Source organism: Clostridium sp. LIBA-8841, from assembly GCF_057782475.1.
The window spans coordinates 3475343-3587500 of sequence record NZ_CM173488.1; the positions used below are offsets into that span (position 1 = coordinate 3475343).

Sequence of the window (112158 nt, forward strand, 5' to 3'; positions counted from 1 at the left end):
TTTTATGTCCTTTATCTATAAGATATTGGGTTGACTCTTTTGCGGATAATATATTGTCTATTCCTATTGATGAATATTTACTTTTACTCTCTTTAGATATTGTATTAACAGAGGTTAATACTACTGGAATATCTAAAAACTGAAAACTTTCATCGTTTATATTTAAGAAGTTTCCCCCTAAACAAATGATTCCTTGAAGTCTCTTCTCCTTAACAAAAGCTATTAAATTATCTACATCATCCTCTGTAGCATAATCATTTTGTTGTAATATCATTGTATAGCCTGCTTCATTTATCCTATTACCTATAATATTTATCATCTCAGCGAAGAATGGGTTGAATACCCCTTTTACTAGAACTCCTATATTGTTTGTGTAATTCTTCTTAAGAATTCTAGCACTATTATTAGGTATGTAATTACTCTCTTTTATTATTTTTAATATTTTTTCTCTAGTCTCATCCTTTACATCTGGATGCTCATTTATAACTCTTGATACTGTACTAACACCAACGCCAGCAAGCTTTGCTATGTCTCTTATATTCATATAAAAATCCTCCTGATTTTCTATAATCTTTAATTAACTTGGAAATTGTTTCGGTAACGATACCAACTTAATTATAAACCTCATAGAAAGCATTAGCAATAATACTTACAAGAGTTTAAATAATTATAATAAAATTTCTTATATCTAGAATTTAATATTCTTAAACACACATTTTGATAATTATTTCTTATATTTTGATGGATGTAGAAAGAAGCTCCTAAACTTCCTCTACATTTTCCATCAATATATATATCTTATAAGAAGTATCTATTATTATATTTAAGGTATTTAAGTTCTATTCCATATAAAGTCTCATATTATTTTAGCCTTTAACTGATCCGGCAACTAAACCTTTAGCCATGTATTTTTGACCTACAGTTGCAAGAATTACTATAGGAATTGAAGCCATTATTGCAGCCGCTGAATATTGAGTCCAGTTAGCTGAGAAGTCATTCTTAATAAATTGTTGCATTCCTACCGCAAGTGTTAAACTTTGAGGATCCTTTAATATTGCTGAAGCAAATATAAATTCACTGTATGATCCTATGAATGTAAATAAGAATATTACTAAAATCATATTTCTTGTTAATGGTAATATTATTTTCATAAATATTTGGAAAGTAGTTGCTCCATCAACACTTGCAGCTTCTACAAGTTCCTTAGGAATTCCATCTATAAATCCTTTCATTAACCAAATGTTATATGCACTAGCACCTGCAGCTATAATTACTAATGTAATTAAATGGTCCATACCATTTAATCTATATGCAAGACCTAAAATTGCAGGTAATGCCATAGCTGCTGGGAACATTTGAAGTAATAACAAGAACATTAACCCTTTTTTCTTCCCCCAAAATCTTAATTTTGAGAAAGCAAATGCTGTTGGTATTGTTAAAAATAATTGAATTACAGATACTACAACACATATGATAAGAGTATTTTTAACCCATATTAAAAAGTTTGTTTCAGTTAAAACCTTTGAATAGTTTTCAAGTGTCCATGATTGTGGTAATAATGTTGTTTGTACGAAAGCTTCCCCTTTAGCCATAGAAGCAGTTACTATAGATAAAACTGGGAATAATACTACAAGACACATAAACCATAGAAACACTCTTGATATCCATACTGATCTTACTTCTGATGGTCTTAATTTCTTTTTATATTTAATATCTGAGGAAGTGTTTATTCCGCTCTTTTTTTGTACTCTACTTTGCATTTTATTCAACCTCCTCGAATTGTCCTGATAATTTCATTTGATAATATGATATAGTTGCTAATAAAATAAATATTATTATACTTATTGCAGATGCTATTTCAAATCTACCAAATTGTGTTGATAATTTATAGTTTACAGATGCAAGGATATCTGTGTATCCAGCAAACTGAGTCGCCATCCTTGGTGGATTACCATTGGTAATCAAATATGCCTGTCCAAAGTTATTAAAGTTAAATGCAAATGATGAAATTATTAATGGATAAGCAGTCTGTGCTAATGATGGTAATGTTATTTTTCTGAATTGAAGCCATTTGCTAGCACCATCAACATCTGCTGCTTCATAATAACTATCTGGAATAGCTCCTAAAGCTCCTAAGCAAACATTCATCATGTATGGGAATCCTAACCATATACCAACAAATATAAGTGCAACTCTTGCCCACATTGGATCTGTTAGCCATGGAATAGGATCAGCTATAATATGCATATTCATTAACAAGTTATTTATTGCTCCATAACTTCCATTTAAAAGACCTTTCCATGAAAGTATTGCTACTGTTGCTGGTAAAGCCCATGGAATTATAAGTATTGCTCTATAAATTGCTTTTTCTTTTAAGTTAGGATTATTTACTGCCATAGCAACTATTAATCCTAAGAAGAAAGTTCCTAAAGTTGAAGCTATTGCAAACACTAAGTTCCAACCTAGAACTGGGAAAAATATTTCTTTAAAAGGTCCTGTAAAAACCTCTACAAAGTTTGCTAATCCTACAAATTGGATATTACCTTGTGAATACATTGTATAATCTGTAAAAGATATATACACTGTATATAATATAGGAAAAATTGTGAATATTATAATTGATATAAGTGCTGGTAATAAATATGGAATAGATTTTCTTGTTTGAGCTCTACTCTTTTTTCTTGCTGCCTTTTTATCTGCTACTACTTGCATTACATACTCTCCTCCTTAATAAAATACCTCTACCCTCTAAGATAATTCTTATAAATAAGGGGGAATTTTCATCCCCCTAGTTAAGACTTCTAATTATTTTTGTTGAGCTATACCTTCTTTAATTTGCTCTACTGTCATTTGAGCACATTGTTCTGGTGTGATTTGACCTGAAGTTAATAATTGTAAGTTAGCTCCAGCAGGTGTCCACATAGCTTGAATTTCTGGTATGTTAGGCATTGGTGTAGCAAATTTAGCTTGTTCTGCGAAAGCACTCATATATTCATTGTTTTTAAAGTCTGCACTATCTAAGTATTTATTTAATACTGGAATTCTGTTACCTTTGTTTAATAATATATCTCCTGAGTTTTCAGCTAAATATTTAAGTAACTTCCATGATAAATCTTTATTTTGTGATTTTTCACTTACGAAAGCAGTTTGAACTCCTAAGAAAGTTGGTACTTGTTTTCCAAATAATGTTGGCATTGGAGCTACTCCAAAGTTTACTCCACCATCTTTAAATGCTGATACATCCCAAGGTCCTGAAATATAGAATCCAGTGTTCTTAGCTAAGAAATCACCTTTAGCTATATCTCCAGTTATATCAGCTGGCATTAATTTATCTTTTTGAACTAAATCTTGAACGAATTGATATCCTTTTATAGCTCCTGGTGTAGCTAGTCCAATATCAGTTGGATCAAGACTTCCGTTATTATCTTTATAAACGTATCCTCCATCTGCTGCTATGAATCCATAAGTAGCATAGAAGTTATTGATGTCGTATTTAAATCCTGCGCCCTCTTCTGCAACCTTAACTAAATCTTCCATAGACTTTGGAACTTCTTTAACTTTATCTTTATTATAGAAAAGAGCTGAAGTTTCTTGTGCTATTGGAACTGCATATCTTTTTCCATCTATTGTTACAGCATCTAACACTTGATGTGATGCGTAATCAGAATCATTTATAGTTCCTTCTGGAACTTCTGCTAAAAGTCCTGCCTTTTGGAATGTTCCTAAGTTATCATGTGCTAAACCAAACATGATATCTGGTCCCTTTGAACTATTTGCAGCCTGTATGTAAGCTTGCATTTCTGATTTATCTTCTACTACTTTAACTTTAACTCCATTTTCTTCGCCCCATTTTTGAGCTAATTTGTTTATCTCGTCCACTTCTGGAGTTGTTAAATGTGACCATACTGTTAATTCCTTTTCTGAACCTCCAGCATTTCCTGAATCAGTTTTTCCTCCACAGCCCACTAGTGATCCTGCAAATAACATTGTTGCTGCCATTACAGTTGCTAGAATTTTTGTACGTTTTCCCATTATAAAATCCCCCTCATAACTTATAATTAGCTAAAAGCTATATTCTTCATTCTCGCCTTCGGAAACGATACCAAAACAATTTAAAAAAATATTTAATTTGCTTACTAACAAATATTTTTTGAAAAGTTTCGTTTCGGTATCGTTTCCAAGATTATTATATAATATTCAGAAAACATTTTCAATACCTTTTTTGAAATTTTTCTGGATTTCTTATAATTTTTATTTATTTCTTTATTTTCCATTTTATCTTGTAACTGGTAATAAGTTTTCTACTATTACAAAACCAAATTATTTTTCTAAAAACGAAAGAACTGTATCAAATATAACTTAACTTTAATTTTTCTAAAGCATATATTTGATACAGTTCTTTAATCTCATAAATATATTTAATTATTACTTGCTGATTTCTTTTCCACGCCATATTAAAAAAGCTATTTTAAAGATTACAGCCTCATTAAAATTCCTTATATCATAAGATGTACATTTTTGAATTTTATCCAATCTGTAGATAAGAGTATTTCTATGTACATATAATTCTTTAGATGCATCACTTATATTAAGTCCACACTTAAAGAAAGTTTCTATTGTTTTTATCATTTCTCTATCTAACTTAGAGAACCCTAATCCAAAATCTTCATACATCTTATTTTTTAAATCTTCATCTATAGAGTCAACTAAATTTTCGAAAAGTAAATCTCTATCTCCATAAACAATTTCATCCAAATCGTATTTTATTGCAAGATTTATTTTAGACATATTTATCTCATAGGCCTCTTTTATTTCATTTATATTATTTAATTTCATATAGCTTATATAGCATTTTGTATAAAGGTTTGAGGCTATAGAATCTTTGATACTATTAAGATGCTCTTCAATATCTTCTAGCGTTCCAATGATTACTATACTATCATTCCTTAATACACTAACTATATTTTTATTGCCATAACACTCATTTATAAGTTCTAAGCCTTCTTGAATATGTGAAGCTAAATAAACATTAATTATAAAGAACTCATCCTTTAAAAAATATAGTTCTTTATCAATAATATTTTTGTCTATAACTACTCCATTTAAGGCTTTTTTAATAAGCTTTTCCTTATTGCTCGATACCTCTTTAATTTTATTTTCAATTAAATATCTCAATAAAGAAGTACAGCTTTCATATTCTTTTTGAGTTACTATTTTTCCCTTTTTATCATTAACTTCAAAGTCTAAAGAAACCGTATCACTATTATCAAATTCTGATAATATAAACTCCTTATCATCCAAAGTAACCTTGAAAGGTATTTTTGTATTTAAATATAACTCTTCTAAGAACTTATGAAAACTGTACATATTGATTACCCCTCTATATTAAAGCTATTGCTGATTAAACTAATTTTAATTCTGTTTCTTTATCGAATATATGAATTTTATTAGCATCAACGTAGAACTTAGCTTCTTGACCATTTTGTAATTTAGTACTTCCATTTACTCTAACTGTTATGTTTTGATCTGCAAGTTTAGTATAAATATAACTTTCTGCTCCCATTAATTCTGTAACTTCAACTTTTGATTTTATTACTGTTGTTGGATTTGCAGCAACTAACTCTTGGTCATCATCTAAATGTTCAGGTCTTACCCCTATTATAACATTTTTTCCTATATATCCTTTTTCTTTTAATAATCTAGCTTTATCCATTGGCATTTCAATTTTTTCATTTTGGAAAGTAGCAAAATATTTTCCGCCTTCTTCCTTTATAGTACCATCTATAAAGTTCATTTGTGGACTTCCAATGAATCCTGCAACGAATATATTAGCTGGGTTATTGTATATTTCTTGTGGTGAGTCAACTTGTTGAACTATACCATCTTTCATAACAACGATTCTTGTACCCATTGTCATAGCCTCAACTTGGTCATGTGTAACATATATGAATGTTGTTTGTAATCTTTGATGTAATTTAGAAATCTCAGTTCTCATTTGAACTCTTAATTTAGCATCTAAGTTTGATAAAGGTTCGTCCATTAAGAATACTTTAGGTTCTCTTACTATAGCTCTTCCTAATGCAACCCTTTGTCTTTGTCCACCTGATAAAGCTTTTGGTTTTCTATCTAATAAATGCTCTATATCAAGTATTTTAGCAGCATCTCTAACTTTCTTGTCTATTTCTTCTTTTGGAACTTTTCTTAATTTAAGTCCAAAAGCCATGTTATCATATACAGTCATATGTGGATATAGTGCGTAACTTTGGAAAACCATTGCTATATCTCTTTCCTTTGGTTCTACTTCGTTAACTAATCTATCTCCAATGAATAATTCACCTTTTGATATTTCTTCTAATCCAGCAATCATTCTTAAAGTAGTAGACTTACCACAACCTGATGGTCCAACGAATACGATGAACTCTTTGTCAGCTATTTCTAGGTTAAAGTCTTTAACTGCTGTAACATCTCCTGGATAAACTTTATAAATATGTTTAAGTGATAAATTTGCCATATTAATACTCCCCCATAAATTTCAGTTATTTTCTCGAATTTCTTTTATGATTTTATTTTATACCAATTAACCGTTTTCATCTATGGACATTATTTACAAAAGAATTCATTATTTTTTGTATGATAATCTAAATAGCCTGTACAAATTTCATTTTTCTTGTGATATTTTTTATTAATTTTTTTATATTTTGTAAAAGGCTATAAAAAAACAGAGTGTTTTAAAATTTAAACACTCTGTTTATATTTAAAATATTATTTTTTATATTTCATGTGTAATAACTCATGAGCTCTTCCATGACCTGGTTGACCCATATAGTTTTCGTACATTTTTAATAAAGCTGAGTTTTGATGTGATTTTCTCTTCTCTAAGTTCTTATCTTGGTTGTAAAGAACAGAAGCTCTTACTTCTCTAATGTCCATTTTATCACTATCTTCAGCTGAGATATGTGGTTGTCCTCCACCGTTAACACATCCACCTGGACATGCCATTACTTCGATGAAGTGGTAGTCATTTATTTTACCTGACTTAACTAATTCAAATACATTAGCAGCTCCACTTACAACAGCTAATTTATATTCATTTCCTGCTATTTCTATTTCAGCTTCTTTTATTCCAGCTAATCCTCTAACAACTTCATAATCTACGTTATCTAAGTTATCATTTTCCATGAAGTCCTTAGCTGTTCTTAAAGCAGCTTCCATAACTCCACCAGTAGCTCCGAATATAACACCAGCTCCTGTGTATTCTCCCATAGCTGGATCTACTTCGCTATCTTCTAACTTAGCGAAATCTATTTTAGCAGCTTTTATCATTCTAGCTAATTCTCTAGTTGTTAAAACTGCATCTATATTTCTCATTCCTTCGTTTTCCATTTCTGGTCTATCCGCCTCGAATTTTTTAGAAGTACAAGGCATTATAGTTACTGTAAATACTTTTTTAGGATCTATATCAGCAACTTGTGGATAGTAAGTTTTTGATGCCGCACCAAATATTTGTTGTGGTGACTTAGCTGTTGAAAGATTTTCTACTAACTCTGGGAAGTAATTTTCAACTTCTCTAACCCATGATGGACAACATGAAGTTAACATTGGGAAAGGTCCGTTGTTTTTGATTCTTTCTATAAGTTCAGTAGCTTCTTCCATTATTGTCATATCAGCACCAAAGTTTATGTCAAATACTTTATCGAAACCTAATGCTCTTAAAGCAGTATATAATTTTCCAGTAACGTCTTGGCCGTAACCCATCTTGAATAATTCACCCATTGATGTTCTTACAGCTGGTGCCATAGCAACTATTACATGCTTTTCTGGATCATTTAATGCATCTTGAACTCTTTCTATATGTGATTTCTCTGATAATGCATCAACTGGACAAGCAGCAACACATTGTCCACATAATAAACAGTTTGTATCATCGAAACATTTTAATTCTTCTGGTCCAACTAATCTAACACCATCAATTCTATGGAATTTTATTGAGTTAGTAGCTGTTCTTGTTCTACATGCAGCAACACATCTACCACATTTAACACACTTAGTTCTATCTAAAACTATTGATTTACTTCTGTCATCTACATATTCTGATTTATCTGCAACTATAAATGGTTTATGAGCTCTTGCTTTTGTTTTTATTACAAGCTTTAAGAATTCACAGTTTTCTCTTCTTTTACATGGTCCACATTTAAACTCATGCTCGTCTAAAAGTTCTGCTACTCTTTCTTTTCTAGCCTCTATAACTTTTTCACTCTCAGTTTTAATAACCATTCCATCTTTAGCTTTTATTGCACAAGATCTTAATAGTCTATCATTTCCTTCTTGCTCAACAAGACAAACTCCACATTGTCCTTTATTTCCGCAATTTTTTAACTCACAAAGCACCGGAATGTCAAATCCATTCTCTCTAGCTAAGTCAAGTATCGTCTTATCACCATCAAATTCGATAGTCTTATCATTGATTATTATTTTATTCATGCTGTTCCTCCACTTTTAGGATTTTTTAATAAATACTAAACATCAACTCTTATATCGTAAAAATCAGTTAATTTAAAAATCATCGTTACTATTCTAACATAATATTTGTGAAATATAAATATTTCAGACTTTTATGAACACTTTTTTAAAGCAAAATTTAAGGGAGAATTACAAAATTCTTCCCCTAAATACTTTACACTCTTAAAATTTATATCTATTTTATTAATTTATTTATATATTTTTGCTTCCTCTACACCATCTAATACCCTTATTGCACCTTGTGCTAAAGCTAAAAGTTCATCTTCTCCACCGTATACAACCATAGGTGCAATCCATTTTACTTTTTTGTTTATAGCATTTGTAACATAATCACTATACGCAATTCCACCAGTTAATACTATAGCATCAACCTCTCCTTCTAAAACCACAGCCATTGATCCTATTTCTTTTGCTATTTGGTATATGAATGCATCAAATATTAATGAACCTTCCTTATCACCTTCTTGTGATAACTTTATTAAATCTCTTGCATCATTTGTATTCGCGTAAGCAACGAATCCACCTTTTCCAACTAGTTTTTTATAAACCTCTTCTTTGCTGTATTTTCCTGAGAAACACATTTCTAATAATTCTCCTGATGGTACTCCTCCAGCTCTTTCTGGTGAAAATGGTCCATCTCCATCTAATGCGTTATTTACATCTATAACTCTTCCTTTTCTATGTGCTCCTACTGAAACACCGCCTCCCATATGAACAACTATTAAATTAACATCTTCATATGAAGTATTATGTTCTTTCGCATATCTCTTAGCGACGGCCTTTTGATTTAATGCATGGAATTTACTTTTTCTAGGTAATTCAGGAACACCTGATAGTCTTGCTACATCTTCCATTTCATCAACAACAACTGGATCTACTATAAATGCTCTTTTACCAATTTCTTTTGCTATTTCATTAGATAATATTCCACCTAGATTTGAAGCATGTGGTCCTTGAACTCCAACTTTTAAATCCTCAACCATAGCACCATTAACTTCATAAGTTCCACCTTCTATTGGTTTAAGCATTCCACCTCTTCCAACAACGGCATCCAACTCTTTTATATCAATTCCCTTTTCTTTTAAAACATTTAAAATAACTTCTTTTCTAAAACCAAGTTGATCGTAAATTGTATCATATTTTGATATTTCTTCTGCTGAATGTCTTAATGTTTCTTCTAAAATTTCTTTTTCTCCCTCATAAACACCAATTTTAGTTGATGTTGAACCTGGATTTATTATTAATAATTTGTATGCCATATAACTCTCCCCCAAAATCTATTATTTTAAATCATGAGCAACTACTGCTGCTATAGCTATTGATTTAACTTTTGTTTCAAAACTATCTGCTCTAGAAGTTAATATAACTGGTGCTGATGTACCAACTAATAATCCACCATTTTTACAATCTGACATGTAAGTTAAAGTTTTATACATTACATTCGCAACATCTATATTAGGTAATAATAATATATCTGCTTTTCCTGCAACTTCCCCTTTTACACCTTTATGTTCAGCAGCCTCTTCTGATATAGCATTATCTAAGGCAAACGGTCCGTCAACTATACATCCCTTTATTTGTCCTCTATCACTCATTTTAGCTAATAATGCTGCATCGATTGTTGCTGGCATATTAGGATTCACAACTTCTACTGCGCCTATAACAGCAACCTTAGGAACTGAAACTCCACAAGCATGTGCAACTTTAACTGCGTTATTTATCATAGCTGCTTTATCTTTTAACTCTGGATATGTATTAAATGCTGCATCAGTTAAGAAAAGTAATCTATCCATTCCTGGTATTTCAAATACAGATACATGTGACATTAGTTGACCTGTTCTTAATCCAACTTCTTTATTTAGTACACTTCTTAAAAAAGTAGCAGTATCAACTAATCCTTTCATTACCATATCAGTTTTGCCTGTTGATGCTAACTCTACTGCTAATAAAGCTGCTTTTTTATCATTTGGCTCATTTATAACTTCAAAATCAGCTAAATTCATATCTATCTTATTAGCTATTTCTTTTATCTTCTCTTCATTACCAACTAAAACAGCATCAGCTATTCCTAATTTTTTTGCTTCTCTTACTGCTTCTAAAACTGGTTCATCCTGAGCAACTGCAACGGAAACTTTTTTCATTCCATTCTCTCTTAGTTTTGAAAACAATTCATTAAAATTTTTAGCCATAATACTCAACCCTCTCCCTTGAATTTTGTTAAATTTATAACAATTACAAACAAAAAAAATTCGATTACATAATTTTATAAATTCAAAATTAATTCTACATAACTATATTCTACCAAAAAATATTCTGAAAACATAAGTTTTCAGAATATTCAAATTATTATTTTTTATTTAATTGTTAAATTTTAAACACTATATTCTTTCATTATATTTTCAGCTACCTTTAATCCATCTACTGCCGCTGAAACAATCCCACCTGCGAAACCAGCACCTTCTCCGGCAGGATATAGTCCTTCTAAAGATATACTTTGTAACTTTTCATTTCTTTCAATTCTAACTGGTGCTGAAGTTCTTGTCTCTATACCAGTTAAAACACCATCATTATGACCGAAACCCTTTATCTTTCTATCAAAATCAGTGATACCTTCCTTTAATCCTGCTATTACATAAGAAGGAAGACATTTTCTTAAATCTTCAAATCTATACCCATTACTCAATACACTTGGATTAACTTTTCCTAATTTGGTTGAAACTCTATCATTCATAAAATCTCCAACTAACTGAATAGGAGTATTATAGTTTCCTCCACCTAGTTTAAATGCAAGTTCTTCATAATGTCTTTGGAACTTCATTCCCTCTAAAGGATGATCACCTCCAAAATCATTTGATCCCACAGTTACAACTAAGGCAGAATTAGCATTTTCTTTATCTCTAGCGTGATAACTCATACCATTTACACATAATCTATTTTCTTCTGAAGATGCATTAACAACAACTCCTCCTGGGCACATACAGAAAGAATATATTGCTCTGTCTAAAGTTTTACTTTGATATGATAGTCTATATTCTGCTGCATTTAATCTAGGATGATTAGCATATTTTTCTCCATATTGACTTAAGTTTATAATTTCTTGTGGATGCTCTATTCTAACTCCTATGGCAAAAGGTTTTTGCTTCATGAATATTCCTTCATTAAATAACATTTCATATGTATCTCTAGAGCTATGTCCTAAAGCTAAAACTACTACTTCACATGGAACTTCTTCTCCATTAACCTTAATTCCTTTTAGTTTGTTATTCTTTTTTATTATTCCTTCAAATCTTGAATTAAAGTGAACTTCTCCGCCATATCTTTTTATTTCTTCTCTAATATTTTTAACCACATTCTTTAATATATCGGTTCCTACATGAGGTTTCCCTTTATAAATTATTTCCTCTGGTGCTCCATTTCTTACAAGAGCATCAAGTACGTAATCACATCTTGTATCTTTTATTCTAGTTGTAAGCTTTCCATCAGAAAATGCTCCTGCACCACCTTCACCAAACTGTACATTTGATTCTGGATTTAATTCCCCACTTCTCCAAAACTCTTCTACAGTTTTAGTTCTTGTATCAACATCTTCTCCTCTTTCAAATACTATTGGATTAAATCCTTTTTTAGCTAATAAAAGAGCTGCAAATAATCCTGATGGTCCTAATCCCACAACTACAGGTCTATGTTCAAGCTTTTTTTCTCCAAACTTAAAATCAAAGTCATAATTAACCGTTTCTATTTTCACATCTTTATCATTAAGTCTAGCAACTATTTTATCTTCATTTTCATGCTCTATATTTATACAATAATTAAATTTTATAAGATTCTTTTTTCTGGCATCTAAAGACTCTTTTATTATCTTTATATCTCCAACTTCATCCTTAGACATCTTCAATTTTTTAGCTACTTTATTTTTTAAAAGACTTAAATCTTCATTTATATCTAAACTAATATTATTTATTCTAATAGTCATAAAATTGCCTCCATTTTATTTTCTTTAGTAAATTATTTTACCACAGAATAACCCTAAAGTAATCTGTGGTAAATATTTATTGCTTATTATTTTTATTATGCTTATTATTTGCACGTGAAATACTATTACTATTACTATTATTATTGTTACTATTATTACTGTTACTACTGTTACTATTATCACTATTATTATTGTTTGGATTTTCTGGATTAGTATTATTATCAGTACCACCAGTTGACTCAGCATTCTTTTTAAAAGTTACCTTAACCTCTACTGGATTCATATTAATAACTTTTATGTTATCATAAGAATTTGATATAGTTGGTTTTACACTTCCTCCATCTGCTGTAAGTTTTGATATATCAATACTACATTTAAACTTACTTACATCTATATTACTTATAGAATCTTCTGGCCCATCTAATGTTAACTTAACGGTCTTAACATCAGTTTCAGGTGTATAACCTTCTAAACTTCCTTCTATAGTTACTGGAACATCAATTTCTTTTTGTGCGTCTTTGCTAAAATCTAATTTAACTTTGATCTGAGACTGATCATTAGAAGTTAAGCTTACTCCATCTGGAACTTTTAACACCGTTGTTACCTCTGCATCATCTGCAAATTGAGATACATCTATAGGTGTAGTTTCCACAAAGCTAACTTTACTTAATGCATCTTCCGGTCCAATTAAGCTAACTTTTGCAATACTTGGAGTAATTGATTTTAAGGCTAAGCCTTCCTTAGGAGTTCCTGTTGTTATTACATTAACTGGTACCTCCTTAGCTTTTTTAACTCCAAAAGATACATCTACCTTATTTGGACTTATATTTACATCCTTAATTTCATTTCCATTTTCATCTACAGCAACAACGGGTAAACTCATATTAACAGCTTTGCTAACATCATTTATCTCACCTTTTACTTCTAAAGCTTTAACTTTGCTTACTAAGGATTGAGCCCCTGATACAGTAGCATTCTGTGGATTAATAGTTATTTTATCAGCATAAGTTCCTTGTTCTGTATTTACTTTTATTTTACTTTCAATAGGTAAACTTTTTTCTTGATATTTATCAAGAGCTACATTAACTCTTAAAAGTCCATTGTTTTTTATATTTATATTATTAGGAGAACTTTCTATTTGTACTGGTATGTTGTTATCTCCTTCTTTTAAAACATACTCTCCTAAATTAACAACTATTTTAAATTGTTCTTTCTTAACCTTATATATTTCAGTTGAAGGCCCCTCTAAATCTAAGTCTACTGTTAAATTTTGATTAGGGATCAATACTAAATTATATCCCTTTAAAACATCTGCATTTACAACTTGAACAGGAACATTATTCAATTTATACTCTCTAACTGGATTCTCCACATTTATTATGTATAACCAAAGTGAAAAGGATAATAATAAGCATATAAATTTTATCAAGAAATTTTTTCCTTTAATTTTTTTAAGCATATTTTCACCTTCTCCCCATAAGATTTACCTCTCTTATCACGTCTATTCCTCATGACTTTTAATAATATATTTTTTAACTTTTTACCATCATAATTTCTAGTTAATCTTCCTTTTACAGCTAAGGATATCGCTCCTGTTTCTTCTGAAACGACGATAACTAAAGCATCTGATATCTCAGATAATCCTATAGCCGCTCTATGTCTAGTTCCTAACTTTTTATTTATAGTATTATTATTTGTTAATGGTAAAACACAACCAGCTGAAACGATTCTATCATTTCTAATTATAGTTGCTCCATCATGTAATGGAGTATTCTTAAAGAATATATTTTCTATTAATGCTGATGTTATAATAGCATCTAACTGAGTTCCTGTGGATATTATTTCTGCTAAACCAGTTCCCTGTTCAATAGCAATTAAAGCTCCTGTTTTAGTCTCAGCCATGTCTTCTACTGCTGTTATAAGCTGGTCAATAACTTCCTCTAGTTTTTGATCATCTTGAATTACATGAAAATCATCAAAAGCAGTACTTCCTATATGTTCTAATGCCCTTCTGATTTCAGGTTGAAAAATAATTACTATTGATAATACTCCTATTGTTAATGTCTTTGTTAATATAAAGTTTAACATTTGAAGTCTTAAAACATAACTTATAGGGATTAAAATCAATAATAATATTACTCCCTTTAATAATTGCTCTGCTCTAGTTTCCTTTATTAATATATAACCTCTATAAAATATAAAGGCTACAATTAAAATATCTATGATTGACCAAATAGATATATCCTTTAAACTATTTGTAAATATCATTATTAATTCTTGCACAAAATTCACCTCCATTACCTTAACAATTAAATTATACAATAAAAATATAATTATAAAATATATTTTAAATCATTTCTTTGTAGTTTTACATATTCTAGGTAATGTTATCATGTATTTCTTCATATATTTTAATAAAAATCAAATGAGGGGGTACTTATTATGGACTTTAAGTATAAAAAATATATTGATAATTCCTTGATATATATAATATTTGCAGTTCTAATACTAATATTTGTTTTAGGATTTTCCTTTTTTAGAGCACATAATGAAAAATCTAAGCTTGAAGACTTAGGAAGATCTATTTCTGAAATTAATCTTACTTATGATTTTTCTGAAGGAACCATAACTTCAGAAAATTATATAAACTCCATAGAAAATAAACTTGAAAAACTTTCAAACATAAATTCTAATATAAAATCTTTAACAGTTTCTCCAAAACGAGAATATTTATTAACACCTATTAGTAATGGCTTAGAAAAAAATATTGAACTTTTCAATAAAATACTATCTATTCTAAAAACACCAGATGCCTTAAATCTAGCTGATGAATATGCTATTGCGTTAAAGCTAAAAGAAGAATGTGAAAATTACTATTACCTATGTAGAGCTAATTTAATTCCTGTTTATTTATACAAAGAAGGAAATACTTATCTTCAAGACATTTTTTATTATATAAATGAGTTAATAAAAACAAATAGAGATAAAGACTTTGTCCAAAGCCAAAAAAATGATTTTGTGGTTGCCATGAAATCAATAGCTTTAAAACTTTCTTCAATGGATGAAAAACTTTTTGAAACAGCAAACCTAATAAAAGAATCCAATAGAGATTTAAAAGTTTTAACAACCGACATAGACAGTAAAATTGCTTCTCTCCAAGAACTTAAAAATGATTTATATTCCTTGCCTATTCCAGAACAAGCTAATGATTGCTTCTTAGCTCTTGAAAAGGCATTAAAATCTTATGGTAACTACATTGATTATTTCTACAAGGGTCTTTTAGATGAGATCGAAAATAAAAAGACTGCAGAAGATTATTATGATAAGTCTTCTGAGCTATTTGATGAATTCATCTATTCATTAGAATCTGCCGAAAAGTCCTTAGATAATTATATTAAAAATTAAAATAGCGTATTAAGTCTATTTTTTTGGTTACAATATACAAAGTAAAATAATTACCTAAAAGGAGGTTCTTATGAAAAAGAGTATTTATACTTACTTCATCTTCGCCTTCGCCTTATTTCTTATCACTACACTTAATGAGAAAGAAGTTTTAGGGCTTTCTCTTTCAAATGAGCATGTAACCAAAAATGATTATATAGAATTAGCAGAAATAGCTGCTAATTCACAAAACCCAGAATCTGATCAAATCTGTAATACACCTGACGAGGTTGTCGCTGTATTCAAGAGCTCAAACTCTACAATATCCTTGACCAAAGATGACATATATTTAATGTCTCAGGTTGTATATGCTGAAAGTAAAGGTGAACCTTTTGATGGCAAGATCGCTGTTGCTTCAGTAATTCTTAACAGAACAACAGATTCTCACTTCCCTGATACTATTCAAGGAGTAATAACTCAAAAAAATGCCTTTTCCTGCGTTAGAAACGGTAAAATAGACGTAGTACCTGATAGTGATAGCTATAATGCTGTTATTAAAGCTATAGAAGGCTGTGACCCAACAAATGAAGCATTATATTTTTATAACCCTAAAATTGCTACATGCTCGTGGATGAAAGGCGTTGAAAAGACAGGAGAAAAAAGTATAGGTCAACATGTATTTTTTAATGTTACCTAAAGAAAAAGCTAACACTTTGTGTTAGCTTTTTCTTATTTTCTACTGTCTAAGTACGATACTGCACTTAAGGCAGCTACATTTCCTTCACCAGCAGCTTTCATGTACTGATATGGTTTACCTGTACAATCACCTGCAGCAAAACATCCTTCTATATTGGTTTTCATTGATCTATCAACATCTATATGATCACCAATTATTTTTAAACCTGGTACTAATTGACCTGGTGATATACTATCTCTTAATACAAATATACCATCAGTATCTATTTCACCATTCTTAGTAACTAGTTTAGTGACCTTATTATCTCCTTGTATTTCTACAGGAATATCATCAACAACTTCTATTGATGAATTTAAATTAAATTCTCCTTTATATCTAGGAACATAGTAAACTTTAGCTGCTAATTCACTTACGAAGTTAGCTTCCTCTTCAGCTTCCTTATTATAACCAATTATAGTTACAACTTTTTCTTTATATAACGGAGCATCACAAGTAGCACAATAGCCTACACCTTTACCTAAGAATTCTGATTCACCTCTCATAGGTTTTGTGTATTCTATACCAGTTGCAATTATTATTGAAGTTGCTTCATACATTTTTTCATTTACCATAAGAGCGAAATAATCTCCCATAGCATAAATACTATTTATTCTTTCCTCAGTTATCTCTATATCCATTTCTTTTAAATGACCCATAAACTGATTCTTAAGGTCAATACCATCTTTTCCTACAAATCCAAGATAGTTATTTACTTTTGGTGCTTTAACAAGCTTTGTGCTTAAATCATCATTACCAAAAAGAATAAATTTTTTATTTCTGATTTTTGCATTTAATGCAGCTGAAAGACCAGCTGGTCCGCTTCCTATTATGGCTATATCATATCTCTCGCTCAAAATTGTTCATCTCCTTAAGAAGCTCATTAAACGTGTTTTTTGATAGCTTCAACTAATGCAGCTTTTGGTCTAAATCCAACTAAAGTATCAACAACTTTTCCACCTTTGAATATTAATAAAGTTGGTATACTTTGTATTTGATATTTTCCAGCTGAACCTGGGTTTTTATCAACATCAACTTTAACAAATTTAACATTTGTCATTTCATTTGCTAACTCTTCTATAACTGGTGCTATCATTTTACAAGGTCCACACCAAGTTGCCCAGAAATCAACAACTACTACTTCACTTGCTTCTATTACCTCTGTATTAAAATCTTGATCATTTATGTGTTTTACCATTTTTACGCGCCTCCTAATATACCCCTTAGGGGTACTTTATTACTTACAATTATATTATATTTAAAATATTAAGTCAATGTTACAAATAATAACTATTATTTAACTTTTATAAGTTTGTTATTCAAAGGTACCTTTTACTAACAATTTTTTATCATTCATCAAAATATTCCCTTTAGATATAACAGAATTTATATCTAAATTTTTTTTATCTAATAAAACTATATCTGCATCTTTTCCTGTTGATATAAAGCCTTTATGCTCTAACTTTAAAACATTAGCAACATTACTAGTAATAACTCTTATAGCCTTTTCTAAAGGTACCCCAAGCTTTATAGCCTCCTTAACTTCATTAAAAAGACTTTCTACTGAACATATTCCTAAACCTTTTAACTCTCCATTTTCATCAAATAATGGCATACTTCCATTTCCATCTGAAGAAAAGGTTATTCTCTCTATGTCTACTCCAGCATCTAAAAGCTTTTTAAGTCCTTCGCCAGCTGTTAGCTCTCCTTCCTCTAAATGCTGAGGATCTGATGATGTAGTCAAATCAATTTGACCACCAGCTTTAGCGTGGTTTATACCAGCCTCGAAAAGCTCTCTACTTCTTCCCATATGAGTAGGAACAATCTGGTTTGGTGGAATCTCAGTTTCATTTATTAATCTAGTTATATACTCGATCATTCTTTTTCCAGCACCTAAATGAACATTTACTATCCCAGCCTTTCCTGATAAAAGTCCTCCAACTCTAGCCTGAGCTACTATATTAATAAACTGCTCATAGGTTGGTTGAGAACTTCTATGATCTGAAAGGGCTATTTCACCAACACCTATAACTCTATCTATCAAAAGTAAATCACTCTTAATACTTTTAGTTATAGTATTTACAGGAACATCATAAGATCCAGTATAACAATAGCAAGTAACACCTTCTTCACATAAAGCCTTTGCTTTTGCAACTAATCCCTTCATGTCTCTACAAACTCCATCGGTTCCTATACACCCTACTAGGGTAGTTATTCCACCTTTTATAATACTGCTTAATTGAAGTTCTGGAGTTCGTGTTCTAAATCCACCTTCTCCACCCCCACCAATTATATGGACATGACAATCTATGAATCCTGGAACAGCTATCATTCCTTCTCCATCAATAACTTGAATATTTATAAAATTTTCTGGAACAGTTACTTCATCATATATCCCTTCAATTTTATCACTTAATATAACAATATCCTTTTTGCCTAAATACTCTGGATCATAAACCTCTATATTTTTTATTATCTTTAACAAAAAATACACCTCCTTTATTTAAATTATTATTATTTTTACCTAAAACTCAATAATAAATTTATTTAATAAAAAAATAAGTTTTTATATAAAAAAAGGCACGAAACAATTCGTGCCAAAACTTAGGGTTTTGAGTGTTGTATATTAATTTTTAAATTATTGACTATTATTCTTGTTCCATTATTATCTTTTTAGCAGTTAAGATTGATGAAGCACTCATTGAGAATTCATCTAAGCCATATTCAACTAATGTTGGTATAGCTCTTTCATCTCCTGCCATCTCTCCACACATTCCTACCCACTTACCATGTTTGTGAGCACCATCTATTGTCATTTTGATTAATCTTAATACAGCTGGATGCATTGGGTTGTAAAGGTATGATACCTTTTCACTCATTCTATCAGCAGCTAATGTATATTGGATTAAGTCGTTAGTTCCTATTGAGAAGAAATCAACATGCTTAGCTAATTCATCAGCATAAACTGCTGCAGCTGGAATTTCAACCATGATACCCCATTGAATTGAATCAGAGTAAGCTATTCCTTCTGCTTTTAATTCAGCTTTACATTCTTCAACAAATGCTTTAGCTTGTTGGAATTCTTCTAATCCTGAAATCATTGGGAACATTACTGCAAGATTTCCATAAACAGAAGCTCTTAATAAAGCTCTTATTTGAACTCTAAATATATCTTTTCTGTCTAGGCATAATCTTATAGCTCTGTATCCTAAGAATGGGTTCATTTCTTCTGGTAATGGTAAGTATGGAAGAGTTTTATCTCCACCGATATCTAATGTTCTGATAACAACTTGCTTACCATTTGCTTTTTCTAAAACATATTTGTATGATTCAAATTGCTCATCTTCAGTTGGAGCTTCATCTCTATCCATGTATAAGAACTCAGTTCTAAATAGTCCAACTCCGTCTCCACCATTTTCTAAAACTTGATCTATATCTTCTGGTTTACCGATATTTCCGCAAACCTCTATTCTTCTACCTGATTTAGTAGTTGTTTTAACATCTATTAATTTCTTTAATTCTTCTTGGTCTGCTTTAAACTTCTCTAATCTAGCTTTGTATTCATTTATAGTAGCTTCATCTGGGTTGATTATAGCTACACCTTCAATACCATCAACTATGATAGTATCTCCATTTTTAACTGAAGTTGTTATATCACCTAATCCAACAACAGCTGGTATTTCTAATGTTCTAGCCATTATAGCTGAGTGAGAAGTTCTTCCTCCGATGTTAGTTAAGAAACCAACAACTTTACTTCTATCTAATTGAGCAGTATCTGAAGGTGTTAAGTCATGAGCTACAACAACAGTGTTAGCTCCTACATTTTCCATTCCGTTTCCGCCCTTACCTGCTAGGTTAGCTATTATTCTCTTAGAAACGTCTTTTATATCTGCTGCCCTCTCTCTCATATAAGGGTCATCCATAGAATCAAATATCATAACGAAAGTATCTGTAACATTTTGTACAGCCTTCATAGCGTTTAATTGATCATTTTCAATAGTCATTTCCATTTGACCAGTAAACTCTACGTCATCTAATAACATTAAATGAGCTTCAAAAACTTGAGCTTCATGCTCTCCGATTTCTTTAGCTGTTTTTTCTTTTATTGCTTCTAATTGCTCTTTTGATTGAGCTAAAGCTTTAGCTAGCTTTTCTTTTTCAGCAGCTATATCTGAAACCTTCGCATCAGTTATTACTATTTCCTCATGTTCTTGTATAAATACAGTTCCTATTGCATATCCTTTTGAAGCAGCAATACCTTTTTTCATTATGTAGTCCTCCTTTAAGTTCGTACTCAACTAAATACAACATTAAATATCAATCACAATTCAACTAATTCACTTTTCAAATTCACTGCCTATATACAACAGCAATTTGCGTGCCAAGTTTTTAAAGCATAATATTTTTCAAGATATATTATACTCATAAACCCTAGTAAAAATGCCTATAATTCTTATAAAAATATTTTATTCATTAAAAACTTACATAAAAATAATTAGTTATATTAATTGCTTTTATTATACTAAATGTGATAAAAAATATCAATCAAATTTTACTCTTGATATTTTTTATCACATTTTCTTTAGAAATTTCTTTTTTATTAATAATAACATATATAAAACCTTTAAAATAATATGTTTTTCTGATAATATATTATTAATGCTTGATAAAAAATATCAAGTACATTCACTTTTTTGTATATAATTCATTAAAATAAAACTTTGGACGGTGATTTCATTTAATGTATTCAAGAGAATTAATCATAAAAACGCCCTTAGGATTACATACTAGATACTCTGCTATGATTGTTAATAAAGCCTCTGAAATAGAGTCAAAATATAAAGTTAAGCTTTATATAAAAAAAGATTCTTATACTGATTGGCTTGGAATAAGTATGCTTGCAATTCTTTCCCTTAAGGTTTTACCTGGTGAAAGAATATTAATTGGATGTCAAAATGAAGGAATGATTGAAAAATTAGCAGTTCAATCTCTTATGGATTTTATTGATAAAAACATAAATGATTCTTCAGAATCTGAAGATAGTGAAATTGATGAAATAATTGATGCTAGTATAGTAGCTAACGAACAGGTTCTAGAAAGTCTACCTATAGGAATTGTTGTTATAGATATAGACCAAAATATAATAACAATAAATCAATATGCTTTAAGATTCATTGGATGTGATAGAAAAGATGTTAATGGTAAAAAAATTAACGAGGTAATTCCTTCATCTCAACTTCCTCATGTTATGCTTAGTAATTTAAAAAAATATGGTTCTACACTTCATATTAATAATAGAGTTGGATTAGTGAATAGTTCTCCTCTTTTTATAAATGAAAAAATTATAGGAGCTGTTAGTGTAATTCAAGATGTATCTGATCTTATAGGTATGAAGGAAATAAACGAGAAATTTACAAAGATACTTGAAAACTCACAGGATATGATTTGCTTTTTAGATGAAAATGGCATAATAAACTACTTAAATCCTGCATATATTAAAAATTTCTCTAAAGTAAGTACTGATATTATAGGAAAAAGCATTTTTGATGTTTCTCCTAAAGGGCTTAGAGCTAAAGTATTTAAAGAAAAAACTTTATTAAAAGATGTAATTCATAAGAAAAATGGTACTAATGTCATAAGTACTATTGACCCACTATTTATTGATGGTGAATTTAAAGGAGTTATTTCAACTTCTAGACCAGTTAGCTTAATTAAAGAGCTTATGTCAAAATTAAATAAATCTGAACAAGAATTAGATTACTATAAAAATGAATTTTTAAGACAACTTTCTAAAAATTCTTCTTTTAAAAACATTATAGGTTCAACTAGAACATTAAAAGACATAATGTATATGTGTCAAAAAGCTTCTGAAACTACTTCTACAGTACTTATTAGAGGTGAAAGTGGTACAGGAAAGGAGCTTATAGCAAAAGCTATACATAATAATAGTAATAGAAAAAATAAACCCTTTGTTAGAGTTAACTGTGCTTCAATACCTGAAAATCTATTGGAAAGTGAATTATTCGGATATGAGAAAGGTGCTTTTACAGGTGCAGTTCAAAGTAAGCCAGGTAAATTTGCAATTGCTGATACTGGAACAATTTTCTTAGATGAAATAGGTGATATGCCTTTATCAATGCAAGTTAAACTACTTAGAGTGTTGCAAGAAAGAGAAATTGAAAGTGTTGGAGGAATTGCACCTAAGAACATTGATGTAAGAGTTATTGCAGCAACTAATAGAAATTTAGAAGAAATGATTGAGGAAGGTTCATTTAGAGAAGATCTTTATTATAGACTTAATGTCCTTGGTATTAATCTTCCTCCTCTTAAGGAACGTAAGGAAGATATCCCTGAATTAGTTGAGCATTTTATAACTAAGCTAAATAAAAAGCTAAATAAAAGTATATTAGGAATAAACCAAGATGCTCTTAATCTCTTAATTGAATATTCTTGGCCTGGAAACATTCGTGAACTTGAAAACATAATGGAAAGGGCTATAAATCTATGCGATGGAGATTATATAGATAGCAAATATCTTCCTTCTTATTTAAAGCCAATTGAATCTACTTCTTTCGCTTTAAATATTGATGTGGATCATATCCTTCCTTTCGAAGAATATGAAAAGCAAATAATTGAAGCAGCTATGAAAAAATATAAATCATTTAATAAGGCTGGTAAAGCTTTAGGATTAACTCATAGAACAGTTTCTCTAAAATGTAAAAAGTATAATATAGATGTAAAAAAATAATAAAAGTAAAAAGCACTTGGAGGCCAGCACACCTCCAAGTGTTTTTTATTAGTAAGAGTTTAGTAACATTATTAGGTATAATTATGACAAGATATTTTAGTCTTAACTACGGGAACAGCTTGGTAATTAAAACTAAATTTCCTATTGAATTAAACAGTTATACAGCATTACTATTATTTAGAATAGAATTCAACTATTAATTGCTCTTGTATTGTTATTGGAATTTCTTCTCTCTTAGGTTTTCTAGTAAATATTCCTTTAAAGCTTTCCTCTTCTTTACTTACGTAAGGAACTTCACTTCCTATACTATCCTTAAAGTTGTTTATAAACATTTCTGTTTTTCTTGATTTCTCTCTTAAAACAACTTCATCTCCAACATTTAATCTAAAAGATGGTATATTTACTTTTTCTCCATTTACTAAGAAGTGTCCATGGTTAACCATTTGTCTAGCTTGTCTTATAGAAGTTGCAAATCCCATTCTATATACCATATTATCAAGTCTTGACTCTAAAATCATAAGTAAAGCTTCACCTGGTTGTTCTTTACTATTAAAAGCTTGATCTACATATCTAGTAAATTGTCTTTCCATAACACCATAATAAGCTCTTAATCTTTGTTTCTCTAATAATTGAACACCATAATCAGATAATTTTTTATCTGCTCTGCTTGTTCCTCTGCTTGCTCGTTCCATCGCCTTTGGATGTCCTATTACATTTAATCCAAGTCTTCTACACATTTTGAAACGAGGTCCCATCATTTTAGCCATATTAAACCTCCAAATGTTTGTTTTTCTATGATGTCATTTTAACATAAACTTTATCTCATTGAAAATGATTATCATTAACGAATATCTATTTTATATTTATTTATCTTATTAATGCTTTTAAATACTCACTCTATCTTTAAACTATAATTTTATTGTCTATTTTGAAATAAAAATTTATACATTATTTTAGTAATAACACATTCTAATTAGCATGTTAATATTATGAAGTTATAAAGTTAATTTAAGGTGATAAGTTATGAATTCTATTAGTTCACGTCAAAATGTATATAATTTAAATACTCATCCATATGTTATAAGTCCAAATCCTAAAACTGAGATTAATAAAGTAAGTATTTCTCCAAGTATAGACCCTACAGCCTTTATTGGTCCTTTTTCTTCAATTATAGGAGATGTAACTATTGAAAAGAATGTTTTTATAGCCTGCAATGTTACTGTTAGATGTGATGAAGGTTCTCCATTTTTTATTGGTGAAAGCTCCAATCTACAAGATGGTGTTATATTACATGGATTAGCTAAAGAAAAAGTTCTTATAGACAATAAAAAATACTCTATTTATATAGGCAAATCAGTTTCCTGTGCTCATGGTGCCATAATTCACGGTCCTTGTTACTTAAAAGATAATGTCTTTGTTGGCTTTAATAGTACTGTTTTCTATGCAATAGTAGGTGAAGGAACTTATATTTCTGCAAATACCTTGGTAACAGGAGCCATTAAAATACCTCCAAATAAGTTTATACCTTCTGGTGCTATAATTGATACACAAGAAAAGGCTGATGCTTTAATGGATATACCTAAAGACAGAGAGGAATTTGCTAAAGAAGTGATAAAGATAAATAGTGCTTTTCCTCAATCATATTCAATCTTATTTGGAGAAGGCCTCTGTAGCTGTGGATTGCATTATGATTTAAATTCTCCTGATTTATTGGAATAAACCATTTTATTTAAATCTAGCTAAAATTTAATACCATTTTAAGACATGACAAAATAAAAACATGTAAAAAAAGAGACTGTATAAAAATCTTATATAATAGAACTTATAAATTATTGCTGGAATTTAGTAATTCTCAGAATATATTTATAAATTTTATTTTAAGCACTATTAATACAGCCTCTTCTTATGTTGAATATATTAAAGATTATAGATCATCTATTAAAGCTCCAGCTTTAGCATAAGCTGTTGATTTGGCTTCAAAGAAATCTGTTTTTACTTGGTTTGCATCAGCGTAGTAATCTACCCATGGTGCTGGATTTTCATTATATCCTTCAAATAAAGGTTCTAATCCTATAGCTTTAACCCTTAAGTTTCCTATATATTTTATATATTTTTCTATAAGATTTTTATTTATCCCATTAACATTATCACCTATAACATAATGTCCCCATGCAATTTCATGCTCGACACCAGTTCTAACCATTTCTCTTAAGTCATTCTTTAATTCTTCAGTAAATACCTCTGGCATTTCTTCTCTTAATTCTTTTATTATGCTTCTAAATAACCATAAATGAGTATTTTCATCTCTATTTATATATCTTATCTCTTGAGCTGAACCTGGCATTTTTCCATTTCTCTCTAAGTTATAGAAGAACATAAATCCTGAGTAGAAATAAACACCTTCTAGGATATAGTTAGCCATTACTGATTTTATAAAATTTTCCATAGTTGAGTTTTCTAAAAAGTTATTATATAGCTCTCCTATAAACTTATTTCTTTGAAGTAATATAGAATCATCCTTCCATTGGAATAGTATTTCATTTCTTTCCTCTGGTGAACAAATACTATCTAACATGTAGCTATAACTTTGTGAGTGAACCGCTTCTTGGAAAGCTTGTATAGTTAAACATAAGTTAACCTCTGAAGCAGTAATATAACTATTTATATTTCCTAAGTTTGCTGTTTGTATTGAATCTAAGAATATTAAGAAAGATAATATTTTATCATAAGCTGTTTTTTCTTCCTTAGTTAACTTTTTATAATCCTTTAAATCTTGAGCTAAATTTATTTCTTCTGGTATCCAGAAGTTATTCATAGCCTGTCTGTACCATTCTGAAACCCAAGTATATTTCATATTATTAAAGTCATTTAAGTTAGTTGTATTACCATTTATCATTCTCTTCTTATTAGTTTCAGTATCTCCAAACTCATTAAAAAGAGGTCTTTTATTTATTTCCATTTCTGCGTCACCTTTCATCACTTTATTTCTTGGTTTATACGTAATAGATACCCATCTAAATTTAGATGAGTATCTTTATTCTCTTAATCTATTTTTTCTATGCTGAACAACTCTCACACTCTTCAACAGTTAATGATTTACTTCTTACATAGTAAATACTCTTAACTCCATTTTTACATGCAGCTATGTAAAGATTCATGATTTGTCTCATAGTATAGTCTGTAGTTATATATAGATTAAATGATTGTCCTTGGTCTATATGTCTTTGTCTCACTCCATTAGCTCTAACAGTAAACTCTTGATTTACATTATAAGCTGAAACATAATACCAGAAGTTTTCTTGACATAGCCCTGGTGCTACTTTTGGAGTTATGCTTCCTTTTTTCTCCTCTAGCCAGAATCTATTCATAACTGGATCTACTCCCTCTGAAGTTCCCGCTAAAGTAGCTGTTGAACCATTTGGAGCCACTGCAAATAAGTATCCATTTCTCATACCATGCTTAGTAACTTCTTCTTTTAGTTCTTTCCACTGTGGTGAATTATATTCTCTTAATTCAAAATAATCACCATTGCTCCAGTCTGAACCTTCAAATAATGGATAGCTTCCTTTTTCCTTAGCTATATTTAAACTAGCCTTTATAGCATAGAAGTTTATCCTTTCATAAACCTTATCTACAAACTCTAAATGTTCTTCTGAATCCCATACAATCTTATTATTTACAAGCATGTGATGGTATCCTGATGTTCCTAATCCAACTGCTCTATATCTTTTATTTGTTATTTCAGCAAATGGAACTGAATAATAATTTAAATCTATTACGTTATCCATAGCTCTTATTTGAGTTTCAACTATGTATTCTATTTCTTCATCTGATGTAACATCTACATTTCCTAATACCACTGAAGATAAGTTACAAACAACAAAGTCTCCTGGTTTAGTTTTTTCAATAACTACTACATCACCATTTTCATCCTTAATCTCTGTTTGCTCTATCTCCATAGAACTCATATTTTGCATTATTTCAGTACAAAGATTTGATGAGTATATCATACCCTTATGTTTATTAGGGTTAAATTTATTTACAGTATCTCTATAGAAAGCAAAAGGTGTTCCTGTTTCTGCAGCACTCTTTATTATAAGTCTAACAATGTCCTTAACACTCATAACTCTCTTTTCTATTCTAGAGTCTTCTACACACTCATAATATTTCTTTTCCCACTCTTCTCCATAGAAATCTTCTAAGGAATATCCTTTAACAGTCTTTATTTCATGAGGACACATCATATACCAGTTAGCATCTATATCAGTTTCGGCTAACTTCCAAAATAAATCTGGATAACAAAGCCCTGGGAATATATCATGTGCTTTCTTTCTGTCATCTCCATTGTTTGTTCTTATTTGAAGAAACTCTGGTAAGTCTTTATGCCAAGCATCTAACCAAATAGCAACTGATCCATTTCTAACTCCTAGTTGGTCAACGGCTACAGCTGTGTCATTGAATAATTTTATCCAAGGTATAATTCCGCCTGATGCACCTTTAAAGCCCCTTATAGCTGAGCCTAGAGCTCTTACCTTACCCATATAGATTCCCATTCCACCACCGAACTTAGAAACTTTTGAAAAGTTATCTAATGATTTATATATACCTGCTAAACTATCATCTACAGTGTCTATAAAACATGAGCTTAATTGATAGAATGGCTTTCTAGCATTAGACATAGTTGGTGTAGCCATTGTAGCTTTTATAGAACTTAAAACATCATAGAATCTTTTAGCCCAATAAAGTCTCTTTTCCTTTTTCTCAGGAATAGCAAGATGCATAGCAATTCCCATAAACATTTGTTGAGGAAGCTCTAATGGTAATCTATTAAAATCTTGAACTAAGTATCTTTTAGCTAATAAATTTATTCCACTGTATGTAAATAAAAAGTCTCTTTCTCTTTTTATTTCTTTTTCTAACTCTTCTATATCTTCTTTAGAATAATTTTCTAAAATATATTTTCCGTATAAACCTTTATCAGTAAGTTCTTTTATAAAATCATAGAAGTTATCATATGGATTTACACCACCTTCTAATCCTCTGTTTATCCTTACCTCTTCATATAAATTCTTAACATATAACTTTGCCGCTACTTCTTGCCATCTTGGTTCCGTTTGAGAAGTTAACTCTAATGAAACTTGTATGAAAGATTTTATTATCTCTTTTTCTCCCATTTTTGATGTAACTATATTATCTAAAGCTACCATTAACTTTTCTTCAGTATATAGTCCCGTTTCATCATTTAGTTCTTCTATAGACCATGCACAATATCTCTTTAATAGTGTCATTAGCTACCCCTCCACAATATATAGTAATTAATCTTTATTTTCGCACAATATCTTGACAATTTATTATAATAATTTAAGTCTGTTTTGTAAAACTTGAATTTCTTGAAAAAGTTAGGTTTTTATATCAATAACTCTTATTATATAAGTTATATTTTCTTTTTTTAATGTTATTTGCTTAATAATAATTATTGACAATTTAAATTTATTCCTACAATAAGTAGAATAATGCTTTTGGTATACTAATAAAAAAAGACTACAGAATCTTCTCCTGTAGTCTTTTAATTATTTTAAATTTTCATTCCACTCTTCTTCTTTAAATCCTATAAGAATTAAATCATCTTTTATAAGTAGCGGTCTTTTTACTAACATACCATTACTTGACAGTATTTCTAAAAGCTCATCTTCACTAGCAGTTTTTACTTTATCCTTTAGGTTCATTTCCCTATATAATTTACCTGAAGTATTAAAAAACTTACTTAACTTAACTCCACTTTTTTCATACCAAGTTTTTAATTCCTCTTTAGTCGGATTTTCTTCAACTATCATTCTATCTATAAAATCTATATTATTCTCCTCAAGCCACTTCTTAGCCTTTCTACAAGTGCTACATTTAGGATACTCTAAAAATAAATAACTCATTTCCTCACACCTTCTCTTAATTAATATTTTAACAAATAATTTTATTAAATAAATATTATTATATAGTAATTATACTCTTTATGTGAAGATTTTAAAATAAGTTAATAATAAAAGACTATAATTCTTATTCATTATTGTCTTCCTTATTCTTAGGTATTATTACAAAAGCTTTAAATAAATCACCTTCACATTCAACTCTAAATTTACCGTTATGAAGTTCCACGATAGTTTTAGCTATAGCTAATCCTAATCCTGATCCTTCTATAGTTGAATTTCTTGATTCATCTCCTCTTGCAAATCTTTCCAAAATATCCTGTTCATCAAAATCTAAGGCATATGATGAAATATTTTTAAATGATATTTCTAAATAGTTTTCTAAATCTTTAATTTCAATATATACTCTAGTTTTCTCTAAACTATATTTTAAAGCATTAGTAGTTAAATTTTGAAAAACCCTAGACATTCTTTGAGGATCTATTTTTACAATGCATTCTTCTGGTGAATTTATCTTAAACTGAATTTCTTTTTCTGAATATATGTCCTCAACTTCTGCTATGCATTGATATATAAGTTGAATTATATCTATATTATACTTAAATAATTCAACTTTACCTGAAGACATCTTAGAAACCTCGAATAAATCATCTATAAGCTTTTTAAGCATTTGAGATTTTTTATCTAATATTTCAATATATTCTTTTCTTTCCTCTTCTGTTATATCATTTAATTGAAGGATATTTACATAATTTATTATTGAAGTTAATGGAGTTTTTAAATCATGTGAAACATTAGATATTAGTTCTGTTTTTAGCTTTTCATTTTTTACTCCCTCTTCAACTAATTCTTTATATCCTAATCTTAGATCATTAACATCATCTGCTAACTCTCTTACTTGTTTGTCATCATTATCCTTTATTTCAATTTCAGTATCACCTTTTTTAACTTTTTCTATATCTTTTATTATAGTATCTAACCCATCATACTTTCTTATGAATTTTCCAATAAAATGAACTATAAAAATAATTGGAATCAACCATAAATATCTATTATCTGTTAAGACATAGTGATATTGCTTCCATACGAATTCTATATTTCTCATAAAACCATTTATAAGAATATATATTATTGTAAAAGAAATAGTGAATATAACCACTTTATCTTTTAAAAATTCTTCTATAAACATCTTCTTCGTAATTAATACATTTAAACACTCTAAAAATTTATAGAAATAACCATTTCTCCAGCTTTTTTTATAAGCCTTTATTCCCATATTTTTAATCATAGCTAGTTTTTTTATAATTAAAAGTATCATTAAAATTGTAGTTGTCATAGTCACAATAAAAGCAATTTTAATTGAACTTATTTCAGAATCATAAAGCTCTCCTCTAGAAAAATATATTTCTTCATAATTATCTGAAGGATTGATTTCCTTAAAGACTACATTATCATTCTTTGATAAGCTTTCTAAAACTTCTTTAGGGGTTGAAAGATTGTATGGCTTTTCATAAAACCATACTCTATTAGAGTAATATTCTCCAGTTTTCTTATTTACTAAAACAACTCCAGAATAACTAGTTGCTCTTTCTTGAAGCTTTGAAATAAAAGCTTGCTTTTCTTCTCTTGTATCTAGGCTATCTAATGTACTTAAATAGTTGGTTTCATTATATAGAAAATCCGATATATCTACAGATTGAGCTAAAAGTCTACTTTCTCTATATCTCTGTGGATTTATTAATGCATTTCTATACATAACAGTGTTACTTATATCAGTATTTGCCTTTGCATTTAGTTTTACTATATTTTCGAAAGTATATCCTCCAAATAAAATAATATAAAGAACAGGAATAAATACTGCAAATATTATTATAAACATGTTTTCTATACTTCTTACTGAAAGGCTATAGTTTCTCCACCATCTAGAAAAACTATTTGTCAATTTTATACCCAAGTCCCCACACCACCTTTATATACTCAGGGTCTTTTGAATTAATTTCTATTTTTTCTCTCATTCTTCTTATATGAACTGTTACCGTATTCTCACTTTTATAAAAAGGTTCTTCCCATACTCTTTCATATATTTCTTTAATTGAAAATATTCTTCCTGGATGAGATGCTAAAAGTGTTAATATTTTATATTCTGTTGCTGTTAACTTGATATTATCATCTCTTAAAGCAACTTGCTTATTTACCGTATCTATAGTTAAATCTTTTATTACTATTAAGTCTTGAGTATTTTCTCTATTTAAAGGATAGTCATATCTTCTTAATTGAGATTTTACTCTAGCAACAAGCTCTAGATGGTTAAATGGTTTTGTCACATAATCATCTGCACCAATATTTAGCCCTAATATCTTGTCACTATCCTCTGATTTTGCTGATAGTAATATTATTGGTATATTTCTACTTTCTCTTATCTTTAAACAAGTTCTCATACCGTCTAATTTAGGCATCATTATATCTAAAACTACTAAATGGATATCTTCTTTATCAAGAACTTCTAAGGCCTCAAATCCATCTCCAGCCTTTATTACATTTATTCCCTCACCTCTTAAATATATATCTATTGCATCTCTTATTTCTTTCTCATCATCAACAACTAAAACATTAAACTTTTCTTTTTCCATAATAAAGCACTCCTTAAACTTATGCCTCCCTTAAATAGTAAAGGAGGAAAATTAAAATTAACATATTTATTTATTACGATTTTATTAAGATATAAATTCTACTATTAATTCAGTGAAAATCATAGTATATACAATGTATTTTACCATAAAAACACATCAGTTGCTTTTTCAATGTATCTATTTGCTTTACTTTAAAAAAAAAAGCATTATAATAACCTATGAAATTATTTATTGTAAATTTAGGAGAATCCCAATGAATTACATTAGAGAGAAAAAAGAATTACTAATTGATAATGCATTTATTATTTTAGGTTGTTTTATCGCATCTTTAGGCGTAAACCTATTTTTATCAAATGCTAAACTTCTTAGTGGTGGAGCAACAGGTATTGCACTTATCTTTCAATACTTAATGGGAGTTAACTCAGGTATTGTTGTTTTACTCATAAACATTCCCTTATTTATACTTAGTTATTTTAAACTTTCAAAGCAGTTTACATTTAACTCAGCTATAGGAATGTTAGCTTTATCTATATCATTAATGATAACAGCACCAGTATCACATCTTGTATCATTAGATGATAAATTATTGTACTGTGTTTTTGGTGGTGCCATATGCGGTTTTGGTTATGGTTTAGTATTTTCTAAAGGTGGATCAACTGGAGGAACAGATATAGTTACTATGGTTATCCGTAAAAAATACTCAAACTTTAATATAGGATCACTAAGTTTCGTACTGAACATGTGTATAGTTGCTTTAGGTGGAATTTTCTTTGGTTTAGAAACAGCACTTTATACACTTATATCTATATTTGTACAGACAGTATTAGTTGATAAAGTTATTAAAGGTATTCACTCAAAACAGTTACTACTTATAATAACTGATAAAGAACAACAAGTAATAAATTACATAATAAATGATCTTCATAGAGGAGTAACTTCTCTTTTAGCTGAAGGTGAATATACTCACGATAGAAAGAAAATGCTTTATTGTCTAGTTACTACAAGACAAATGATTGAGTTAAAAAACACAATACATTATATAGATTCAAGTGCCTTTATAACTATAATTGACGTTTCAGAAGTTAAAGGAAAAGGCTTTAAAAATATATAAAATAAAAGCTATGCTAATACAGCATAGCTTTTTTATTGTCATAATAACTAAATAAATTAAAGTATATATATAGTAGATTTATTTTGGGGAGTTTTTATGAATAAGTTTAAATTACTTAATTTCTTAATATGTCTTTTATTTATAATACTATTTTTCTTAATTTTAAACCTTATTTTTTTATCTTATAGATTTAATTCTATTAGACCTAATGATATTGAAGTAAATTTTTCAAGCCTAGTTTTTCTTTTCATCTACTGTTTTAAAATATTCATCTATTGAATTTGATATGGCATTAGCAATTTTAGTTTGGTACTCTTCCTTACTTAATAATACACTTTCTTCTGGATTTGATAAGAATCCACATTCTAATATTACAGAAGAACATTCATGGTCATCACTTAATATTTTATATTCTTTCTTTGCAACTTTTGGTGCTCTTTTGTTACTAGAATCAACCTCTTCTCTAAACTTTTGTTGAATTATTTGCCCTAACTTTTGACTCGCTTCATTGTTGGCACTCCATACTTGAGCTCCTTTACAACTTTTTTGAGGAAACATATTTTGATGTATGCTTATAAAAACATCACAACTACTTTCTTTCTTCATCTTAACTCTATTAGCTAAATCTTCTTGTTTCTTTTCTCTTACCTTTTTACCTTCACTATATAACCCCACATCTTCACTTCTTGTCATTACTACTTTATATCCCTTGCTTTCTAAAATAGCCTTAGTTTTCAAGGATATTGATAGGTTTATATCCTTCTCTAATATTCCACTTGCACTTTTACCTCCTCCATCTATTCCTCCATGGCCAGGATCTATCAATATAACTTTTCTACATTCCTCTGCATTAACTTTTACCAGAATCATATTAAAAGCTAAAAAAGAAATCATCATCATTGATAAAATCTTAATTATTTTCTTCATTTAGAATACCTCCTATATTTATATAATTATATATCTCTAAGATTCCTTTAATTAGAAACCATAAAGAAGCATTAATATCAAAGTAAATTTAATTATTACTCTAAAATAAACAACTTATTTAATTATGAAGTCCAATTTATTTTTTCCTATATATAAAGAAATATTCTAAAAGTTTATACAAAAAAAGAACACCTAATTCTAGGTGTTCTTTTAATAATCTTAGTAAACTTCCATAACACTTTCAGCTATGTTAGTTGCATGGTCACCGATTCTTTCAAAGTTACTTAATAAGTCCATAAATATTGCACCATCATAAGCACTACAAGAACCTTGACTTAATCTCTTAATATGATTTTCTCTAAATTCTTTTTGTGATGAATCTATTCTTCTTTCTATTTCGTAAATAGTTCCAGCTTCATCTACATTTTCATTTGCATAGGCATCTATTGTTACATCTAAAGCTTTAATTGTTTGATTATATATATAATCTATTTCTTTTAAAGCATCTTCGCTGTATTTTAGACTTCTTCCAACCTTTTCCAATGTTAAATCAGCTATATTTTCAACATGATCACCAATTCTCTCAATATCAGTTACAACATGGAAAGTTGATGCTACTAAGTTACTTTCTTTAGCAGATAATTCACACTTAGATAATTTAACTAAGTAAGAAGTTATTGCTTCTTCTAATACATTTATAAGTTTTTCATTTTCATATACTTTTTTAACTAAGCTCTCATTATTTTCTTTAAAAGCTTTCATACTTAACTCTAAGTTTTCTTTAGCTTTATTCGCCATTCTTAAAGTTTCTTTTTGAACTTGTCCTGCAGCTATTACTGGTGTTTCTAATAATCTTTCATCAAGATACTTAGGTCCACAGTGCTCAATTTCATCTTCACCTCTAATTAATTTGTTAACTATCATAATCATGTACTTACTTAATGGTACAAGTATTATAGTAGCAGTTATATTAAAGATTGTATGCGCATTAGCTATTTGTCTTTCAACATCCCCTGGGCTCATTTTTATAACAAGATCTCCAAGTGGTGCTATAAATGGTATAAATATCAATGTACCTAAAACATTAAACATTAAATGTATTGCAGCAGCTTTATGCGCTGTTTTATTGGCACCAATACTAGCTAATAAAGCAGTTACACATGTTCCTATGTTACATCCAAATAATATTGGTAATGCAACTTTTATATCTATACTACCTGTTGATGCTAAAGCTATTAATATCCCTGTTGTAGCTGATGAACTTTGTAGTATAGCTGTAAGTGCTAATCCAGTAAATATTCCTAAAAACCAATTATGTCCAATAGCAACTATAAGATCTTTAAACATTGGTGATGCAGCTAATGGTTTTAATGCTGAACTCATTATTCCCATACCCATGAATAGGATACCAAATCCTAATATTATGTTAGCCACATCTCTTCTTTTCTTTTGCTTAGCTGACATTAATAACACAACACCAATTATTACAAATAAAGGTGCAATCTCATCTAACTTAAAGGCAACAAGTTGTGCTGTAATGGTTGTCCCAATATTAGCTCCCATTATTACTCCAGCAGCCTGTGCTAAGTTCATAAGACCTGCATTAACGAATCCAACTACCATTACTGTAGTAGCACTTGAACTTTGTATTACCATAGTAACAAAAGCTCCTACTAAAACTGCTGATATAGGATTTTTAGTAACTTTCTCTAATATACTTTTTAACTTATCACCTGCAGCGTTCTCTAGTCCTTCTCCCATTAACTTCATACCGAAAAGGAATAGTCCTAAACCACCGGCAACCTCAATTAAAGTAAAAATTGCATCTTTCAAGATACTTCTCCTCCAATTTGCTTAATTTGTAAAGTACAAATCTCTAATTTTTCTTTTTTAATTTTAAAATATCAATCCTATAACATTTTACAATATAATCACTTGCTTGTTAAGTTTTAAATATTCTTTTTAACTTAAACTTAATATAGAATCCAAATTATTGAAATTTTTTCTAATTAATATCCAATTTATTTAAAAGAACTAAACATAGAATACATTTACATTAAGTTATTAAGCCACTTTTAAGATTTTATAACATTTATTGTCTAATCGATTTATTCATATTTATATTTCAAATTTGTTAATATTTATTGTAATATATTCCTTTGTTACCTATAAATATTGTTCAGTATTTGTAAATACTAATATTTATTTTAAACTTAGCCTATATAAAAAAAGAAAATACTTTTTATTCTTAAGATGAAATCATCTTATTGATTAAAAGTTCTCATATTTACAAAAAGATATAAAAAAAGAAGGAGGTGTTCCTCCTTCTTTCTGATAAAAACAATATTATCTCTTTGAGAATTGTGGAGATCTTCTTGCTTTCTTTAAACCGCATTTCTTTCTTTCAACCATTCTTGGGTCTCTAGTTAAGAATCCAGCTTTCTTTAATTCTGGTCTTAAGTTTTCGTCAGCTTTTAATAAAGCTCTTGATATACCATGTCTTATAGCTCCTGCTTGACCTGATAATCCACCACCATGAACGTTAACTAAAACGTCATATTTGTCTTTAGTTTCTGTTAAAACTAATGGTTGGTTAACTACAACTCTTAAAGTTTCTAATCCGAAATATGTTTCGATTTCTCTATTATTTACTACAACTCTACCTTCACCTGGTACAAGTCTTACTCTTGCAACTGATTTCTTTCTTCTTCCAGTTCCCATGTATTGAACTTTTGCCATTTGAACTCCTCCTCCCGAGCTTATAATTAGTATCTTAACTCAAGTACTTCTGGATTTTGAGCAGCATGCTTGTGCTCAGTTCCTCTGTACACATTTAATTTCTTTAACATTTTTCTTCCTAAAACGCCTGTTGGAAGCATTCTTCTAACAGCTTCTTCGAAAGCAAATTCTGGTTTATTTTCTAAAACTTCTCTGTATGGAGTTTCTTTTAATCCACCAGCATATAGGCTGTGCTTTCTTAACATTTTTTGATCTAATTTCTTACCAGTTAAAACTACTTTCTCAGCGTTTATAACGATAACGAAATCTCCACAATCAACATTTGGTGTAAATGTTGGCTTGTTCTTTCCTCTTAATATTGAAGCAACTTGGCTAGCAACTCTTCCTAGTGGCTTTCCAGCAGCGTCAACAACATACCATTTTCTTTCAACTTCTTGTGCTTTTGCAATGTATGATTTCATCGTTTTCCCTCCCTAGAATTTTAAAATAGGTTTTATATGTCCTCGTACTTTATGTTAAGATTCATATTGAATCCCGTACATCTCTCTTACAAACAAATACAATTATAATACACGCTTACGGGCGTGTCAATACATTTAGGTTACTTTTAGTAAAAAACTTTTTCTAGACATAGTCCTGTTGGCGGAACACAAATTCCCGCCTTTTTTCTATCACCAGAATCTATGACTTCCTTTATATACTCTGGCTTTTCTTTTCCTCTTCCTACTTTAAGTAAAGTTCCAACTATTAATCTCACCATATTATATAGGAATCCATCAGCTGATACAAAAATCTTTATTTTATTTCCTTCTGTTTCAATGTGCAAATCATTAATTGTTCTTACAGAAGTTTTAACTGTTCCTCCTGGTCTTTGAAAAGCCTTAAAATCATGATTTCCTAAAAAGTATTTACATGCTTCTTTCATTGCCTCAACATCCAAAGGCTTTTTCACGTGATAAACATAATTTCTTTCTAATGCTGGTGGTTCTTCTCTATTTAATATAGTGTAACAATAAGTCTTTCCAGTGGTCATATACCTAGCATGAAAACCTTCATCTACCTCTTCTGAATTCATTATAACTATATCCTTTGGTAACTTTGAATTTAATGCAGCCTTAAAATTCCTTCCTGGTATGCTAGAATTAGTCTTAAAATTAGCCACATAAGCTTTTGCATGAACTCCTGAATCAGTTCTACTACTTCCCAATAGTTCAACCTCTTCCTTTGTAACTTTTTTTATGGCCTCTTCAACCCTTTGTTGAATAGTATTACCTATAGGTTGTTTTTGCCATCCAAAATAGGATGTTCCATCATATTCTATAGTTAACTTTATATTTTTCATATTATCATTCCTTTAAATCTTTTTATACAATAAAATTCAATTAAGCACATTTCAAATAAATTTGTACTTATATTGTTTTTCAAAGAAAGAAAGACCACAAATTTGTAGTCTTTCTTTTATATTATCAATATTTAATTCCTATTAAAAGTACTAAATCTCTTTGAACTCTAAACTTATTTATATTACATAACCCTAACTACTATTGATAAAGCTAAAAGTAAACCTGCTACTCCGAAAGAAATAAAATCATTCTTAGAATACTTTAATACTTTCATTCTAGTTCTTCCATCTCCACCTCTATAGCATCTTGCTTCCATAGCCATGGCTAACTCATCTGCTCTTCTGAATGAACTAATAAACAAAGGTATTAATAATGGTATTAAGCTTTTTGCTTTTTGTATTATGTTTCCTGATTCAAAATCTGCGCCCCTAGCTTTTTGAGCTTTCATTATTTTATCAGTTTCATCAATTAAAGTCGGTATAAATCTTAAAGCAATTGTCATCATCATTGCTAACTCATGAGCTGGTACTCCAATCTTCTTGAAAGGCTTTAATAAGCTTTCAATCCCATCAGTTAACTCTATTGGAGATGTAGTAAGTGTTAATACAGAAGTACCCATTATTAATAAGATAAGTCTTAAAGCCATAAATATAGCTGTTGTTATCCCTTCCTTATAAATATATAAGAATTTCCAATGCCATATAAGAGTATCCTCTGTTCCTTTTATCATAAATATATTAAGTGCTGCTGTTATAGCTATTAATAAAAATACCGGTTTAAGTCCTTTATATAAATACTTAAATTGTAATTTAGATATTAATACTGTTGCACCTAAGAAGGCTATTATAAATATATATCCCCAAAACTTATCTACTATAAATAGTGAAGCAATAAAGATAAATGATATTAATATCTTAGTCCTTGGATCTAATTTATGTACAAAAGAATCCCCAGGAATGTATTGACCTATAGTAATGTCCTTTAACATAATTTCTTATCCTTCCTAATTATTATTCTTTATTATTTCTAAAAGAGCTTCTTTAGCTTGAGAAATAGTAAATATTTCTTCTGATATGTTAAAGCCCTTTTTCCTTAACTCTTTTATTAAATAAGTAACTTGAGGAACAGCCAAGCCTATCTTCTCTAAAACCTCAACCTCTTTAAATACTTCAGCTATCTCACCCTCTAAAACTATTTCTCCACTATTCATAACTATTACTCTATCAGCAATCTTAGCTACATCTTCCATACTATGACTAACCATTATTATAGTCATTCCATATTCCTTATGAAGAATTTTTATTTGAGCAAGTATATCTTCTCTTCCCTTTGGATCTAATCCAGCAGTTGGTTCATCTAATATAAGAACTTTAGGTTCCATAGCTATAACACCAGCTATGGCAACTCTTCTCTTTTGTCCACCACTTAAATCAAATGGTGATTTATCCTTGTATGTTTCATAATCAAGGCCAACCATTTCCATTGATTTCTTAACTCTCTTACTTATTTCCTCTTCACTAATACCTAAGTTTCTTGGACCATATTCAATATCCTTTTCAATAGTTTCTTCAAATAATTGATATTCAGGATATTGAAATACTAAGCCAACTTTTTTTCTAATATCACTTAACTTAACTTTTTTATCAGCTATATTAACCCCATCAACTATTATATTTCCACTAGTAGGACTTAATAATCCATTTAAATGTTGAATAAAAGTTGATTTTCCTGATCCAGTATGCCCGATTAATGCAATAAATTCTCCATCTTTTATCTCACAGTTTATATCATTTAATGCGATTTTTTCGAATGGTGTTTTAGGCATATAAACATGATTTAAATTTTCTATTTTAATTGACATAAAGCATTCACCATCTCATCTATATTTAATATTTCTGTTGATATATTTATCCCTTCTTTTTGAAGTTCATAAGCTAATTCAGTAACTTGAGGAACATCTAATCCTATTGATTTTATTTTTTCAACTTGAGAAAAAATTTCTCTTGGAACTCCCTCCATTACCTTTTCACCATTATCCATAACAATTATTCTATCAGCTTGTGCTGCCTCATCCATGTAGTGAGTTATAAGTATTATAGTAATTCCAAACTTCTTATTTACTTCTTTTATAGTTTTCATTACTTCTCTTCTACCTGAAGGGTCAAGCATTGCTGTAGGTTCATCTAAAACTATGCATTTAGGTCTCATTGCTAATATTCCTGCAATTGCAATTCTTTGCTTTTGTCCTCCTGATAATAAATGTGGTGCATGTTTTCTATATTCATACATACCAACTGCTTTTAATGAATCGTCGACTCTTTCTCTTATTTCTTTAGGCTCAACACCTAAATTTTCAGGCCCGAAAGCAACATCTTCCTCAACTATGGTAGCTACTAATTGGTTATCTGGATTTTGAAAAACCATTCCTGCTCTTCTTCTAACTTCCCAAATATTTTCTATATCAGAAGTATCTAATCCATCTACATACATCTTTCCACCACTAGGGAGTAATAAAGAATTCATATGCTTTGCCATAGTTGATTTTCCTGAACCATTATGACCTAATATAACTAGAAATTCTCCCTTTTTAACTTCCATAGAAACGTGATTTATTGCAATCTTTTCAGTTTGTTCTTCAGCGTTGACGTATTTAAAAACTAAATCTTCACTTTTAATCATATTTTCTCCCATACTAGCCTCCTATAAAGCTAAATCTAAAGTAGTTAGAGTTAAAAGTAATTAACTCCTTTTCTCAATATGTATTAAATTCAAAAAATTATTTTAGGTATAAAAAAAATACCTACTTATAAAATAATACTATTAATAATTTTATTTTGTAAATAGATATTTCCTTATTTTAACCCTTTATATAAAATTATCTTTCTTGAAACTTAAAATATATTTATTAAAAGTTTCTTTAAACATTTAATAAGCTACTAATTTACCACCATAATATGACTTGAATTTTAAACTTCATATGTTAGTACAAGTACCCTATAATTATTATTTTATATGACAAAAGAGGACTAAGCAAAAACTTAATCCTCTCTAAAGAAATATATTATACTAATTCAAGTATAACAACTTCAGCTCCGTCTCCTCTTCTAGGACCAACTTTGTACATTCTAGTGTATCCACCGTTTCTCTCAGCGTACTTTGGAGCTATGTTGTCAAATAAGTTTTTAACAACTTCTTCTTCTGTAACAAATGCTAATACTTGTCTTCTTGCGTGTAAATCTCCTCTTTTTGCAAGAGTGATCATTTTTTCTGCAAGGCTTCTAGTTTCCTTAGCTCTTGTTTCAGTAGTTTCTATTTTACCATGCTTTAAGAAGCTTGTAACAAGATTTCTAAGCATAGCTTTTCTTTGATCAGTAGGACGACCTAACTTACGATATCCTGCCATGGCTTTACCTCCTCACCTACTCGTCATTTAGTCTTAAATTTAAGCCTAACTCGTTTAACTTTCTTTCTACTTCTTCTAGAGACTTCTTACCTAAGTTTCTAACTTTCATCATATCATCCATGCTCTTGCCCGCAAGCTCTTGAACAGTGTTTATACCTGCTCTTTTTAAGCAATTGTATGATCTTACTGATAAGTCAAGCTCTTCTATAGTCATCTCTAAAGCTTTTTCTTTTTTATCTTCTTCTTTTTCAATCATTATCTCAACATCATTAGCGTTGTCAGTTAAAGTCATGAATAATTTGAAGTGCTCTATAAGAATTTTAGCTGATAATGAAATCGCTTCTTCTATTCTTATAGTTCCATTAGTCCAAATCTCTAATGTAAGTTTATCATAGTCAGTAATTTGACCAACTCTTGTATTTTGAACAGAGAAATTAACTCTCTTTACAGGAGTGTATATAGAATCTATAGCTATAGCTGATAATGGAAGATCTTCTGTTTTATTTTTGTTTTGAGTAACATATCCTCTTCCTCTATTAACTACGATTTCCATATATAACTTACCATCGTTGTCTAATGTAGCGATATGTAGATCTTTGTTTACAACTTCTACATCACCATCTGTTTTTATATCTGCTCCAGTCACAACACCTGGTCCTTGAGCATCAATATAAATAGTTTTTGGTCCTTCACCTTCCATAGTAAGTGCTAACATTTTAAGATTTAAGATTATCTCTGTAACATCTTCTTTAACACCTGTTATTGTTGAAAATTCATGAAGAACTGAATCTATTTTAACTGAAGTTGGAGCTACTCCAGGTAAAGAAGAAAGTAATATTCTTCTTAATGCATTACCAAGAGTTATTCCATAACCTCTTTCTAATGGTTCAATCTCAAACTTACCATATGTTCCGTTATCGTTTGATTCAACACATTGAATTACTGGCTTTTCTATTTCTAACATTTAAAAACCCTCCTTAATATAAAAATGGCAACCTTATGAGGGCAACTGATCCAATTGTAAAAGTACTCTTAAGATCATTAATTATTATTTGCTGTATAACTCGACGATTAGAGTCTCGTTAACTGGTACATCGATATCTTCTCTTGCAGGTTCAGCAACAACTTTACCTTCGAAGTTTTCAACGTTAGCTTCTAACCATTTTGGTAAAGCTTTTGGATTTTCAGCAAACATTTTGAATCTTTCTGATCCTCTGCTCTTTTCACAAACTGTTATAACATCGTTAACTGATACTTTGAATGATGCTATATCAACTTTTTTACCATTTACTAAGAAATGACCATGGTTTACTAATTGTCTAGCTTCTGTTCTTGAAGCACCATATCCTAATCTGTAAACAACGTTATCTAATCTCATTTCTAATAACTTAAGTAAGTTTTCACCGGCGATTCCTCTCATTTTTTCAGCTCTTTCATATGTGTTTCTGAACTGACCTTCAAGAACTCCGTATATTCTCTTAGCTTTTTGCTTTTCTCTTAATTGTGTTCCGTAGTTAGATAATTTCTTTCTGCTTGCTCCGTGTTGTCCTGGTGCATAGCTTCTTCTAACGAAAGCACATTTATCTGTATAACATCTATCCCCTTTTAGGAATAATTTCATACCTTCTCTTCTACATAACTTACATGTAGCTCCAGTATATCTTGCCATTCATTACACCTCCCGTGACGTTACTAAACTCTTCTTCTTTTTGGTGGTCTACATCCATTGTGTGGAATTGGAGTTACATCTTTTATTAAAGTAACTTCTAATCCAGCTGCTTGTAAGCTTCTTATAGCTGCTTCTCTTCCAGCACCTGGTCCTTTTACGTAAACCTCAACGCTTTTTAATCCGTGTTCCATAGCTGCTTTAGCTGCTGTTTCAGCTGCCATTTGAGCTGCAAATGGTGTGCTTTTTCTTGAACCTTTGAATCCAAGTCCACCAGCACTTGCCCATGCTAATGCATTTCCTTTTGCATCAGTTAAAGTAACTATTGAGTTATTGAATGTTGATTGGATGTGTGCTGCACCATGCTCAACATTTTTTCTTTCTTTTCTTCTTCTAGTTTTTTTAACTTTTTGAGCTGCCATTGTCTTCCCTCCTTAACTATTTCTTCTTATTAGCTATTGTCTTCTTAGGACCTTTTCTAGTTCTAGCATTAGTCTTAGTTTTTTGTCCTCTAAGTGGAAGACCTTTTCTATGTCTGATTCCTCTGTATGAACCAATCTCAACTAATCTCTTTATGTTTAAAGCAACTTCTCTTCTTAAGTCACCTTCAACTGTTAATTCTTTAATGTAGTTTCTTATTGAGTTTACTTCGTCCTCAGTAAGATCCTTAACTCTTGTATCAGGATTAACTCCAGTTACTTCAAGAATTTTTTGTGATGTAGGTAATCCTATACCATATATATAAGTTAGACCTATTTCAACTCTTTTTTCTCTTGGTAGGTCGATACCTGCTATTCTTGCCATTAATGTTACACCTCCTGGTAATTAAAATACGAAATTGATTTACATTAAATAAGTAACTCAATTGCTCTATTGTTTATTTATATTTAAAATTTTAGGTTGATGGTTTTACCCATCACAGCCGCACCTAAAATTTACTTGCTATTATTTAAATGCCTATATAATCATATTTTACTTTTAAATAAAAGTCAATAAGAATTCGCTCCCAATTGACCTTTTTATTATGTTTTATTTACCTATTAGCCTTGTTTTTGTTTGTGCTTAGGATTTTCACAGATTACCATTACTCTTCCTTTTCTTCTTATAACTTTGCACTTTTCGCAAATAGGCTTAACTGATGGTCTTACTTTCATCGCTAACCCTCCTTATTTTGCTCTCCATGTAATTCTACCTCTTGTTAGGTCATATGGTGAAAGTTCCACAGTAACCTTATCTCCTGGTAAAATTCTTATGAAGTTCATTCTTAACTTTCCTGAGATATGTGCTAAAATTTTATGCCCACTCTCTAATTCAACTTCAAACATTGCATTTGGTAGGGATTCTAAAACCGTACCTTGCATTTCAATTATATCACTTTTTGACATAAGGTAATCAAACCTCCTTGTTAGTGCGATTAAGCTTTAAAAATCTTTTTATTTTAAGATTTATATTCTTATCCTTTGATATTATACCTGATTTTAATTCATCATCCAATATCTCAGTAAGCACTACATGTTTTATTTTTTTCTTTTTTGGCATTTCCATGGTTTTAGTTGCTCCATTAGCTACTAGTAGATATTCACCTGCTGATCCAACCACAATATATGATTTTCCTGCATCTCTACCAGCATTTGAAGTAACTAATTTACCAATTAAGTGAGTTTCTTGCAACTTATCCACCTCAAAGATTACCTTAGTCATAAACTACAAATTCCTTATAGGCAAATGTTAATTTATAACTAAGCAATATATATTAAAACTATTTTACAAGTGTTAATATTTCAGGACCATTAGGTAAAATTGCAACTGTATTTTCATAATGTGCAGAAAGTTTACCATCTGCTGTTATTACTGTCCAGCCATCATCTAAAGTCTTAACTCTATATGATCCTATGTTTACCATTGGTTCAATAGCTAACACCATTCCTGCCATTAACTTTGGACCTCTGCCTGGTCTACCGAAATTAGGAACTTCAGGATCTTCATGTACTTTTCGGCCAATTCCATGTCCTACAAAGTCTCTAACAACAGAAAATCCATTTGCTTCAACATATTGCTGTATTTCATTAGAAATATCCGTTAATCTATTGTCTACATATGCCTTCTCTATTCCTTTAAAAAAGGAATCTTCAGTAATTCTAATAAGCTTTTCCGCTTCTTCTGATATATTTCCAACACCAAAAGTTCTAGCAGCATCACTGTGAAATCCATTTAGACAAACTCCACAATCAATAGAAACAATGTCTCCATCTTTTAATTCATAACTTCCTGGGAAACCATGAATTACTTGATTATTAACAGATATACATAATGAAGCTGGAAAACCATACAATCCCTTAAAGGATGGTGTAGCTCCATGCTTAGTTATAAACTCTTCAGCTATTCTATCTAATTCCGTAGTAGTAATACCAGGTCTTACTTTCTCCTTAAGCAGGTTAAGTGTTTCTCCAAGAAGCTTTCCTGCTTTCCTCATTAGGTCGATTTCATTCTCATTCTTAAGAATTATCATTACTTGTCGCTCCCTAATATTTTACAGATACTCTCAAAGACCTCGTTTATTGCTTGTGTTCCATCTACTACTGAAAGTTGCTTTTTGTTTTCATAAAAATCAATTAATGGTTGTGTTTGATTTTCGTACACATCAAGTCTTTCTTTCACTGTTTCCTCAGTGTCATCTTTTCTTTGGATAACATCTGATCCGCAAAGATCACATTTTCCATCATTAGCTGGTGGATTAAACTTTATGTGATAACTTGCTCCACATGAAGGACAAACTCTTCTTCCTGTCATTCTTTCAAGTATGAATTCTTTAGGTACTTCTATTAAAAGAGCTGTGTCTATTGACTCGCCTCTTTCACTTAAGAAATTATCTAAAGCCTCTGCTTGATGAACTGTTCTTGGGAAACCATCTAACAGATATCCGTTTTTACAATCATCTTGCTGAAGTCTATCTTTTACCATGTTTATAGTTACTTCATCTGGAACTAACTGTCCATTGTCCATGTATGTTTTAGCCTCAATACCTAAAGGAGTATTCTCAGAAATATTCTTTCTAAAAATATCTCCAGTAGATATATGAGGAATTGAATATCTATTACTAATTGATTTTGCCTGTGTTCCTTTTCCTGCTCCAGGAGGACCTAATAAAACTATCTTCACGGGCATCATCTCCATAACTTGTATTTCTATTTTAAGAATCCTTGGTAATGTCTCATTGTTAATTGAGATTCTAACTGTCTCATTATTTCTAATGAAACTGAAACTAAGATTAACAGTGATGTTCCTCCAAACTGTATTCCTTCAAAAGGAGTATAGTTTGCAACTAAGATAGGAACTACCGCTATAAACGCAGCAAAACATCCACCAAACATTGAAATTCTATTTAATACTTTCTCTAAATAAATCTCTGTTGGTTTACCAGGTCTTATTCCAGGAATGAAACCTGATGATTTATGCATATTCTCAGCCATTTCATCTGGCTTAAATGTTATTTGAGTATAGAACCAAGTAAAGAATATAGTCAGTAATGAATATAATACTGGATACATCCAAGTCTTTGCATTGAAAGGACTGTAAGAAGATCCTGTAATCCATTGTGACCATCCAGCTTCTGGGAAGAATTGAGCTATAGTTGTTGGGAAACTCATAACAGACATAGCAAAGATTATTGCTATAACAGTTGTTCCAATAATACTTAATGGAATATGAGTTGATTGTCCCTTCATCATTTTATTACCTACGGCTTTACCTGCATACTGTACAGGGATTCTTCTTTCAGCTAATGATAAGTAAATTACACCTGCTAATAAAGCTAATGTAAAGAAAATAAATAATGCTACTTCAACAATATTTATTTTACCTATCTTACTTAAGTTATATATTTGATAACCAGTCATTGGTAAACTTGATAATATATTTGCAAATATTATCAAAGAGGTACCATTTCCTACTCCTTTAACAGTAATTTGATCTCCTAACCACATTAGGAAAGTTGATCCTACTACTAATGTTAGTAATATTAAAAACATACTAACTGGAGAATTACTCTTAAGTGCTCCTACATTGTGAATTATCACATAAGTTCCATAAGCTGTGATTGCTCCAATAACAATTGAAGCATATCTAGTTATCTTTTGGATTTTCTTTCTTCCGTCATCTCCCTCTTTAGATAGTTGCTCTAATTTAGGAATTGCAACTGTTAAAAGTTGCATGATGATTGAAGCATTAATGTATGGTACAACACCTAAAGCAAATATACTAAATCTACTAAAAGAACCACCAGAAATTAAATCATAGAAGCTTACTAAGCCTCCTGATTGTGTTAAAGCTTTCAGACTATCTGTATCAATTCCAGGAACAGGAATATAACTTCCCATCCTGAAAATTGCTATTAAGAATACAGTCCAAATTATCTTTTTTCTTAAATCTTGAACCTTCCAGGCATTACGTAGGGTTGATAGCACGATTATTTCACCTCAACTTTTCCTCCAGCTGCAACTATTTTTTCAGCTGCTTGCTTTGATAACTTGCAACCTGCGATAGTTAAGTTCTTTTCTATGTTTCCATTTCCTAAGATCTTAACTCCGTCCATTAGTTTACTTACTACTCTTTTTTCTAATAGTAATTCTGGAGTAACTTCTGTTCCATTATCGAATATGTTTAATCTATCAACATTGATTGTTACAAAATGTTTTGAAAATGGGTTAGTGAATCCTCTTTTTGGAAGTCTTCTGTATAATGGCATTTGACCACCTTCGAATCCTGGTCTAACTCCACCACCTGATCTAGCATTTTGACCTTTTTCACCTTTTCCGGCATTTCTTCCTAGTCCTGAACCAGTACCTCTACCAACTCTCTTAGGAGCTGATTTACTACCAGCTGCTGGGCTTAATTCATGAAGTTTCATATGTTATTACACCTCCTCTGACACTCTATTTAATTATGCTTCTTCAACTTTTAGTAGATAACTAACTTTGTTTATCATACCTTTTATTTGAGGAGTTTCCTCATGCTCTACTGTTTTACCTATTTTTCTAAGTCCAAGGGCATGTGCAGTAGCGATATGGTCTTTTTTTCTACCAATTAAGCTTTTAACTAATGTTACCTTTAGCATCGCTATCCCTCCTAACCTAATATCTCTTCAACAGATTTTCCTCTTAATTTAGCTATATCTTCAGCTGTTCTTAAGTTTGCTAATCCGTTGATAGTTGCTTTTACCATGTTTCTTGGGTTGTTTGAACCTAATGATTTAGCTCTAACATCCTTTAATCCTGCTAACTCAAGAACTGATCTTGCAGGACCTCCAGCTATAACTCCTGTACCTTCAGTAGCTGGCATTATAAGTACATCTCCTGTACCGAATTTTCCGTGTATTTCATGAGGAACAGTAGTTCCAACTATTGAAACTTCAACTAAGTTTTTCTTAGCATCTTCTATTCCTTTTCTTATTGCTTCTGGGATTTCGATAGATTTACCAGTTCCAACACCAACGTGTCCGTTCTCGTCTCCAACAACAACTAAAGCACTGAATCTGAAGTTTCTACCACCCTTAACAACCTTAGTAACTCTGCTTATACTAACAACCTTTTCTTTAAGGTCTAGTGTGCTAGGATCGATTCTCATGTATTTCCCCTCCTTGTAGATTAGAATTTTAATCCGGCTTCTCTTGCTCCGCTAGCTAAAGCCTCAACTCTTCCATGATATACGTATCCACCTCTGTCGAATACTACATCAGTTATTCCTTTTTCTATAGCTCTTTTAGCAAGTAAATCTCCAACGATTTTAGCAGCTTCTTTGTTACTTCCTTTAACTTCTATAGCTTTATCTAAGCTTGAAGCAGATACTAAAGTAACAGCGTTAACGTCGTCTATTATTTGAGCATATATGTTCTTTTCACTTCTATATACAGATAATCTTGGTCTTTCTGGAGTTCCGAATACCTTCTTACGAACTCTTAGGTGACGTCTTTCTCTTGCTTCTTTTCTGTCTGCCTTTTTGAACATAAGGTTCACTCCTTTCTATATTAGTATTTATTATTTACCAGTTTTACCTTCTTTTCTTCTTATAACTTCATCAGAGTACTTGATTCCTTTACCTTTGTATGGTTCAGGTTTTCTCCATGATCTGATGTTAGCAGCAACTGCTCCAACTTTTTCTTTATCGATACCTTCAACGATAACTTTAGTTGTTCCGTCTAACTTGAAGTCAACTCCTTCAACAGCTTCAACTTCTACTGGATGTGAATATCCTAAGTTCATAACAAGTTTCTTTCCTTGTAATTGAGCTCTGTATCCAACTCCGTTTAACTCTAAAGTTTTTGAGAAACCTTGGCTTACTCCAACAACCATGTTGTTAAGTAAAGCTCTAGTTAATCCGTGAAGTGCTCTGTGTTCTTTAACGTCACTTGGTCTAGTAACAACTACTTGAGCATCTTCTACAGCTATATTAATGTCTTTGTGCATAGCTTTAACTAATTCACCCTTAGGGCCTTTTACTGTAACAACGTTCTCTGGTGTTACAGTAACAGTTACTCCAGCAGGGATAGCTATAGGCATTTTACCTACTCTTGACATAATGCGCACCTCCTGTGAATTTGGTCCTTATATTTTTAATTTATCTCTTTGCTTCAATCTATTTAAATCTATGTTATTTTCTCAATCTAAAAAATTACCAAACGTAGCAGATAACTTCTCCGCCTAATCCTAATTTTCTAGCTTCTCTGTCAACTACTAATCCTTTTGAAGTTGATATTAAAGCGATACCTAATCCGTTTAATACTCTAGGAACTTCATCTTTCTTGCAGTAAACTCTTAAACCTGGTTTTGATATTCTCTTTAAACCAGTTATAACTCTTTCATTGTTTGCTCCGTACTTTAAAGTTAATCTCATCATAGGAACTACACCATCGTTGTACTCCTCTACTCCTTTAAGATAACCTTCTTGTAATAATATATTTACGATAGCCTTCTTAACACTTGAAGAAGGTACTTCAACAACTTCGTGTCTTACTGAATTCGCGTTTCTCACACGAGTTAGTAAGTCTGCGATAGGATCTGTCATAACCATTATATTGTGCCTCCTTTCATTCTACTAGTATATTACCAGCTTGCCTTTCTACATCCAGGAATTTCACCTTTATAAGCTAATTCTCTGAAGCAGATACGGCAAATTCCGAATTTCTTTAATACAGAATGTGGTCTTCCACATAATCTACATCTAGTATACGCTCTAGTTTTGTATTTAGGTTCTTTTTTCCATTTTTCGATCATTGCCTTACGAGCCATGCGTATCCCCTCCTTATTATTGAGCGAATGGCATTCCAAGGAATCTTAATAATTCTCTTGCTTCTTCGTCTGTGTTAGCACTAGTAACGAAGATTATATCCATTCCTCTTACTTTATCTACTTTATCATACTCGATTTCTGGGAATATTAATTGTTCCTTAATACCTAATGAGTAGTTTCCTCTTCCATCAAATGCTTTAGGTGAAACTCCTCTAAAGTCTCTTACTCTAGGTAAAGCTATTGAAACTAATTTATCTACGAATTCGTACATATTAGTCTTTCTTAAAGTAACTTTACATCCTAAAGCCATGTTCTCTCTTATTTTGAAGTTAGCAACTGACTTTTTAGCTCTTGTTAATACAGGCTTTTGTCCAGCGATTATTTGTAAATCACTAACAGCTGATTCTAGAACCTTAGGATTGTCTTTAGCTTCTCCTACTCCCATGTTTATAACAACTTTTTCTATTTTAGGAACTTGCATTATGTTTTTGTATCCGAACTTTTCCATCATAGCTGGAACTACTTCTTTTTCATATCTTTCTTGAAGTCTATTCACGTAAAGTACCTCCTTTCAAATTTTAGAATGTTTCTCCACACTTCTTACATACTCTTACTTTTGCACCGTCTTCTAATAACTTATGGCTTATTCTTGTAGCCTTTTTGCATTTTTCACAGAATAACATAACTTTTGAGCTGTTTATTGCAGCTTCCATTTCTATTATTCCGCCTTGCATGTTTTGTCTATTAGGTTTTTGATGCTTTTTAACTAAGTTAACTCCTTTAACTACTACTTTACCAGTCTTAGGAATTACTCTTAAAACTTCACCAGTTTTTCCTTTATCTTTACCTGATATAACTACTACTGTGTCGTTCTTTCTAACATGTACCTTCATCTTAGCCACCTCCTAATCGTTTATTATAGAACTTCTGGTGCTAATGATAAGATTTTGTTGAACTCATTATCTCTTAGCTCTCTAGCAACTGGTCCAAAGATACGAGTTCCTCTTGGTTGCTTATCATCTTTTATTATTACAGCTGCATTTTCATCAAACTTGATGTATGAACCGTCAGCTCTTCTTAGTCCTCTTACTGATCTTACAATAACTGCTTTAACAACGTCTCCTTTTTTAACAACTCCGCCTGGTGTTGCACTTTTAACGCTAGCAACTATTATATCTCCGATATTTCCGAATTTTCTTTTAGATCCGCCTAAAACTCTTATGCACATTATTTCTTTTGCACCTGAGTTATCAGCAACCTTTAGTAAGGTTTGTTGTTGTATCATGAAATTAACCTCCTTTCAGACTTTAGAAAACTATTTTGCTTTCTCTACTATCTCAACAAGTCTCCATCTCTTATCTTTAGATAATGGTCTAGTTTCCATTATAAGAACTCTATCTCCGAATCTAGCCTCATTATTTTCATCATGAGCTTTGAACTTAGTTGTTCTGTTAACAGTTTTTCCGTATAGTGGATGTCTAACCTTTGTTTCAACCGCAACAACGATAGTCTTATCCATTTTATCAGAAACAACTCTACCTAATCTCTTTTTTCTTAAATTTCTTTCCACAGCGGTTACCTCCTTTCAGGATTACTGCTCAATCTTTAACTCTTCTTCTCTTATGATTGTTTTGATTTGAGCTATTGATTTTTTTACTTCTTTGATTCTCATTGGGTTTTCTAATTGACCTGTAGCTAATTGGAATCTTAAATTGAATAACTCAGCTTTAAGGTCTCCTAATTTATTTATTAAATCTTGAGGATTGCTTGTTCTTAGTTCTTTTAACTCTCTAGCTTTCATTATTCTTCACCACCCATTTCCTCAAAATCTCTTCTTGTAACGAACTTAGTCTTTACAGGAAGTTTGTGTGAAGCAAGTCTCATAGCTTCTCTTGCTTTCTCTTCATCAACTCCAGATAATTCAAATAAAACTCTACCTGGTTTAACTACTGCTACCCAGTATTCAACTGAACCTTTACCTGAACCCATTCTTGTTTCAGCTGGCTTCTCAGTTACAGGTTTATCTGGGAATATTTTTATCCAAAGCTTTCCGCCTCTTTTTATATATCTATTGATAGCTATTCTCGCAGCTTCTATTTGGTTACTAGTGATCCATCCACAAGTTGTAGCTTGGATTCCGAAATCTCCGTAAGCTAGAAAGTTTCCTCTAGTTGCCTTACCTTTCATTCTACCACGTTGTACCTTACGATGTTTAACTCTTTTAGGCATTAACATGTTATATTCCTCCTTTCTTAGTGCATCATATTATGCATTAGCGTCTTCCTTTTTTTCAACTTTTTTAGTTGGAAGAACTTCTCCATTGTAAACCCACACTTTAACACCGATTTTACCATAAGTTGTATCTGCTTCAGCAAATCCATAGTCGATGTCAGCTCTTATTGTTTGTAGTGGGATTGTTCCTTCATTATATTGCTCAGTTCTTGCTATTTCAGCTCCACCTAATCTACCTGAACAAGCAGTTTTAACACCTAATGTGCCAGCTTTCATTGCTCTTTGGATAGTTTGCTTCATAGCTCTTCTGAATGATATTCTCTTTTCTAATTGAGCAGCAATGTTTTCAGCCATTAATTGAGCGTTAGTTTCAGCGTTCTTAACCTCAACGATGTTTATTAAAACATTCTTCTCAGCTATTATATTTTTTAAGCTAGCTTTTAATCTTTCGATTCCTGAACCACCTTTTCCGATGATTACTCCTGGCTTAGCTGTGTGTATGTTTAACTTAATTCTCTTAGCTGATCTTTCGATTTCAATCTTAGCGATTCCAGCTGAGAAAAGTTCTTTCTTTATGAATTTTCTTATTTGTTGGTCTTCGATTAAGTTGTCAGCAAAATTTTTCTTATCAGCATACCATTTTGCATCCCAATCTTTAATTACACCAACTCTTAGTCCGTGAGGATGTACTTTTTGTCCCATGCTTTTCCCTCCTTACCTTATTAAGCTCTTTCTTTAACAACAAGTGTTATATGACTTGTTCTCTTGTTTATTCTGAATGCTTTACCATGATCCATTGGTCTGAATCTTTTTAAAGTTGGTCCGTGACCTACATGTGCTTCTGCAACAAATAATCTGTTTGCATCTAACTCATGATTGTTCTCCGCATTAGCAACTGCTGATTTTAAAACTTTGTTTATAACCTCAGCGGCATCTCTTGGAGTGTATTTTAAAATTGCGAAAGCTTCGTTTACGTTCTTTCCTCTTATTAAATCAAGAACAACTCCTACTTTAGTTGGAGACATTCTTACATATTTAGCTATAGCTTTAGCTTCCATCTAAAGATCCTCCTTTCCCGGATACTATTATTTTCTCTTTGATGTTTTTTCGTTTTTAATATGACCTTTGAAAGTTCTTGTTAAAACGAATTCTCCTAATTTATGTCCAACCATATCTTCTGTAACATAAACTGGGATATGTTTTCTTCCATCATGAACAGCTATTGTATGGCCTATCATTTGTGGGAATATAGTTGAGCTTCTTGACCAAGTTTTGATAACTTTCTTATCTCCATTTTGGTTCATTTCTTCTATTTTCTTTAAAAGACCTGCATGCACGAAAGGTCCTTTCTTAATTGATCTACTCACTAGAATTTCCTCCCTTCATAAACTTAATTATGCCGCCAAACTGTGAAGAGAATATTTAATTCTCTCCAAACTATTTAGCGTTTCTTCTCTTAATGATGAATCTATCTGAGTATTTTTTGTTCTTTCTAGTTTTGTATCCAAGTGCTGGTTTACCCCATGGAGTAACTGGACTTGGTCTACCGATAGGAGATCTACCTTCTCCACCACCGTGAGGGTGATCGCAAGGGTTCATTACAGAACCTCTAACTGTTGGTCTCCATCCCATGTGTCTCTTTCTACCAGCTTTACCGATATTTACGATCTCATGAGTTGTGTTTGATACTGTTCCAACAGTAGCTTTACATTCTATTCTTACGTATCTCATTTCGCCTGATGGTAATCTTAATGTAGCATAGTTTCCTTCTTTAGCCATTAACTGAGCTGAAGTACCTGCTGATCTTACCATTTGGCCACCTTTTCCAGCTTGTAACTCTATGTTATGAACAAAAGTACCTACTGGCATGTGTTTTAATTGAAGAGCGTTACCTGGTTTGATATCTGACTCAGGTCCTGATACAACTGTATCTCCTACTTTTAAACCTACAGGAGCAAGTATGTATCTCTTCTCTCCATCAGCATAAATAACAAGTGCTATGTAAGCTGATCTATTTGGATCGTACTCTACTGTAGCAACTTTTGCTGGGATTCCATCTTTATTTCTTTTGAAATCTATTATTCTATATTTTCTCTTAGCTCCACCACCGTGGTGTCTAACAGTTATTTTACCTTGTGCGTTTCTACCACCAGTTTTCTTTAAAGAAACAAGAAGTGACTTTTCAGGTGCATTTGTAGTTACTTCTTCAAATGTTGGCATAGTCATTTGTCTTCTTGATGGTGTAGTTGGGTTAAACTTTTTAAGTGCCATTATTGTCCCTCCTTCTTATAGCTTATCTGGCCTTCAACCAATACCTGCTTTTTATTATTGCATTCCTTCGAAGAATTCTATGCTGCTACCTTCAGCTAAAGTTATAACAGCTTTTTTGAAGTCAGCTCTTTTTCCGATATGAACTCCAACTCTCTTAGTTTTTCCTTCGAATCTCATAGTTTTAACGTCAGCAACTTTTACGTTGAAAACTTCTTCTACAGCTCTCTTTATTTGTACTTTGTTAGCTGCCATATGAACTATGAAGGTGTATTTATTTTCAGCCATAGCTGCCATACTCTTTTCAGTTATAACTGGTTTTCTGATTATATCATGGCTTGTTAACTTCATTATGCGTACACCTCCTCAATTTTGTTTACAGCTTCTTTAGTTATCATTAATGTTTTGCAGTTTAATAAATCATAAACATTGATGTTGTTAACAGGCATAACTGTTACACCTTCGATGTTTCTAGCTGATTTATATACATTTTCATTAACTTCAGCTGTTATTATTAATGTCTTCTTAGCTTCGAAAGCATTTAACATTTTAACTGCTTCCTTAGTTTTTGGAGCTTCGAAAGTTAAGTTTTCTAAAACAACCATATCTGCAACTTTGCTAGTTAAAGCAGAAGTCATAGCTACTTTCTTCATGCTCTTTGGTATTGACATTCTGTAATCTCTTGGTTTTGGTGCAAATACAACTCCACCTTTGATCCATTGAGGCGCTCTGATAGAACCTTGTCTTGCTCTACCTGTTCCTTTTTGTCTCCAAGGCTTGATTCCGCCTCCTCTTACCTCAGATCTTGTTTTAGCTGATTGAGTACCTTGTCTCTTGTTAGCTAATTGAGCTACTACTACTTGGTGTAAAGCATATTTGTTTACTTCAACTCCAAATACTTGCTCGTTTAATTGGATATCTCCAACTTGTTGTCCTTCTTTATTAAATAAACCTACTTTAGGCATTACGCTTCCTCCTTTCTACAGAAATTAAGCCTTAACGCTGTTTCTTATAACTACTGTGCCTTTATTTGGACCTGGGATTCCACCCTTTATTAAGATTATGTTCTTTTCAGGCATTATCTTAACAACTTCTAAGTTAAGAACTGTAGTGTTCTTAGCTCCCATATGTCCAGGCATTCTCTTGTTCTTGAAAGTTCTTGATGGGTCTGAAGCAGCTCCCATTGAACCTGGTGCTCTGTGGAATTTAGAACCGTGAGACATTGGTCCTCTACTAGCATTCCATCTTTTGATTGTACCTTGGAATCCCTTACCTTTAGAAACTCCTGATACGTCTACTTTGTCTCCAATTTCAAATGTGTCAACCTTTATTTCGTCTCCAACATTGTAACTAGCAACATCTTCCATTCTGAACTCTTTTAAAGTTCTTCTTAAAGAAACACCTGCTTTAGCAAAATGTCCTTTTCTTGGTTTGTTAACTAATTTTTCTCTTAATTCACCGAATCCAACTTGTATTGCGTCATATCCATCAGTTTCAACTGTTTTCTTTTGAACTACAACACATGGACCAGCTTCAACTACAGTTACAGGAATTACTTTTCCATTCTCATCGAATATTTGAGTCATTCCAACTTTTTTACCTATGATAGCTTTTTTCATGTGGTTACACCTCCTAAACGTATTAGCGGATTGCCTCTGCAATCATAACAGTTCAATCTCTTAATTCAATCTAAATAAACTATTAAAGTTTTATTTCGATATCAACACCTGCTGGTAAGTTTAATCTCATTAATGCATCAACAGTTTTTGGTGATGGATTAACGATGTCTATTAATCTCTTATGAGTTCTTACTTCGAACTGCTCTCTTGAGTCTTTGTACTTATGTACTGCTCTTAAGATTGTTATAACGTCTTTTTCAGTTGGTAGTGGAACTGGTCCAACAACCTTTGCTCCTGTAGACTTAGCAGTTTCAACAATTTTCTCAGCTGATTGATCTAATATTGTGTGATCAAATGCTTTTAATCTTATTCTTATTTTTTGTTTTGACATTTGGTTTCCCTCCTTTTCATGTACGCTTTACTTCTAACGCACAACAGTAAGTATTGTGTAAACTGCCCCTGGTGTTTCACACTTTAAACATGTTCACCTAACCCCTGTCGTCGGATTCTAGATCCTAACATGCTCATCAAGAATTACCCGGAAGTCCGGCAACCTCTTGATTCATCGCTGTTCGCTTTACAACTTCTTCATTATACTATGTATATTATGTTTTTTCAAGTATTTTTTTAGAAGTTTTAGCATATACATTTTTATACTTTTTAACCTTAAAACCGTCCAAAAAAATAAAACACTAATATTAATAATATACTATTCAAAAAATTTTTCAACAAGAATTTTATTCCTAACAAAAAATTCATATTCTTATTCTTGCCATAAAAAAAATTTCTAATTATATTATATTTTATTTTTTTATAAAAGCAACATATTACTTAAAAAAATAAAAAGAGAGAAGAATTTCCTCTCTCTTTTTACAGGCCTTTTAATAAACTCTCTTTCAAAGTCAAAAATTATTGCGCATTAATTTTTGACTTTTAAGAGCTTTCTAATATATACGTCTATATATTAGAAATTTTTCTTCATTAATCCTCAAGTTACACTCTTTTGCGCTAAGAATATAAGCTAGGTTTAATTCAGCATAAACTCCCGTTGTTCATCGGTACTATTTTTAAATTTATATTTAAGCTTTTCTAAAAAGTTAGAATTACTCGATTATTGAAGTAACAACTCCTGAACCTACAGTTCTTCCACCTTCTCTGATAGCGAATCTTAATCCTTCATCCATAGCGATTTCAGTGATTAATTCAACTTCCATATCGATGTGGTCTCCAGGCATAACCATTTCCATTCCGTCTGGTAATTTGATTGATCCTGTAACGTCTGTTGTTCTGAAGTAGAATTGTGGTCTATATCCATCGAAGAATGGAGTATGTCTTCCACCTTCTTCTTTTTTAAGTACGTATACTTGACCTACGAATTTTTTATGTGGGTTGATTGTTCCAGTTTGAGCTAAAACTTGACCTCTTTCGATGTCAGTTCTTTGGATACCTCTTAATAATGCTCCGATGTTATCTCCAGCTTGTGCTTCATCTAATAACTTTCTGAACATTTCGATTCCTGTTACAACAGTTTTTCTTCTTTCTTCAGTTAATCCGATTACTTCTACTTCGTCTCCTACATGTAGAACTCCTCTTTCAACTCTTCCTGTTGCAACTGTTCCTCTACCAGTGATTGTGAATACGTCCTCTACTGGCATTAAGAATGGCTTATCTGTTGCTCTTTCTGGTGTTGGGATGTAAGTATCAACTGCTTCCATTAACTCTCTGATACAAGCTGTTGCAGCTTCGTCAGTTGGGTTTTCTAATGCTACTAAAGCTGATCCTTTGATTACTGGAATGTCATCTCCTGGGAAGTTGTACTCGCTTAATAACTCTCTAACTTCCATTTCAACTAATTCTAATAATTCTTCGTCGTCAACCATATCTGCTTTGTTTAAGAATACTACGATGTGGTCAACTCCAACTCTTGATGATAATAGGATATGCTCTCTTGTTTGAGGCATTGGACCATCAGCTGCTGAACAAACTAAGATAGCTCCGTCCATTTGAGCTGCTCCTGTGATCATGTTTTTAACATAGTCAGCATGTCCTGGGCAGTCAACGTGAGCGTAGTGTCTATTAGCTGTTTCGTACTCAACGTGAGCTGTGTTGATTGTGATTCCTCTTTCTTTTTCTTCTGGAGCTTTATCTATTTCATCGTATTTGAATGCTTCTGCTCCACCAGCTTGTGCTAAAACTGTTGTTATAGCTGCTGTTAAAGTTGTTTTACCGTGGTCTACGTGACCGATTGTTCCAATGTTAACGTGTGGTTTGCTTCTTTCAAATTTTGCTTTTGACATTGCAAATTCCTCCTTTAATTTTAAAATATTATATACATTTATTTATTAAAGAAGCTTTAAAAGCTTCTTTAATTAATTATTTATTTTTCTTACCTGCAACTTCTTCTTGGATGCTCTTTGGAACGTCATCATAGTGATCGAATTCCATTGCATAAGTTCCTCTACCTTGAGTTCTTGATCTTAATGCAGTTGCGTATCCAAACATTTCTGATAGTGGGATGAATGCTCTTATGATTTGTGCACCATTTCTTGAGTCCATTCCTTCCATTCTACCTCTTCTTGAGTTAACATCTCCTATAACGTCTCCCATGTACTCTTCTGGTACAGTGATTTCAACTTTCATTATAGGCTCAAGTAAAACAGCATCAGCTTTAGCCATAGCGTTTTTGAATGCCATAGATCCAGCTATTTTGAATGCCATTTCAGATGAATCGACATCATGGTATGATCCGTCGAATAATCTTACTTTGAAGTTTATAACTGGGTATCCAGCTATTATACCACTTTCTGAAGCTTCTCTGATTCCGTTATCTACTGCAGGAATGTATTCTCTTGGAATAGCTCCTCCAACGATAGCATTTTCGAATTCATATTCACCTTCAGTTGGTATCATTTCTATCTTACAGTGTCCGTATTGTCCTCTACCACCAGATTGTCTAGCAAATTTAGCTTCTGCTTCAACAGCCTTCTTGATAGTTTCTTTGTAAGCAACTTGAGGAGCACCTACGTTACACTCAACTTTGAATTCTCTTTGTAATCTATCAACGATGATATCTAAGTGAAGCTCACCCATACCAGCTATGATAGTTTGACCTGTTTCTTGATCAGTCCAAGTTTTGAAAGTTGGATCCTCTTCAGCAAGCTTTGATAAAGCTATACCCATTTTTTCTTGACCAGCTTTTGTCTTTGGCTCGATAGCTATAGATATAACTGGCTCTGGGAATTCCATTTTTTCAAGTATTATTGGAGCTGATTCTGCACATAGAGTATCTCCAGTAGTTGTGTTCTTAAGACCTATTACAGCTCCTAATTCAGCAGCTTCTAATGATTCAACTTCCTCTCTTGAGTTAGCGTGCATCTTAACAAGTCTTCCGATTCTTTCTTTTTTACCCTTAGTTGAGTTTAATACGTATGAACCGCTTTCTAAAACTCCTGAGTAAACTCTTGTGAATGCTAATCTTCCAACGAATGGGTCAGTAGCGATTTTGAATGCTAAAGCTGACATTGGAGCGTCATCTGAAGCTTCTCTAGTCTCTTCTTCACCCTCTAAGTTAGTACCTTTAACAGCAGGTATATCTAATGGTGATGGTAAGTAATCAACAACACCATCGATCATTTGTTGAACACCTTTGTTTTTGTATGATGATCCACAGATAACTGGGATTATTTCATTGTTTATAGTAGCTTTTCTTAAAGCTATTTTTAATTCTTCAAGAGTTAATTCTTCACCTTCTAAGTATTTCATCATTAACTCTTCATCAGTTTCAGCTATAGCTTCTATCATAGCAGCTCTGTACTCTTCTGCTTTATCAGCTAATTCAGCTGGAACATCAGTTACATCGATGTCTTTTCCTAAGTCATCTTTGAATATGATAGCTTTGTTTTCTAATAAGTCAACCATTCCTTGGAATTGATCTTCTTGACCTATTGGAATTTGGATAGCAACAGCATTAGCTTGTAATCTTTCTCTAACTGTGTTTATACAGTTATAGTAGTCAGCTCCTGTAGCATCCATTTTGTTTACGTATATCATTCTTGGAACGCCATACTTATCTGCCTGTCTCCAAACAGTTTCAGTTTGTGGCTCAACTCCACTCTTAGCATCAAGAACAGTAACAGTTCCATCAAGAACTCTTAATGATCTTTCAACCTCAACTGTGAAGTCTACGTGTCCTGGAGTATCGATTATGTTTAACTCATAACCTTTCCAGAAACAAGTTGTAGCAGCAGAAGTTATTGTTATACCTCTTTCTTGCTCTTGAGCCATCCAGTCCATAGTTGAAGCTCCATCATGAGTTTCCCCTATTTTGTGGTTTCTTCCTGTATAGAAAAGAATACGCTCAGTAGTTGTTGTTTTACCAGCATCTATATGTGCCATTATTCCGAAGTTACGGAATTTCTCTAACGGATATTGTCTAGCCATTGTGACTCCTCCTCTCAACGTATAGTGTTTTTAAATTCAACAAAACTGTTTTGGCTCTTAGCCAAAACAGTTCCATTTTATTAATATCTGTAATGAGCAAATGCTTTATTAGCTTCAGCCATTTTATGAGTATCTTCTCTCTTCTTAACAGCTGCTCCAGTATTGTTAGCTGCATCCATTAATTCTCCAGCTAATCTTTCTCTCATGTACTTCTCGCCTCTTTTTCTTGAAGCAACAAGAAGCCATCTTAATCCTAAAGTCTGTCTTCTTTCAGGTCTTACTTCTATTGGAACTTGGTAGTTAGCACCACCTATTCTTCTAGCTTTAACCTCTAATAAAGGCATTATGTTGTTCATTGCTTCCTCAAAAACTTCCATAGCATCTCTGCCAGTTTTCTCACTGATTATTTGGAAAGCATCGTAGCATATTTTTTGTGCTACTCCTTTTTTACCATCTTCCATTACGTTATTTATTAACTTAGTAACAACTTTTGAATTGTACACTGGATCTGGTAATACATCTCTTTTTGCAATATGTCCTTTTCTTGGCACTTTTCTTCCCTCCTTAACAATTTTTGTTTAAGTTCATCGGTACTCGACACAACTTAATCGATTGTCGTAAAGTGCTTGCTTCATAATCTATATTTAAACTTCGAACAGTTATCTATCTAAACTTGAAGACACAGCACTTAAACTAAGTTTAAGCAATAACTATTTTTTTTGCTTTGGTTTCTTAGCACCGTACTTTGATCTTCCTTGCATTCTGTTAGCTACTCCAGCTGAGTCTAAAGCTCCTCTTACTATATGGTATCTAACACCAGGAAGGTCTTTAACTCTTCCACCTCTTATAAGAACAACACTATGCTCTTGTAAGTTGTGGCCTACACCAGGAATGTAAGCTGTTACTTCGTATCCATTAGTTAATCTTACCCTAGCAATTTTTCTTAACGCTGAGTTAGGTTTCTTAGGAGTAGTTGTTTTAACTACAGTACAAACTCCTCTTTTTTGTGGACACTCTTTAAGAGCTGGTGCAGTTGATTTTGATGCTACTGTTTTTCTGCCTTTTCTTACTAATTGGCTTATAGTTGGCATACTTTCACCTCCTGATAAATTATTTAACTATCTATATAAATTTTAGATGTTAACACGTTAATCTAAGATTAATGCTGCAGCTGATTTTACATCTATACCGCACATTTCTCCTAAAACTTTCATGCTTTTAACATGTTTCACTTCAATTCCACATTTTTTTGCTAATTCTACCAATGGAGCAACTATTTTATCGTTAGCATCTTTTGCAACATACAAAATTTTTCCTTCATCGTTCTTTATAGCTTTTGTGGATTGTTTTATGCCAATAACTTTTTTTCCTAAAAGTCTGTCTACCATAAGATTACCTCCATTGTAAATAATCATGTAGACAAGTTAATCCCTTAGTACTTTGCTAAGCACACAAACTGTATTTTATCATCTAAGAATACTACTGTCAACAAAATTAATCTTATTCTTCAATCTCAATTATTGTTTCAGCTTCTTGATTATTATTTTCAGTATTTAATTTTAATGATCTGTATTTCATCATACCTGTACCTGCTGGAATTAACTTACCAATTATAACATTTTCTTTTAATCCAACAAGAGGATCAATCTTTCCTTTAATTGCTGCATCAGTAAGAACTCTTGTTGTTTCTTGGAATGATGCTGCTGATAAGAAACTATCTGTAGCAAGAGCTGCTTTAGTAATACCAAGAAGAACTATATCTCCTTGAGCTTTTTCTCCTCCAAAACTTTCAACTCTTTCATTTTCAGCTCTGAAATCGAATATATCAATCATTACACCTGGTAATAAATTAGTATCACCTTGCTCAGTTATCTTAACCTTTCTAGTCATTTGTCTAACAACAACTTCTAAGTGCTTATCGTTGATATCAACCCCTTGAAGTCTATAAACTTTTTGAACTTCTGAAAGTAAGTACTCTCTTGCACCATCAACACCTTTAATGCTCATGATATCATGTGGATTAACTGAACCTTCTGTTATTTCATCTCCAGCTCCTATAGCTATACCATCTTTAACTTTTAATCTTGATCCAAATGGTATATCGTAGCTATATTCTTCTCCTGAATCAGTAACAACATAGACTGTTCTCTTCTTCTTAGTTTCTTCTATTCTTACAGTACCTGCAACTTCACTTACAATTGCTAACCCTTTTGGTTTTCTTGCTTCGAATAACTCTTCAACCCTTGGAAGACCTTGAGTTATATCGGCTCCCGCAACTCCACCTGTATGGAATGTTCTCATTGTAAGCTGTGTTCCTGGTTCTCCGATTGATTGAGCAGCTACGATACCAACAGCTTCACCAATATTAATTTTATATGATGTTGCCATGTTCATACCATAACACTTAGTACATACCCCAACCTTAGAATCACATGTAAATACTGATCTTATTTTTACTTTTTGAATTCCAGTATCAGCTATTTTTTCCGCTAAAATTGGATCCATATAAGTATCTTTTGCAGCTAAAAGCTCTCCAGTTTCTGGATGGAAAACATCTTCAGCAGTATATCTTCCTGTTAATCTTTCAGCTAATTGTTCAACTACTTCTGAACCTTCTTTTATTTCTTCAACGTAAATACCATTTTGAGTTCCACAATCATGCTCTCTTACTATAACATCTTGGCTTACGTCAACAAGTCTTCTTGTTAAGTAACCTGAGTCAGCAGTTTTAAGTGCTGTATCGGCGTTACCTTTTCTAGCTCCGTGAGTAGATATAAAGTATTCTAATACATCAAGACCTTCTCTGAATGATGCTCTGATTGGTAACTCGATGATTTTACCTGATGGACTCGCCATAAGTCCTCTCATACCAGCTAACTGTTTAATCTGTGACTTAGATCCTCTGGCTCCTGAATCTGCCATCATGAATATTGGGTTAAATTTATCCAAACTATTCATCAATGTATCTGCAACTTCTTCAGTAGTCTCAGTCCATTTTTCTATAACTCTTTCATATCTTTCATCTTCAGATATAAGACCTCTTCTATACATTTTTTCGATCTTATCTACAGTTTCATCAGCTTCTTTTAATAGTTCATATTTCTTTTGAGGAACTATCATATCTGAAGCAGCTACTGTAACAGCTCCGATTGATGAATAATGATATCCTGTTGCTTTTATGTTATCAAGCATTATTGAAGTCTTAGTTGGACCATGCTTTAAGTAACATTTATCTATTATTTTTCCTAATGACTTTTTAGTTATTAAGAAGTCTATTTCTAAATTAAACATTTCTTCAGGATTTTCTCTATTAACGAACCCTAAATCTTGAGGTATACATTCATTGAAAATTATAAATCCTGGAGTTGTTTTGATTATTCCTGACTTAATTTCTCCGTTTATTTCCTTAGAAACTTTCACATTGATCTTAGCATGAACATCAACTTCTTTTAATTGATATGCCATTATTACTTCATCAAATGATGAGAAGTATTTTCCTTCACCTTTAGCACCATCTTTATCCATTGTTAAGTAATATGAACCTAGAACCATATCCTGAGTAGGTACACAAACTGGTCTACCATCAGAAGGTTTCATTATATTACCTGCAGCAAGCATTAAGAATCTAGCCTCAGCTTGTGCTTCAACTGATAAAGGTACGTGAACAGCCATCTGGTCTCCATCGAAGTCAGCGTTGTATGCTGTACAAACAAGTGGATGAAGTTTTATAGCTCTACCTTCAACTAATACTGGTTGGAATGCTTGAATACCTAATCTATGTAGAGTAGGTGCTCTGTTTAGTAATACTGGATGATCTGCAATAACTTCTTCAAGTACATCCCAGACTTGTGGCATTACTCTTTCAACCATTCTCTTAGCACTCTTTATGTTATGAGCAACTCCGTCTTCAACTAACTTTTTCATAACAAAAGGTTTGAATAGCTCTAAAGCCATTTCCTTTGGAAGACCACATTGATACATTTTTAATTCTGGTCCAACAACGATAACTGATCTTCCTGAATAGTCAACCCTCTTACCAAGAAGGTTTTGTCTGAATCTTCCTTGCTTACCTTTAAGCATATCTGATAATGATTTAAGAGGTCTGTTTCCAGGACCAGTAACTGGTCTCCCTCTTCTACCGTTATCTATTAAAGCATCTACAGCTTCTTGAAGCATTCTTTTTTCGTTTCTAACTATTATGTCAGGAGCTCCAAGGTCTAATAACTTCTTAAGTCTATTGTTTCTATTTATAACTCTTCTGTATAAATCATTTAAATCTGAAGTAGCAAATCTACCTCCATCTAATTGAACCATTGGTCTTAAATCAGGTGGTATAACTGGTATTACATCAACTACCATCCACTCAGGTTTATTTCCTGATGATTTGAATGATTCTACAACTTCTAATCTTCTTATTATTCTAACTTTTTTCTGACCTGTGCTTTGCTTTAATTCTTCTTTAAGTTCAGCAGCAGTTCTCTCTAAATCTATTTCTGATAATAAAGTTTTAACAGCTTCTGCACCCATTCCAGCTACAAAGCTTTCTTCTCCATATTTGTCACACGCTTCTCTATATTCTTTTTCATTAAGAAGTTGTTTCTTTAATAATGAAGTTTCTTTTGGGTCGATAACTATATATGATGCAAAATATAGAACTTTCTCTAAAGCTCTTGGTGACATATCAAGAATTAATCCCATTCTTGAAGGTATTCCTTTGAAATACCATATATGAGATACAGGCGCAGCTAATTCAATATGAGCCATTCTCTCTCTTCTAACTTTAGATTTAGTTACTTCAACACCACATCTGTCACATACAATACCTTTATATCTAACTCTTTTGTATTTTCCACAGTGACATTCCCAGTCTTTTATAGGTCCGAATATTCTTTCACAGAATAATCCGTCTCTCTCAGGTTTTAATGTTCTATAATTAATAGTTTCAGGTTTCTTTACTTCTCCTCTAGACCACTCTCTAATTTGTTCTGGAGATGCTAACCCGATTTGTAAAGCATCAAAATTATTTAATTCGAACAAGGGTGTGTCCTCCCTTCATAGTTTAATGTGAATTTTTAAATATCCCCTTACTCGTGTGAGTAAGGGAACACTTTATATCCTAGTTAAAATCATCTTCTATGTCTAAATCACTTGTGAAGTCTAATAGGTCTATGTTTTCGTAGTCTATTTCTTCTTCAATTTCTTCTGCTGGGATGTATGCTTCCCCTTTTTCTTCCTTAGTTTCTTCTGTTGAATCTTCAGTACCCTCCATGTTAACTTCTAACACTTCGATTTCCTCATCTTCTTCAGCTAATTCTTTGAATTTAACCTCTTGATTGTTGTCATTTAAGACTTTAACATCTAAGCATAAAGCTTGAAGTTCTTTAATAAGAACCTTAAATGATTCTGGCACTCCTGGTTCAGGAATATTTTCACCTTTAACAATAGCTTCGTAAGTTTTAACTCTACCTACAACGTCATCTGACTTAACAGTAAGTATTTCTTGAAGAGTATGAGCTGCACCATATGCTTCTAATGCCCAAACCTCCATCTCTCCGAATCTTTGTCCTCCGAATTGTGCCTTACCACCAAGTGGCTGTTGAGTTACTAATGAGTAAGGTCCTGTTGATCTAGCATGGATCTTATCATCAACTAAGTGAGCAAGTTTTAAGATGTACATGATACCAACAGTTACTGTGTTATCAAACTCTTCACCAGTTCTACCATCTCTTAAAACTGTTTTTCCATTTCTGTTGTAACCAGCTTTTTCTAAGCAGTCTTCTATATCACTTTCTGTTGCACCATCAAAAACAGGTGTTGCAATGTGCCATCCTAAAGCACTTGCAGCCCATCCTAAGTGAACCTCTAGTACCTGACCGATGTTCATACGTGATGGAACCCCTAGTGGATTTAAGCATATTTGAAGTGGTCTACCATCTGGTAAGAATGGCATATCTTCTTCTGGTAATACTCTTGAGATAACCCCTTTATTACCATGACGACCTGCCATCTTATCTCCAACAGATATCTTTCTCTTTTGAGCAATATAACATCTTACAAGTTCATTAACTCCTGGTGATAAATCATCTCCATTTTCTCTTGTAAATACTTTTACATCAACTATTATACCGGCTTCCCCGTGTGGAACTCTTAAAGAAGTATCTCTTACTTCTCTAGCTTTCTCACCAAAGATAGCTCTTAATAATCTTTCCTCAGCAGTAAGTTCAGTTTCTCCTTTAGGTGTTACTTTTCCTACAAGAATATCTCCTGATCTTACCTCAGCACCGATTCTGATTATACCTCTTTCATCTATATCTTTTAAAGCATCCTCACTTACGTTTGGAATATCTCTAGTTATTTCTTCAGGTCCTAACTTAGTATCTCTAGCTTCACATTCATACTCTTCTATGTGGATTGATGTAAATACGTCTTCTCTCACTAACTCTTCTGAGATAAGCATAGCATCCTCGTAGTTATATCCTTCCCAAGTAATGAATCCCATTCTTATGTTTTTACCTAAAGCTATTTCTCCTAAATCAGTTGAAGGTCCATCTGCTAATACTTCACCTTTAAGTACCCAATCACCTTTAGCCACTATTGGTCTTTGGTTTATACAAGTACCTTGGTTACTTCTCTTGAATTTAAGAAGTCTATAAGTATCAACACCACCATCTAATTCTCTTTTAACTCTTACTTCATTAGCACTTACATAAACTACTTCACCAGCATTTTTAGCCTTTGGAAGAACTCCTGAGTCTACAGCTGCTTTGTACTCTATTCCAGTACCAACTATTGGAGCATATGGTTTTAATAATGGAACTGCCTGACGTTGCATGTTTGATCCCATTAGAGCTCTTGATGCGTCATCGTTCTCTAAGAAAGGTATCATTGCTGTTGCAACAGATACTAACTGTCTTGGAGAAACGTCCATTAAGTCAACATCTTTATTTGGAACTACTAATACCTCACCTTTATCTCTAACAGTTACTTTCTTATCTATAAAGCATCCATTTTCGTCTAATGGCTCATTAGCCTGAGCTACTAGGTATTGGTCTTCCTCATCAGCTGTGAAATATCTTATTTCACCTGTTACTCTTCCTTCTTCTTTATCAACAACTCTATAAGGAGTTTCGATAAATCCATACTCATTAACCTTAGCATAAGTAGCTAATGAGTTTATAAGACCTATGTTTGGTCCCTCTGGAGTCTCGATAGGACACATTCTACCATAATGAGAGTGGTGAACGTCTCTAACTTCGAAACCAGCTCTTTCTCTTGAAAGACCTCCTGGTCCAAGAGCTGATAATCTTCTCTTGTGAGTTAACTCAGATAATGGGTTTGTTTGATCCATGAACTGTGATAACTGTGAACTACCAAAGAATTCTTTTATAGCTGCTGCTACAGGTCTTATATTGATTAATTGTTGTGGTGTAATAGCTTCTTGGTCTTGAATAGTCATTCTCTCTTTAACTACTCTTTCCATTCTTGATAAACCAATTCTGAATTGGTTTTGTAAAAGCTCTCCAACACTTCTTAATCTTCTGTTTCCTAAGTGATCTATATCATCAATATATCCAATGTTATAAGCTAATCCTATTTGGTAACTTATTGTAGCAAATATATCATCTTTGATGATGTGTTTAGGAATAAGTCTTGTCATATTCTTTTTGATTTCTTCTTTTATAGTTTCTTCATCAGAATAGTTATCTAAGATTTCTCTTAATGTTGGATAGTGAACTAATTCTCTGATATTTAAATCTGATATATCAAAGTCCACACACTTATGTATATCTACAAAGTGATTACCTATAACTCTAATTACTCTGTCTTCAACTAAAACATCTACTGAATTTATTCCTCTATTTTGGATCTCTTCAGCTTTAGTTCTTGATATTTTTTCACCTTTTGAAACTAAAACTTCACCAGTTAATCTATCTACTATGTCTTCTGCTGCTATTTGGTTAGCTATTCTTAAACCAATTGCAAGTTTTTTATTAAACTTGTATCTACCAACTCTTGATAAGTCGTATCTCTTAGCGTCGAAGAATAAAGAATCTATTAAACTAACAGCACTATCAACTGTAGGTGGTTCACCTGGTCTTAATCTCTTATAGATTTCTAGTAATGCTTCTTCCTTAGTCTTAGTATTATCTTTTTCTATTGTAGCTTTGAATCTTTCTTCTTCACCAAAGTACTCTAAAAGTTCTTGGTCACTTCCAAAGCCCATAGCTCTTCCTAATATACTTATAGGAAGTTTTCTTGTTTTATCTATTCTTACATAGATAACATCATTTGAATCTGTTTCATACTCTAACCATGCACCTCTGTTAGGTATAACTGTTGCTGAAAACAGCTTTTTACCAGTTTTATCTACATTATAATTATAGTAAACTCCTGGTGATCTTACTAACTGAGAAACAATAACTCTTTCGGCACCATTAATTATAAAAGTTCCTTGCTCTGTCATTAATGGGAAATCTCCCATAAATACCTCTTGTTCTTTTATTTCTCCAGTCTCTTTGTTTTGAAGTCTTACAGCTACTTTTAGCGGTGCAGCATAAGTAGTGTCTCTTTCTTTGCACTCTTCAACTGAATATTTTATGTTATCCATGTCTAGAGTGTAACCTACAAACTCAAGCACAAGATTTCCAGTAAAGTTTGAGATAGGATTAATATCATCAAAAACTTCATAAAGTCCTGCATCTAAAAACCATTTGTAAGAATCTAATTGAATTTCAATTAGGTTTGGCATTTCAGCCACGTCTTTGACTTTTGCAAAGCTCATTCTCGTTCTTTTTCCAACTTGGACAGGATGTACCATCAACTTTCACCCCTTGTATAAACTAAAATAGCCAAAAGCATACTTTCCCTAAGGACCTACGCTTTCGGATTACATACAATATCATCTTTTTAGTATACCCATTTTTTTCTGTAGTATACATAAAATTCATATTCAACTTTATACTATTACACAATAGTACATTTACTTATGGTATCATAGGCAATACCCATTGTCAATATTCTTAAAAAATTTACTTTAAATTATTTTTTAACCCTCAATCTCTTGAGCTAAAAAAAAGAGGCACTACTCAGTACCTCTTTTAATATTTTAAAATTAAGCTTTAATTACTTAAGCTCTACTTCAGCTCCAACTTCAGCTAATTTAGCTTTCATGTCTTCAGCTTCTTCTTTAGCTACAGCTTCTTTTAATGTTTTAGGAGCTCCATCAACTATTTCTTTAGCTTCTTTTAATCCTAATCCAGTTAATTCTCTAACTGCTTTGATTACTTTTATTTTGTTTGCACCAGCATTAGTTAATACTACGTCAAACTCTGATTTTTCTTCTGCAGCAGCACCTGCAGCAGCTCCGCCTACAACAGCAACTGGAGCAGCAGCGCTTACTCCGAATTCTTCTTCACAAGCTTTAACTAACTCGTTTAATTCTAAAACACTCATTTCTTTTATAGCTTCTATGATTTGCTCTTTTGTCATGATTCGCACCTCCGAAATTTCTTTCCTGTTTTTTTAAGTTTCTTTTATTTTTATAAATTATTCAGCAGATTCTTCTTTCTTGTCTGCAATTGCACTTAATAAATATGCAAAGTTTGATACTGGTGATTTGATACTTCCAAGAAGTTTTGCAAGTAAAACTTCTCTTGAAGGTATAGCAGCAAGTTGCTCAGTTTCTTCTTTATTATAAACTGTTCCTTCTACTATAGCAGCTTTTAACTCAAGCTTTTTGTTTTCCTTAGCGAAATCGTTAAGTATTCTAGCTGGAGCAGTAGCATCTTCGTAACCGAAAGCTATTGAAACTGGACCTTCTAAGTATTCAACTATTCCATCAAAACCTAATTCTTTTGCAGCTAGAGTAACTAGTGTGTTTTTGTAAACTTTGTACTCAATTCCTGCTTCTCTTAAGTTCTTTCTTAAGTTTGTATCTTGTTCTACTGTTAAACCTTGGTAGCTAGCAAGTACAACTGATTGAGCTTTTTCTAATTTCTCTTTGATTTCTGCAACTTTAGCTTCTTTTAATTGTCTGTTTTTGTTCACTGTGTCCACCTCCTCACAGTTTTTAACTGCTTTATATAATAAGAAAAGTCTTCCCGTAGACATAGGAAGACTATTATATACACTATAATTGCCCTCGGTAGGTTGTTCTACGTTATACCTTACGGTACCTACTGTCTACGGAAACTTTCATTCACTTTTTTCAACAAAAATTATTTTAACATGAGCTTAATCTTATGTCAAGCATTTTATTAAAATTAATCTAAAGTTTTAGCTGGATTAACTTTAGCTCCAGGTCCCATAGTAGCTGAAACTGAAACTGATTTTAAGTATTGTCCTTTAGCAGCAGCTGGTTTAGCTTTTACTAAAGCATCCATTAAAGCTGTGAAGTTTTCAACTAACTTCTCAGTTCCGAAAGATTTCTTTCCTATTGGACAGTGAACTATAGCAGTCTTATCTACTCTATATTCAACTTTACCTGCTTTTATTTCTTTTATAGCATTAGCTACGTCAAATGTAACTGTTCCTGATTTTGGGTTTGGCATTAAACCTTTAGGTCCTAATACTCTACCTAATCTACCAACTACACCCATCATATCTGGAGTAGCAACTACTACATCGTAATCGAACCAGTTTTCACCTTGTATTTTTTGCACTAATTCGTCAGCTCCAACGAAATCTGCTCCTGCAGCTTCTGCTTCTTTAGCTTTCTCACCTTTAGCGAAAACTAAAACTTTAACATCTTTACCAGTTCCGTGTGGAAGAACAACAGCTCCTCTAACTTGTTGGTCAGCATGTCTTGGGTCTACACCTAATCTTACGTGTAATTCGATAGTTTCATCGAATTTAGCTTTTGCAGTTTTAACAGCAAGCTCTAAAGCTTCTGCTGGAGTATATAATGCATTTTTATCTATTAATTTTGAACTTTCAATATATTTCTTTCCCATTAATATAATCCTCCTTTGTGGTATTAGCGGTTTTTACCTCCCACCGATTTGAATAAATTATTCTACTACTACTACACCCATACTTCTAGCAGTACCTTCGATCATGCTCATTGCAGTTTCGATTGTTGCAGCATTTAAGTCTGGCATTTTTAATTCAGCAATTTTTCTTATTTGCTCTTTAGTGATGTTTCCAACTTTAGTTCTGTTTGGAACACCTGATCCACTTTCTAAGCCTAATTCTTTCTTTATAAGAACTGCAGCTGGTGGAGTTTTTAGTATGAAGCTGAATGATCTGTCTTGATATACAGTTATTACAACTGGTATTATTAAGCCAGCTTTATCAGCAGTCTTTGCGTTGAATTCTTTACAGAATCCCATTATGTTTACACCGTGTTGACCTAAAGCTGGTCCTACTGGTGGTGCTGGTGTTGCTTTTCCTGCAGGAAGTTGAAGTTTTATCATTCCTGTTACTTTCTTAGCCATGAGTTTATTCCTCCTATACTGTGGTAATTATCGGACTTCCGCCCTCCCACTTGATCGAGACGTTAGTCTGATTTTTAATCTAATTTTTCTACTTGATTAAAATCTAGTTCAGCAAGAGTTTCTCTACCGAACATATCTACTAAGGCTTTAATTTTGCCTTTTTCAACATTTATTTCTTGGATTATAGCAGCAAAGCCACTTAAAGCTCCTGAAATAATGTTTATAGTTTCTCCTACCTCCAAGTCAATATCCATAGCAGTTTTCATTACTCCCATAGAATCTACCTCTTCATCGGTAAGCGGTACAGGTTTTGACCCTGGACCTACAAAGCCAGTTACTCCTCTTGTATTTCTTACGACATACCAAGATTCGTCTGTCATAACCATGTTTACTATAACATATCCTGGGAATTTTTTCTTTAAAGTAACTTTTATCTTACCATCTTTCTCTTCTGCACATTCTTCCATTGGAACTTGAATGTCTAAGATCAAAGATTCTAAGTTTCTGTTCTCTATAGTCTTCTCAAGATTTGCTTTAACTTTGTTTTCGTATCCTGAATATGTGTGTACTACGTACCATCTAGCTCTATCACTCATATTATACCGGTGAATAAAATCACCAAACCTCCCTTATATTATTTAAGTCCAAACACTAACTCAAAGAGGTTCTTAAATACAAAATCCATTGCACCTATTAGGGCAATAGATATTACAGTAAATATTATTACTGCAATAATGGCCTTTTTAGCTTCTTCTTTTGGTGGCCAAGTTATTCTTTTGATTTCTGCCTTAACCCCTCTAAAGAACTTTGTTATTCCAAAGCCTCTGCTTTTTTCATTTACATTTTGCTTTGCAGCCATAAATTCACATCCTTAACACCATAATGTATTAGAATTTTTTCATTCAAAACACTACTTAGTTTCTCTGTGAAGAGTATGAGTCTTACAGAACTTGCAGTATTTTTTCATCTCTATTCTATTAGGATCGTTTTTCTTGTTTTTCATAGTGTTGTAGTTTCTTTGCTTGCACTCAGTACATGCTAAAGTTACTTTTACTCTCACGTTCAGCACCTCCAGTTTTGTTGTATATTAAAAGTAGTTCTATCTACCAATACACTGCTAGTTTATTACTAAAATACATTATCATAAATATACACAAGTGTCAACAAACGTTGGCTATGTAAAGGACTAGGTTATTTAACCCAGTCCTTATTATGATAAACTATATGTTGTTTTGCTTAAAACTACTCGATTATTGAAGTAACAACTCCTGAACCTACAGTTCTTCCACCTTCTCTGATAGCGAATCTTAATCCTTCATCCATAGCGATTTCAGTGATTAATTCAACTTCCATATCGATGTGGTCTCCAGGCATAACCATTTCCATTCCGTCTGGTAATTTGATTGATCCTGTAACGTCTGTTGTTCTGAAGTAGAATTGTGGTCTATATCCATCGAAGAATGGAGTATGTCTTCCACCTTCTTCTTTTTTAAGTACGTATACTTGACCTACGAATTTTTTATGTGGGTTGATTGTTCCAGTTTGAGCTAAAACTTGACCTCTTTCGATGTCAGTTCTTTGGATACCTCTTAATAATGCTCCGATGTTATCTCCAGCTTGTGCTTCATCTAATAACTTTCTGAACATTTCGATTCCTGTTACAACAGTTTTTCTTCTTTCTTCAGTTAATCCGATTACTTCTACTTCGTCTCCTACATGTAGAACTCCTCTTTCAACTCTTCCTGTTGCAACTGTTCCTCTACCAGTGATTGTGAATACGTCCTCTACTGGCATTAAGAATGGCTTATCTGTTGCTCTTTCTGGTGTTGGGATGTAAGTATCAACTGCTTCCATTAACTCTCTGATACAAGCTGTTGCAGCTTCGTCAGTTGGGTTTTCTAATGCTACTAAAGCTGATCCTTTGATTACTGGAATGTCATCTCCTGGGAAGTTGTACTCGCTTAATAACTCTCTAACTTCCATTTCAACTAATTCTAATAATTCTTCGTCGTCAACCATATCTGCTTTGTTTAAGAATACTACGATGTGGTCAACTCCAACTCTTGATGATAATAGGATATGCTCTCTTGTTTGAGGCATTGGACCATCAGCTGCTGAACAAACTAAGATAGCTCCGTCCATTTGAGCTGCTCCTGTGATCATGTTTTTAACATAGTCAGCATGTCCTGGGCAGTCAACGTGAGCGTAGTGTCTATTAGCTGTTTCGTACTCAACGTGAGCTGTGTTGATTGTGATTCCTCTTTCTTTTTCTTCTGGAGCTTTATCTATTTCATCGTATTTGAATGCTTCTGCTCCACCAGCTTGTGCTAAAACTGTTGTTATAGCTGCTGTTAAAGTTGTTTTACCGTGGTCTACGTGACCGATTGTTCCAATGTTAACGTGTGGTTTGCTTCTTTCAAATTTTGCTTTTGACATTGCAAATTCCTCCTTTAAAATTCAAATAAACTCTACCTAGCGTGTTGTATTTTCCTTATTTTGGATTGGAGCTCACGATCGGGATTGAACCGACGACCTCCGCCTTACCAAGGCGACGCTCTGCCGACTGAGCTACGTGAGCACCTTACATTCATTTAATTTACCTATGCCATAAAAATTTTACTACTAATAAAATTCTTTGTCAATACTTTTAAAAAATTGCATTATTTAATGTTTAAACATTTTTCAAGCTTTCTTTTTACACGTTGTAGTGCATTATCTATAGATTTAGCTTCTCTATCTAAATCACAAGCAATTTCCTGATATGATTTACCATCTAAATAAGAATGTAACACTTCTAATTCTAATTCTGAAAGCACACTATTTATTGCACTTTCTATTTTTTCAACCTCTTCCTTACCTATGATCAATGATTCAGGATCTGTAATTGTTATTCCCACAACAGTATCTAAAAGAGTTCTATCAGATTCCTCTTCATAAATAGGTTTGCTTAGAGAGATATACGTATTAAGCGGGATATGTTTTTGCCTTGTTGCTGTTTTTATTGCAGTTATTATTTGTCTAGTAACACAAAGTTCCGCAAAACTTTTAAATGACGCAAATTTTTCTGGATTAAAGTCTCTTATAGCTTTATATAATCCAATCATTCCCTCTTGGTATATATCCTCTTTATCTGCTCCTATAAGAAAATATGATTTAGATTTAGCTCTTACAAACTGCTCATACTTACTTATTATATATTCTTGAGCCCTATTTTCACCATTCTTAGCTAGTATAACAATTTCTTTATCTGTTAGATCTTTAAATTCTTCGCAATTATCAATTTTAGCTAAATCATAAGTAATCCCCATATTCTCTACACCCCCAGATAGAAACCTTATATCCAATAAATTACAAATAAATTATAAGATTTATATTTTACTTAGTCAATATTACCCTCTTCTCATTTTTTCTAATTTTTCTAATACACTTTCCTCTAAGGTATCTCCTAAAAAGTTTTTACCTATTTCAGATTTATTTTTTTCTGCCTTTTTTCTAATGTTATCCTGAACTTTTAATACTTCATTGTAGAATTCAATAGATGACATTCTGACAGCCCCTCTTTGGAAGATAGTTTGTTGTTCTAATCTATCTGAGGTTACAACAATAACTTCAACCTTTCTTCCTAATTCATCTACCATTCTCTCAATATATGCATCAGCAATTTCGCCTTCTTTTGTAAAGACAGTAATTATATTTCCAGATACCTCTTTACTCTCTATATTCCCAGCAACCTTATGTGCATCAAAAACCAAATAAATTCTACAAGAGTTAAAAGCAGCATAGTTTTCAAGCATTTCTGTAAGCTCTGTTCTTGCTATGTCATAGCTATAATTTTTTGACTTTTTTAAATTAGGCCAACTATTTATAACATTATAACCATCTATAAATATAACTCTCATTTTATCACTCTTTTTCTACTTTATTATTCTTGATTTTAATACCTCATACATCATTATACCACCTGCAACTGAAGCATTTAAAGAATTAATTTTTCCAACCATTGGTATTTTAACTAATTTATCGCATTTCTTTTTAGTTAGATTAGACATTCCTCTACCTTCACTACCTATAATTATTCCACAAGCTCCTTTGAAGTTTGTTTCATAACTGTACTCTTCTCCAGCTATATCAGCTCCATATATCCATACATTATTAGCCTTTAATTCTTCAATAGCATTGTTTATATTAGTAACTTTTGCTATTTTCATATGCTCAATAGCTCCCACAGAAGCTTTATAAACAGTTCCAGTTACTCCAACATTTCTTCTCTTTGGAATTATAATACCATGAGCACCACATAATTCTGCTGTCCTTACTATTGATCCTAAATTATGAGGATCTTCTAACTCATCTAAAATAACTATGAATGGATCTTCATTTTTACTCTTAGCTAAATCTAATATATCTTCAACAGTACTATATTTAAAAGGAGTTATTTGTGCTATTATCCCTTGATGAGCTTTAGTTTCACTCATTAGGTCAAGCTTCTTTCTATCAACTTCTTTTACAACTATTTTCTTTTCTTTAGCTAATCCTAAAATTTTGTTTATTGAACCTTCCATTTTTCCATTAGCTATAAATATTTGCTCTATAGTCTTATCTGACTTTAATAATTCTATAACAGCATTTCTTCCTTCTACTAAATCTTCTCTTACTTTAACTTCTTCTTCAACGAAACTTCTATTATTTCTAGCATATTTTTCTTCTCTTGATCTTTGTTCTCTTTCTAAAGCATACTTTTGCTTACGAGTTAATTGTTTATATTTATTTTCTGACTTTGTCATTTTGTTCTCTCCTTAAAATTTTCTATTTACCAAGATATAATTCTCTCATCTCTTTAAGCTTTCCACAGCACATTTTTCCTTCAGGACATGGACCTGCTACACAACTTGGACCTGCGTTTTTAAACAATATTGGTGCAACTTTTTTAACTTCATGAACCATTTGTTCAGCCATATTTCTTATTTCCCATTGTGCTCTATCACAACATCTATGATGGAAAAAATTCATTAAACTTCTAGCATTCATAGTAAATACAATTTTTGTTTCACAAGCATTTGGAAATACATATCTTGCATCTTCTATAGCCTTTTTCTCAGCAGATTTTTCTCCCATACCTTTGCTAATATATTTAGTTTTTAATCTTTCAACTATCTCATCATATGCTTTTTGTGCTCCATTCATTTGATCAATAAAAACCTTTTTAGCTACCTCATCTTCCTCTATAGCTGGTGGCACTATGTATTCAAACTGATCTAACTTAACATATCTTTGAGATTGTTGTGAGTAAGATGCTATTCTATGTCTAACTAACTGATGAGTTAAGCTTCTTGAAACTCCTTCTACAGCAAAAGTAAAGGAAACATGCTCTATTGGTGACATATGGCCATATGACATAAGCATATTTAAAAACTTCTCTGCTCCTTCATCAGTTAAATTTCCTAATATATCATCAACCCCTACAGGACTATAGCATAATTTAGCCGCTGCTGCTATTGTCTTTTCTGGTTCAGGTGTATATTGTAATAACTTAACTTTTAACATTAATAATTCTCCCCTCTAAATGTGTACTCCTATACATTTTAATAAGAACTCATTTAATCTTTCTTCTTTGCCAGTAAGATATAAATAACCTACTAAAGCTTCAAAACCTGTTGCATTTCTATAATCTCTAACATTTGCATTTTTAGGTACAGTTGCTGACTTAGCGTTCCTACCTCTTTTATAGATATAAAGTTCTTCCTCATTTAACTCATCTTCTAAAGCGTTTATTATGTCACTTTGAGCCTTAGCTTTTACATATTGTATAGCCTTAACATGTATTTTATGAGCTGATAAGCCTGCATTTTCACTTAATATATAGTTTCTTATAAAAACTTCGTAAACTCCATCTCCTATTAAAGCTAATTGAAGCGGGTTTAACATTCTAGCTTCACTTTCTGAAAACTCTCTGTATAATAAATTCTTCAATATCTTATCTCCTTTTGTTTGAGCTTAATCTAAAAATTATATAGAATTTATTTAGTTAAAACTATTAAACTACAAATTTAGGTCTAATTCAATCAAAGATTTTAATATAATTAAATTTAGCTTTCTTAAAATTATAGAATTAGAAATAAAATATTTAATAGTTATTAAATAAAATTCTTTAAAATAATAACTTGCAAAAGAAACCTCCTTTGCAAGTTTATTATCTACATTATATCATCTTCCATCTAACACCTTGAGGAGTATCTTCTAAGACAATTCCTCTATCTTTTAAATCATCTCTTATTTTATCAGCTAAAGCAAAATCTCTATCTTTTCTAGCTTGTTGTCTTTGAGCTATTAAAGTTTCGATTTCTTCTTCTAAGTTTCCTTTAGTTGACTTTTGGAACATTCCTAGTGGAGCTCCTAATTCTCTTATTAAATCTAAAGCTTTTTGAGCTAACTCTTTTGATGAATCAATTGTTATATTTGTATTAGTGTCTTTTATTAAATCAAATATAGCTGTTATAGCATCAGCTGTGTTGAAATCATCGTCCATTTTTTCAATATATTTTTCTTTATATTTATTTAATGAATCTAAGTAAGCTTTTTCTTCTTCATTCATTTCTTCTCTAGAAACTTCATCTATTAAATTCTCTAAGTTTCCTATAGCATTGTATATTCTTTCAACTGAAGCCTTAGCTGATTCTAATAAATCTTCACTAAAGTTAAGTTGTTGTCTATAGTGTGCTGATAACATTAAGAATCTTATAACATCAGCATCATATTTTTCTAATATCTCTCTTGCAGTAAAGAAGTTATTTAATGATTTTGACATTTTTTCATTGTTTACATTAACAAAAGCTGAATGTAACCAATATCTTGCAAAAGGTTCACCTGTTAAAGCTTCACTTTGTGCTATTTCATTTTCATGATGAGGGAATTTTAAATCTGATCCACCAGCATGAATATCTATAGTTTCACCTAGTAATTTTTTAGCCATGCATGAACATTCTATATGCCATCCTGGTCTTCCCATTCCCCATGGACTGTTCCAAGCAGGCTCACCTGGTTTTTGTGCTTTCCATATAGCAAAGTCCATTGGATCTTTTTTTCTTTCATCAATACTTATTCTAGCACCTGATTGAAGATCTTCTATGTTCTGTCCTGATAACTTTCCATATCCTTCAAACTTCTTAGTTGAGAAATAAACATCTCCATCAACTTCATAAGCATATCCTTTATCAACTAATCCTTTAACAAACTTTATTATATCTCCAATAAACTCTGTAGCTCTTGGATTAACTGTAGCTCTTTCTATATTTAACGCATCTGCATCTTGGTAATACTCTTTTATGTAAGTATCTCCAATCTTCTTTACAGTTGTTTCTTCTTCATTGGCTTTTTTAATCATCTTGTCATCTATATCTGTAAAGTTTTGAACAAAATCAACTTTAAATCCTCTGTACTCAAAATATCTTCTTATAGTATCAAAAACTATAAAAGTTCTACCATTTCCTATATGAAAAAAGTTGTACACAGTAGGACCACAAACATACATTTTAACTTCTCCTGGAGTTAAAGGAATGAATTCTTCTTTTTTCTTGTTTAAAGTATTATAAACCTTAATCACTATTTGACCCTCCTACCTTATATTATTAGTAACTCACCTTATTCTAAAATAAGGTGAGTTCTATATTATATTCTAATTATATACAATTCTGTTAATCTTATAAATTATAAACTTAAATTAGCCTTTTCAAACTCTTCTCTTACTCTATTATAAACTTCATCTATAGTTAAAGTCTCTACTTCTCCACCATTTCTAAGTTTAAATTCAACTTGACCTTCACCAATCATTTTTCCAACAGTTATTCTCATTGGAATTCCTATTAATTCAGAGTCTTTGAATTTAACTCCCGCTCTTTCTTTTCTATCATCAAGTAGAGCTTCAACTCCCATTTTTCTTAATTCATTATATATTTCTTCAGCTTTAGTTGCTTGTTCTTCATTTTTAACGTTAGCTGGTATAACTGATACATGGTATGGAGCTACTTCTAATGGCCAGATTATTCCGTTTTCGTCATTATGTTGCTCTATTATTGAAGCTACAGTTCTTGTAACACCAATTCCATAGCATCCCATTATAAATGGTTTAGCTTTTCCATCTTCATCAATAAATGTTGCACCCATAGATTCTGAATACTTAGTTCCAAGTTTGAATATGTGTCCAACCTCAGTACCTCTTGAAATAGTTATTTCTTTTCCACACTCAGGACATTTTTCTCCTACAGTAACGTTTCTGAAATCTCCAACTATTCCTTCAAAGTCTCTTCCATAGTTTACATTCTTTAAGTGCATATCTGTTTCATTAGCACCAATTATAAAGTTATACATATTAGCTACTTCTTGGTCAACTAATAACATATCTACTTTTATTCCTATAGGACCAGCAAATCCAACAGCAGCCCCTGTAGCTTCTTTAACAGCCTCTTCACTAGCCATTTCTAATTCTGTAACTTCTCCAACAGCATTAGCTATTTTAACTTCATTAGCTTCTCTATCTCCTCTTAATACAACAGCAACAACCTTATCATCTGCTTGGAATATTAAAGTTTTTGCTATTTTCTTTGGTGAACATTCAAAGAAGTTTGCTAAATCTTCAATTGATTTAACAGCTGGAGTCTCAACTTTTTCTACTTCTATTAATTCTTCTTTTTCTGCATGTTCTGGTGTTGATGGAGCTTTTTCTATATTAGCTGCATAATCACAAGCTGTACAGAATACTACATCATCTTCTCCAACCTCTGATTTAACCATAAACTCTGCTGAACCAGATCCACCTATAGCTCCTGAATCAGCTGCAACTGCCTTAGCATCTAATCCACATCTATTAAATATATTAACATATGCTTTTCTCATTTTTTCATATGCTAAATCTAATCCTTCTTGGTCTTTGTCAAAGCTATATCCATCTTTCATTATGAATTCTCTTGATCTCATAACTCCAAATCTTGGTCTTCTTTCATCTCTATACTTAGTTTGTATTTGGTATAGATTTAATGGTAATTGCTTATATGATTTTATTTCATTTCTAACGATATCAGTAAATACTTCTTCGTGAGTTGGTCCTAAGCAAAAATCTCTGTTATGTCTATCTTTTAATCTAAACATTTCTGCTCCGTAAGCATCCCATCTTCCTGATTCTTGCCATAACTCAGATGGTATTAAAGCTGATGCTAAGAACTCTTGAGCACCTGCATTATTCATTTCTTCTCTTACAATATTTTTAACATTTTCTATAACTTTTAATCCTAAAGGCATATAGTTATAAATACCTGCAGCCATCTTTCTCATAAGACCTGCTCTAAGCATAAGTTTGTGACTTGCTATTTCTGCTTCAGCTGGAACTTCTCTTAAAGTTCCTACTAACATATTTGACATTTTCATAGTATATTACCTCCTCATAAGCTGTTATTTAATCTTAATATTTTAATTAATTAAATTCATTTAAAAAAATAAAAAAGCTCTACCCTAAAAAAACATTAGGGCGAGCTTGTATTTCGCGGTACCACCTAAATTTGTACTCTCTTCATTGTTAACGGTATTAAACCCGGTTAGTTTTTTGCTACGACTCCAAAGTAGGTTCAAAACATATTGAAAATCTCTCAGCCTAGTATTTTCTCTCTGTATAAGCGTTTCTACTAATCTTTTTCACAGTCTTTACAACTATTAAATTTTCTTAAATCTTATAAAATTATATCCTTATAAAAATAACATGTCAATATACTGTCTGTATCTTGTGATTCTTACTTTACTAAATTTTCTGCTAATATTAAATCTTCTGGGGTTGTTACTTTTATATTTTTATAGTCACCCTCAAAAAGATAAACTTTTTCTCCTAAAAGTTCCGCTATCATGGTATCATCTGTAACTGGAATCTTTTCATCTTTAACTTTATCATGCCCCTTTTTTATTAAATCGTATTTAAAGCATTGAGGGGTTTGAACAGCTACTAAAGATGATCTATCTAGTGTATTTATTGAGAATCCTTCTAAATTTTTAACTTTTATTGTATCTTTAGGCATAACTCCTGGAGCTGCTGCTCCAAATTCCTTAGCATACTTTATTCCATCTTCTATTATTTTTTTACTTACAAAAGCTCTTGCTCCATCATGTATTAAAACTACATCACAATCTTCTAGGACATTTAATGCATTATAAACTGAATCCTGTCTTTCTTTTCCACCCTCTACAATTTTAGATATTTTAAAATCAAATCTAGATTCTATTCTAGTTTGAAAATAATCTATTTCATCTTTAGGAAGAACAAGTATTATTTCATCAATTTCCGTACATTCCTCAAAAGCTTTTAAAGTGTAATATATTATAGGCTTTCCATTTATTTCAATGAATTGCTTACTAACATCAGCACCCATTCTTTTTCCTTTTCCACCTGCTAATACTATACTAACTACTTTTCCCATAATTGAATATCCTTTTAAGACTTAGATTTAGCAAATATCATTCTACCTGCTGCAGTTTGAAGTACTGATGTAACAATTACTGTTATTTCTTTTCCCATGTACTTTCTTCCACCTTCTACAACAATCATAGTACCATCATCAAGATAGGCAACCCCTTGTCCAGATTCTTTTCCATCCTTCACTACAGTAAGGGTCATCTCTTCTCCTGGTAACACTACTGGCTTAATTGCATTTGCTAATTCATTTATATTTAGTACTGGTACACCTTGGAACTCTGCCACTTTATTTAAGTTATAATCATTTGTTACAACTTTTCCGTTTAATTTTTGTGCTAATTTTAAAAGCTTAATATCAACTTCTGCAATTTCTGGGAAATCACCTTCCCACATGTCAACTTCTATTGGAAGTTCTTTTTGAATTTTATTTAATATATCTAATCCTCTTCTTCCTCTTGTTCTCTTTAAGGAGTCTGAACAATCTGATATATGTCTTAACTCATCAAGTACAAAAGTTGGTATTACTAAAGAACCTTCTATAAAACCTGTTTGGCATAAATCAAATATTCTACCATCAATTATTACAGATGTATCTAGAACCTTTGGTGTAGCCCCAATTTTTTTATTTGTAGTATTTTTTGTCTTCTTATCCTTAGATTGATTCTTTTTTAAATTCTCGAAATAGCCTAAAATATCATCTCTCTTTTTAACAGCTATATCTGCTCCAATAATCATTGCAATTATATTTATAACTATTGATACAATAGGGCCTAACATATCATTTAAACCACTTAAGAATGTACTTAATGGCAACGTTATTACTAAAGCTAATATTAATGCGACTATAGCTCCTAAAGCCCCAAATATTATTTCGCTTGGTGATAATTTAGATATACCTTTTTCTATAAAAGTTATAAACTTTCTTATAGCTTTATAAATAAAAGGAGAAAGAATAAATAAAATGATTCCAAAAATAGCAATTAAAATTACATAAAATGATACCTGTAAAAAAATGTTTGTTAGATATTCTCTGCCTATAGCACTCTTTCTTATTGCATCTGCTAAAACAAATCCTATCAATAATCCTAAAATAGTAAAAATTACTCTAAAAATTTTCTTTATCACAAACTCACCTCCTATATAATTATTGACATGTTTAGTTTTTATCATTCATAGTTGTAAAATATTTATAATATATTTTCTTAATTATACCATATTAAACCTCTTTAATACTTACAAAATACTCTTTAAATATTATAATTAAAAAATTACCCCCTATAAATCTTTTGTAATTTGATTTATATTATAGTCAAGTTAACAAGCTAATTAGTTTTTAACATATATTTAGTTTTGCAACCTAAATCATTTGACAAATATAACCAAAAAATTCTATAATTACTATAGGGTCAAAGATTAGTATATAAGGAGTGAAACACTATGAAGGACGTAATTTTTGACGATTTTCAAAATAGCGTTAATAATTCTTTACTTAGACACAAAAGCATCTTAGATATATTAAGCAAATATCAAGAATCACAATCAAGAGCAAACAGAGCTATATGTAAAGCCGTTACGAATTGTGGCTGCATAGAGATTTGTGCTAAAAAACAAAGTATGCTAAAGGATGATGACCTATCCTTAGATGAACTAAACCCATGCCTAAGCTCTCATTTAAAAGGAAGCTTATGTGAAAATTGTAGAGAAGTTATAGAACGTGAACTTGGAAACAATCTCTTCTATTTAACATCACTATGCAATGCATTGGATTTAAACCTATTTGATATCTTATTAAAAGAATATAATAAAATGGATACCTTAGGTAAATTTACTTTCAGATAATAAATATTAAGTGCCATATTTATATGGCACTTCTTTTTATAAATTTTTATTCAAAGCAACTTGTTCTCTTATTCTTCTTAATCCATTTTTTATTGCCCTAGCTCTAGCTTCTCCAATTCCTTCTACCTGATCTAAATCTTCATTGCCAGCTTCAAGAATATACTTAAGCTTTCCGAAATGTCCTACTAGGTTTTCTATTACATTTGATGGTATTCTTGGTACCTTATTAGATATTCTATACCCTCTAGGTGACACTAATGTGTCAATTAAAGATTTTCCTACATAACCTAATTCTTTTGCTATTATATCTAAATCTAGTAAATCTTCCGATGATAACTCTTGAATTTCTTTGTAAACATCTCTATATTCCATTTTATCATAACAATAGTCTCTTATTAGAAGAACCCCATCTTGTTCTATACTTCTTACTAATTCATTTAACTGCATAGAAATAAGTCTTCCTTCATTACCTAATTCAATGATATACCCTTCTATTTCTTCAACTATTCTCATTACCATTTCTGTTCTTTGTATAGCTGTAGTTACATCAAAAAGCGTTGCTAAGTCTTGAAATTCAAGTATATTTAGATTGTTTGTTACTCTTTCAAGAACGGCTACATACTTTTCTAGTGTTTGTATAGCTTGATTTGCTTTACCTAATATAACTGCGCTATCTCTTAATACATACTTTATATCACCTTTATAAACAGTGATTATATTTCTTCTTTGTGATATTGCTATTGCTATTTTATTAGTTTGCTTAGCAACCCTTTGAGCAGTTCTATGTCTTGTTCCAGTTTCAAAGGTACTTATAGATTGATTTGGCATAAGCTGGGCATTAGCATAAAGTATCCTTTTTCTATCTGAACTCAGTACTAATGCTCCATCCATTTTAGCAAGCTCATATATATACGCTGGACTATACTCAGAATTTATATTAAAACCACCATCTACTAAATCTAATATTTCTTCATTATCTCCTAAAACTATAAGTCCACCAGTTTTGGCTCTAAGTATATTGTCTAACCCTTCTCGTAAAGAAGTACCTGGACTCATTATCTTTAATATTTTCTTTAAATCATCATCATGTACAGTTCTCATTTACTCACACCTATCCACCTTAAAATATCTTTCCTATTGCTTCTCGCACAGTTTTAACACCTATAAGATTTAACTTACTTCCTTTTAATTTTTCTAAGCTTCTATATGGAACAACAGCATTTAAAAATCCCATTTTTTCAGCTTCATTTAATATTCTGTCACAGTTGGCTATAGGTCTTATTTCTCCTGTCAAACCAACTTCTCCAACAACAACTAATTTTTCTAAACTAGCAGCCTTACCTTTCACTGATGACACTAAGGAGATAGCAATCCCTAAGTCAGCTGTAGTACCTTCTATTTCAAGGCCTCCAACTACATTTACATAAACATCAGTATTATAAAAAGGAACTCTTAACTTTTTCTCTAGTACAGCCAATATTAAACTTAACCTTGAATTCTCTACTCCTACAGAAGTTCTTCTAGGCATAACTGCTTTCGTTTCAGATGCTAATGATTGTATTTCTACAAGAATAGGTCTAGTTCCTTCCATTACTCCAATTACAACAGAACCTTCTTGATTAAAGCTAGTATCTTCTAAGAACATACTAGATGGATCATAAACCTGCATTAGCCCTTCTCCACGCATTTCAAAGACGCCAATTTCAGCTGTAGTTCCAAATCTATTTTTCATAGTTCTTAATATTCTAAATTCTTCAGTTCTTTCTCCCTCAAAAGATAAAACAGTATCAACCATATGTTCTAACACTCTTGGTCCTGCTAAATCCCCTTGTTTAGTTACATGAGCAACAATAAATAATGGTATATTTTTTCCCTTAGCAATTCTCATTACAGCATTTGAACACTCTTTTACCTGCGAAACACTTCCAGGAGCTGAAGAAACTGTATCTCTATAAATAGTCTGTATTGAATCTATTATTATGAAAGCTGGCTTAAGTTTATCTATATATGCTTCTATTATATCAAGATTAGTCTCAGCAACGATATAAAGTTCTTCTGCATCAACTTTTAATCTATCTCCTCTTATTTTTATTTGTTCTTCTGATTCCTCTCCTGACACATATAAAACTTTCCCATATTTTTTTGAAATATTATTAGCTGTTTGTAAAAGAAGTGTAGATTTACCTATTCCAGGATCACCAGAAATGAGTGTAAGCGAACCTTTAACAAGGCCTCCACCTAATACCCTATTTAATTCACCTATTCCGGTATCATATCTTTCTTTTTCACCTGATTTTATTTCCTTTATTTTCTTAAGTTCACCAATTTGTCTTTCAACCTTAGGCGAAACTTGGTTACTTTTAGTATCTCTAATTTCTTCAACTAAAGTATTCCAATTATTACATTCTGGACATTTTCCCATCCATTTTGGAGATTCATATCCACAATTTTGACATACATATATACTTCTAACTTTTGCCACTTTACCAACTCCATATTTCTTCATTTTACGTACAAATTTAATTATTTCCTAATATATCCTTAAATAATCATATCATATCATTATAACTAATCACATACTTATTTATGACTATTTTCTTAAAATGCTTCATGTAAAAGGTTTAATAATAATTATTACAATTAAAATAAAAAACTGCCTGTAAATCTAAGCTTTTAAAATAAGCTTTTAATCTACAAACAGTCTTTTTATATCATTAATTCTGAGATAGTAATAACTATTTTAATAATTTAGCTGCATCTTCATCAACTATTAATACAACATCTCTATGCATTTGTAACATAGTTGCAGGAATTTCAGTTGTTATTTTTCCACTCATCATAGCTTTAACAACTTCAGCTTTACCTTCACCACTTGCAATAACCATTATATTCTTAGCTTTCATTATTCCACCAAGCCCCATAGTTATAGCTTTTCTTGGTACATCATCAATTGAATCAAAAAATCTTGCATTTGCTTCTATAGTTGATTCTTTAAGATCTGTTAAGTGAGTTCCTACACTTAACGCTTCTCCAGGTTCATTGAAACCTATGTGTCCATTTGCTCCTAATCCTAATAATTGAAGATCTATTCCACCCATATCTTGTATTCTAGCATCATATGATTTACATTCTTCTTCAACCTCTTTAGCTAATCCATTAGGTACAAATGTTTTATTTTTATCTATGTTTATATGATTAAATAAGTTTGTATTCATGAAGTATCTATAACTTTGATCATGATCTCCTGGTAATCCAACATACTCATCTAAGTTTATGCTTGTAACTTTTGAGAAATCTAATTCTCCCTCGTTGTACATTCTGATAAGTTCTTTATACATTCCAACTGGAGTTCCACCAGTAGCTAATCCTAAAACAATTTCAGGATTTGATTTTATGCTTTCAGCCATTTCATTTGCTGCAACTTTACTCATCTCATCATAATTCTTAGTAACAATTAATCTCATTTCAATTTCCCCTCTCTCTTAGAAATATTAATTTCTAAAACATATTTATCTGATCTATAAATCGCGTCTTCAACATAAATTATTTCACCTTCTGAATTTAAAGCTGCATTATGACTTTTTAGAAGAGGTACTTGTTTATCAACGTTAAATAAATTCTTTAACTCCTCATCCATAATTACGGATGCTAAAGCTGATTCTGTGCTTTCTATTACATATCCTTTTTCTTCTAATAACTTAAATAAAGAACCCTCTAAATCCTCTTTAGTTACAAAGCCACAATATTCACAAGGAATATAAACAACCTCATTAGCAACAGCTTCCCCATCAACTAATCTTAATCTATTTATTTTATAGATTTTATCAACATTAAAAGTATCTGCTAATTCATCAGGTGTATTAATAACTTCAAAGGCTAAAACCCTAGTTATTAAACTTCTTCCTGCTTTTTTTATAATGTCTGAGAAACTCATCATATCTTCTTGCTTTACTTTAGGTTCACATACGAAAGTTCCCTTTCCTTTTTCTCTAACAAGAAGTCCTTCTTGCACTAACTCCCCTAAAGCCTGTCTGACAGTCATTCGGCTTACACCATAAGCCTCTGTTAACTCTCTTTCACTTGCTATACATTGTCCTACTTTCCAAGTACCCTTTGTTATCTTTTCTTTTATCATCTCTTTTAATTGGTAATACACAGGTATAGGACTATTTTTATCTATCATGATTTCTCCTCCTAATTAAATTATACTCAACTGATCCAAACTTGTCTAGACCACTATACATTCTTTTCAATAATTTCATATTTAGTCTATGTTATATTTTATCATTTATTATTAAATATTTTCTACTTTTATCAATAATAATGAATATCTATTGATTTATTGTTAAATACTATAAATAAAAACTAGGAGGGAGTCTATTGAACATAAAAGATAAATTCAATAACAACTCTATAATTTCGGAAAATCCATTACATTCTTCTAATGCTGGTTTAACTAATTTATCTTCCTTTATTAATAATCATAGTGAAGATACTATGCACAACCTAATTTTTAATGACCATTTAGACGATAATCAAATTAAATAATTATTTTTATTGATTTAAATCACATATTTTATACACTTTTAATAATTAAAATAAAAGTATATTAAAAATTGATTTACATAGGAGATGATAGTATGGTAAAGGTTTATTCAACAAACTCTTGTCCATGGTGCGTAAAAGCAAAACAATATCTTAAATCCAAAAATGTTGAGTTTGAAGATTTAAATGTACAAACAGATATGGCTGCTAGAGAAGATATGCTTAAAAAGAGTAAACAAATGGGTGTTCCTGTTTTAGATATAAATGGAACTATTATAGTTGGTTTCGATAAGAACGCTATTGATACAGCATTAAATAAATAGAATAGGAACATCGAAATAGAGAGATATTAAAAATATCTCTCTATTTTTTATAAAATACAATAAGACTATAAGCACATATCTTAAAGTTTTCTCTTTAAAATCACTGTGCTTATAGTCTTATATTAATTTTATTATCTTATTGTAATTACTGTAGCTTTAGGTCTAGACATTGCTTCTATTGAATATCTTATACCCTGAGTTCCCATCCCTGAAGATTTTACTCCTAAGAATGGGAAATGGTCTGGTCCTCTTTCAGTTTTATTATTAACATGAACAGTTCCAACTTCTAATTTATCAGCAATATAAAAGGCTTCATTTATATCTTTAGTAAATACTGATGATTGTAATCCATATTTAGATGCATTAGCTATTCTTATTGCCTCATCCTTATCATTTACCCTTATAATAGGTAAGACTGGTCCAAAAGGCTCTTCCCATGCTAATCTCATATCTGTAGTAACATTGTCAAAAAGAGTAGCCTCTATTAAGTTTCCTTTTCTGTGGCCACCACAAACTAAAGTAGCACCTTTTTCTTCTGCATCCTCAATAAGTTCCATAACGAAGTCTGCTGCCTTACTATCTATAAGAGGTACTATTGTTACATCTTTAATTTCTAATGGATTTCCCATTTTTAATTTGCTTATTTTTTCTTTTAACTTCTCAACTAGTTTATCAGCAACTGAATTCATTACTAGTATTCTCTTAACAGCAGTACATCTTTGACCTGAATATGAATATCCACCTGCTATTATATTATCAACAGTTAAATCTAAATCTGCATCTTCTAAAACTATTGCTGCATCTTTCCCACCAAGTTCCATAAGAAGTGGTTTCATCACTGTTATTTTTGAAATTCTTCTTCCTACTTCTGTACTTCCTGTAAAGTTTATAAAATCTATTTTTCTATGAGTTACACAGTAATCCCCAATTTCACTTCCTCTTCCAGTGACAGTATTTAAAACTCCACCTTGAAGTCCAGCCTCCTGAAACATTTTAGCTAAATATAAAGCTGATAAACTTCCTTGAGTTGCCGGCTTAAGAACAACACTGTTTCCAGCTACTATAGCAGGTGCTATTTTTGAAGCTGATAAATTAACTGGATAGTTAAAAGGTGATATAGCTAATACAACACCTAATGGCTCTCTTGTTACCACTGATATCTTACTTCTATTAAAGCCAGGGAAATTGTCTGATGGTATACTTTCTCCATCCATACTCTTAGCGGCATCCGCTGTAAATCTAATATAGTCTGCAGTTCTAGTTATTTCTGATAATGCACTTTTTCTATCCTTAGCAACTTCTCTTATCATTATTTCTGCTAATTCATCTTTATGCTCTTCTAATAAATCCGCAGTTTTATAAAGTACATGTGCTCTTTCATTTAAAGGCACTTGGTTCCATTCTTTTTGTGCTTTTTCTGCATTTTCAATAATTATATCAACATCTTCCTTAGAAAGACTTTGTATTTTACCAACTAAACTACCATCTATAGGTGATTTTATATCTATAAATTTATCTGATTTATTTTCATAGAAATGTCCACCCATAAAGTTATAAAAAACATTTTCTCTAGTATTCATCAATATCACCTTCTACTTTATTTTCTCTATAGCAGAATCAATCTTTTGCTTATCAAATCCAACTATAACATCATTTCCTATAACAGCAACTGGCACTGATCTTTGACCTGAAACTTCTAATACTTCATTTCTATCTTCTTTACCATCAGCAACTGTTATTGTTTCATATTCAACACCTAATTTTTGTAAATATTTTTTTAATTTATTACATGGTCCACACCATTCAACTGAATATACTTTTACCATAACTATCTATCTCTCCTTTATTTCTGAAATATATTTTTCTGCATTTAGGGCTGCTATAGTTCCATCTGAAACAGCAGTAGTTATTTGTCTAAACATTTTATCTCTAACATCTCCTGCTACATAAACACCCTTAACATTAGTTCTCATATTTTCATCAGCTTCAATATAGCCGTTTTCTTTAATTCTTATATATTCTCTAAACATAGCTGTTTTAGGCTCTGTTCCTATATAACCAAAGACTCCATTTATAGAAATTTCTTTTTCTTCACCAGTTTTTGTATTTCTTATTTTGGCACCTTCAACAAAATCTCCACCTAAAACATCAACTAAATCCCAGTTATACATTATTTCAATATTTTCTTTCTTGCTAGCAGCCTCTAAAGTTTTGGCTTCAGCACGGAAATAATCGTATCTTCTTATAACAATTACTTTCTTAGCAATATTGGATAAATATAAAGCTTCTTCTAAAGCAGCATTTCCGCCACCGACAACGGCAACAACCTCATCTTGATAAACTGCTCCATCACATACTGCACAGTAATGTATTCCCTTACCTAAATATTTGCTTTCACTTGGAATAGGTAATTTCTTAGGTGTGGCTCCTGTAGCTATTATTACAGCCTTTGGCTTATATATATAGTCTCCAGTTTCTACGATTTTCTCATCATCTTTTAATGAAACATTCTCTATAAAATCAAATTCATCTATTGTAGCTCCGCAAGCTTCTGCTTGTGCTTGGATTCTATCAGCAAGCTCATTACCTGTTATTTCAGTAAAACCTGGATAATTTTCAACAGTATAAGTTGATCTTACTTGCCCTCCAATTATATTATCTTCTAAAACCAAAGTATCTAACTTTGCTCTTGAGGCATATATAGCAGATGTTAATCCTGCTGGTCCTGCTCCAATTATTATTAAATCAATTTCTTTAATTTCTTTTTCCATAATAACACTCCTTACTGAGGTTAAATTTATTATTTGTATTATATGATATATTATTCGATATACCCCCTAAGGGTACCTGTTTTTTATTAATTATACTACTTATTAAATAACTTTTCAATAATAATTATTATCAATTATAAACTTTTATTTAATTTTATGTTTATTCTATCAAAAAGCCCTATTATATTCTGTGATTTAGAATACAATAGAGCTTAACTTTATTTTCTTTTTTTATTTATCTTTACTTTTGCTTTTTTAGATTTAAACATTGTATTAATTCCATCAATAGTTCTTTTTTGTACATAAACAAATAATGCTACTACTCCTATTAAAATAAATATAACTGATGTTCCCCATTTATCAGAATTAAGCACTACAGAAATTAACAAAACTCCTAACAATGCTATAGGTAATGCTAAACTTTTACTTACTTCTTTTCTATCTTTATCAGTCATATTCTCAATTGCAGCCTCTTCAATTTTAAAAAGTTCTAACTTTTGCTTTGACCATACAAAGAAAGCAACTCCAAAGGCTAATATTCCCATTATGATACCTATCAATTCCATAAAAATCCTCCACACCATTTTCATCATAAAAAAATAAGATTATATATATTTTACCATATATAACCTTATTATACATTATAATCAAACTGTTTTTTTAAATTTTACAATATCATCTTCTAGTAAAACATCAACCTCAGTACCTTTTAATATATTACCACTCAAAAGTTCCTCACTTAATTTATCTTCAATATATTTAGTTATAACTCTCCTTAATGGACGCGCTCCATATTTTAATTCAGTTCCTTTTTTAACTAAAAACTCCTTACACTCTTGTGAAAAATTTAAAGAAAGTTGTAAATCATTTAATCTTTCTTTTAATGAACCTATCATAAGGTCCACAATTTTAAGAAGATGCTCCTTCTCCAGACTATGGAATACAACAATGTCATCTAATCTATTTACAAACTCAGGTTTAAAACTTTGTTTTAGCTCTTCTAGCATAAGGCTTTTCATATTATCATAATCTCGTTCCTTATCTTCTCTTGCACTAAATCCTACCGCATTTTTCTTATCTAGTTTATCTGCTCCAATATTAGATGTCATAATTATTATTGTGTTCTTAAAGTCTACTGTTCTTCCCTTTCCATCTGTCAGAACACCATCTTCTAATATTTGAAGAAGAACATTGAATATATCTGGATGTGCTTTTTCTATTTCATCAAAAAGTATTACTGAATAAGGATTTCTTCTTACTTTTTCCGTAAGTTGCCCCCCCTCTTCATATCCTACATATCCTGGAGGCGCTCCAATTAACCTAGCTACTCCATGCTTTTCCATATACTCAGACATATCAAGTCTAATAAACTTATTTTCATCTCCAAACATAGCCTCTGCTAAAGCCTTACAGAGCTCTGTCTTTCCAACACCTGTAGGTCCTAAGAATGCAAAAGATCCAATAGGTCTTTTAGGATCTTTAAGTCCTACTCTTGATCTTCTTACTGCTTTAGATATGGTTTTTATTGCTTCCAATTGACCTATAACTCTTTTACTTAGCTTTTCCTCTAATTTAAGAAGTCTATTAGACTCTTTTTCAGTCAATCTTTCTACTGGAATTTGAGTCCATTTAGAGACTACCTTTGCAATATGTTCCTTATTTACTTCATATATTTTAGAAGCATTCTCTTCTCTCCAAAGTTCTCTATCTCTCTCTAGTTCTTCCTGTAAAAGTAATTCTTTATCTCTTAACTCTGCTGCTAGTTCAAAATCTTGTATTTTTATAGCCTCTTCTTTTTCTACTTTTAGATTAGAAATTAACTCCTCTTGTTTAAAAAATTTAGGTGGAGTAATCATACTTTCTATTCTTACTTTTGCAGCTGCTTCATCTATTAAATCAATAGCTTTATCAGGTAAAAATCTATCAGTTATATATCTACTAGATAAATTTACTGCTGCCTCTATAGCCTCATCTGTTAACTTCACATTATGATGCATTTCATATTTTTCTTTTATACCATGTAATATTAATATAGAATCCTCTTTATTTGGTTCCTTTACCACTACTGGTTGAAACCTTCTCTCTAAAGCAGAATCCTTTTCTATATTTTTTCTATATTCATCAGTTGTTGTTGCTCCTATACATTGTATTTCTCCTCTGGCTAAAGCAGGCTTTAGTATATTTGAAGCATCTATTGCTCCTTCAGCACCTCCAGCTCCAACAATATTATGCATTTCATCTATGAATAATATTATATCTTTCGAATCTTTTACTTCATTTAAGACCTTTTTAAGGCGTTCTTCAAACTCTCCTCTATATTTTGCTCCGGCTAACATTGAAGTGACATCTAAAGTATATATTCTTTTATCCTTAAGCATATCAGGTACTTCGCCTAATAAAATTCTTTGTGCTAATCCTTCTACAACAGCAGTTTTCCCAACTCCCGGTTCTCCTATTAAACAAGGATTATTTTTCATTCTTCTACAAAGAATTTCTAAAAGCCTTTGTGTTTCATCTTTTCTTCCTATTACAGGATCTAGTCTATTTTTATCCGCTCTTTCTATTAAATCTATACCGTACAAATTTAATGTAGGAGTGTCTTTTCTTTTCGGTTTTTCCTTAACGCTTTTACTTTCCTTATTAGGAAGTCTTCCAAGTATATTGTTTAACTTATCGCTTATGTTTTTTATATCATTTTTCACTATTTTGTTTAGGATTAAATTAGCTACACCTTCTTGTTCCTTTATTAAGGCTGACAATATATGCTCCGGTCTTGAAATACTTTGCCCTGCCTCTTTAGCAATTTCTACACTTCTATCTAAAACTTTTTTGCATCTAGGTGTAAAAGGCACCTCATCTAAACTATAATTTATTTCTCCAATTCCAACATATAGCTTAACAAAACTTAGTACCTTTTCCTCTGTTACATTGCTCTCTTCCAAAATCTTAGAACATTGTCCATTTTCATTAATTAATCCTATTAACAAATGCTCTGTTCCCATATAGCCATGTTTAAGCATTAAAGAACTTTCTTTTCCTTTATTGATTACTATTTTGGAATTTTCATTAAAATTATCAAGACGCATCTTTTACCTCCCAATACCCTATAATTATGTGTTTAAAGCATTTCTAATAATTTTGGCTCTTTCTATTTTTAAAGTCTGTATATTTATTTTTTTATCTAAAGATTTATTTATTATAATTGGCTGAATTTCAACCATTGCAGAATTTATAGCTTCTAGATTAACCTCTTCTATAATTCCACACTCAATTCCTAATCGAACATATGATAAATATTTTAAGGCTTCACTAATATCAATGATATATGCACTTTTTAAAATACCTAGTGCCCTAAAAATAGTATCCTTTAGTTCAACATATTCATTATCTAAAAGTTTATTTCTCTCTCTTTTTTCCTTTAGAATAAGTTTATTTGCAATAGATATAAGAGAATCTAATATATCTTCTTCTGCCATACCTAAAGTTTTTATATTGGATAATTCATAAATATTTCCGACATCCTTGTTACCCAAGTTATATATACTTTTAAAAGAAATTCCATCTTCTTTTAAATCATCTTTTATTTCTCTTATGTTGTTTTTTAAACTTAAAACTGGCAAATGTATTAAAACCTTTGCTCTTAATGTTGTTCCTAAATTTTTTATATTTGATGTTAAGTACCCTAACTCAGCATCAAAGGAATAGTTTATTTTTTCTTCAATTAAGTCATCTAACTTATCCACTTGGGAATATGCTTCTCTTAAACTTAATCCACTCTTTGTACATTCTATCCCAATATGCTCTTCTTCATTCAGTAATATATTAAATTTTCCATTTTTATTCATTATTAATACTATATTATCTTTATTTGAAAATTCTTTTACTAAGCCAAAATTCTCTTTATAGTAATTTACTAATTCTTCTTTATCGTCTTTTAATCTTAATACGTAGCATTTATCTAGAATTTTAATATCTTCTAACTGTTTTAAAACAGGTTCTACAACACTATTAAACTCTTCTTCTTTTAGAAGACATGTGAATTTAATTCCCTTTATGTTTCTTAATATTTTCACTTTTGATGCAATGACTATACTCTTATTATCTTGAGGACTAATCCATTGAATCATTATTACTATCCTCCTCCACAATTTTTTTCAAATCATGTATCTTTTCTTTAGTAATAATAGCATTCTCATATTCCTCTTTAAGTATATTAATTTTCAGTTTCTCTTCTAAATTTAATATCTCTATTTTTTTAAGATTCTTTTTTATTCTTTTAGGCTGTTTTCCAATATGCTTAACATTTGCTTCTTCTGAATCTAATAAAAATCCTATATTTTTTCTAAAGCTTTCATAACACTTTTCGCACCCCAGTAATTTATGCTCTTGAAAATCCATATATTCCGTTCCACAATTGACACAAATGAATTCTTCAGCTTCTATTATTTCATTAATACAATCTATATAATTATTTAAATCCATTAAAAATTCTTCTAAACTAATATCATCATCTTCTAATGAAGAACTTACTATTTCAACTGCACATTTATCACAAAGCATTATACATTCTTTATTACCATCAGTATCTTTTACTAACTTAATTGTTGCATTATTCTTATAACACCTCTCACAAAGCAAATTTCTCAACTCCCTATAAAATTACTTCAATAACACCATAAGCATAGCCTTAAAAATACCTGCCCTTGTTTCATTTATATTCTTAGAATTCTGAAGGGTTCTATCATTTATCGCAACTTTAGTAAGATTTGCTGATTTCTCATCTATAATATTATGTTCAAGTAAGTTATCTACAATTGCGGCTGCATTATGATATGTAATTCCTGAACCAATTTCACCATATATTAAATCTCTTCTATCAGCATGAACTTCATGGACTACCTTTTTAATAACAATATATCCTCCACCACCTCTTCTACTTTCGATTAAATATCCTTTTTCATAAGTAAATCTTGTTGTCAAAACATAATTTATTTGAGATGGTGCACATTTAAATTTGTCCGCTAACTCATTTCTTCTTATTCTTAAATTGTTATCTTCTGTTTGTTCTAATAGATCCTTTAGAAAATATTCTATTGAATCTGATAACTTAGCCATATATATCACTCCTCAAAATTTGACCTTTACTGACCTTAATATACAATATATATTAATACATTTAACTTACTTAATCAATGTAATACATCTACTCTCATCTATTGTTTTTGTAAATATTTTTTAAACAGTTTTAATTTTTAAAAAAATTATTTTTATATTTTATGTTTATTTTTATTATATGTGTCAACAATATAAATAATTTTTATAGGAGGATTTTTAATGAATATTTATTGGTTAGGTCATTCTTGTTTTTTAATAAAAACTAATTTAGGAAAACGTATATTAATAGATCCTTTTGATATAGATATAGGTTACGTACCTTATAAAGGAGAAGTTGATGTTGTAACCATAAGCCATATGCACTTTGATCATAATTGTACAAAATATATAAATAGTGAGGCAAAAGTTTTAACAGATTTAGTAGATTATCAAAACGGCTTTTGTAAAATTAAATCCTTTCTTTCCTTTCATGATGATTGCTTTGGGTTAAAAAGAGATAAAAACTTTATATTTAAGATTCTTTGCGATAATATATCACTCTGTCATTTAGGTGACTTAGGCCATATACTCTCTCCAAAATTAGTAAGACAATTAGGCCATATAGATATTTTATTTGTACCAGTTGGAGAACACCTAACTATTTCTATAGAAAATCTAAAAAAGGTTATTTTAGATATAAATCCATACTATGTAATTCCAATGCACTATAAAACTCAAAAATTAAGTTTTTACTTGAATACTTTAGATAATTTTCTTATGCAAATGAAGGATTATAAAATAACACATAACGAAATTCTTTCTGTAAATTCAGAATCACTTCCTGATAAAACAACTATAAAAATATTGGAACTTACGTCAGAAGATATGATATAAAAAGACTATATCAAACGCCCTCATGATAGGACTTTGATATAGCCTTTTTTGTTAATGATAATTTTTCAAATCAACATCTATTATTCCTTCTCCTAATTTATCTAAATGCTTATTTATCACAGGTATTACCACATCTAAATGTTGGGTAAAATCCACTATAACATCTCCATTTTTAGCTATTGATAGTGCCTTTTCTACTGCTTTTTCCTCATCAACTATTGATAATACTTCTACTGATTTATTAGAGGTTTCTTCTATACCACTCTTTATCAAATTAGTTAACTCTAAATCTTTTCTTCCTCTCCTATCAAAAGTTTCCTTAATTATTATGGTATCTGAATTTTTTCCAGCTATTCTTCCTAACTCTTTTATGTATTCATCAAGCCTATCTCCTGGAGAAGACACTATTGAAATAATATTATTCTTTTTCAGATTCTTAGCTAAACAGAATACTTCTTCAAAAGCTTCTGGATTATGACCATAATCTAATATAATTTTAAAATCTCCAATATCTAAAATATTTTGTCTTCCTAAATTATTATTAATATCACACTCTACATCTTTTAAAGCATGAACTACCTCACTTAAATTCTCATGAATAGTAAATATAGCCGCTATGGATACTAAAACATTATTTATGTTTGTTTTTGATTTTCCTTCATGAGTGAATTTAAAATCTTTTATCTTAGAAACTATATTTTTATTTTTTCCATCATAATATATTATATTTTCATCCTCTACATACCAGGCTTCCTTTTGATTTTTTATATGTTCATCAATCCACTCATTTCTTTCAAAATTAAATAAAACTAAATTGCCTTTCATTTTCAAAGCTTCATAAAGCTTTGATTCAGCTTTGATTATTACTTTTCCTTCTGGCAAAACTTCTTTAGTAGTAATTATTTTTAGAGCCATCAAGTCATTTATATTTTTTATGCCATCAGAGCCTATATGATCATCACTTAAAGAAGTTATTATGGCAACCTTAGAATTTTTAAATCCTAAGCCTTTTCTTACTATTCCTCCTCTAGCAGTTTCTAAAACTGCAACCTGGACTTTTGGATTGGTAAGAACCTTTTTAGCACTATAAAATCCAGTAGTATCTCCTTTTTTTACAAACTCCTTATTTATAATGACGCCACCAGTCATAGCTAACCCGCTAAAATACCCTAAATTTTCAAAACCCTTATAAATTAATCTTGAAGTTGATGTTTTTCCATTAGTTCCTGTTATAGATATTATAGGAATATTTCCTTTATTATTTAAATTCAAATTGTAATTCTTATTTTCATAGTCATCTTGACTTATTCTTTTAGAGTTAACTCCATAACCAACAACTACTTCATCTTCAACCTTAAAAGCATCTATTCCTTTTTTTGAACATTCCTCTAATAAATGATACTCCCAAAGTCGTTGTCTCTTTGATACCGCATTATTCAATAAGTCATCAGCACTTACTTCATCAACTAAATTTTCAATTATAAATAAAGCCAATTCTTTGTTGGAATAAGTTAACCAAGCTTTGCCACCAAACTCATCATATATAGCATCCTTTAATGTTCCCTCAACATTCATTTGTCTACATATAAATTCGTAATCGCTTATTAACCAATATAATCTTTTTCTTTCTGATTCACCTATATCTATAAAAATAAGTTTTTCCGCTCCCTTAATATTTCTCCCTTCTAGTACTTTTAAATCCTTAAGTTTCAAAATACTCACCCTTCCTGCCATTATTATCATTATATTTTTCCATTGCTTACCTATATTTATTCAAAAATTAATTTAAAACATAAAAAAAAGCAGCTAAAAAAGCTGCAAAAAAAAGATCATCCGAAGATGATCTTTAATAATATTATTCTTGAACTGGTGCACCTACTGGACAAACATTAGCGCAGTTTCCGCAATCGATACAAGTATCTGCATCTATAACGAATTGAGTATCTCCTTGTGATATTGCGTCTACAGGACACTCAGCAGCGCATGCTCCACAGCTTACACATGTGTCTAATATTTTGTATGCCATAATAAAACACCTCCTAAAATGTTGGTATAAAAATACCATATTTATATTATCATATTTCTTTCAACTTTTAAAGTGTTTAATATCTCTTTTAAGCATATTTAGCTTATTCTAGTAAAATTAGAATTAATATGCTAAAGAATACCCCCATACCGTATAAGAAATATATTTTTAGTTGTCTTTTATTAGGTTTTTAATTAAAGCCTTATCAGCTTCATCAGTAATTTCTAATCTGATATTTGTATCCTCAACTTCATCTTCATAACTACCTGAAATTAATTTTACATCATACATTTTAAACTCTTGTATAAATTCTTCATTCTTTCTTGGTAATTTAACTCTTACTAATTCCTTTAAAATATTATTAGCTATTACTTCCCCTTTTCCAAGTTCAGTTTCAACTATTGAGCCAACTTTAGGAAGCTCTTTTCTAATTTCTTCATATGTGCTTTGTTCATAATTTAAACAACACATAAGTCTTCCGCAAATTCCTGAAATCTTAGTTGGATTTAATGATAAGTTCTGTTCCTTAGCCATCTTTATTGAAACAGAAGCAAAATCTCCTAGGAAAGTTGAACAACAAAGAGGTCTTCCACATGGTCCAAGTCCACCTATCATTTTAGCCTCGTCCCTAACCCCTATCTGTCTAAGCTCTATTCTTGTTTTAAATATTGTTGCTAAATCTTTTACTAATTCTCTAAAATCAACTCTACCTTCTGCAGTAAAATAGAATATAACCTTATTATTATCAAAAGTATATTCAACATCTATTAACTTCATTACTAAATTATGTTCTTCTATTTTATTTAAGCATATTTCAAAAGCTTCCGTCTCCTTAGCCTTATTTTCTTTATGCTTATTTATATCTTCCTCAGTAGCCAATCTTAATACTGATTTTAATGGTGCAACGATATCTTCTTCGCTAATTTTTCTTATACCAATTACACATTCTCCAAATTCAACACCTCTAGCAGTTTCAACAATTACGTTTTGACCCTTTTTTATTTCTATACCATTAGGTCCAAAGTAATATATTTTACCAGCTTTTTTAAATCTGACTCCTATTACTTCAATCATTTTTTATTCCTCCAATATACTAATCAGCATACTATCTAAAGTTAGCCATAAATTAGTATTACTTTTCAAATTATTTCTGGCCTCATTAACTACTTTTATTATCCTATTTAATTTATTATAGGATAGATTGTTAGCAATCTCTCTAATCTCATCTATCTTATCTCCATTTATAATGGATGAATTATTTTCTATTTCCTTAAATATAATTGAGTCCCTTGCAAAAATAGTTATAGCCTCTAATATTTCCTCTTCATTTCCCTTCATGCTATAAAATTTATCGGAATATTTTATAGGTACATCTATTTTTCCATGACCAATATCCTTTAACATTTCTATAACTGTATTTCTTATTTCTTTAAAAATATCATCATTCATGAATTTATCAACTCTTCCAGGTATGCCTTCACTAAAAGATATAAGAGTTCTATTTAATTCACTATCTATATCATTAAATTTTTTATTTATATATAAATTAATTTCCTCTTTGCTAAGAGGTGCTAATCTATGTATTTGACATCTAGATCTTATGGTTTCTAATATAGAATCAACGTTACTACTTAAAATTATTATAAAAATACCAGCAAGAGGTTCTTCTATGGTCTTTAATAAAGCATTCTGTGCTGCCACAGTAAGCTTTTCTCCATTATGAATTATTATAACCTTTTTATCACATTCGTAAGGTTTTTTATTTGCCTCTTCTATTATACTTCTTACTAAATCAACACCAAATGATGCTTTTTCAGATTTATAATGAACAATATCAACATGTTCTCTCTGCGATGGTATTCCTAAAATCTTATAAGCAAATTCATCTGCTAAAAGACTTTTTCCTATTCCATCCTCACCAATAATTAAATGAGCATGGGAAAGTGCATTTTTACTTACACTTTTATTAAATCTATCTCTAATTTTATTGTGACCTATCATTTATGCACTTCCCTTTCTACTTTTAAATCTTTATAAATTTATCTACATCAACAACAAAGATTGTGGCTCCTCCAACTTGAACTTCCATAGGATATGGTATATATACTGCTCCTGGTTCTGAAACAGTTGTAGGTCCACTTACAACGCCTTTTCTTGTCTCACATATATTTTTTATTATCTTTATTACGTCATCAACCTTTTCTTTTTGAACCCCAGATAAAAGTGTAGTATTACCTGACTTTAAAAAGCCACCAGTTGTAGCTAATTTAGTTACACTATAACCTTTCTCATTTAACGCATCAACTAAATCTAAAGCATCATCATCCTGTACTATAGATATTACCAATTTCATAACACGCCCTCCTTACCTTCTCTACCCTAATTTCAAAATTATGTTTTAAATAATTATATCATTATTTATTACTCTTAACCAAACCTTCTTAATGGTTTAATTTCATAACTTATATAATTTACTCTTTATTTAAAAATTTATATATTAAATATGAAAATTATCTGATTTTACTTTATACTTTTTATACCTAAAGCAGCTAAAATCGCTCCTACTACAGTAAATATTTTATTTACTCCATATGTATCAATACTTGAAACAGCTAAATATATTCCTATTAATATTATTAAAAATCCAACAAGAGTTAATTTTAATGCATTTTTCATATTTCCCACCCCATTTTATTTAGAAAGTTTTCTTATAACTTCTGATATGTCATTTATACACTTATTCAAGTCGTAATTATCATATTTCTTAATTATATTATTACTAATTAATTTATCTTCACTAAAATCTTCATTATCAGCTAAAAATCTTCTACACATCTCATTGTAATTAGGATTTTTTTGTTCTCTTTCTCTTTTTAAAGCTCTTTCTAACCTAATGCCATCATCTAAATTTATATATAGAGGAATAAGCTTTTCATCACTAAAATACTTTCTAAACTCAGAGTAAGCTTCTAAAGTCACAATAACTATATAATTGTTATTTTCTAAGTCTATTTGACCATCATCTATAGTCGAATAATACCATTTTCCATGCACAGTATCATAAACTCTACACTCTATTATTTTCCCCTCTTTATCAAAACTATCTAACTTTTTTTTATCTATAAAAAAATATTCCACACCATCTGTTTCATTATTTCTTTTAGGTCTAGTTGTATATGTAACTATAGTTTTTAGATTTAAATCTTCTATTTTATTTATTTCTTTTAAAATAGTGTCCTTACCTGAGCCACTTTTCCCCATTATGCAAAATATCTTACCCATAACTACTCCAATCTATATAAAACATTTAATTTTTCTAATTTATATCAAAGCTATTATATCAAATTCTATAATAACTCCTAATCTTAATCTTCTTAATCCACAGATTATTATATCAAATTATACAAGATTAAAGTTATTATATACATTAAAAAGGCTGTACCAAATTTTATAAATAAAATTGATACAACCTACTGAATCTTATCTAATATTCTTCATAATCATTTTGTAATCTTTAATATTTGACTATGTTTTAAAATCAACATTTACCCAAAACAGATCCTAATATTTTAATTACTTCTAATCTTGCTTTATAACTTTCACTTTATTATCCTTTATACCTATTAAATCTACCCTATTTTTTCTATACTCATTAATCAAATTAATATGCTTTTCCTCTATTATTTCTCCCATAACAAGCATAGGAACCCCTGGTGGATATGGAACTATACTTTCGGCTACTATTTTCCCTAGTGTTTTATCTATACTAATTCTCTCATATTCTGCATCTAATACCTCAAAAGGTTCTAAACTCTTTTTAGGTAAATCTGTTAAATAAAAATCTACTTCTTCATCTTCTAAGCATTTTATATCACATGACTTTAAAGCTTCTTCTAAAACTCTGAAGTCATCTTCTGTATTAAATGGTGATGGTATTAAAACAACATTCTTATTATCACTCATTTCACATTGTATTTTCTTGCTTCTTAAATAATCTAATAGTTTATTTCCATTTAAGTTTTTCTCTAGATTTATTACTATTCTACTTCTATCTATTTTAATATCATTTATCTTAATATTTTTTTCTAATCCATTAATTAAAAATTCTTTATCTAATATTTTAAAATATGATAAGTCCTTAACTAATTTCTTAAAATCATCTATTACTTTAAGTAATCTATCATAAGATTCTTCACCATATTCCTCTAAAAAATTCCTTGAGTAATCTAAACTCATCATGAACATATAAGAAGGACTAGTACTCATGAATACATTTTTATAAAACTCTATTTCCTCAATAAATCTTTCATCATTAACATGGATCCAAGCAGTTTGAGTTAAGCTTGGCAATGTTTTATGAGCACTCATCACCACCATATCAACTTTTAATTCTTGTACACTTTTTGGTAAAGATTTATTAAATCCAAAATGTGCACCATGAGCTGAATCTATAGCAATTTTCAAATTAGATTCTCTCGCTATTTTTACTGTTTCATCTATATTTACCCCAATTCCATAATAGTTAGGATATGTTAATATTATTCCTTTTAAATCTTTATTTAAATCTATTTGACTCTTTAAATGATTTAAATCTATTCCAACTGGTGCTTTTAATTTTGAATGAAATATATTGTTTATGAAAACCGGTTTTAGCTTTCTCATTATTATTCCATTCATAATGCTTTTGTGACAATTTCTTTCAACTAAAATTTTGTCCCCTTCTTTAAATAAAGAAAATATCATTATTAAATTTCCACAAGTACTTCCATTGACTAAAAAATAACTTTTCTTACTTTTATATAGATTAGAAAGTTTATCTTCAGCCTCCTTAATTATTCCTTCTGGATGTTGAAGGTTGTCTAATCCCTCAACCTCAGTTAAATCACCTTGTAAAAATATTTCTTCTAATCCCTTAAATCCTCTTCCCATCTTATGACCAGGCATTGAGAAAGGGATTATTTCTTCCTTTAAGTAACTTGATATTCCATTAATTATAGGAATATTTTTCAACGCTATCCTCTCCTCTATTTATCCTAATTTTTTCTTATAAATTTCTTCTTTTAATCTATTTTTATAAAACTCATAAAACTCGCTATTTACATCACAACTTATAGCTTTTTTCTCACATTCTGTGCATATTAATTTTCCTCGTATCATTATACCACAGCCTTCTTTTCCACAAATTATACAAATTGATTTACTCATAGATAACACTCCTTAAAATTCTGTTTTTCTATATTTTTTCCAAATAGTATTTTTCTATACATACTATGCTAGGAAAATATTTAAGTAAATAAAAATAAATATTTTTTTCATTGTAGCACAAACTAAAGTTATAAATATTTAGGAGGTTTTTCAATGAGACAGGAAGTTATTTCTTATTTATCTACAGAAAAAGAAGACTTATTTAATCTTTGCAAATTTCTACATGATAACCCTGAAGAAAGCTATAAAGAATATGATGCTTGTAAATATATATGTAATTTCCTAAGAGATAGAGATTTTAAAGTAACAGAAAGATTTTTAGATTTAGATACTGCTTTTTATGCTGAAAAAGGAAATGGATACCCTAAAATATGCTTTTTATGTGAATATGACGCTATTAAATCTAAATGTGGCCATATAACTGGTCATAATCTTCTTAGTACAATATCAATTACAAGTGCTCTAGGTCTAAGTAAAGTTATTGAAAAGTCTGGTGGAACCGTAGTGTTAATAGGATGCCCTGGAGAGTATTTAGGTGGAACTAAATCAACTTTTGTTAGACAAGGTATATTTGATGATATAGATGTAGTATTAACAGCTCATCCAGACATAACCACTTCTGAAAGTGGTACATCTAAAGCAATTATTCCCTTAAAAGTAACTTTCAAAGGACATGATGGATTAAGCTTTTTAGATTTTGATAGTTTTACCTCTTTAGATGGTACTATGTTAACTTTTAACGTAATAAACGCTTTATCTAAAGGATTTTGCAAAAAAGCTAACATACATGCTATTTTATCTCAAGGTGGTGTTACTCCGCTTTTAAGGCCTACTGAATCAGAAGGTAAACTATATATAAGAGCGGAGAATACAGAAACTGCAAAATGTATAGAAAAGAAAATTAGAAATATAGTTTCTTGTATTTCTGATACTATGAATTTAGAAGGTTGTGTTGAACTTTATGAACCTCCAAATGAGGAGCTTTTATCAAATCAAATATTAAATAGATTGTATAGCCATAACTTAAAAGAAAACGGAATAATAAATATAGGAAAACCAAGAGATATAGATGCAGGCCTTTCTCTAGGCACTGTAAGTCATAAAGTCCCTTGCATACATCCTTATGTGAACATAGTTGATAATATAAATATTAAATATGGAACTAAAGAATTTGCTGATGCAACAATATCAGGCTTTGCTCAAGAACAGGCACTCTCAGCTTCTTATGCACTTATTTCAACAGCTTTAGATCTTATAGAAAGTGATTTCTTACTTTCAGAGGTTAAAGAAACATTTAATCTATCTAAAGAAAATTTATATTAAAAAAAGAGAGCCTTAAAACTCTCTTTTTTTATTAACTAGCTATGTTCTTTTCTAATTTATTAACAAGCTCTTTGCTTGGCTTAAAATAGAATTTATGATATCTGTCATCCTTTTTATATATACAACAATAATGACCTGTTAAATCTAATAAACTACAAACATATTTCCTACAAGAAGAAGTTTTAAATTCTTTTTCTTTTTTAGAATCATCTTTTCCTAAGTAAACAATATTATTTATCTTAACATTTTCTAATGTTGATTGCTCATTAGATTTCATTTTATGAATCATTAGTTGATTAGCTACAATAGAGTATTTATAGCTTGTATTACATTTTCTATATTCTCTAAAGAATATAACTAATGTTAAAACTAAAAATATTGGATCTGTTATTGTTTCTGCTCTAAAAGATTCAAATTTAAAATTTCCCAAGAAATTCGATAGGCTTATAGCTAAACTCATACAAATTATACTAATTACAATAGCTACATCCCTTCTTTTTTTGACTATTTCCTTGTGCATAGTGCCCATTTAAAAATCCCCCGACTTTTAATATTATAAACAAAACACATTATACTAATTTTCATAAATTAATTCTACCTAGGTAAGGGCAAAATTTTATTAATTTTAATCTTAATTCTTCATATTTAAAGTTTATATCAATTGTATTGCTTGTACCTCATTATTTCTGTTGCTTTCTTGATTATATATAAATTATTTGTAAAAATTCTCTTGATTTTATCTTAAATAACTTGTTTAATGGTAATTGGAACATTAATATAACTTAATACTTTGGGAGGGATAAAATGATTCAGATATATAAATCTTTAAGTGAAAATGATGGGACTTTAAAGAAAATTGATTCCCTTGAACCAGGTTGTTGGATTAATATAATAGCACCTTCTCAAGAAGAGTTACTTCTTATTTCTAAAAAAACTGGAGTTCCTTTAGAATTTTTAAGAGCACCTTTAGATGATGAAGAAACTTCTCGTATAGAAATGGAAGGAGATTTTATATTAATAATAGTCGATATTCCTTTTACAGAAATGGAGGATAACTCCTTAACATATGATACTTATCCACTAGCAATAATTCATACTAAAAATGAATTAATTACTGTATGTTTAAAAAATAGTAAGGTATTAACCGACTTCTCTTCAAATAAAGTTCGTAATTTTTACTCTTTTAAAAAATCAAGATTTATTTTACAAATTCTAAATAGAGTTTCTACATATTATCTTTTGTACTTAAGACAAATTGATAAAAAGAGTATTATGATAGAAAAGCGACTTCATAAATCTATGAAAAACAGAGAGTTAGTTCAGTTGCACTCATTAAGTAAATCATTAGTATATTTTTCAACATCTTTAAAATCTAATGAAATAACATTAGAAAAGATGTTAAAGCTTGATGTTATTCAAAGATATGAAGAAGATAAAGATGTTTTAGAAGATGTAATAATAGAAAATAAACAGGCTATTGAAATGACTGAAATATATAGTAACATTTTAGGCAGTACTATGGACTTCTTTGCTTCTGTTATTTCTAATAATCTAAATATAGTAATGAAATTCTTAGCTTCAGTTACAATACTCATGTCAGTATTAACTGTTATTTCTGGTATATATGGAATGAACTTTGACTATATACCATTATTACACCATCCAAATGGATTTTTTATAGTTATGTCCCTATCTATAATACTTTGTGGTGTAATAGCATTTATATTATATAAAAAAGATATGTTTTAAATCACATGTAAACATAGAAAAATTTAAGCATATAATTAACTAAAAGAGTATTGAGAGCAATTTTGCTCTCTATTTTTTTAGGAGGTTTTATGATGAAATTTCAAAAACTCAAAATCGGAGATACTATCGGTGTTGTTTCTCCTGCCAGTGGAGATAACTATGATGTAATAAACTACAATATATCTTCATTTAAAAATCTAGGCTTTAAGATTAAAGAAGGAAAATATCTAAGAAAGAAAAATGATTACTTAGCTGCCTCAGATGAAGAGCGTGCTGAAGATTTAATGAGAATGTTTGAAGATAGAGATGTAAAAGCAATAGTAGCTTATAGAGGTGGTTATGGATGTATAAGAATGTTACCTTATTTAGATATTGGATTAATAAAGAAAAATCCTAAAATTTTATGTGGCTACAGCGATTTAACTCTTCTCTTAAACTATATATCACAAAAAACAGGATTAATAACATTTCATGGTCCAATGATAAATTCTAAAATCAACTCAGATGAATTAACTAAAAATAGTTTTCTATCAATGCTAACTGATGAAAATAATTTAATTAACATATCTACTAAAAATTTTAAGATAATAAATAAAGAATTGTTTAGAGGAACTCTTTGTGGAGGAAATTTAACAATGCTATGTAGTTCTCTCGGAACTCCTTATGAAATAAATACTAGAAATAAAATACTTATGATTGAGGATATAAATGAAGAAAACTATGCTATAGATAGATCTATGATGCAACTAAAGCTTTCTGGGAAGTTAGATTCATGTAGAGCTTTTTTAATAGGTTACTTTACACCTTATAATCCTAAAGCACTAGATACTATCATTTCAATATTATTACCTTATAATAAGCCAATAATATATAATATGCCTTTTGGACATGATTATCCTAATATAAGTCTACCTATTGGCTCTTCTATATTATTTGATCCAGCTAAAGAAAAACTAATAATAAAATACTAGTAAAATGAAAAAAGTGGATTTATCAAAGATAAATCCACTTAATCCTTAGTGTTTGGAATAAAATTTAGTGTGTATATGTAAATTTCTACAAAGCAAAAACCTCAGTAAAGTTACTGAGGTTTTTTATGGAGGCGCCACCCGGATTTGAACCGGGGAATAAAGGTTTTGCAGACCTCTGCCTTACCACTTGGCTATAGCGCCACACTGGTGGCTCGAGCAGGAATCGAACCAGCGACACGAGGATTTTCAGTCCTCTGCTCTACCGACTGAGCTATCGAGCCTTACCACCAAAGAGCAATTGCTCTTCACAAGTATTAATTATATAGATATATCTATACTATGTCAATATATTTTTTAAAAATTTTATATGTTTTTTTATAAAAATATATTTATTCTATTAATATCTACTAAAAAATACAATATCATATCAAAAAAACATCTATTTATAGACATATTATTAATTGTATTTAATAAAATACTTTTTTGGTAGTGAAAATCTACTTAGCTCAAAAGACACTTACTTATATTTTTATTATATTCTTATAGCCTAAATTTGTTCATTTAATTTGTTTTATTTAAATTAATTATATCCTGTTGATAAATTTATTTAAAAAGTTATCAACAGATAAAGTTAATTATATTTTATCAACAAAATTTTATTATAAATTTTAAATAACACTTTTAAAATTGAACCTATTTTATTTTTATATTGTCTTTCTTGATTTATTTCACTTTAATAAAGGCCTTTAAAGTATCCAATAAAAGTTTCAAATTAAACTAAAGATCCCTTACTATTATTTGTTTTTGAAAAAAGCTATAAAGCTATACTAGTTCTACTTTTCTTAAAGTTTGTTATATTAAATATCACATATTTTAAGACGAGTAATTAATTCTCTAAAAATTATCCACAATAATAATTTATTTTTTAATTTTTAAATTCTGTGGATAATTTTCAAAATAAAAATATCCACAGAAAAACTCAACTAAAAAAATCAAGGCTTTCATGTGGATATTTTAATAAATTACAAAATAAAAAAGCTTGAATTAAAATTCAAGCTTTATCTTACCTAGCGACCATCTACTCTCCCACACAGTCTCCCGTGCAGTACCATCGACCGTAAAAGGCTTAACCGTCGTGTTCGAAATGGGAACGGGTGTTACCCTTAAACGCATCATCACTAGATTTGGCTCCTCGAAGAGGACTCGAACCTCCAGCCTATCGGTTAACAGCCGAGTGCTCCACCATTGAGCTATCGAGGAATACTGACCTGGCGACCACCTACTCTCCCACACAGTCTCCCGTGCAGTACCATCGGCTTCTAAAGGCTTAACCGTCGTGTTCGGAATGGGAACGGGTGTTACCCTAAAGAACATCATCACCAGATTATTAGAAAGATTTTGTTCTTTCAAAATTGCACATAATTAATACTATATTTGGTCAAGCCCTCGATCTATTAGTATCGGTCAGCTGAACATGTTACCATGCTTACACCCCCGACCTATCAACCTTGTGTTCTTCAAGGGATCTTACTAGCTTACGCTATGGGAAATCTCATCTTGAGGTTGGCTTCACGCTTAGATGCTTTCAGCGTTTATCCATTCCCGACTTAGCTACCCAGCTGTGCTCTTGGCAGAACAACTGGTACACCAGAGGTCAGTCCATCCCGGTCCTCTCGTACTAAGGACAGCTCCTCTCAAATTTCCTACGCCCGCGACGGATAGGGACCGAACTGTCTCACGACGTTCTGAACCCAGCTCGCGTGCCGCTTTAATGGGCGAACAGCCCAACCCTTGGGACCTACTTCAGCCCCAGGATGCGACGAGCCGACATCGAGGTGCCAAACCTCCCCGTCGATGTGGACTCTTGGGGGAGATCAGCCTGTTATCCCCGAGGTAGCTTTTATCCGTTGAGCGATGGCCCTCCCACGAGGTACCACCGGATCACTAAGCCCGACTTTCGTCCCTGCTCCACTTGTGGGTGTCGCAGTCAGGCTCCCTTCTGCCTTTGCACTCTACGAACGATTTCCGACCGTTCTGAGGGAACCTTTGGGCGCCTCCGTTACTTTTTAGGAGGCGACCGCCCCAGTCAAACTGCCCACCTAACAATGTCCTGTGACCAGATTCATGGCCGCCAGTTAGAATTTCAGTACTGTCAGGGTGGTATCCCAAGGATGACTCCACCAAGGCTGACGCCCTGATTTCCTAGTCTCCCACCTATCCTGTACAGACAATACCAAAACTCAATGCTAAGCTACAGTAAAGCTCTACGGGGTCTTTCCGTCCAATCGCGGGTAGCGAGCATCTTCACTCGCACTACAACTTCGCCGGATTTACAGTTGAGACAGTGCCCAAGTCATTACGCCATTCGTGCGGGTCAGAACTTACCTGACAAGGAATTTCGCTACCTTAGGACCGTTATAGTTACGGCCGCCGTTTACTGGGGCTTAAGTTCACACCTTCGCTTGCGCTAAGTGTTCCCCTTAACCTTCCAGCACCGGGCAGGCGTCAGCCCCTATACATCAGCTTACGCTTTAGCAGAGACCTGTGTTTTTGCTAAACAGTTGCTTGGGCCTATTCTCTGCGGCCTACTCTCGTA

Annotated in this window: 119 protein-coding genes, 4 tRNA genes, 3 rRNA genes and 1 other annotated feature (2 of these 127 only partly in view); of the genes, 11 read left to right on the forward strand and 115 right to left on the reverse strand. The window is 31.1% G+C overall.

Annotated elements, in window-relative coordinates; all coding sequences use genetic code 11:
• The 12 genes from AC2A4K_RS15405 to cdaA form a co-directional block, all read right to left on the reverse strand.
• Window positions 1-544 carry the 5' portion of a LacI family DNA-binding transcriptional regulator gene (locus tag AC2A4K_RS15405; protein WP_322505039.1) on the reverse strand. The gene continues 470 nt to the left of window position 1, outside the view, so the window shows 544 of its 1014 coding nt (coding positions 1-544); its start codon is at window positions 542-544; its stop codon lies beyond the left edge, outside the window.
• A gap of 322 nt (window positions 545-866) precedes the next feature.
• The gene (locus AC2A4K_RS15410) at window positions 867-1760 is read right to left on the reverse strand and encodes a sugar ABC transporter permease (protein ID WP_322505038.1); all 894 of its coding nucleotides are present in this window, start codon (window positions 1758-1760) and stop codon (window positions 867-869) included.
• 1 nt (window position 1761) lies between these two features.
• Entirely contained in the window at window positions 1762-2712 is a 951-nt protein-coding gene (locus tag AC2A4K_RS15415; protein ID WP_322505037.1) for a carbohydrate ABC transporter permease, read from the reverse strand.
• Window positions 2713-2805: 93 nt separating this feature from the next.
• Complete coding sequence (locus tag AC2A4K_RS15420; protein ID WP_322505036.1) at window positions 2806-4032, reverse strand: sugar ABC transporter substrate-binding protein; 1227 nt, start codon at window positions 4030-4032, stop codon at window positions 2806-2808.
• 393 nt (window positions 4033-4425) lie between these two features.
• On the reverse strand, window positions 4426-5367 hold the full coding sequence (locus AC2A4K_RS15425) for a PucR family transcriptional regulator (RefSeq protein WP_322505035.1): 942 nt from the start codon (window positions 5365-5367) through the stop codon (window positions 4426-4428).
• Window positions 5368-5401: 34 nt separating this feature from the next.
• Window positions 5402-6511, reverse strand: a complete 1110-nt coding sequence (locus tag AC2A4K_RS15430; RefSeq protein ID WP_322505034.1) for an ABC transporter ATP-binding protein — start codon at window positions 6509-6511, stop codon at window positions 5402-5404.
• Between the two features lie 251 nt (window positions 6512-6762).
• Window positions 6763-8481, reverse strand: coding sequence for a ferredoxin hydrogenase (locus tag AC2A4K_RS15435; RefSeq protein ID WP_322505033.1), 1719 nt, complete (start codon window positions 8479-8481; stop codon window positions 6763-6765).
• 227 nt (window positions 8482-8708) lie between these two features.
• Entirely contained in the window at window positions 8709-9779 is a 1071-nt protein-coding gene (gene buk / locus AC2A4K_RS15440; RefSeq protein WP_322505032.1) for a butyrate kinase, read from the reverse strand.
• Window positions 9780-9800: 21 nt separating this feature from the next.
• On the reverse strand, window positions 9801-10709 hold the full coding sequence (ptb, locus tag AC2A4K_RS15445) for a phosphate butyryltransferase (protein WP_322505031.1): 909 nt from the start codon (window positions 10707-10709) through the stop codon (window positions 9801-9803).
• Between the two features lie 182 nt (window positions 10710-10891).
• A complete protein-coding gene (locus AC2A4K_RS15450; protein ID WP_322505030.1) occupies window positions 10892-12493 on the reverse strand; it encodes an NAD(P)/FAD-dependent oxidoreductase in 1602 nt (533 codons plus the stop codon).
• Between the two features lie 76 nt (window positions 12494-12569).
• Window positions 12570-13952 carry a CdaR family protein gene (locus AC2A4K_RS15455; RefSeq protein WP_322505029.1) on the reverse strand — a complete coding sequence of 461 codons (1383 nt, stop codon included), beginning with the start codon at window positions 13950-13952 and terminating at the stop codon, window positions 12570-12572.
• On the reverse strand, window positions 13919-14776 hold the full coding sequence (gene cdaA, locus AC2A4K_RS15460; protein ID WP_322505028.1) for a diadenylate cyclase CdaA: 858 nt from the start codon (window positions 14774-14776) through the stop codon (window positions 13919-13921). The genes AC2A4K_RS15455 and cdaA overlap by 34 nt, the downstream gene beginning before the upstream one ends.
• A gap of 159 nt (window positions 14777-14935) precedes the next feature.
• Between cdaA and AC2A4K_RS15465 the strand changes: the two genes are divergently transcribed.
• Both AC2A4K_RS15465 and AC2A4K_RS15470 read left to right on the forward strand, forming a co-directional pair.
• Complete coding sequence (locus AC2A4K_RS15465) at window positions 14936-15898, forward strand: hypothetical protein (RefSeq protein ID WP_322505027.1); 963 nt, start codon at window positions 14936-14938, stop codon at window positions 15896-15898.
• A gap of 70 nt (window positions 15899-15968) precedes the next feature.
• On the forward strand, window positions 15969-16571 hold the full coding sequence (locus tag AC2A4K_RS15470; protein ID WP_322505026.1) for a cell wall hydrolase: 603 nt from the start codon (window positions 15969-15971) through the stop codon (window positions 16569-16571).
• A gap of 32 nt (window positions 16572-16603) precedes the next feature.
• Here the strand turns inward: AC2A4K_RS15470 and AC2A4K_RS15475 are convergent, their stop codons facing one another.
• The 4 genes from AC2A4K_RS15475 to ptsP form a co-directional block, all read right to left on the reverse strand.
• On the reverse strand, window positions 16604-17464 hold the full coding sequence (locus tag AC2A4K_RS15475) for an NAD(P)/FAD-dependent oxidoreductase (RefSeq protein ID WP_322505025.1): 861 nt from the start codon (window positions 17462-17464) through the stop codon (window positions 16604-16606).
• Between the two features lie 26 nt (window positions 17465-17490).
• On the reverse strand, window positions 17491-17805 hold the full coding sequence (gene trxA / locus AC2A4K_RS15480; RefSeq protein WP_322505024.1) for a thioredoxin: 315 nt from the start codon (window positions 17803-17805) through the stop codon (window positions 17491-17493).
• A gap of 117 nt (window positions 17806-17922) precedes the next feature.
• Window positions 17923-19092, reverse strand: a complete 1170-nt coding sequence (gene iadA, locus AC2A4K_RS15485; RefSeq protein ID WP_322505023.1) for a beta-aspartyl-peptidase — start codon at window positions 19090-19092, stop codon at window positions 17923-17925.
• Window positions 19093-19255: 163 nt separating this feature from the next.
• A complete protein-coding gene (ptsP, locus tag AC2A4K_RS15490; RefSeq protein WP_322505022.1) occupies window positions 19256-20875 on the reverse strand; it encodes a phosphoenolpyruvate--protein phosphotransferase in 1620 nt (539 codons plus the stop codon).
• Window positions 20876-21348: 473 nt separating this feature from the next.
• On the opposite strand from ptsP, the gene AC2A4K_RS15495 reads away from it, so the two are divergent.
• Window positions 21349-23355 carry a sigma 54-interacting transcriptional regulator gene (locus AC2A4K_RS15495; protein WP_322505021.1) on the forward strand — a complete coding sequence of 669 codons (2007 nt, stop codon included), beginning with the start codon at window positions 21349-21351 and terminating at the stop codon, window positions 23353-23355.
• Window positions 23356-23528: 173 nt separating this feature from the next.
• On the opposite strand, the gene rpsD (AC2A4K_RS15500) is transcribed toward AC2A4K_RS15495, so the two are convergent.
• Window positions 23529-24122 (reverse strand): 30S ribosomal protein S4, encoded by a 594-nt coding sequence (gene rpsD / locus AC2A4K_RS15500; protein WP_322505020.1) that lies wholly within the window; start codon window positions 24120-24122, stop codon window positions 23529-23531.
• Between the two features lie 256 nt (window positions 24123-24378).
• Here rpsD (AC2A4K_RS15500) and AC2A4K_RS15505 point away from each other — a divergent pair, with 256 nt between their 5' ends.
• Entirely contained in the window at window positions 24379-25074 is a 696-nt protein-coding gene (locus AC2A4K_RS15505) for an LbetaH domain-containing protein (RefSeq protein WP_322505019.1), read from the forward strand.
• Between the two features lie 205 nt (window positions 25075-25279).
• Here the strand turns inward: AC2A4K_RS15505 and AC2A4K_RS15510 are convergent, their stop codons facing one another.
• The 5 genes from AC2A4K_RS15510 to AC2A4K_RS15530 form a co-directional block, all read right to left on the reverse strand.
• Entirely contained in the window at window positions 25280-26314 is a 1035-nt protein-coding gene (locus AC2A4K_RS15510; RefSeq protein WP_322505018.1) for a ribonucleotide-diphosphate reductase subunit beta, read from the reverse strand.
• A 97-nt stretch (window positions 26315-26411) separates the two neighbouring features.
• Window positions 26412-28643: a ribonucleoside-diphosphate reductase subunit alpha gene (locus AC2A4K_RS15515; RefSeq protein WP_322505017.1), complete on the reverse strand. Its 2232-nt coding sequence runs from the start codon at window positions 28641-28643 to the stop codon at window positions 26412-26414.
• Between the two features lie 282 nt (window positions 28644-28925).
• Window positions 28926-29282 carry an arsenate reductase family protein gene (locus AC2A4K_RS15520; protein ID WP_322505016.1) on the reverse strand — a complete coding sequence of 119 codons (357 nt, stop codon included), beginning with the start codon at window positions 29280-29282 and terminating at the stop codon, window positions 28926-28928.
• Between the two features lie 124 nt (window positions 29283-29406).
• A complete protein-coding gene (locus AC2A4K_RS15525) occupies window positions 29407-31230 on the reverse strand; it encodes a sensor histidine kinase (protein ID WP_322505015.1) in 1824 nt (607 codons plus the stop codon).
• Window positions 31208-31906, reverse strand: a complete 699-nt coding sequence (locus AC2A4K_RS15530; RefSeq protein ID WP_322505014.1) for a response regulator transcription factor — start codon at window positions 31904-31906, stop codon at window positions 31208-31210. The genes AC2A4K_RS15525 and AC2A4K_RS15530 overlap by 23 nt, the downstream gene beginning before the upstream one ends.
• Before the next feature lie 253 nt (window positions 31907-32159).
• Between AC2A4K_RS15530 and AC2A4K_RS15535 the strand changes: the two genes are divergently transcribed.
• A complete protein-coding gene (locus AC2A4K_RS15535) occupies window positions 32160-33017 on the forward strand; it encodes a YitT family protein (protein ID WP_322505013.1) in 858 nt (285 codons plus the stop codon).
• A gap of 234 nt (window positions 33018-33251) precedes the next feature.
• Here the strand turns inward: AC2A4K_RS15535 and cwlD are convergent, their stop codons facing one another.
• The 65 genes from cwlD to AC2A4K_RS15860 all read right to left on the reverse strand — a co-directional run bounded on the left by cwlD (window position 33252) and on the right by AC2A4K_RS15860 (window position 83947).
• Entirely contained in the window at window positions 33252-33944 is a 693-nt protein-coding gene (gene cwlD / locus AC2A4K_RS15540; protein ID WP_322505012.1) for an N-acetylmuramoyl-L-alanine amidase CwlD, read from the reverse strand.
• Window positions 33945-34163: 219 nt separating this feature from the next.
• On the reverse strand, window positions 34164-35777 hold the full coding sequence (locus AC2A4K_RS15545) for a Na/Pi cotransporter family protein (protein ID WP_322505011.1): 1614 nt from the start codon (window positions 35775-35777) through the stop codon (window positions 34164-34166).
• A gap of 513 nt (window positions 35778-36290) precedes the next feature.
• Window positions 36291-36683 carry a 30S ribosomal protein S9 gene (gene rpsI, locus AC2A4K_RS15550; RefSeq protein ID WP_322505010.1) on the reverse strand — a complete coding sequence of 131 codons (393 nt, stop codon included), beginning with the start codon at window positions 36681-36683 and terminating at the stop codon, window positions 36291-36293.
• Window positions 36684-36709: 26 nt separating this feature from the next.
• Window positions 36710-37144, reverse strand: coding sequence for a 50S ribosomal protein L13 (gene rplM / locus AC2A4K_RS15555; RefSeq protein ID WP_322505009.1), 435 nt, complete (start codon window positions 37142-37144; stop codon window positions 36710-36712).
• Between the two features lie 146 nt (window positions 37145-37290).
• On the reverse strand, window positions 37291-38025 hold the full coding sequence (gene truA, locus AC2A4K_RS15560) for a tRNA pseudouridine(38-40) synthase TruA (protein ID WP_322505008.1): 735 nt from the start codon (window positions 38023-38025) through the stop codon (window positions 37291-37293).
• A 182-nt stretch (window positions 38026-38207) separates the two neighbouring features.
• Entirely contained in the window at window positions 38208-39014 is an 807-nt protein-coding gene (locus tag AC2A4K_RS15565; RefSeq protein WP_322505007.1) for an energy-coupling factor transporter transmembrane component T family protein, read from the reverse strand.
• Window positions 39015-39029: 15 nt separating this feature from the next.
• Complete coding sequence (locus AC2A4K_RS15570) at window positions 39030-39887, reverse strand: energy-coupling factor transporter ATPase (RefSeq protein WP_322505006.1); 858 nt, start codon at window positions 39885-39887, stop codon at window positions 39030-39032.
• Window positions 39872-40717 (reverse strand): energy-coupling factor transporter ATPase, encoded by an 846-nt coding sequence (locus AC2A4K_RS15575; RefSeq protein WP_322505005.1) that lies wholly within the window; start codon window positions 40715-40717, stop codon window positions 39872-39874. The genes AC2A4K_RS15570 and AC2A4K_RS15575 overlap by 16 nt, the downstream gene beginning before the upstream one ends.
• Before the next feature lie 370 nt (window positions 40718-41087).
• The gene (gene rplQ / locus AC2A4K_RS15580) at window positions 41088-41429 is read right to left on the reverse strand and encodes a 50S ribosomal protein L17 (protein WP_003454231.1); all 342 of its coding nucleotides are present in this window, start codon (window positions 41427-41429) and stop codon (window positions 41088-41090) included.
• Between the two features lie 16 nt (window positions 41430-41445).
• Window positions 41446-42393, reverse strand: a complete 948-nt coding sequence (locus AC2A4K_RS15585) for a DNA-directed RNA polymerase subunit alpha (protein WP_003454404.1) — start codon at window positions 42391-42393, stop codon at window positions 41446-41448.
• Between the two features lie 84 nt (window positions 42394-42477).
• On the reverse strand, window positions 42478-43098 hold the full coding sequence (rpsD, locus tag AC2A4K_RS15590) for a 30S ribosomal protein S4 (RefSeq protein WP_003470276.1): 621 nt from the start codon (window positions 43096-43098) through the stop codon (window positions 42478-42480).
• 23 nt (window positions 43099-43121) lie between these two features.
• On the reverse strand, window positions 43122-43517 hold the full coding sequence (gene rpsK, locus AC2A4K_RS15595; RefSeq protein WP_003454436.1) for a 30S ribosomal protein S11: 396 nt from the start codon (window positions 43515-43517) through the stop codon (window positions 43122-43124).
• A 16-nt stretch (window positions 43518-43533) separates the two neighbouring features.
• On the reverse strand, window positions 43534-43899 hold the full coding sequence (gene rpsM / locus AC2A4K_RS15600; protein WP_300351226.1) for a 30S ribosomal protein S13: 366 nt from the start codon (window positions 43897-43899) through the stop codon (window positions 43534-43536).
• Window positions 43900-44135: 236 nt separating this feature from the next.
• The gene (rpmJ, locus tag AC2A4K_RS15605; protein WP_039312872.1) at window positions 44136-44249 is read right to left on the reverse strand and encodes a 50S ribosomal protein L36; all 114 of its coding nucleotides are present in this window, start codon (window positions 44247-44249) and stop codon (window positions 44136-44138) included.
• Between the two features lie 12 nt (window positions 44250-44261).
• Complete coding sequence (infA, locus tag AC2A4K_RS15610; RefSeq protein ID WP_300351220.1) at window positions 44262-44480, reverse strand: translation initiation factor IF-1; 219 nt, start codon at window positions 44478-44480, stop codon at window positions 44262-44264.
• Window positions 44481-44487: 7 nt separating this feature from the next.
• A complete protein-coding gene (locus AC2A4K_RS15615; protein ID WP_322505131.1) occupies window positions 44488-44766 on the reverse strand; it encodes a KOW domain-containing RNA-binding protein in 279 nt (92 codons plus the stop codon).
• An 88-nt stretch (window positions 44767-44854) separates the two neighbouring features.
• Entirely contained in the window at window positions 44855-45604 is a 750-nt protein-coding gene (gene map / locus AC2A4K_RS15620; protein WP_322505004.1) for a type I methionyl aminopeptidase, read from the reverse strand.
• Window positions 45604-46254: an adenylate kinase gene (locus tag AC2A4K_RS15625; protein WP_322505003.1), complete on the reverse strand. Its 651-nt coding sequence runs from the start codon at window positions 46252-46254 to the stop codon at window positions 45604-45606. The genes map and AC2A4K_RS15625 overlap by 1 nt, the downstream gene beginning before the upstream one ends.
• Window positions 46255-46280: 26 nt before the next feature.
• Window positions 46281-47558, reverse strand: coding sequence for a preprotein translocase subunit SecY (secY, locus tag AC2A4K_RS15630; protein WP_322505002.1), 1278 nt, complete (start codon window positions 47556-47558; stop codon window positions 46281-46283).
• Between the two features lie 2 nt (window positions 47559-47560).
• The gene (rplO, locus tag AC2A4K_RS15635; RefSeq protein WP_322505001.1) at window positions 47561-48001 is read right to left on the reverse strand and encodes a 50S ribosomal protein L15; all 441 of its coding nucleotides are present in this window, start codon (window positions 47999-48001) and stop codon (window positions 47561-47563) included.
• Window positions 48002-48034: 33 nt separating this feature from the next.
• Entirely contained in the window at window positions 48035-48214 is a 180-nt protein-coding gene (gene rpmD, locus AC2A4K_RS15640) for a 50S ribosomal protein L30 (protein WP_322505130.1), read from the reverse strand.
• A gap of 5 nt (window positions 48215-48219) precedes the next feature.
• Window positions 48220-48717 (reverse strand): 30S ribosomal protein S5, encoded by a 498-nt coding sequence (gene rpsE / locus AC2A4K_RS15645; protein WP_322505000.1) that lies wholly within the window; start codon window positions 48715-48717, stop codon window positions 48220-48222.
• Window positions 48718-48737: 20 nt separating this feature from the next.
• Window positions 48738-49097: a 50S ribosomal protein L18 gene (gene rplR, locus AC2A4K_RS15650; protein ID WP_322504999.1), complete on the reverse strand. Its 360-nt coding sequence runs from the start codon at window positions 49095-49097 to the stop codon at window positions 48738-48740.
• Between the two features lie 30 nt (window positions 49098-49127).
• Complete coding sequence (gene rplF, locus AC2A4K_RS15655; protein WP_322504998.1) at window positions 49128-49667, reverse strand: 50S ribosomal protein L6; 540 nt, start codon at window positions 49665-49667, stop codon at window positions 49128-49130.
• A gap of 94 nt (window positions 49668-49761) precedes the next feature.
• A complete protein-coding gene (rpsH, locus tag AC2A4K_RS15660) occupies window positions 49762-50160 on the reverse strand; it encodes a 30S ribosomal protein S8 (RefSeq protein WP_003454446.1) in 399 nt (132 codons plus the stop codon).
• 32 nt (window positions 50161-50192) lie between these two features.
• Complete coding sequence (locus tag AC2A4K_RS15665; RefSeq protein ID WP_003470274.1) at window positions 50193-50378, reverse strand: type Z 30S ribosomal protein S14; 186 nt, start codon at window positions 50376-50378, stop codon at window positions 50193-50195.
• Window positions 50379-50394: 16 nt separating this feature from the next.
• Window positions 50395-50934, reverse strand: a complete 540-nt coding sequence (rplE, locus tag AC2A4K_RS15670; protein WP_322504997.1) for a 50S ribosomal protein L5 — start codon at window positions 50932-50934, stop codon at window positions 50395-50397.
• 22 nt (window positions 50935-50956) lie between these two features.
• Complete coding sequence (rplX, locus tag AC2A4K_RS15675) at window positions 50957-51271, reverse strand: 50S ribosomal protein L24 (protein ID WP_003454257.1); 315 nt, start codon at window positions 51269-51271, stop codon at window positions 50957-50959.
• 23 nt (window positions 51272-51294) lie between these two features.
• Window positions 51295-51663, reverse strand: a complete 369-nt coding sequence (gene rplN, locus AC2A4K_RS15680) for a 50S ribosomal protein L14 (protein ID WP_317274678.1) — start codon at window positions 51661-51663, stop codon at window positions 51295-51297.
• Between the two features lie 30 nt (window positions 51664-51693).
• Window positions 51694-51948, reverse strand: a complete 255-nt coding sequence (gene rpsQ / locus AC2A4K_RS15685) for a 30S ribosomal protein S17 (RefSeq protein WP_003454312.1) — start codon at window positions 51946-51948, stop codon at window positions 51694-51696.
• A 21-nt stretch (window positions 51949-51969) separates the two neighbouring features.
• Window positions 51970-52179 carry a 50S ribosomal protein L29 gene (rpmC, locus tag AC2A4K_RS15690; RefSeq protein WP_322504996.1) on the reverse strand — a complete coding sequence of 70 codons (210 nt, stop codon included), beginning with the start codon at window positions 52177-52179 and terminating at the stop codon, window positions 51970-51972.
• Entirely contained in the window at window positions 52179-52613 is a 435-nt protein-coding gene (rplP, locus tag AC2A4K_RS15695; protein ID WP_322504995.1) for a 50S ribosomal protein L16, read from the reverse strand. The genes rpmC and rplP overlap by 1 nt, the downstream gene beginning before the upstream one ends.
• Window positions 52614-52643: 30 nt before the next feature.
• A complete protein-coding gene (gene rpsC, locus AC2A4K_RS15700) occupies window positions 52644-53312 on the reverse strand; it encodes a 30S ribosomal protein S3 (RefSeq protein ID WP_322504994.1) in 669 nt (222 codons plus the stop codon).
• Window positions 53313-53332: 20 nt separating this feature from the next.
• Window positions 53333-53668: a 50S ribosomal protein L22 gene (rplV, locus tag AC2A4K_RS15705; RefSeq protein ID WP_322504993.1), complete on the reverse strand. Its 336-nt coding sequence runs from the start codon at window positions 53666-53668 to the stop codon at window positions 53333-53335.
• A 27-nt stretch (window positions 53669-53695) separates the two neighbouring features.
• Complete coding sequence (gene rpsS / locus AC2A4K_RS15710) at window positions 53696-53977, reverse strand: 30S ribosomal protein S19 (protein ID WP_003454422.1); 282 nt, start codon at window positions 53975-53977, stop codon at window positions 53696-53698.
• Between the two features lie 70 nt (window positions 53978-54047).
• Window positions 54048-54881 (reverse strand): 50S ribosomal protein L2, encoded by an 834-nt coding sequence (rplB, locus tag AC2A4K_RS15715; protein ID WP_322504992.1) that lies wholly within the window; start codon window positions 54879-54881, stop codon window positions 54048-54050.
• A 54-nt stretch (window positions 54882-54935) separates the two neighbouring features.
• Complete coding sequence (gene rplW, locus AC2A4K_RS15720) at window positions 54936-55229, reverse strand: 50S ribosomal protein L23 (protein WP_003454311.1); 294 nt, start codon at window positions 55227-55229, stop codon at window positions 54936-54938.
• Entirely contained in the window at window positions 55229-55843 is a 615-nt protein-coding gene (rplD, locus tag AC2A4K_RS15725) for a 50S ribosomal protein L4 (RefSeq protein ID WP_322504991.1), read from the reverse strand. The genes rplW and rplD overlap by 1 nt, the downstream gene beginning before the upstream one ends.
• A gap of 24 nt (window positions 55844-55867) precedes the next feature.
• A complete protein-coding gene (rplC, locus tag AC2A4K_RS15730; protein ID WP_322504990.1) occupies window positions 55868-56497 on the reverse strand; it encodes a 50S ribosomal protein L3 in 630 nt (209 codons plus the stop codon).
• A gap of 82 nt (window positions 56498-56579) precedes the next feature.
• On the reverse strand, window positions 56580-56888 hold the full coding sequence (rpsJ, locus tag AC2A4K_RS15735; protein ID WP_003479233.1) for a 30S ribosomal protein S10: 309 nt from the start codon (window positions 56886-56888) through the stop codon (window positions 56580-56582).
• 712 nt (window positions 56889-57600) lie between these two features.
• On the reverse strand, window positions 57601-58794 hold the full coding sequence (tuf, locus tag AC2A4K_RS15740) for an elongation factor Tu (RefSeq protein WP_322504980.1): 1194 nt from the start codon (window positions 58792-58794) through the stop codon (window positions 57601-57603).
• Window positions 58795-58870: 76 nt separating this feature from the next.
• Entirely contained in the window at window positions 58871-60937 is a 2067-nt protein-coding gene (gene fusA, locus AC2A4K_RS15745) for an elongation factor G (protein WP_322504989.1), read from the reverse strand.
• Between the two features lie 80 nt (window positions 60938-61017).
• Window positions 61018-61488 carry a 30S ribosomal protein S7 gene (rpsG, locus tag AC2A4K_RS15750; RefSeq protein WP_322504988.1) on the reverse strand — a complete coding sequence of 157 codons (471 nt, stop codon included), beginning with the start codon at window positions 61486-61488 and terminating at the stop codon, window positions 61018-61020.
• 159 nt (window positions 61489-61647) lie between these two features.
• Window positions 61648-62028, reverse strand: a complete 381-nt coding sequence (gene rpsL / locus AC2A4K_RS15755; protein WP_003452165.1) for a 30S ribosomal protein S12 — start codon at window positions 62026-62028, stop codon at window positions 61648-61650.
• Window positions 62029-62085: 57 nt separating this feature from the next.
• Window positions 62086-62325, reverse strand: a complete 240-nt coding sequence (locus tag AC2A4K_RS15760; RefSeq protein ID WP_322504987.1) for a ribosomal L7Ae/L30e/S12e/Gadd45 family protein — start codon at window positions 62323-62325, stop codon at window positions 62086-62088.
• A gap of 112 nt (window positions 62326-62437) precedes the next feature.
• The gene (rpoC, locus tag AC2A4K_RS15765; RefSeq protein WP_322504986.1) at window positions 62438-65974 is read right to left on the reverse strand and encodes a DNA-directed RNA polymerase subunit beta'; all 3537 of its coding nucleotides are present in this window, start codon (window positions 65972-65974) and stop codon (window positions 62438-62440) included.
• Window positions 65975-66053: 79 nt separating this feature from the next.
• Window positions 66054-69755 (reverse strand): DNA-directed RNA polymerase subunit beta, encoded by a 3702-nt coding sequence (gene rpoB / locus AC2A4K_RS15770; RefSeq protein WP_322504985.1) that lies wholly within the window; start codon window positions 69753-69755, stop codon window positions 66054-66056.
• Window positions 69756-70060: 305 nt separating this feature from the next.
• The gene (rplL, locus tag AC2A4K_RS15775) at window positions 70061-70426 is read right to left on the reverse strand and encodes a 50S ribosomal protein L7/L12 (protein ID WP_003452170.1); all 366 of its coding nucleotides are present in this window, start codon (window positions 70424-70426) and stop codon (window positions 70061-70063) included.
• A 57-nt stretch (window positions 70427-70483) separates the two neighbouring features.
• Complete coding sequence (gene rplJ / locus AC2A4K_RS15780) at window positions 70484-70984, reverse strand: 50S ribosomal protein L10 (RefSeq protein WP_322504984.1); 501 nt, start codon at window positions 70982-70984, stop codon at window positions 70484-70486.
• A gap of 32 nt (window positions 70985-71016) precedes the next feature.
• Window positions 71017-71143 (reverse strand) — a sequence feature (ribosomal protein L10 leader region).
• A 56-nt stretch (window positions 71144-71199) separates the two neighbouring features.
• The gene (gene rplA, locus AC2A4K_RS15785; protein ID WP_322504983.1) at window positions 71200-71889 is read right to left on the reverse strand and encodes a 50S ribosomal protein L1; all 690 of its coding nucleotides are present in this window, start codon (window positions 71887-71889) and stop codon (window positions 71200-71202) included.
• A gap of 57 nt (window positions 71890-71946) precedes the next feature.
• A complete protein-coding gene (gene rplK, locus AC2A4K_RS15790; protein ID WP_003452181.1) occupies window positions 71947-72372 on the reverse strand; it encodes a 50S ribosomal protein L11 in 426 nt (141 codons plus the stop codon).
• A 74-nt stretch (window positions 72373-72446) separates the two neighbouring features.
• Window positions 72447-72968, reverse strand: a complete 522-nt coding sequence (gene nusG, locus AC2A4K_RS15795; protein WP_322504982.1) for a transcription termination/antitermination protein NusG — start codon at window positions 72966-72968, stop codon at window positions 72447-72449.
• Window positions 72969-73006: 38 nt separating this feature from the next.
• Window positions 73007-73231, reverse strand: a complete 225-nt coding sequence (secE, locus tag AC2A4K_RS15800) for a preprotein translocase subunit SecE (protein WP_322504981.1) — start codon at window positions 73229-73231, stop codon at window positions 73007-73009.
• A 51-nt stretch (window positions 73232-73282) separates the two neighbouring features.
• Window positions 73283-73432, reverse strand: coding sequence for a 50S ribosomal protein L33 (gene rpmG, locus AC2A4K_RS15805; protein ID WP_003482374.1), 150 nt, complete (start codon window positions 73430-73432; stop codon window positions 73283-73285).
• 182 nt (window positions 73433-73614) lie between these two features.
• Window positions 73615-74808, reverse strand: a complete 1194-nt coding sequence (gene tuf, locus AC2A4K_RS15810) for an elongation factor Tu (protein WP_322504980.1) — start codon at window positions 74806-74808, stop codon at window positions 73615-73617.
• Window positions 74809-74874: 66 nt separating this feature from the next.
• Window positions 74875-74950: transfer RNA gene (locus AC2A4K_RS15815), tRNA-Thr, on the reverse strand.
• 82 nt (window positions 74951-75032) lie between these two features.
• Window positions 75033-75680, reverse strand: coding sequence for an RNA polymerase sporulation sigma factor SigH (gene sigH / locus AC2A4K_RS15820; protein ID WP_322504979.1), 648 nt, complete (start codon window positions 75678-75680; stop codon window positions 75033-75035).
• Between the two features lie 81 nt (window positions 75681-75761).
• Window positions 75762-76271 (reverse strand): NYN domain-containing protein, encoded by a 510-nt coding sequence (locus tag AC2A4K_RS15825; protein ID WP_322504978.1) that lies wholly within the window; start codon window positions 76269-76271, stop codon window positions 75762-75764.
• 15 nt (window positions 76272-76286) lie between these two features.
• A complete protein-coding gene (rlmB, locus tag AC2A4K_RS15830; protein WP_322504977.1) occupies window positions 76287-77156 on the reverse strand; it encodes a 23S rRNA (guanosine(2251)-2'-O)-methyltransferase RlmB in 870 nt (289 codons plus the stop codon).
• Between the two features lie 22 nt (window positions 77157-77178).
• The gene (gene thyX / locus AC2A4K_RS15835; protein ID WP_322504976.1) at window positions 77179-77916 is read right to left on the reverse strand and encodes an FAD-dependent thymidylate synthase; all 738 of its coding nucleotides are present in this window, start codon (window positions 77914-77916) and stop codon (window positions 77179-77181) included.
• A gap of 15 nt (window positions 77917-77931) precedes the next feature.
• On the reverse strand, window positions 77932-78342 hold the full coding sequence (locus AC2A4K_RS15840) for a Mini-ribonuclease 3 (RefSeq protein WP_322504975.1): 411 nt from the start codon (window positions 78340-78342) through the stop codon (window positions 77932-77934).
• Between the two features lie 229 nt (window positions 78343-78571).
• On the reverse strand, window positions 78572-79969 hold the full coding sequence (cysS, locus tag AC2A4K_RS15845) for a cysteine--tRNA ligase (RefSeq protein WP_322505129.1): 1398 nt from the start codon (window positions 79967-79969) through the stop codon (window positions 78572-78574).
• A gap of 107 nt (window positions 79970-80076) precedes the next feature.
• Window positions 80077-81789, reverse strand: coding sequence for a proline--tRNA ligase (locus tag AC2A4K_RS15850; RefSeq protein ID WP_322504974.1), 1713 nt, complete (start codon window positions 81787-81789; stop codon window positions 80077-80079).
• Between the two features lie 359 nt (window positions 81790-82148).
• Window positions 82149-82826 carry a 2-C-methyl-D-erythritol 4-phosphate cytidylyltransferase gene (gene ispD / locus AC2A4K_RS15855; protein WP_322504973.1) on the reverse strand — a complete coding sequence of 226 codons (678 nt, stop codon included), beginning with the start codon at window positions 82824-82826 and terminating at the stop codon, window positions 82149-82151.
• A gap of 14 nt (window positions 82827-82840) precedes the next feature.
• Window positions 82841-83947, reverse strand: coding sequence for a PIN/TRAM domain-containing protein (locus AC2A4K_RS15860; protein WP_322504972.1), 1107 nt, complete (start codon window positions 83945-83947; stop codon window positions 82841-82843).
• 312 nt (window positions 83948-84259) lie between these two features.
• Between AC2A4K_RS15860 and AC2A4K_RS15865 the strand changes: the two genes are divergently transcribed.
• Window positions 84260-84661 (forward strand): nucleoside triphosphate pyrophosphohydrolase family protein, encoded by a 402-nt coding sequence (locus tag AC2A4K_RS15865; RefSeq protein WP_322504971.1) that lies wholly within the window; start codon window positions 84260-84262, stop codon window positions 84659-84661.
• A gap of 36 nt (window positions 84662-84697) precedes the next feature.
• Here AC2A4K_RS15865 and disA read toward each other — a convergent pair whose 3' ends face one another.
• The 4 genes from disA to AC2A4K_RS15885 form a co-directional block, all read right to left on the reverse strand.
• Window positions 84698-85762, reverse strand: a complete 1065-nt coding sequence (gene disA, locus AC2A4K_RS15870; RefSeq protein WP_322504970.1) for a DNA integrity scanning diadenylate cyclase DisA — start codon at window positions 85760-85762, stop codon at window positions 84698-84700.
• 19 nt (window positions 85763-85781) lie between these two features.
• Window positions 85782-87143: a DNA repair protein RadA gene (gene radA, locus AC2A4K_RS15875; protein ID WP_322504969.1), complete on the reverse strand. Its 1362-nt coding sequence runs from the start codon at window positions 87141-87143 to the stop codon at window positions 85782-85784.
• 253 nt (window positions 87144-87396) lie between these two features.
• Entirely contained in the window at window positions 87397-88125 is a 729-nt protein-coding gene (gene nagB, locus AC2A4K_RS15880) for a glucosamine-6-phosphate deaminase (protein WP_322504968.1), read from the reverse strand.
• Window positions 88122-88844 (reverse strand): GntR family transcriptional regulator, encoded by a 723-nt coding sequence (locus AC2A4K_RS15885; protein ID WP_322504967.1) that lies wholly within the window; start codon window positions 88842-88844, stop codon window positions 88122-88124. The genes nagB and AC2A4K_RS15885 overlap by 4 nt, the downstream gene beginning before the upstream one ends.
• 457 nt (window positions 88845-89301) lie before the next feature.
• On the opposite strand from AC2A4K_RS15885, the gene AC2A4K_RS15890 reads away from it, so the two are divergent.
• Window positions 89302-89529, forward strand: a complete 228-nt coding sequence (locus AC2A4K_RS15890) for a glutaredoxin family protein (RefSeq protein WP_322504965.1) — start codon at window positions 89302-89304, stop codon at window positions 89527-89529.
• A 131-nt stretch (window positions 89530-89660) separates the two neighbouring features.
• Here AC2A4K_RS15890 and AC2A4K_RS15895 read toward each other — a convergent pair whose 3' ends face one another.
• From AC2A4K_RS15895 to AC2A4K_RS15930, 8 genes are all read right to left on the reverse strand, one after another.
• Window positions 89661-91109 carry an NADP-dependent glyceraldehyde-3-phosphate dehydrogenase gene (locus AC2A4K_RS15895; protein ID WP_322504964.1) on the reverse strand — a complete coding sequence of 483 codons (1449 nt, stop codon included), beginning with the start codon at window positions 91107-91109 and terminating at the stop codon, window positions 89661-89663.
• A gap of 12 nt (window positions 91110-91121) precedes the next feature.
• Window positions 91122-91355 (reverse strand): glutaredoxin family protein, encoded by a 234-nt coding sequence (locus tag AC2A4K_RS15900; protein ID WP_322504963.1) that lies wholly within the window; start codon window positions 91353-91355, stop codon window positions 91122-91124.
• A gap of 6 nt (window positions 91356-91361) precedes the next feature.
• The gene (trxB, locus tag AC2A4K_RS15905) at window positions 91362-92300 is read right to left on the reverse strand and encodes a thioredoxin-disulfide reductase (RefSeq protein WP_322504962.1); all 939 of its coding nucleotides are present in this window, start codon (window positions 92298-92300) and stop codon (window positions 91362-91364) included.
• Window positions 92301-92518: 218 nt separating this feature from the next.
• Entirely contained in the window at window positions 92519-92866 is a 348-nt protein-coding gene (locus tag AC2A4K_RS15910; RefSeq protein ID WP_322504961.1) for a hypothetical protein, read from the reverse strand.
• Window positions 92867-92947: 81 nt separating this feature from the next.
• Window positions 92948-95386 carry an ATP-dependent Clp protease ATP-binding subunit gene (locus AC2A4K_RS15915; RefSeq protein WP_322504960.1) on the reverse strand — a complete coding sequence of 813 codons (2439 nt, stop codon included), beginning with the start codon at window positions 95384-95386 and terminating at the stop codon, window positions 92948-92950.
• Window positions 95387-95410: 24 nt separating this feature from the next.
• Window positions 95411-96427 carry a protein arginine kinase gene (locus tag AC2A4K_RS15920; RefSeq protein ID WP_322504959.1) on the reverse strand — a complete coding sequence of 339 codons (1017 nt, stop codon included), beginning with the start codon at window positions 96425-96427 and terminating at the stop codon, window positions 95411-95413.
• Window positions 96411-96938, reverse strand: coding sequence for a hypothetical protein (locus AC2A4K_RS15925; RefSeq protein WP_322504958.1), 528 nt, complete (start codon window positions 96936-96938; stop codon window positions 96411-96413). The genes AC2A4K_RS15920 and AC2A4K_RS15925 overlap by 17 nt, the downstream gene beginning before the upstream one ends.
• A 21-nt stretch (window positions 96939-96959) precedes the next feature.
• Window positions 96960-97415: a CtsR family transcriptional regulator gene (locus AC2A4K_RS15930; RefSeq protein WP_322504957.1), complete on the reverse strand. Its 456-nt coding sequence runs from the start codon at window positions 97413-97415 to the stop codon at window positions 96960-96962.
• A 219-nt stretch (window positions 97416-97634) separates the two neighbouring features.
• Between AC2A4K_RS15930 and AC2A4K_RS15935 the strand changes: the two genes are divergently transcribed.
• Window positions 97635-98288 carry an MBL fold metallo-hydrolase gene (locus AC2A4K_RS15935; RefSeq protein WP_322504956.1) on the forward strand — a complete coding sequence of 218 codons (654 nt, stop codon included), beginning with the start codon at window positions 97635-97637 and terminating at the stop codon, window positions 98286-98288.
• Window positions 98289-98339: 51 nt separating this feature from the next.
• On the opposite strand, the gene AC2A4K_RS15940 is transcribed toward AC2A4K_RS15935, so the two are convergent.
• The 9 genes from AC2A4K_RS15940 to AC2A4K_RS15980 form a co-directional block, all read right to left on the reverse strand.
• A complete protein-coding gene (locus tag AC2A4K_RS15940; RefSeq protein WP_322504955.1) occupies window positions 98340-100010 on the reverse strand; it encodes a Mur ligase family protein in 1671 nt (556 codons plus the stop codon).
• 133 nt (window positions 100011-100143) lie between these two features.
• Entirely contained in the window at window positions 100144-100314 is a 171-nt protein-coding gene (locus AC2A4K_RS15945) for a 4Fe-4S ferredoxin (protein WP_003452217.1), read from the reverse strand.
• Between the two features lie 168 nt (window positions 100315-100482).
• Entirely contained in the window at window positions 100483-101388 is a 906-nt protein-coding gene (locus AC2A4K_RS15950) for a PSP1 domain-containing protein (protein ID WP_322504954.1), read from the reverse strand.
• A 3-nt stretch (window positions 101389-101391) separates the two neighbouring features.
• Window positions 101392-102315: a DNA polymerase III subunit delta' gene (locus tag AC2A4K_RS15955; RefSeq protein ID WP_322504953.1), complete on the reverse strand. Its 924-nt coding sequence runs from the start codon at window positions 102313-102315 to the stop codon at window positions 101392-101394.
• A gap of 22 nt (window positions 102316-102337) precedes the next feature.
• On the reverse strand, window positions 102338-102667 hold the full coding sequence (locus AC2A4K_RS15960) for a cyclic-di-AMP receptor (protein ID WP_322504952.1): 330 nt from the start codon (window positions 102665-102667) through the stop codon (window positions 102338-102340).
• A 167-nt stretch (window positions 102668-102834) separates the two neighbouring features.
• On the reverse strand, window positions 102835-102990 hold the full coding sequence (locus AC2A4K_RS15965; protein ID WP_322504951.1) for a hypothetical protein: 156 nt from the start codon (window positions 102988-102990) through the stop codon (window positions 102835-102837).
• 15 nt (window positions 102991-103005) lie between these two features.
• A complete protein-coding gene (locus AC2A4K_RS15970; protein WP_322504950.1) occupies window positions 103006-103596 on the reverse strand; it encodes a guanylate kinase in 591 nt (196 codons plus the stop codon).
• 297 nt (window positions 103597-103893) lie between these two features.
• Window positions 103894-105324 (reverse strand): aminotransferase class I/II-fold pyridoxal phosphate-dependent enzyme, encoded by a 1431-nt coding sequence (locus tag AC2A4K_RS15975; protein ID WP_322504949.1) that lies wholly within the window; start codon window positions 105322-105324, stop codon window positions 103894-103896.
• 18 nt (window positions 105325-105342) lie between these two features.
• Complete coding sequence (locus AC2A4K_RS15980; protein ID WP_322504948.1) at window positions 105343-105519, reverse strand: sigma factor G inhibitor Gin; 177 nt, start codon at window positions 105517-105519, stop codon at window positions 105343-105345.
• A gap of 153 nt (window positions 105520-105672) precedes the next feature.
• On the opposite strand from AC2A4K_RS15980, the gene AC2A4K_RS15985 reads away from it, so the two are divergent.
• Window positions 105673-106842 carry a zinc-binding metallopeptidase family protein gene (locus AC2A4K_RS15985; RefSeq protein ID WP_322504947.1) on the forward strand — a complete coding sequence of 390 codons (1170 nt, stop codon included), beginning with the start codon at window positions 105673-105675 and terminating at the stop codon, window positions 106840-106842.
• A 31-nt stretch (window positions 106843-106873) separates the two neighbouring features.
• Here the strand turns inward: AC2A4K_RS15985 and AC2A4K_RS15990 are convergent, their stop codons facing one another.
• Window positions 106874-107371 (reverse strand): DUF6106 family protein, encoded by a 498-nt coding sequence (locus AC2A4K_RS15990; protein ID WP_322504946.1) that lies wholly within the window; start codon window positions 107369-107371, stop codon window positions 106874-106876.
• Between the two features lie 275 nt (window positions 107372-107646).
• On the opposite strand from AC2A4K_RS15990, the gene AC2A4K_RS15995 reads away from it, so the two are divergent.
• Both AC2A4K_RS15995 and AC2A4K_RS16000 read left to right on the forward strand, forming a co-directional pair.
• Window positions 107647-108591 (forward strand): magnesium transporter CorA family protein, encoded by a 945-nt coding sequence (locus AC2A4K_RS15995; RefSeq protein WP_322504945.1) that lies wholly within the window; start codon window positions 107647-107649, stop codon window positions 108589-108591.
• 89 nt (window positions 108592-108680) lie between these two features.
• On the forward strand, window positions 108681-109562 hold the full coding sequence (locus tag AC2A4K_RS16000; RefSeq protein ID WP_322504944.1) for a S66 peptidase family protein: 882 nt from the start codon (window positions 108681-108683) through the stop codon (window positions 109560-109562).
• A 126-nt stretch (window positions 109563-109688) separates the two neighbouring features.
• On the opposite strand, the gene AC2A4K_RS16005 is transcribed toward AC2A4K_RS16000, so the two are convergent.
• From AC2A4K_RS16005 to AC2A4K_RS16030, 6 genes are all read right to left on the reverse strand, one after another.
• A tRNA-Cys gene (locus AC2A4K_RS16005) sits at window positions 109689-109763 on the reverse strand.
• 4 nt (window positions 109764-109767) lie between these two features.
• A tRNA-Phe gene (locus tag AC2A4K_RS16010) sits at window positions 109768-109843 on the reverse strand.
• 784 nt (window positions 109844-110627) lie between these two features.
• Window positions 110628-110745: ribosomal RNA gene (gene rrf, locus AC2A4K_RS16015) — 5S ribosomal RNA — on the reverse strand.
• Window positions 110746-110747: 2 nt separating this feature from the next.
• Window positions 110748-110822 (reverse strand) — tRNA-Asn (locus AC2A4K_RS16020).
• 6 nt (window positions 110823-110828) lie between these two features.
• Window positions 110829-110946: ribosomal RNA gene (gene rrf / locus AC2A4K_RS16025) — 5S ribosomal RNA — on the reverse strand.
• Window positions 110947-110996: 50 nt separating this feature from the next.
• Window positions 110997-112158, reverse strand: a 23S ribosomal RNA gene (locus tag AC2A4K_RS16030) (it continues 1742 nt past the right edge of the window).

What these genes read in the sequence shown, in the direction of transcription:
- AC2A4K_RS15410 (WP_322505038.1), bottom strand. Translation starts at nt 1,760, where the DNA reads ATGCAAAGTAGAGTACAAAAAAAGAGCGGAATAAACACTTCCTCAGAT.
- AC2A4K_RS15415 (WP_322505037.1), bottom strand. Translation starts at nt 2,712, where the DNA reads ATGCAAGTAGTAGCAGATAAAAAGGCAGCAAGAAAAAAGAGTAGAGCT.
- AC2A4K_RS15420 (WP_322505036.1), bottom strand. Translation starts at nt 4,032, where the DNA reads ATGGGAAAACGTACAAAAATTCTAGCAACTGTAATGGCAGCAACAATG.
- AC2A4K_RS15425 (WP_322505035.1), bottom strand. Translation starts at nt 5,367, where the DNA reads ATGTACAGTTTTCATAAGTTCTTAGAAGAGTTATATTTAAATACAAAA.
- AC2A4K_RS15430 (WP_322505034.1), bottom strand. Translation starts at nt 6,511, where the DNA reads ATGGCAAATTTATCACTTAAACATATTTATAAAGTTTATCCAGGAGAT.
- AC2A4K_RS15435 (WP_322505033.1), bottom strand. Translation starts at nt 8,481, where the DNA reads ATGAATAAAATAATAATCAATGATAAGACTATCGAATTTGATGGTGAT.
- buk (WP_322505032.1), bottom strand. Translation starts at nt 9,779, where the DNA reads ATGGCATACAAATTATTAATAATAAATCCAGGTTCAACATCAACTAAA.
- ptb (WP_322505031.1), bottom strand. Translation starts at nt 10,709, where the DNA reads ATGGCTAAAAATTTTAATGAATTGTTTTCAAAACTAAGAGAGAATGGA.
- AC2A4K_RS15450 (WP_322505030.1), bottom strand. Translation starts at nt 12,493, where the DNA reads ATGACTATTAGAATAAATAATATTAGTTTAGATATAAATGAAGATTTA.
- AC2A4K_RS15455 (WP_322505029.1), bottom strand. Translation starts at nt 13,952, where the DNA reads ATGCTTAAAAAAATTAAAGGAAAAAATTTCTTGATAAAATTTATATGC.
- AC2A4K_RS15465 (WP_322505027.1), top strand. Translation starts at nt 14,936, where the DNA reads ATGGACTTTAAGTATAAAAAATATATTGATAATTCCTTGATATATATA.
- AC2A4K_RS15470 (WP_322505026.1), top strand. Translation starts at nt 15,969, where the DNA reads ATGAAAAAGAGTATTTATACTTACTTCATCTTCGCCTTCGCCTTATTT.
- trxA (WP_322505024.1), bottom strand. Translation starts at nt 17,805, where the DNA reads ATGGTAAAACACATAAATGATCAAGATTTTAATACAGAGGTAATAGAA.
- ptsP (WP_322505022.1), bottom strand. Translation starts at nt 20,875, where the DNA reads ATGAAAAAAGGTATTGCTGCTTCAAAAGGATATGCAATAGGAACTGTA.
- AC2A4K_RS15495 (WP_322505021.1), top strand. Translation starts at nt 21,349, where the DNA reads ATGTATTCAAGAGAATTAATCATAAAAACGCCCTTAGGATTACATACT.
- rpsD (WP_322505020.1), bottom strand. Translation starts at nt 24,122, where the DNA reads ATGGCTAAAATGATGGGACCTCGTTTCAAAATGTGTAGAAGACTTGGA.
- AC2A4K_RS15505 (WP_322505019.1), top strand. Translation starts at nt 24,379, where the DNA reads ATGAATTCTATTAGTTCACGTCAAAATGTATATAATTTAAATACTCAT.
- AC2A4K_RS15510 (WP_322505018.1), bottom strand. Translation starts at nt 26,314, where the DNA reads ATGGAAATAAATAAAAGACCTCTTTTTAATGAGTTTGGAGATACTGAA.
- AC2A4K_RS15515 (WP_322505017.1), bottom strand. Translation starts at nt 28,643, where the DNA reads ATGACACTATTAAAGAGATATTGTGCATGGTCTATAGAAGAACTAAAT.
- AC2A4K_RS15520 (WP_322505016.1), bottom strand. Translation starts at nt 29,282, where the DNA reads ATGAGTTATTTATTTTTAGAGTATCCTAAATGTAGCACTTGTAGAAAG.
- AC2A4K_RS15530 (WP_322505014.1), bottom strand. Translation starts at nt 31,906, where the DNA reads ATGGAAAAAGAAAAGTTTAATGTTTTAGTTGTTGATGATGAGAAAGAA.
- AC2A4K_RS15535 (WP_322505013.1), top strand. Translation starts at nt 32,160, where the DNA reads ATGAATTACATTAGAGAGAAAAAAGAATTACTAATTGATAATGCATTT.
- cwlD (WP_322505012.1), bottom strand. Translation starts at nt 33,944, where the DNA reads ATGAAGAAAATAATTAAGATTTTATCAATGATGATGATTTCTTTTTTA.
- rpsI (WP_322505010.1), bottom strand. Translation starts at nt 36,683, where the DNA reads ATGGCAAAAGTTCAATACATGGGAACTGGAAGAAGAAAGAAATCAGTT.
- rplM (WP_322505009.1), bottom strand. Translation starts at nt 37,144, where the DNA reads ATGAAATCATACATTGCAAAAGCACAAGAAGTTGAAAGAAAATGGTAT.
- truA (WP_322505008.1), bottom strand. Translation starts at nt 38,025, where the DNA reads ATGAAAAATATAAAGTTAACTATAGAATATGATGGAACATCCTATTTT.
- AC2A4K_RS15565 (WP_322505007.1), bottom strand. Translation starts at nt 39,014, where the DNA reads ATGTTAAAGGACATTACTATAGGTCAATACATTCCTGGGGATTCTTTT.
- AC2A4K_RS15570 (WP_322505006.1), bottom strand. Translation starts at nt 39,887, where the DNA reads ATGTCAATTAAAATAGAAAATTTAAATCATGTTTATATGCCTAAAACA.
- AC2A4K_RS15575 (WP_322505005.1), bottom strand. Translation starts at nt 40,717, where the DNA reads ATGGGAGAAAATATGATTAAAAGTGAAGATTTAGTTTTTAAATACGTC.
- rplQ (WP_003454231.1), bottom strand. Translation starts at nt 41,429, where the DNA reads ATGGCAGGATATCGTAAGTTAGGTCGTCCTACTGATCAAAGAAAAGCT.
- AC2A4K_RS15585 (WP_003454404.1), bottom strand. Translation starts at nt 42,393, where the DNA reads ATGTTAGAAATAGAAAAGCCAGTAATTCAATGTGTTGAATCAAACGAT.
- rpsD (WP_003470276.1), bottom strand. Translation starts at nt 43,098, where the DNA reads ATGGCAAGATATACTGGAGCTACATGTAAGTTATGTAGAAGAGAAGGT.
- rpsK (WP_003454436.1), bottom strand. Translation starts at nt 43,517, where the DNA reads ATGGCAGCTCAAAAAGTTAAAAAAACTAGAAGAAGAAAAGAAAGAAAA.
- rpsM (WP_300351226.1), bottom strand. Translation starts at nt 43,899, where the DNA reads ATGGCAAGAATAGCAGGTATCGACCTACCAAGAGAAAAAAGAGTTGAA.
- rpmJ (WP_039312872.1), bottom strand. Translation starts at nt 44,249, where the DNA reads ATGAAAGTAAGACCATCAGTTAAGCCTATTTGCGAAAAGTGCAAAGTT.
- infA (WP_300351220.1), bottom strand. Translation starts at nt 44,480, where the DNA reads ATGTCAAAAAGTGATATAATTGAAATGCAAGGTACGGTTTTAGAATCC.
- map (WP_322505004.1), bottom strand. Translation starts at nt 45,604, where the DNA reads ATGATAATTCTTAAGAATGAGAATGAAATCGACCTAATGAGGAAAGCA.
- rplO (WP_322505001.1), bottom strand. Translation starts at nt 48,001, where the DNA reads ATGAAACTTCATGAATTAAGCCCAGCAGCTGGTAGTAAATCAGCTCCT.
- rpsE (WP_322505000.1), bottom strand. Translation starts at nt 48,717, where the DNA reads ATGAGAATCGATCCTAGCACACTAGACCTTAAAGAAAAGGTTGTTAGT.
- rplR (WP_322504999.1), bottom strand. Translation starts at nt 49,097, where the DNA reads ATGTTCAAAAAGGCAGACAGAAAAGAAGCAAGAGAAAGACGTCACCTA.
- rplF (WP_322504998.1), bottom strand. Translation starts at nt 49,667, where the DNA reads ATGTCAAGAGTAGGTAAAATGCCTATAGCTATCCCTGCTGGAGTAACT.
- rpsH (WP_003454446.1), bottom strand. Translation starts at nt 50,160, where the DNA reads ATGGTTATGACAGATCCTATCGCAGACTTACTAACTCGTGTGAGAAAC.
- AC2A4K_RS15665 (WP_003470274.1), bottom strand. Translation starts at nt 50,378, where the DNA reads ATGGCTCGTAAGGCAATGATCGAAAAATGGAAAAAAGAACCTAAATAC.
- rplX (WP_003454257.1), bottom strand. Translation starts at nt 51,271, where the DNA reads ATGAAGGTACATGTTAGAAAGAACGACACAGTAGTAGTTATATCAGGT.
- rplN (WP_317274678.1), bottom strand. Translation starts at nt 51,663, where the DNA reads ATGATACAACAACAAACCTTACTAAAGGTTGCTGATAACTCAGGTGCA.
- rpmC (WP_322504996.1), bottom strand. Translation starts at nt 52,179, where the DNA reads ATGAAAGCTAGAGAGTTAAAAGAACTAAGAACAAGCAATCCTCAAGAT.
- rplP (WP_322504995.1), bottom strand. Translation starts at nt 52,613, where the DNA reads ATGTTAATGCCTAAAAGAGTTAAACATCGTAAGGTACAACGTGGTAGA.
- rpsC (WP_322504994.1), bottom strand. Translation starts at nt 53,312, where the DNA reads ATGGGACAAAAAGTACATCCTCACGGACTAAGAGTTGGTGTAATTAAA.
- rplV (WP_322504993.1), bottom strand. Translation starts at nt 53,668, where the DNA reads ATGGAAGCTAAAGCTATAGCTAAATATGTAAGAATGTCTCCAACTAAA.
- rplB (WP_322504992.1), bottom strand. Translation starts at nt 54,881, where the DNA reads ATGGCACTTAAAAAGTTTAACCCAACTACACCATCAAGAAGACAAATG.
- rplW (WP_003454311.1), bottom strand. Translation starts at nt 55,229, where the DNA reads ATGAAGTTAACAAGCCATGATATAATCAGAAAACCAGTTATAACTGAA.
- rplD (WP_322504991.1), bottom strand. Translation starts at nt 55,843, where the DNA reads ATGCCTAAAGTAGGTTTATTTAATAAAGAAGGACAACAAGTTGGAGAT.
- rplC (WP_322504990.1), bottom strand. Translation starts at nt 56,497, where the DNA reads ATGAAAAAAGCTATCATAGGTAAAAAAGTTGGAATGACTCAAATATTC.
- rpsJ (WP_003479233.1), bottom strand. Translation starts at nt 56,888, where the DNA reads ATGTCAAAACAAAAAATAAGAATAAGATTAAAAGCATTTGATCACACA.
- tuf (WP_322504980.1), bottom strand. Translation starts at nt 58,794, where the DNA reads ATGTCAAAAGCAAAATTTGAAAGAAGCAAACCACACGTTAACATTGGA.
- fusA (WP_322504989.1), bottom strand. Translation starts at nt 60,937, where the DNA reads ATGGCTAGACAATATCCGTTAGAGAAATTCCGTAACTTCGGAATAATG.
- rpsL (WP_003452165.1), bottom strand. Translation starts at nt 62,028, where the DNA reads ATGCCAACTATAAGCCAATTAGTAAGAAAAGGCAGAAAAACAGTAGCA.
- AC2A4K_RS15760 (WP_322504987.1), bottom strand. Translation starts at nt 62,325, where the DNA reads ATGGTAGACAGACTTTTAGGAAAAAAAGTTATTGGCATAAAACAATCC.
- rpoB (WP_322504985.1), bottom strand. Translation starts at nt 69,755, where the DNA reads ATGGTACATCCTGTCCAAGTTGGAAAAAGAACGAGAATGAGCTTTGCA.
- rplL (WP_003452170.1), bottom strand. Translation starts at nt 70,426, where the DNA reads ATGACAAAAGAGCAAATCATAGAAGCTATAAAAGAAATGAGTGTTTTA.
- rplA (WP_322504983.1), bottom strand. Translation starts at nt 71,889, where the DNA reads ATGGGAAAGAAATATATTGAAAGTTCAAAATTAATAGATAAAAATGCA.
- rplK (WP_003452181.1), bottom strand. Translation starts at nt 72,372, where the DNA reads ATGGCTAAGAAAGTAACAGGAATGATAAAACTTCAACTTCCTGCAGGA.
- nusG (WP_322504982.1), bottom strand. Translation starts at nt 72,968, where the DNA reads ATGAGTGATAGAGCTAGATGGTACGTAGTACACACATATTCAGGATAC.
- secE (WP_322504981.1), bottom strand. Translation starts at nt 73,231, where the DNA reads ATGGCTGCAAAGCAAAATGTAAATGAAAAAAGCAGAGGCTTTGGAATA.
- tuf (WP_322504980.1), bottom strand. Translation starts at nt 74,808, where the DNA reads ATGTCAAAAGCAAAATTTGAAAGAAGCAAACCACACGTTAACATTGGA.
- sigH (WP_322504979.1), bottom strand. Translation starts at nt 75,680, where the DNA reads ATGGGGATTACTTATGATTTAGCTAAAATTGATAATTGCGAAGAATTT.
- AC2A4K_RS15825 (WP_322504978.1), bottom strand. Translation starts at nt 76,271, where the DNA reads ATGAGAGTTATATTTATAGATGGTTATAATGTTATAAATAGTTGGCCT.
- rlmB (WP_322504977.1), bottom strand. Translation starts at nt 77,156, where the DNA reads ATGACAAAGTCAGAAAATAAATATAAACAATTAACTCGTAAGCAAAAG.
- thyX (WP_322504976.1), bottom strand. Translation starts at nt 77,916, where the DNA reads ATGTTAAAAGTTAAGTTATTACAATATACACCTGAACCAGAAAAGACA.
- AC2A4K_RS15850 (WP_322504974.1), bottom strand. Translation starts at nt 81,789, where the DNA reads ATGAAAATGTCAAATATGTTAGTAGGAACTTTAAGAGAAGTTCCAGCT.
- ispD (WP_322504973.1), bottom strand. Translation starts at nt 82,826, where the DNA reads ATGGGAAAAGTAGTTAGTATAGTATTAGCAGGTGGAAAAGGAAAAAGA.
- AC2A4K_RS15865 (WP_322504971.1), top strand. Translation starts at nt 84,260, where the DNA reads ATGAAGGACGTAATTTTTGACGATTTTCAAAATAGCGTTAATAATTCT.
- disA (WP_322504970.1), bottom strand. Translation starts at nt 85,762, where the DNA reads ATGAGAACTGTACATGATGATGATTTAAAGAAAATATTAAAGATAATG.
- nagB (WP_322504968.1), bottom strand. Translation starts at nt 88,125, where the DNA reads ATGAGATTAATTGTTACTAAGAATTATGATGAGATGAGTAAAGTTGCA.
- AC2A4K_RS15885 (WP_322504967.1), bottom strand. Translation starts at nt 88,844, where the DNA reads ATGATAGATAAAAATAGTCCTATACCTGTGTATTACCAATTAAAAGAG.
- AC2A4K_RS15890 (WP_322504965.1), top strand. Translation starts at nt 89,302, where the DNA reads ATGGTAAAGGTTTATTCAACAAACTCTTGTCCATGGTGCGTAAAAGCA.
- AC2A4K_RS15895 (WP_322504964.1), bottom strand. Translation starts at nt 91,109, where the DNA reads ATGAATACTAGAGAAAATGTTTTTTATAACTTTATGGGTGGACATTTC.
- AC2A4K_RS15900 (WP_322504963.1), bottom strand. Translation starts at nt 91,355, where the DNA reads ATGGTAAAAGTATATTCAGTTGAATGGTGTGGACCATGTAATAAATTA.
- trxB (WP_322504962.1), bottom strand. Translation starts at nt 92,300, where the DNA reads ATGGAAAAAGAAATTAAAGAAATTGATTTAATAATAATTGGAGCAGGA.
- AC2A4K_RS15910 (WP_322504961.1), bottom strand. Translation starts at nt 92,866, where the DNA reads ATGGAATTGATAGGTATCATAATGGGAATATTAGCCTTTGGAGTTGCT.
- AC2A4K_RS15915 (WP_322504960.1), bottom strand. Translation starts at nt 95,386, where the DNA reads ATGCGTCTTGATAATTTTAATGAAAATTCCAAAATAGTAATCAATAAA.
- AC2A4K_RS15920 (WP_322504959.1), bottom strand. Translation starts at nt 96,427, where the DNA reads ATGATTCAATGGATTAGTCCTCAAGATAATAAGAGTATAGTCATTGCA.
- AC2A4K_RS15930 (WP_322504957.1), bottom strand. Translation starts at nt 97,415, where the DNA reads ATGGCTAAGTTATCAGATTCAATAGAATATTTTCTAAAGGATCTATTA.
- AC2A4K_RS15935 (WP_322504956.1), top strand. Translation starts at nt 97,635, where the DNA reads ATGAATATTTATTGGTTAGGTCATTCTTGTTTTTTAATAAAAACTAAT.
- AC2A4K_RS15945 (WP_003452217.1), bottom strand. Translation starts at nt 100,314, where the DNA reads ATGGCATACAAAATATTAGACACATGTGTAAGCTGTGGAGCATGCGCT.
- AC2A4K_RS15950 (WP_322504954.1), bottom strand. Translation starts at nt 101,388, where the DNA reads ATGATTGAAGTAATAGGAGTCAGATTTAAAAAAGCTGGTAAAATATAT.
- AC2A4K_RS15955 (WP_322504953.1), bottom strand. Translation starts at nt 102,315, where the DNA reads ATGATAGGTCACAATAAAATTAGAGATAGATTTAATAAAAGTGTAAGT.
- AC2A4K_RS15960 (WP_322504952.1), bottom strand. Translation starts at nt 102,667, where the DNA reads ATGAAATTGGTAATATCTATAGTACAGGATGATGATGCTTTAGATTTA.
- AC2A4K_RS15965 (WP_322504951.1), bottom strand. Translation starts at nt 102,990, where the DNA reads ATGAAAAATGCATTAAAATTAACTCTTGTTGGATTTTTAATAATATTA.
- AC2A4K_RS15970 (WP_322504950.1), bottom strand. Translation starts at nt 103,596, where the DNA reads ATGGGTAAGATATTTTGCATAATGGGGAAAAGTGGCTCAGGTAAGGAC.
- AC2A4K_RS15980 (WP_322504948.1), bottom strand. Translation starts at nt 105,519, where the DNA reads ATGAGTAAATCAATTTGTATAATTTGTGGAAAAGAAGGCTGTGGTATA.
- AC2A4K_RS15985 (WP_322504947.1), top strand. Translation starts at nt 105,673, where the DNA reads ATGAGACAGGAAGTTATTTCTTATTTATCTACAGAAAAAGAAGACTTA.
- AC2A4K_RS15990 (WP_322504946.1), bottom strand. Translation starts at nt 107,371, where the DNA reads ATGGGCACTATGCACAAGGAAATAGTCAAAAAAAGAAGGGATGTAGCT.
- AC2A4K_RS15995 (WP_322504945.1), top strand. Translation starts at nt 107,647, where the DNA reads ATGATTCAGATATATAAATCTTTAAGTGAAAATGATGGGACTTTAAAG.
- AC2A4K_RS16000 (WP_322504944.1), top strand. Translation starts at nt 108,681, where the DNA reads ATGATGAAATTTCAAAAACTCAAAATCGGAGATACTATCGGTGTTGTT.